115 protein-coding genes and 3 pseudogenes (2 of these 118 running past the window's edge) are annotated in these 111,598 nt (G+C 64.7%); 58 read left to right on the forward strand and 60 right to left on the reverse strand.

Annotated features, from left to right (window positions below; genetic code table 11):
• The 8 genes in view from nuoI to RBJ75_RS14800 are tightly spaced (each overlapping or abutting the next) and all read right to left on the reverse strand, a layout consistent with a single transcriptional unit that may run on beyond the window.
• Window positions 1-162, reverse strand: the 5' portion of a protein-coding gene (nuoI, locus tag RBJ75_RS14765) for an NADH-quinone oxidoreductase subunit NuoI (RefSeq protein ID WP_276156921.1). It extends 354 nt beyond the left edge of the window; 162 of the gene's 516 nt are visible here — the first part of the coding sequence; it begins with the start codon at window positions 160-162; its stop codon lies off the left edge, out of view.
• Window positions 159-1,118 carry an NADH-quinone oxidoreductase subunit NuoH gene (gene nuoH, locus RBJ75_RS14770; protein WP_044406012.1) on the reverse strand — a complete coding sequence of 320 codons (960 nt, stop codon included), beginning with the start codon at window positions 1,116-1,118 and terminating at the stop codon, window positions 159-161. Before nuoH ends, nuoI begins: the two co-directional genes overlap by 4 nt.
• Window positions 1,115-3,730: an NADH-quinone oxidoreductase subunit NuoG gene (gene nuoG, locus RBJ75_RS14775; RefSeq protein WP_044406010.1), complete on the reverse strand. Its 2,616-nt coding sequence runs from the start codon at window positions 3,728-3,730 to the stop codon at window positions 1,115-1,117. The genes nuoH and nuoG overlap by 4 nt, the downstream gene beginning before the upstream one ends.
• Entirely contained in the window at window positions 3,727-5,013 is a 1,287-nt protein-coding gene (locus tag RBJ75_RS14780) for an NADH-quinone oxidoreductase subunit F (protein WP_044406008.1), read from the reverse strand. The genes nuoG and RBJ75_RS14780 overlap by 4 nt, the downstream gene beginning before the upstream one ends.
• The gene (nuoE, locus tag RBJ75_RS14785) at window positions 5,010-5,480 is read right to left on the reverse strand and encodes an NADH-quinone oxidoreductase subunit NuoE (RefSeq protein WP_044406006.1); all 471 of its coding nucleotides are present in this window, start codon (window positions 5,478-5,480) and stop codon (window positions 5,010-5,012) included. The genes RBJ75_RS14780 and nuoE overlap by 4 nt, the downstream gene beginning before the upstream one ends.
• Window positions 5,477-7,222 carry an NADH-quinone oxidoreductase subunit C/D gene (gene nuoC, locus RBJ75_RS14790; RefSeq protein ID WP_044406004.1) on the reverse strand — a complete coding sequence of 582 codons (1,746 nt, stop codon included), beginning with the start codon at window positions 7,220-7,222 and terminating at the stop codon, window positions 5,477-5,479. Before nuoC ends, nuoE begins: the two co-directional genes overlap by 4 nt.
• Entirely contained in the window at window positions 7,219-7,830 is a 612-nt protein-coding gene (locus tag RBJ75_RS14795) for a NuoB/complex I 20 kDa subunit family protein (protein WP_044406002.1), read from the reverse strand. Before RBJ75_RS14795 ends, nuoC begins: the two co-directional genes overlap by 4 nt.
• On the reverse strand, window positions 7,827-8,216 hold the full coding sequence (locus tag RBJ75_RS14800; protein WP_044406000.1) for an NADH-quinone oxidoreductase subunit A: 390 nt from the start codon (window positions 8,214-8,216) through the stop codon (window positions 7,827-7,829). The genes RBJ75_RS14795 and RBJ75_RS14800 overlap by 4 nt, the downstream gene beginning before the upstream one ends.
• 374 nt (window positions 8,217-8,590) lie before the next feature.
• Between RBJ75_RS14800 and RBJ75_RS14805 the strand changes: the two genes are divergently transcribed.
• The 4 genes from RBJ75_RS14805 (at window position 8,591) to RBJ75_RS14820 (ending at window position 14,665) form a co-directional block, all read left to right on the forward strand.
• Complete coding sequence (locus tag RBJ75_RS14805; RefSeq protein WP_044405998.1) at window positions 8,591-10,399, forward strand: glucan ABC transporter ATP-binding protein/ permease; 1,809 nt, start codon at window positions 8,591-8,593, stop codon at window positions 10,397-10,399.
• A gap of 173 nt (window positions 10,400-10,572) precedes the next feature.
• Complete coding sequence (locus RBJ75_RS14810) at window positions 10,573-11,919, forward strand: serine hydrolase (RefSeq protein ID WP_044411961.1); 1,347 nt, start codon at window positions 10,573-10,575, stop codon at window positions 11,917-11,919.
• Window positions 11,920-12,230: 311 nt separating this feature from the next.
• A complete protein-coding gene (locus tag RBJ75_RS14815) occupies window positions 12,231-13,919 on the forward strand; it encodes a long-chain fatty acid--CoA ligase (protein ID WP_044409414.1) in 1,689 nt (562 codons plus the stop codon).
• Window positions 13,920-14,179: 260 nt separating this feature from the next.
• Complete coding sequence (locus RBJ75_RS14820) at window positions 14,180-14,665, forward strand: peroxiredoxin (RefSeq protein ID WP_044409416.1); 486 nt, start codon at window positions 14,180-14,182, stop codon at window positions 14,663-14,665.
• 127 nt (window positions 14,666-14,792) lie between these two features.
• Here the strand turns inward: RBJ75_RS14820 and rnhA are convergent, their stop codons facing one another.
• Genes rnhA through ispH form a run of 3 tightly spaced genes read right to left on the reverse strand, consistent with a single transcriptional unit; the run spans window position 14,793 to window position 17,194 of the window.
• Complete coding sequence (rnhA, locus tag RBJ75_RS14825; protein ID WP_044409419.1) at window positions 14,793-15,251, reverse strand: ribonuclease HI; 459 nt, start codon at window positions 15,249-15,251, stop codon at window positions 14,793-14,795.
• Window positions 15,248-16,228, reverse strand: coding sequence for a homoserine kinase (locus RBJ75_RS14830; protein ID WP_044409421.1), 981 nt, complete (start codon window positions 16,226-16,228; stop codon window positions 15,248-15,250). The genes rnhA and RBJ75_RS14830 overlap by 4 nt, the downstream gene beginning before the upstream one ends.
• A 3-nt stretch (window positions 16,229-16,231) precedes the next feature.
• Window positions 16,232-17,194: a 4-hydroxy-3-methylbut-2-enyl diphosphate reductase gene (gene ispH / locus RBJ75_RS14835; RefSeq protein WP_044409423.1), complete on the reverse strand. Its 963-nt coding sequence runs from the start codon at window positions 17,192-17,194 to the stop codon at window positions 16,232-16,234.
• Window positions 17,195-17,437: 243 nt separating this feature from the next.
• Between ispH and RBJ75_RS14840 the strand changes: the two genes are divergently transcribed.
• The gene (locus RBJ75_RS14840) at window positions 17,438-18,139 is read left to right on the forward strand and encodes a DUF1013 domain-containing protein (RefSeq protein ID WP_044409425.1); all 702 of its coding nucleotides are present in this window, start codon (window positions 17,438-17,440) and stop codon (window positions 18,137-18,139) included.
• Window positions 18,140-18,583: 444 nt separating this feature from the next.
• Here RBJ75_RS14840 and RBJ75_RS14845 read toward each other — a convergent pair whose 3' ends face one another.
• A complete protein-coding gene (locus RBJ75_RS14845; protein WP_044409427.1) occupies window positions 18,584-18,898 on the reverse strand; it encodes a hypothetical protein in 315 nt (104 codons plus the stop codon).
• 665 nt (window positions 18,899-19,563) lie between these two features.
• On the reverse strand, window positions 19,564-20,112 hold the full coding sequence (locus RBJ75_RS14850; RefSeq protein WP_152647854.1) for a hypothetical protein: 549 nt from the start codon (window positions 20,110-20,112) through the stop codon (window positions 19,564-19,566).
• 343 nt (window positions 20,113-20,455) lie between these two features.
• Here RBJ75_RS14850 and RBJ75_RS14855 point away from each other — a divergent pair, with 343 nt between their 5' ends.
• Entirely contained in the window at window positions 20,456-21,349 is an 894-nt protein-coding gene (locus RBJ75_RS14855; RefSeq protein ID WP_044416537.1) for a DUF4238 domain-containing protein, read from the forward strand.
• Between the two features lie 317 nt (window positions 21,350-21,666).
• Window positions 21,667-22,062, forward strand: coding sequence for an ester cyclase (locus RBJ75_RS14860; RefSeq protein ID WP_044419038.1), 396 nt, complete (start codon window positions 21,667-21,669; stop codon window positions 22,060-22,062).
• Between the two features lie 12 nt (window positions 22,063-22,074).
• Here RBJ75_RS14860 and RBJ75_RS14865 read toward each other — a convergent pair.
• Both RBJ75_RS14865 and RBJ75_RS14870 read right to left on the reverse strand, forming a co-directional pair.
• Window positions 22,075-22,218: pseudogene (locus RBJ75_RS14865) on the reverse strand (VapC toxin family PIN domain ribonuclease); the annotation flags it as partial.
• Window positions 22,215-22,514, reverse strand: coding sequence for a hypothetical protein (locus RBJ75_RS14870; RefSeq protein ID WP_044419040.1), 300 nt, complete (start codon window positions 22,512-22,514; stop codon window positions 22,215-22,217). The gene RBJ75_RS14870 and the pseudogene RBJ75_RS14865, both read right to left, overlap by 4 nt.
• 146 nt (window positions 22,515-22,660) lie before the next feature.
• Between RBJ75_RS14870 and RBJ75_RS14875 the strand changes: the two genes are divergently transcribed.
• The 5 genes from RBJ75_RS14875 to RBJ75_RS14895 all read left to right on the forward strand — a co-directional run bounded on the left by RBJ75_RS14875 (window position 22,661) and on the right by RBJ75_RS14895 (window position 25,042).
• Window positions 22,661-22,930, forward strand: a complete 270-nt coding sequence (locus tag RBJ75_RS14875) for a hypothetical protein (RefSeq protein WP_044419042.1) — start codon at window positions 22,661-22,663, stop codon at window positions 22,928-22,930.
• Window positions 22,931-23,181: 251 nt separating this feature from the next.
• A complete protein-coding gene (locus tag RBJ75_RS14880; RefSeq protein ID WP_044419044.1) occupies window positions 23,182-23,595 on the forward strand; it encodes a phosphate-starvation-inducible protein PsiE in 414 nt (137 codons plus the stop codon).
• Window positions 23,596-23,975: 380 nt separating this feature from the next.
• The gene (gene pufB / locus RBJ75_RS14885; RefSeq protein WP_276156357.1) at window positions 23,976-24,131 is read left to right on the forward strand and encodes a light-harvesting antenna LH1, beta subunit; all 156 of its coding nucleotides are present in this window, start codon (window positions 23,976-23,978) and stop codon (window positions 24,129-24,131) included.
• 12 nt (window positions 24,132-24,143) lie between these two features.
• Window positions 24,144-24,365, forward strand: a complete 222-nt coding sequence (locus RBJ75_RS14890) for a light-harvesting protein (protein WP_044409572.1) — start codon at window positions 24,144-24,146, stop codon at window positions 24,363-24,365.
• Between the two features lie 458 nt (window positions 24,366-24,823).
• Window positions 24,824-25,042, forward strand: a complete 219-nt coding sequence (locus RBJ75_RS14895; protein WP_044409575.1) for a hypothetical protein — start codon at window positions 24,824-24,826, stop codon at window positions 25,040-25,042.
• Between the two features lie 517 nt (window positions 25,043-25,559).
• Here the strand turns inward: RBJ75_RS14895 and RBJ75_RS14900 are convergent.
• Both RBJ75_RS14900 and RBJ75_RS14905 read right to left on the reverse strand, forming a co-directional pair.
• On the reverse strand, window positions 25,560-27,230 hold the full coding sequence (locus RBJ75_RS14900) for a hypothetical protein (protein ID WP_044406040.1): 1,671 nt from the start codon (window positions 27,228-27,230) through the stop codon (window positions 25,560-25,562).
• A gap of 141 nt (window positions 27,231-27,371) precedes the next feature.
• Complete coding sequence (locus tag RBJ75_RS14905) at window positions 27,372-28,664, reverse strand: adenylosuccinate synthase (protein WP_044406037.1); 1,293 nt, start codon at window positions 28,662-28,664, stop codon at window positions 27,372-27,374.
• Window positions 28,665-29,082: 418 nt separating this feature from the next.
• On the opposite strand from RBJ75_RS14905, the gene RBJ75_RS14910 reads away from it, so the two are divergent.
• The 8 genes from RBJ75_RS14910 (at window position 29,083) to RBJ75_RS14945 (ending at window position 36,776) form a co-directional block, all read left to right on the forward strand.
• Window positions 29,083-29,391: a hypothetical protein gene (locus RBJ75_RS14910; protein ID WP_052628818.1), complete on the forward strand. Its 309-nt coding sequence runs from the start codon at window positions 29,083-29,085 to the stop codon at window positions 29,389-29,391.
• Between the two features lie 260 nt (window positions 29,392-29,651).
• Complete coding sequence (locus tag RBJ75_RS14915; RefSeq protein WP_044406035.1) at window positions 29,652-30,476, forward strand: aldo/keto reductase; 825 nt, start codon at window positions 29,652-29,654, stop codon at window positions 30,474-30,476.
• Window positions 30,477-30,525: 49 nt separating this feature from the next.
• On the forward strand, window positions 30,526-31,908 hold the full coding sequence (locus RBJ75_RS14920; RefSeq protein WP_044406033.1) for a serine hydrolase domain-containing protein: 1,383 nt from the start codon (window positions 30,526-30,528) through the stop codon (window positions 31,906-31,908).
• Between the two features lie 52 nt (window positions 31,909-31,960).
• On the forward strand, window positions 31,961-32,293 hold the full coding sequence (locus RBJ75_RS14925) for a hypothetical protein (protein WP_201776295.1): 333 nt from the start codon (window positions 31,961-31,963) through the stop codon (window positions 32,291-32,293).
• Window positions 32,294-32,523: 230 nt separating this feature from the next.
• Window positions 32,524-33,135 carry a helix-turn-helix domain-containing protein gene (locus RBJ75_RS14930; protein WP_052628817.1) on the forward strand — a complete coding sequence of 204 codons (612 nt, stop codon included), beginning with the start codon at window positions 32,524-32,526 and terminating at the stop codon, window positions 33,133-33,135.
• 67 nt (window positions 33,136-33,202) lie between these two features.
• Window positions 33,203-35,092, forward strand: a complete 1,890-nt coding sequence (locus tag RBJ75_RS14935; RefSeq protein ID WP_052628816.1) for an ATP-binding protein — start codon at window positions 33,203-33,205, stop codon at window positions 35,090-35,092.
• A complete protein-coding gene (locus RBJ75_RS14940) occupies window positions 35,089-35,802 on the forward strand; it encodes a response regulator (protein ID WP_044406029.1) in 714 nt (237 codons plus the stop codon). The genes RBJ75_RS14935 and RBJ75_RS14940 overlap by 4 nt, the downstream gene beginning before the upstream one ends.
• Before the next feature lie 122 nt (window positions 35,803-35,924).
• Window positions 35,925-36,776, forward strand: a complete 852-nt coding sequence (locus RBJ75_RS14945) for a response regulator (RefSeq protein WP_044406026.1) — start codon at window positions 35,925-35,927, stop codon at window positions 36,774-36,776.
• A 92-nt stretch (window positions 36,777-36,868) separates the two neighbouring features.
• Here RBJ75_RS14945 and RBJ75_RS14950 read toward each other — a convergent pair whose 3' ends face one another.
• Window positions 36,869-37,108 carry a hypothetical protein gene (locus RBJ75_RS14950; RefSeq protein ID WP_044406023.1) on the reverse strand — a complete coding sequence of 80 codons (240 nt, stop codon included), beginning with the start codon at window positions 37,106-37,108 and terminating at the stop codon, window positions 36,869-36,871.
• Window positions 37,109-37,182: 74 nt separating this feature from the next.
• On the opposite strand from RBJ75_RS14950, the gene ybaK reads away from it, so the two are divergent.
• The 4 genes from ybaK to RBJ75_RS14970 all read left to right on the forward strand — a co-directional run bounded on the left by ybaK (window position 37,183) and on the right by RBJ75_RS14970 (window position 41,429).
• A complete protein-coding gene (gene ybaK / locus RBJ75_RS14955) occupies window positions 37,183-37,656 on the forward strand; it encodes a Cys-tRNA(Pro) deacylase (protein WP_044406021.1) in 474 nt (157 codons plus the stop codon).
• Between the two features lie 345 nt (window positions 37,657-38,001).
• Window positions 38,002-38,493, forward strand: a complete 492-nt coding sequence (locus RBJ75_RS14960; RefSeq protein ID WP_044406043.1) for a GNAT family N-acetyltransferase — start codon at window positions 38,002-38,004, stop codon at window positions 38,491-38,493.
• Window positions 38,494-38,977: 484 nt separating this feature from the next.
• On the forward strand, window positions 38,978-40,264 hold the full coding sequence (locus RBJ75_RS14965) for an NAD(P)/FAD-dependent oxidoreductase (protein WP_044406019.1): 1,287 nt from the start codon (window positions 38,978-38,980) through the stop codon (window positions 40,262-40,264).
• A gap of 235 nt (window positions 40,265-40,499) precedes the next feature.
• Window positions 40,500-41,429, forward strand: a complete 930-nt coding sequence (locus RBJ75_RS14970; protein WP_276156290.1) for a DMT family transporter — start codon at window positions 40,500-40,502, stop codon at window positions 41,427-41,429.
• Window positions 41,430-41,436: 7 nt separating this feature from the next.
• Here the strand turns inward: RBJ75_RS14970 and RBJ75_RS14975 are convergent, their stop codons facing one another.
• Window positions 41,437-42,123, reverse strand: coding sequence for a PilZ domain-containing protein (locus RBJ75_RS14975; RefSeq protein WP_044418628.1), 687 nt, complete (start codon window positions 42,121-42,123; stop codon window positions 41,437-41,439).
• A gap of 302 nt (window positions 42,124-42,425) precedes the next feature.
• Here RBJ75_RS14975 and RBJ75_RS14980 point away from each other — a divergent pair, with 302 nt between their 5' ends.
• Complete coding sequence (locus tag RBJ75_RS14980; RefSeq protein WP_276156289.1) at window positions 42,426-43,337, forward strand: DMT family transporter; 912 nt, start codon at window positions 42,426-42,428, stop codon at window positions 43,335-43,337.
• 297 nt (window positions 43,338-43,634) lie between these two features.
• Window positions 43,635-44,642, forward strand: a complete 1,008-nt coding sequence (locus RBJ75_RS14985) for an alpha/beta hydrolase family protein (RefSeq protein ID WP_052629039.1) — start codon at window positions 43,635-43,637, stop codon at window positions 44,640-44,642.
• A gap of 19 nt (window positions 44,643-44,661) precedes the next feature.
• On the opposite strand, the gene RBJ75_RS14990 is transcribed toward RBJ75_RS14985, so the two are convergent.
• The 3 genes from RBJ75_RS14990 to RBJ75_RS15000 form a co-directional block, all read right to left on the reverse strand.
• Window positions 44,662-44,859 (reverse strand): hypothetical protein, encoded by a 198-nt coding sequence (locus tag RBJ75_RS14990; protein ID WP_044416997.1) that lies wholly within the window; start codon window positions 44,857-44,859, stop codon window positions 44,662-44,664.
• Window positions 44,856-45,929: a PepSY-associated TM helix domain-containing protein gene (locus RBJ75_RS14995; protein ID WP_234707520.1), complete on the reverse strand. Its 1,074-nt coding sequence runs from the start codon at window positions 45,927-45,929 to the stop codon at window positions 44,856-44,858. The genes RBJ75_RS14990 and RBJ75_RS14995 overlap by 4 nt, the downstream gene beginning before the upstream one ends.
• A gap of 73 nt (window positions 45,930-46,002) precedes the next feature.
• On the reverse strand, window positions 46,003-48,159 hold the full coding sequence (locus RBJ75_RS15000) for a TonB-dependent siderophore receptor (RefSeq protein WP_411194525.1): 2,157 nt from the start codon (window positions 48,157-48,159) through the stop codon (window positions 46,003-46,005).
• A gap of 660 nt (window positions 48,160-48,819) precedes the next feature.
• Between RBJ75_RS15000 and RBJ75_RS15005 the strand changes: the two genes are divergently transcribed.
• Together RBJ75_RS15005 and RBJ75_RS15010 are read left to right on the forward strand one after the other, a co-directional pair.
• The gene (locus RBJ75_RS15005; RefSeq protein ID WP_276156286.1) at window positions 48,820-50,070 is read left to right on the forward strand and encodes an AAA family ATPase; all 1,251 of its coding nucleotides are present in this window, start codon (window positions 48,820-48,822) and stop codon (window positions 50,068-50,070) included.
• Window positions 50,067-50,684: a DUF4276 family protein gene (locus RBJ75_RS15010; protein WP_276156285.1), complete on the forward strand. Its 618-nt coding sequence runs from the start codon at window positions 50,067-50,069 to the stop codon at window positions 50,682-50,684. Before RBJ75_RS15005 ends, RBJ75_RS15010 begins: the two co-directional genes overlap by 4 nt.
• A gap of 10 nt (window positions 50,685-50,694) precedes the next feature.
• Here the strand turns inward: RBJ75_RS15010 and mbfA are convergent, their stop codons facing one another.
• The 5 genes from mbfA to RBJ75_RS15035 all read right to left on the reverse strand — a co-directional run bounded on the left by mbfA (window position 50,695) and on the right by RBJ75_RS15035 (window position 58,744).
• Entirely contained in the window at window positions 50,695-51,666 is a 972-nt protein-coding gene (mbfA, locus tag RBJ75_RS15015) for an iron exporter MbfA (protein WP_044414628.1), read from the reverse strand.
• 294 nt (window positions 51,667-51,960) lie between these two features.
• Complete coding sequence (locus tag RBJ75_RS15020) at window positions 51,961-53,646, reverse strand: methyl-accepting chemotaxis protein (protein WP_044408551.1); 1,686 nt, start codon at window positions 53,644-53,646, stop codon at window positions 51,961-51,963.
• 191 nt (window positions 53,647-53,837) lie between these two features.
• Complete coding sequence (locus RBJ75_RS15025) at window positions 53,838-55,523, reverse strand: methyl-accepting chemotaxis protein (RefSeq protein WP_044408548.1); 1,686 nt, start codon at window positions 55,521-55,523, stop codon at window positions 53,838-53,840.
• A 277-nt stretch (window positions 55,524-55,800) separates the two neighbouring features.
• Complete coding sequence (gene serA, locus RBJ75_RS15030) at window positions 55,801-57,390, reverse strand: phosphoglycerate dehydrogenase (RefSeq protein ID WP_276156952.1); 1,590 nt, start codon at window positions 57,388-57,390, stop codon at window positions 55,801-55,803.
• A gap of 184 nt (window positions 57,391-57,574) precedes the next feature.
• Window positions 57,575-58,744 (reverse strand): phosphoserine transaminase, encoded by a 1,170-nt coding sequence (locus tag RBJ75_RS15035; protein ID WP_044415288.1) that lies wholly within the window; start codon window positions 58,742-58,744, stop codon window positions 57,575-57,577.
• Between the two features lie 71 nt (window positions 58,745-58,815).
• On the opposite strand from RBJ75_RS15035, the gene RBJ75_RS15040 reads away from it, so the two are divergent.
• On the forward strand, window positions 58,816-59,199 hold the full coding sequence (locus tag RBJ75_RS15040) for a hypothetical protein (protein WP_201776305.1): 384 nt from the start codon (window positions 58,816-58,818) through the stop codon (window positions 59,197-59,199).
• 87 nt (window positions 59,200-59,286) lie between these two features.
• Here the strand turns inward: RBJ75_RS15040 and RBJ75_RS15045 are convergent, their stop codons facing one another.
• The 8 genes from RBJ75_RS15045 to RBJ75_RS15080 form a co-directional block, all read right to left on the reverse strand.
• A complete protein-coding gene (locus RBJ75_RS15045) occupies window positions 59,287-59,538 on the reverse strand; it encodes a hypothetical protein (RefSeq protein ID WP_044409136.1) in 252 nt (83 codons plus the stop codon).
• Between the two features lie 162 nt (window positions 59,539-59,700).
• Window positions 59,701-60,162: a GNAT family N-acetyltransferase gene (locus RBJ75_RS15050; protein ID WP_044409133.1), complete on the reverse strand. Its 462-nt coding sequence runs from the start codon at window positions 60,160-60,162 to the stop codon at window positions 59,701-59,703.
• 16 nt (window positions 60,163-60,178) lie between these two features.
• Window positions 60,179-60,769: a glutathione S-transferase family protein gene (locus RBJ75_RS15055; protein WP_044409130.1), complete on the reverse strand. Its 591-nt coding sequence runs from the start codon at window positions 60,767-60,769 to the stop codon at window positions 60,179-60,181.
• 71 nt (window positions 60,770-60,840) lie between these two features.
• A complete protein-coding gene (locus tag RBJ75_RS15060; protein WP_044409127.1) occupies window positions 60,841-61,662 on the reverse strand; it encodes an outer membrane protein in 822 nt (273 codons plus the stop codon).
• A gap of 186 nt (window positions 61,663-61,848) precedes the next feature.
• Window positions 61,849-62,691 (reverse strand): outer membrane beta-barrel protein, encoded by an 843-nt coding sequence (locus RBJ75_RS15065; RefSeq protein WP_044409124.1) that lies wholly within the window; start codon window positions 62,689-62,691, stop codon window positions 61,849-61,851.
• 203 nt (window positions 62,692-62,894) lie between these two features.
• Window positions 62,895-64,163: an MFS transporter gene (locus tag RBJ75_RS15070; protein ID WP_044409121.1), complete on the reverse strand. Its 1,269-nt coding sequence runs from the start codon at window positions 64,161-64,163 to the stop codon at window positions 62,895-62,897.
• Between the two features lie 121 nt (window positions 64,164-64,284).
• Window positions 64,285-65,631, reverse strand: a complete 1,347-nt coding sequence (glmM, locus tag RBJ75_RS15075) for a phosphoglucosamine mutase (RefSeq protein WP_044409118.1) — start codon at window positions 65,629-65,631, stop codon at window positions 64,285-64,287.
• Between the two features lie 226 nt (window positions 65,632-65,857).
• Window positions 65,858-66,031: a hypothetical protein gene (locus RBJ75_RS15080; RefSeq protein WP_173427340.1), complete on the reverse strand. Its 174-nt coding sequence runs from the start codon at window positions 66,029-66,031 to the stop codon at window positions 65,858-65,860.
• Between the two features lie 175 nt (window positions 66,032-66,206).
• On the opposite strand from RBJ75_RS15080, the gene RBJ75_RS15085 reads away from it, so the two are divergent.
• On the forward strand, window positions 66,207-67,346 hold the full coding sequence (locus RBJ75_RS15085) for an alpha-hydroxy acid oxidase (protein WP_044409112.1): 1,140 nt from the start codon (window positions 66,207-66,209) through the stop codon (window positions 67,344-67,346).
• A gap of 267 nt (window positions 67,347-67,613) precedes the next feature.
• Here the strand turns inward: RBJ75_RS15085 and RBJ75_RS15090 are convergent, their stop codons facing one another.
• The 8 genes from RBJ75_RS15090 to RBJ75_RS15125 all read right to left on the reverse strand — a co-directional run bounded on the left by RBJ75_RS15090 (window position 67,614) and on the right by RBJ75_RS15125 (window position 75,429).
• Window positions 67,614-68,240 (reverse strand): trimeric intracellular cation channel family protein, encoded by a 627-nt coding sequence (locus RBJ75_RS15090; protein WP_044409109.1) that lies wholly within the window; start codon window positions 68,238-68,240, stop codon window positions 67,614-67,616.
• A 135-nt stretch (window positions 68,241-68,375) separates the two neighbouring features.
• Window positions 68,376-69,182 (reverse strand): alpha/beta hydrolase, encoded by an 807-nt coding sequence (locus RBJ75_RS15095; protein ID WP_201776304.1) that lies wholly within the window; start codon window positions 69,180-69,182, stop codon window positions 68,376-68,378.
• A 58-nt stretch (window positions 69,183-69,240) separates the two neighbouring features.
• Complete coding sequence (locus RBJ75_RS15100) at window positions 69,241-70,086, reverse strand: shikimate dehydrogenase (protein ID WP_044409106.1); 846 nt, start codon at window positions 70,084-70,086, stop codon at window positions 69,241-69,243.
• Between the two features lie 37 nt (window positions 70,087-70,123).
• Window positions 70,124-70,387 (reverse strand): helix-turn-helix domain-containing protein, encoded by a 264-nt coding sequence (locus RBJ75_RS15105; RefSeq protein ID WP_044409103.1) that lies wholly within the window; start codon window positions 70,385-70,387, stop codon window positions 70,124-70,126.
• 236 nt (window positions 70,388-70,623) lie between these two features.
• On the reverse strand, window positions 70,624-72,672 hold the full coding sequence (locus RBJ75_RS15110; protein ID WP_044404115.1) for an elongation factor G: 2,049 nt from the start codon (window positions 72,670-72,672) through the stop codon (window positions 70,624-70,626).
• Between the two features lie 202 nt (window positions 72,673-72,874).
• Window positions 72,875-73,345, reverse strand: a complete 471-nt coding sequence (locus RBJ75_RS15115; RefSeq protein WP_044404118.1) for a DUF992 domain-containing protein — start codon at window positions 73,343-73,345, stop codon at window positions 72,875-72,877.
• 206 nt (window positions 73,346-73,551) lie between these two features.
• Complete coding sequence (locus tag RBJ75_RS15120) at window positions 73,552-74,097, reverse strand: DUF992 domain-containing protein (RefSeq protein WP_044404121.1); 546 nt, start codon at window positions 74,095-74,097, stop codon at window positions 73,552-73,554.
• 129 nt (window positions 74,098-74,226) lie between these two features.
• Complete coding sequence (locus RBJ75_RS15125; RefSeq protein WP_276156954.1) at window positions 74,227-75,429, reverse strand: pyridoxal phosphate-dependent aminotransferase; 1,203 nt, start codon at window positions 75,427-75,429, stop codon at window positions 74,227-74,229.
• 162 nt (window positions 75,430-75,591) lie between these two features.
• Here RBJ75_RS15125 and RBJ75_RS15130 point away from each other — a divergent pair, with 162 nt between their 5' ends.
• On the forward strand, window positions 75,592-76,734 hold the full coding sequence (locus tag RBJ75_RS15130; RefSeq protein WP_044417319.1) for an HWE histidine kinase domain-containing protein: 1,143 nt from the start codon (window positions 75,592-75,594) through the stop codon (window positions 76,732-76,734).
• A 250-nt stretch (window positions 76,735-76,984) separates the two neighbouring features.
• Window positions 76,985-77,638 (forward strand): glutathione S-transferase family protein, encoded by a 654-nt coding sequence (locus RBJ75_RS15135; RefSeq protein WP_044417331.1) that lies wholly within the window; start codon window positions 76,985-76,987, stop codon window positions 77,636-77,638.
• Here the strand turns inward: RBJ75_RS15135 and RBJ75_RS15140 are convergent.
• Window positions 77,611-78,180: a hypothetical protein gene (locus RBJ75_RS15140; protein ID WP_160297974.1), complete on the reverse strand. Its 570-nt coding sequence runs from the start codon at window positions 78,178-78,180 to the stop codon at window positions 77,611-77,613. The genes RBJ75_RS15135 and RBJ75_RS15140 overlap by 28 nt on opposite strands.
• Window positions 78,181-78,211: 31 nt before the next feature.
• Here RBJ75_RS15140 and RBJ75_RS15145 point away from each other — a divergent pair, with 31 nt between their 5' ends.
• Window positions 78,212-79,375 (forward strand): PQQ-dependent sugar dehydrogenase, encoded by a 1,164-nt coding sequence (locus RBJ75_RS15145; RefSeq protein WP_044417321.1) that lies wholly within the window; start codon window positions 78,212-78,214, stop codon window positions 79,373-79,375.
• A gap of 31 nt (window positions 79,376-79,406) precedes the next feature.
• On the opposite strand, the gene RBJ75_RS15150 is transcribed toward RBJ75_RS15145, so the two are convergent.
• From RBJ75_RS15150 to RBJ75_RS15165, 4 genes and pseudogenes are all read right to left on the reverse strand, one after another.
• Window positions 79,407-80,729 (reverse strand): TRAP transporter large permease subunit, encoded by a 1,323-nt coding sequence (locus tag RBJ75_RS15150; RefSeq protein WP_044417323.1) that lies wholly within the window; start codon window positions 80,727-80,729, stop codon window positions 79,407-79,409.
• A 12-nt stretch (window positions 80,730-80,741) separates the two neighbouring features.
• Window positions 80,742-81,284, reverse strand: coding sequence for a TRAP transporter small permease subunit (locus RBJ75_RS15155; protein WP_044417325.1), 543 nt, complete (start codon window positions 81,282-81,284; stop codon window positions 80,742-80,744).
• Window positions 81,285-81,442: 158 nt separating this feature from the next.
• Entirely contained in the window at window positions 81,443-82,483 is a 1,041-nt protein-coding gene (gene dctP / locus RBJ75_RS15160) for a TRAP transporter substrate-binding protein DctP (protein ID WP_044417327.1), read from the reverse strand.
• Between the two features lie 255 nt (window positions 82,484-82,738).
• Window positions 82,739-82,918, reverse strand: a pseudogene (locus tag RBJ75_RS15165) (DMT family protein); the annotation flags it as partial.
• 261 nt (window positions 82,919-83,179) lie between these two features.
• Here RBJ75_RS15165 and RBJ75_RS15170 point away from each other — a divergent pair.
• From RBJ75_RS15170 to RBJ75_RS15190, 5 genes are all read left to right on the forward strand, one after another.
• A complete protein-coding gene (locus RBJ75_RS15170) occupies window positions 83,180-84,031 on the forward strand; it encodes a lysophospholipid acyltransferase family protein (RefSeq protein ID WP_276156348.1) in 852 nt (283 codons plus the stop codon).
• A gap of 72 nt (window positions 84,032-84,103) precedes the next feature.
• Entirely contained in the window at window positions 84,104-85,045 is a 942-nt protein-coding gene (locus tag RBJ75_RS15175) for an aldo/keto reductase (RefSeq protein WP_044407847.1), read from the forward strand.
• A 423-nt stretch (window positions 85,046-85,468) separates the two neighbouring features.
• Entirely contained in the window at window positions 85,469-85,624 is a 156-nt protein-coding gene (gene pufB, locus RBJ75_RS15180) for a light-harvesting antenna LH1, beta subunit (RefSeq protein ID WP_044407850.1), read from the forward strand.
• Window positions 85,625-85,636: 12 nt separating this feature from the next.
• The gene (locus RBJ75_RS15185) at window positions 85,637-85,816 is read left to right on the forward strand and encodes a light-harvesting protein (RefSeq protein ID WP_044418001.1); all 180 of its coding nucleotides are present in this window, start codon (window positions 85,637-85,639) and stop codon (window positions 85,814-85,816) included.
• Window positions 85,817-86,272: 456 nt separating this feature from the next.
• Window positions 86,273-86,962 carry an HAD family hydrolase gene (locus RBJ75_RS15190; RefSeq protein WP_044417997.1) on the forward strand — a complete coding sequence of 230 codons (690 nt, stop codon included), beginning with the start codon at window positions 86,273-86,275 and terminating at the stop codon, window positions 86,960-86,962.
• Window positions 86,963-86,975: 13 nt separating this feature from the next.
• Here RBJ75_RS15190 and RBJ75_RS15195 read toward each other — a convergent pair whose 3' ends face one another.
• Together RBJ75_RS15195 and RBJ75_RS15200 are read right to left on the reverse strand one after the other, a co-directional pair.
• Entirely contained in the window at window positions 86,976-87,671 is a 696-nt protein-coding gene (locus RBJ75_RS15195) for a glutathione S-transferase family protein (RefSeq protein ID WP_044417995.1), read from the reverse strand.
• 219 nt (window positions 87,672-87,890) lie between these two features.
• Window positions 87,891-88,598 carry a glutathione S-transferase N-terminal domain-containing protein gene (locus RBJ75_RS15200; protein ID WP_044418008.1) on the reverse strand — a complete coding sequence of 236 codons (708 nt, stop codon included), beginning with the start codon at window positions 88,596-88,598 and terminating at the stop codon, window positions 87,891-87,893.
• A 158-nt stretch (window positions 88,599-88,756) separates the two neighbouring features.
• Here RBJ75_RS15200 and RBJ75_RS15205 point away from each other — a divergent pair, with 158 nt between their 5' ends.
• The 9 genes and pseudogenes from RBJ75_RS15205 to RBJ75_RS15240 all read left to right on the forward strand — a co-directional run bounded on the left by RBJ75_RS15205 (window position 88,757) and on the right by RBJ75_RS15240 (window position 95,518).
• On the forward strand, window positions 88,757-89,146 hold the full coding sequence (locus RBJ75_RS15205) for a calcium-binding protein (RefSeq protein WP_044418006.1): 390 nt from the start codon (window positions 88,757-88,759) through the stop codon (window positions 89,144-89,146).
• A gap of 177 nt (window positions 89,147-89,323) precedes the next feature.
• Entirely contained in the window at window positions 89,324-90,367 is a 1,044-nt protein-coding gene (locus RBJ75_RS15210; RefSeq protein WP_044417993.1) for a hypothetical protein, read from the forward strand.
• A gap of 64 nt (window positions 90,368-90,431) precedes the next feature.
• Window positions 90,432-90,687 (forward strand): annotated as a pseudogene (locus tag RBJ75_RS29495) (hypothetical protein); the annotation flags it as partial.
• 163 nt (window positions 90,688-90,850) lie between these two features.
• The gene (uvrB, locus tag RBJ75_RS15215) at window positions 90,851-93,637 is read left to right on the forward strand and encodes an excinuclease ABC subunit UvrB (protein WP_317528493.1); all 2,787 of its coding nucleotides are present in this window, start codon (window positions 90,851-90,853) and stop codon (window positions 93,635-93,637) included.
• Window positions 93,638-93,689: 52 nt separating this feature from the next.
• Entirely contained in the window at window positions 93,690-93,968 is a 279-nt protein-coding gene (locus tag RBJ75_RS15220) for a type II toxin-antitoxin system RelE/ParE family toxin (protein ID WP_044417991.1), read from the forward strand.
• Window positions 93,969-93,980: 12 nt separating this feature from the next.
• Window positions 93,981-94,286, forward strand: coding sequence for a HigA family addiction module antitoxin (locus RBJ75_RS15225; RefSeq protein ID WP_044414297.1), 306 nt, complete (start codon window positions 93,981-93,983; stop codon window positions 94,284-94,286).
• Between the two features lie 48 nt (window positions 94,287-94,334).
• Complete coding sequence (locus RBJ75_RS15230; protein WP_044414299.1) at window positions 94,335-94,622, forward strand: addiction module antidote protein; 288 nt, start codon at window positions 94,335-94,337, stop codon at window positions 94,620-94,622.
• Window positions 94,623-94,683: 61 nt separating this feature from the next.
• On the forward strand, window positions 94,684-95,010 hold the full coding sequence (locus tag RBJ75_RS15235; RefSeq protein ID WP_044414300.1) for a type II toxin-antitoxin system PrlF family antitoxin: 327 nt from the start codon (window positions 94,684-94,686) through the stop codon (window positions 95,008-95,010).
• Between the two features lie 7 nt (window positions 95,011-95,017).
• Window positions 95,018-95,518, forward strand: coding sequence for a type II toxin-antitoxin system YhaV family toxin (locus RBJ75_RS15240; RefSeq protein ID WP_044414303.1), 501 nt, complete (start codon window positions 95,018-95,020; stop codon window positions 95,516-95,518).
• A 313-nt stretch (window positions 95,519-95,831) separates the two neighbouring features.
• Here RBJ75_RS15240 and RBJ75_RS15245 read toward each other — a convergent pair whose 3' ends face one another.
• Window positions 95,832-97,085: an acetyl-CoA C-acetyltransferase gene (locus tag RBJ75_RS15245; protein ID WP_044414305.1), complete on the reverse strand. Its 1,254-nt coding sequence runs from the start codon at window positions 97,083-97,085 to the stop codon at window positions 95,832-95,834.
• A 270-nt stretch (window positions 97,086-97,355) separates the two neighbouring features.
• Between RBJ75_RS15245 and RBJ75_RS15250 the strand changes: the two genes are divergently transcribed.
• A complete protein-coding gene (locus tag RBJ75_RS15250) occupies window positions 97,356-99,440 on the forward strand; it encodes a methyl-accepting chemotaxis protein (protein ID WP_044414307.1) in 2,085 nt (694 codons plus the stop codon).
• A 48-nt stretch (window positions 99,441-99,488) separates the two neighbouring features.
• On the opposite strand, the gene RBJ75_RS15255 is transcribed toward RBJ75_RS15250, so the two are convergent.
• Window positions 99,489-99,728: a (2Fe-2S) ferredoxin domain-containing protein gene (locus tag RBJ75_RS15255; RefSeq protein ID WP_317528494.1), complete on the reverse strand. Its 240-nt coding sequence runs from the start codon at window positions 99,726-99,728 to the stop codon at window positions 99,489-99,491.
• Between the two features lie 211 nt (window positions 99,729-99,939).
• Here RBJ75_RS15255 and RBJ75_RS15260 point away from each other — a divergent pair, with 211 nt between their 5' ends.
• A complete protein-coding gene (locus RBJ75_RS15260; protein ID WP_276156520.1) occupies window positions 99,940-100,380 on the forward strand; it encodes a hypothetical protein in 441 nt (146 codons plus the stop codon).
• A gap of 95 nt (window positions 100,381-100,475) precedes the next feature.
• On the opposite strand, the gene RBJ75_RS15265 is transcribed toward RBJ75_RS15260, so the two are convergent.
• Window positions 100,476-100,880: a DUF1236 domain-containing protein gene (locus RBJ75_RS15265; protein ID WP_044417180.1), complete on the reverse strand. Its 405-nt coding sequence runs from the start codon at window positions 100,878-100,880 to the stop codon at window positions 100,476-100,478.
• A gap of 192 nt (window positions 100,881-101,072) precedes the next feature.
• On the opposite strand from RBJ75_RS15265, the gene RBJ75_RS15270 reads away from it, so the two are divergent.
• The 4 genes from RBJ75_RS15270 to RBJ75_RS15285 all read left to right on the forward strand — a co-directional run bounded on the left by RBJ75_RS15270 (window position 101,073) and on the right by RBJ75_RS15285 (window position 103,300).
• Window positions 101,073-101,351 carry a hypothetical protein gene (locus RBJ75_RS15270; protein ID WP_044417178.1) on the forward strand — a complete coding sequence of 93 codons (279 nt, stop codon included), beginning with the start codon at window positions 101,073-101,075 and terminating at the stop codon, window positions 101,349-101,351.
• 137 nt (window positions 101,352-101,488) lie between these two features.
• Entirely contained in the window at window positions 101,489-101,629 is a 141-nt protein-coding gene (locus RBJ75_RS15275) for a hypothetical protein (protein ID WP_173427394.1), read from the forward strand.
• 557 nt (window positions 101,630-102,186) lie between these two features.
• Entirely contained in the window at window positions 102,187-102,621 is a 435-nt protein-coding gene (locus RBJ75_RS15280) for a nuclear transport factor 2 family protein (RefSeq protein ID WP_044417172.1), read from the forward strand.
• Between the two features lie 256 nt (window positions 102,622-102,877).
• Window positions 102,878-103,300 (forward strand): hypothetical protein, encoded by a 423-nt coding sequence (locus RBJ75_RS15285; RefSeq protein ID WP_044417171.1) that lies wholly within the window; start codon window positions 102,878-102,880, stop codon window positions 103,298-103,300.
• A gap of 161 nt (window positions 103,301-103,461) precedes the next feature.
• Here RBJ75_RS15285 and RBJ75_RS15290 read toward each other — a convergent pair whose 3' ends face one another.
• From RBJ75_RS15290 to RBJ75_RS15300, 3 genes are all read right to left on the reverse strand, one after another.
• Window positions 103,462-103,614, reverse strand: a complete 153-nt coding sequence (locus RBJ75_RS15290; RefSeq protein WP_044417170.1) for a hypothetical protein — start codon at window positions 103,612-103,614, stop codon at window positions 103,462-103,464.
• A 144-nt stretch (window positions 103,615-103,758) separates the two neighbouring features.
• Window positions 103,759-104,241, reverse strand: coding sequence for a MaoC family dehydratase (locus RBJ75_RS15295; RefSeq protein WP_044417168.1), 483 nt, complete (start codon window positions 104,239-104,241; stop codon window positions 103,759-103,761).
• Between the two features lie 9 nt (window positions 104,242-104,250).
• Window positions 104,251-104,712 carry a MaoC family dehydratase gene (locus tag RBJ75_RS15300; protein ID WP_411194526.1) on the reverse strand — a complete coding sequence of 154 codons (462 nt, stop codon included), beginning with the start codon at window positions 104,710-104,712 and terminating at the stop codon, window positions 104,251-104,253.
• A gap of 83 nt (window positions 104,713-104,795) precedes the next feature.
• On the opposite strand from RBJ75_RS15300, the gene RBJ75_RS15305 reads away from it, so the two are divergent.
• Window positions 104,796-105,089 carry a DUF4282 domain-containing protein gene (locus RBJ75_RS15305; RefSeq protein WP_044417182.1) on the forward strand — a complete coding sequence of 98 codons (294 nt, stop codon included), beginning with the start codon at window positions 104,796-104,798 and terminating at the stop codon, window positions 105,087-105,089.
• A 269-nt stretch (window positions 105,090-105,358) separates the two neighbouring features.
• On the opposite strand, the gene ychF is transcribed toward RBJ75_RS15305, so the two are convergent.
• From ychF to RBJ75_RS15325, 4 genes are all read right to left on the reverse strand, one after another.
• Window positions 105,359-106,456: a redox-regulated ATPase YchF gene (gene ychF / locus RBJ75_RS15310; protein WP_044410094.1), complete on the reverse strand. Its 1,098-nt coding sequence runs from the start codon at window positions 106,454-106,456 to the stop codon at window positions 105,359-105,361.
• Between the two features lie 140 nt (window positions 106,457-106,596).
• Window positions 106,597-107,202, reverse strand: a complete 606-nt coding sequence (pth, locus tag RBJ75_RS15315; protein ID WP_044410091.1) for an aminoacyl-tRNA hydrolase — start codon at window positions 107,200-107,202, stop codon at window positions 106,597-106,599.
• A gap of 21 nt (window positions 107,203-107,223) precedes the next feature.
• Window positions 107,224-107,967: a 50S ribosomal protein L25/general stress protein Ctc gene (locus RBJ75_RS15320; protein WP_044410088.1), complete on the reverse strand. Its 744-nt coding sequence runs from the start codon at window positions 107,965-107,967 to the stop codon at window positions 107,224-107,226.
• A 313-nt stretch (window positions 107,968-108,280) separates the two neighbouring features.
• Window positions 108,281-108,559, reverse strand: coding sequence for an accessory factor UbiK family protein (locus tag RBJ75_RS15325; protein WP_044410085.1), 279 nt, complete (start codon window positions 108,557-108,559; stop codon window positions 108,281-108,283).
• A gap of 196 nt (window positions 108,560-108,755) precedes the next feature.
• Here RBJ75_RS15325 and RBJ75_RS15330 point away from each other — a divergent pair, with 196 nt between their 5' ends.
• The 4 genes in view from RBJ75_RS15330 to pgeF are tightly spaced (at most 8 nt apart) and all read left to right on the forward strand, a layout consistent with a single transcriptional unit that may run on beyond the window.
• Window positions 108,756-109,496: a dienelactone hydrolase family protein gene (locus RBJ75_RS15330; protein WP_044410083.1), complete on the forward strand. Its 741-nt coding sequence runs from the start codon at window positions 108,756-108,758 to the stop codon at window positions 109,494-109,496.
• A gap of 8 nt (window positions 109,497-109,504) precedes the next feature.
• Complete coding sequence (lgt, locus tag RBJ75_RS15335) at window positions 109,505-110,371, forward strand: prolipoprotein diacylglyceryl transferase (RefSeq protein ID WP_044410081.1); 867 nt, start codon at window positions 109,505-109,507, stop codon at window positions 110,369-110,371.
• Between the two features lies 1 nt (window position 110,372).
• Window positions 110,373-111,503, forward strand: coding sequence for a class I SAM-dependent methyltransferase (locus RBJ75_RS15340; protein ID WP_044410079.1), 1,131 nt, complete (start codon window positions 110,373-110,375; stop codon window positions 111,501-111,503).
• Window positions 111,500-111,598, forward strand: partial view of a peptidoglycan editing factor PgeF gene (pgeF, locus tag RBJ75_RS15345; protein ID WP_044410076.1) — the 5' end (the start) only. Its footprint extends 669 nt past the window's final position; 99 of the gene's 768 nt are visible here — the first part of the coding sequence; it begins with the start codon at window positions 111,500-111,502; its stop codon lies off the right edge, out of view. Before RBJ75_RS15340 ends, pgeF begins: the two co-directional genes overlap by 4 nt.

A 111,598-nucleotide genomic window follows, 5' to 3' on the forward strand; every position in this document is an offset into this window, starting at 1 on the left:
GCAGGCGACGCAGCGCTCCACGCCATCGGGATCGCGGGTCAGCACGATGCGGCCACGGCTGCGCGGCGCCAGCTTCGGCATCACCTCGGGATAGAGTTGGGTCTCGGTCTTGACCACGAGCTTGCGGCCGACCCTCAACAGCGCTCCGAGCCAGCCGATCATGACGCGCTCCTCGCCACCACAATGACGCCGGTCACCAGCAGATTGAGCAGCGCCAGCGGCAGCGCGATCTTCCAGGCGAAACTCAGCAATTGATCGTAGCGCGGCCGCGGCAGCGTGGCGCGGATCCAGACGAACACCACGGCGATCACCGCGGTCTTCAGCCCGAACCACACCGCGCCCGGCAGCCATGGCCCGTACCAGCCGCCGAAGAACAGCGTCACGGCGAAGGCCGAGACCAGCAGCACCGCGAGATATTCGCCGAGAAAGAACAGGCCGAACGCCATGCCGGAATATTCGGTGATATAGCCGGCGACCAGATCGTTTTCGGATTCCGGCAGATCGAACGGCAGCCGATGCGCGGCGGCGACGCCGCCAATGCAGAACAGCGCCGCGCCGAGCGGCTGCAGCACCACGAACCAGACGTCGCGCTGGGCCTCGACGATCGCGGTCAGCGACAGGCTGCCTGCCAGCATCACCACACCCATCAGCGACAGGCCGAGAAACGCCTCATAGGCCAGCATCTGCGCCGCGGCGCGCAGGCCTCCCATCAGCGCGAAGCGGCTGTGCGAGGCCCAGGCGCCGAGCACCACCGCATAGACGGTGAGGCCCATCATGCCGAGCAGGAACAGAACGCCGACATCGACCGCCGCCAGCGTCAGCCCGTCGCCGAACGCCACCACGCCGAAGCCAGCCAGAATCGGCGTCGCGGCGACCGCGGGCGCGAGGATGTAGGCGGCGCGATCGGCGCCCGGCGGCGGCTGATCCTCCTTGGTGAGAATCTTCACGGTGTCGGCGACCCATTGCAGGAAGCCGAACGGGCCGACGCGATTGGGGCCGAGGCGCTCCTGCACGAAGGCCAGCAGCCGTCGCTCCACCCAGGTGAAGGTGCCGGCGACCACCAGCAGCACCATGATCATGGTGACGGAAATCGTCGCGGTGATCAGCATCCCGGTCATGGCGCCGCCTCAACGATGACGCGGCGTAGCGGCCCGCGCGGGACCGCCGTGCCGACGCTGACCGCCACCACGCCGCGCGCCAGCCCGGCGTCGAGCGACAGCGGCGCGACGCAAGGCCGGCCGTCGATCAGCACCGCACAGCCGTCGCCGAGCCCAAGTGCTGCGGCATCGTCGGGATGCAGCACAAGGCGCGGCGCCGGCGCGCGGGCGGCGAGCAGCGCGCTGGCGCGGCTCGGCTCCCAGCCGGAAAATACGTCGTGCAGCGGCACCAGCAGCAGGCCGTCGCCGCCGATCGGTTCGGCTGGTGCCGCCGGCTGCAAGGCCCCGTCGCCGGCCTCGAACAGCAGCGCGCCGGGATCGCCGCCGCGCAGCGGCCCGCCGATCTCCTGCTCGAAACGCGTCACCGCATTGGCCGAATGCAGGCCGGGCATCTTGTAGCTGGTGATCAGCGCCGATGGGACCTCGGTGCCGCGCGAACCCTTGATGCCGAAGGTCAAGGGAGAATCCGGATCCTGCGCCGGTGATGCGTCGGCGAACTGGCCGGCGCGGTCATCGGCGGTGCGGCCCGACAGCGGCCGCGGCGCGCGCGTCACCTTGCCGCCGCTCATCACGAAGTCAGCCCCCGGCGCCGCCGCCGCGATGCCGGCGAGATCCGGCCGCTCGCTGACGATGTCCTCGATCAGGGCGTCGAGGCTGTGCCAGTCGCCGGCGCCGAACTCAGCGATCCGCCGCCATGCCGACGGCAAGACCGGGTCCGGCGGCACCGCGGCGAAGAAGCGCTGGGCCCTTGCCTCGTAATTGACGAAAGTGCCGGCGGCCTCGCTGAATGCCGCCACCGGCAGCGCGATGGCGGCGCGCGCCGAGGTCTCGGACGTCAGCGCATCCAGCACAACGACCGATCTGGCGGCGACGAACAGCCGCTCGACCGCGTCGCGCGGGGCGCGTTCGAACAGATCATTCTCGAGCACGATCGCGGTCTCGGCCTGCCCGCTTGCGAGCAAGTCGGCCGCCGCCTCGATGCCGTCGCCGCCGAGCAGCGCCATCCCGATGCTGTTGGCCTCCGGCGCCACCAGCGCGATGCGGGCGCGGGCGCCCAGCGCCGACGCGATCGCGGCCGCGGCCTCGACCAGCGCGGCGGCGCCAAGCGAGGCGCCGGCGATGATCAGCGGGCACTTCGCGGCGGCGAGGATGTCGGCGACGTCTTTGACAAGCCCATCCGCGACGTCGCCACGCAACGCCGCCGCCACCGAGGCGCCGAATGTCGCGATTGCCTCCGGGTCGAGCCGCAGCGACACGGTCGCGATCGCGTCCAGCGGATCGGGCGCCGGCGTCGCCAGCACGATCGGCGAGCGGCGGCCCTCGCCGGCGATGCGCACGGCCTGGTCGAGCCAATGCGGCACGCCCTTCTGCTCGGCCAGTTCGCGCTCGGCGCCGCGCGCGGTCTGGCGCAGCGCCAGCGCCATCCGGGGCGCCGCATTGGTCAGATCCTCGCCGAGCACCAGCACCGCGTCGGCGCTTTCGATCTCGGCCAGCGCGGCGATCTTCGCCGGTCCCGCGCGCAGGATCGCGACCATGCGACGCAGCCGTTTGGCCTCGGCGTCGGAGATGCCGGCGAAGAACCGATCGCGCCCGACCAACTGTTGCAGGGCGTAATTGGATTCCAGCGAGGCGCGCGGCGAGCCGATGCCGATCGCGCCGGCCGCGATCGCCGCATGCGCCGCCGCCTTGGCGTCATGCTCCGAGGCTGCGACGCCGCCGAGCAGCGGCGCGGTCAACCGCTGCTTTGAGACCACATGCAGCGGGCCATAGCGGCCGCGATCGCACAGGAAGTAACCGTTGAGCGCGCCGTGATAGCGGTTCTGCACCCGCCGCACCCGGCCGTCGCGCTCGTCGACCAGCAGATTGCAGCCGAGCGCGCAATGCGGACAGATCGACGGCGTGGCGCGCATGTCCCATTTGCGGGCGTAATCCGCCGACCAGCCCTTGTCGTTGAACACGCCGGTCGGACAGATCTCGGCGAGGTTGCCGGCGAACGGGCTGTCCAGCACGCCATCCTCGGCGCGGCCGAAATACACGTTGTTGTGGGCGCCGAAGGCGTCGAGGTCGCGGCCGCCCGCATAGTCGCGATAGAACCGCGTGCAGCGATGGCAGGCGATGCAGCGGTTCATCTCATGGGTCAGCAGCGGCCCGAGATCCTGATTGCGATGGGTGCGCTTGTCGAAGCGATAACGGCGGACGTTGTGGCCGGTGGCGATGGTCATGTCCTGCAGATGGCAGGAGCCGGCCTCCTCGCAGGTCGGGCAATCATGCGGATGATTGGTCATCAGCCATTCGATCACCCGGGCGCGGAAATCCGCGGCTTCCGGATCGAGCACCGACACCCGCTGGCCCTCGGCGACCGGCGTCATGCAGGACATCACGATCCGGCCTTCGGTGTCGTCGGGGCCGGAATAGACCCGCACCGCGCATTGCCGGCAGGCGCCGGTCGAGCCCAGCGCGCCGTGCCAGCAGAAATACGGCACGTCGATGCCATAGGACAGGCACACCGACAGCAGATCGTCGCCGATCCGCGCGTCATATTGCCGTCCATCGATGGTGATCTTGGTGCTCATGCGCGGCCCACCGGACAAGCGCCTTCAAGATGCGCGGCAAAGATCTCGCCGAAGCGCTGCAGCCCGCTTTTGAGCGGCGTCATCGCGCCAGCCATCAGGTCGCAGAAGCTGCGCCCGGACGGTCCGGCGAGGTCGACATGCATCTGCAGCAATTCGATATCGCCGCGCTGGCCCTGGCCGGCTTCCAGCGCGTCGAGCAGTTTCGACACCCAGGGCAGCCCGTCACGGCATGGCGTGCACAGTCCGCAGCTTTCGCGCGCGTAGAACCGGGCATGACGGCCGATCGCAGCCACCGGACAGGCGCGATCGTCGAGCACGATCAGCGCCCCAGTGCCGAGCGAACTGCCCGCCTGCTTCAGATGGGCGAAATCCATCGGCACATCGAGTTCGGCGGCCTCGAGGAATCCGGTGGCGCCGCCGCCGGGCTGAAACGCCAAGAGCGCGCGGCCGTCGCGAATCCCGCCGGCCAACTCGATCAGTTCCCGCGCCGAAGTGCCCATCGGCGCTTCGATCAGTTGCGGGCGGGCGACGCAGCCGGAGACGCCATAGAGCTTGGTGCCGCCCTCCTCGGTCCTCGACAGGCCGAGATACCAGTCGGCGCCATGTTCGATGATCGACGGCACCGCCGACAGCGTCTCGACATTGTTGACCGTGGTGGGCCGGCCCCACAGCCCGCTCACCGCCGGATAGGGCGGACGATGCCGCGGCACCGGACGCTCGCCCTCGATCGCGGCGATCAGCGCGGATTCCTCGCCGACGATGTAGCGGCCGGCGCTGGCGTGCACCCGCATCGTCAGATCGAAGCCCGAGCCGAGGATATCTCGGCCGAGCAGCCCGGCCGCCTCGGCTTCGGCAATGGCGCGGGTCAGCGCCGCGGCGCCCGCGCGATATTCGTCGCGCACCAGGATGATGACCTCGGTGGCGCCGACCGCATAGGCGGCAATGGCCGCGCCCTCGATCAGCTGATGCGGCAGTGCTTCCATCAACAGCCGATCCTTGAACGAGCCGGGCTCGGTCTCGTCGCCATTGACGCAGAGATAGCGCGCCCCGGGGCCGGACTTCGCGGCACCCTCGCGCATCAGCCGCCATTTGGTGCCGGCGAGAAATCCCGCGCCGCCACGGCCGCGCAGGCCGGCCGCCTCGACCATCGCGACGATCGCCGCGGGGCTGTGACGCTGCAGCGCCTGCGGCAGTGCCTGATAGCCGCCGAAGCGCTGCCATTCGGCAAGGCTGTGTGGCGAACGATCGGCGCGGGCGCGGCCGGTCAGCGGCAGTTCGCTCATGGCGCGCCTCCGATCAGCGCGGCGAGATCGTCAGGCGTCAGCGGGCCGACCAGTTTGCGGTCCGGCCCGACCAAGGCCGCCGGCGCGCGGTCGCAACCGCCGATGCAGCAGATATTGATCAGCGTGAACTTGCCGTCCGGCGTGGTCTCGCCGAAACCGATACCAAGCTTTTGCATCACCGCATCGCGCACCGCGTCGCCGCCACACAAATAACAGCTCAGCCCGTCGCACAGCAGGATCACGGTCTCGCCGACCGGCTGGCGAAAGATCTGGCTATAGAAGGTGGCGAGACTGTCGATCTCCGCAGGCGTGACGCCGAGCGTGGCGGCGGCCTCGGCCAGATCCGCGTCGGAGACCCAGCCCTCGGCCTGCTGCACCAGCTTCAAGGCGTCCAGCATCGCGGCCTTCGGCCCGCCGTGAGCGGCGGCTTCGACAATCGCGGATTTGGTTGCGGGGGACAGCGTCATCGGTCGACGTCCGACATCACGTAGTCGATGCTGCCCAGATAGGCGACGAGATCAGCTACCATCATGCCGGGCGCCACCGCCGAGATCATCTGCAGATGCGGGAATGACGGCGTGCGAATCCGTGTGCGATAGCTCGCCGGCTCGCCGTCCGAGATCAGCGAGAATTGCGTCAGCCCGCGCACCGTCTCGACCTGGCCGGTGGCTTCGCCGGCGGGCACCACCGGCCCCCAACTGGTGCCGACGAAATGATGGATCATGGTCTCGATGTCGTGCTGCATGCGCTCCCGCGGCGGCGGCGTGGTCAGCGGATGATCGGCCTTGATCGGCCCCGCCGGCATGTTGTCGACGCATTGCCGGATGATCCGCAGCGATTGGCGGATCTCCTCGACCCGCACCACCGTGCGGTCGAAGCAATCGCCACGCACGCCGGTCGGCACCTCGAAGTCGAATTGCTCGAAGCCGCAATAGGGCCGCGCCTTGCGCAGGTCCCAGCCCAGGCCGGTGGCGCGCAGCCCCGGCCCGGTGACGCCCCAGTCCAGCGCCATCGCGGTGTCGTATTCGGCAATGCCGATGGTGCGGGCGCGGAAGATCTCGTTGCGCAACACCATGCCGTCGTAGTCGTCGAGCCGCGACGGCATCCAGTCGAGGAAGTCGCGCACCATCTGCTCCCAGCCGGTCGGCAGATCCATCGACAGCCCGCCGATCCGGAAGAAGCACGGATGCATCCGCGCGCCGGTGATCGCCTCGATCACCCGATAGGCATGCTCGCGGTCGGTGAACATGTAGAACACCGGAGACATCGCCCCGGTGTCCTGCGCCATGGTGCCGTAGAACAGCAGGTGATTCATGATGCGAAAGAATTCGCTCAGCATGACGCGGACCATCTTGGCGCGATCCGGAACTTTGATGCCGCAGAGTTTTTCAACCGCCTGCAGATAGGGCAATTCGCCCATCACACCGCCGAGATAATCGACCCGGTCGGTATAGGGCAGAAAGCTGTGCCAGTTCTGCCGCTCGGCCATCTTCTCGGCGCCGCGGTGGTGAAATCCGATGTCGGGCCGCGCCGCGACGATCTCCTCGCCGTCAAGCGCCAGCACGATGCGAAACACGCCATGCGTCGCCATCGAATGCGGGCCGTAATTCAGGATCATCAGCTCGACGCCGTCGCGCTGGGTCGGCAGCCCGAACGCCTCCGGACTGGCGGCCAGCGCGTGCTCCTTGGCGTCGAACAGAGCGGCGGTCATGTTGAACGGCGCGCGCTCGGTGGCGCGCCCGGGCTGGTCCTTGCGCATCGGATGGCCTTCCCAACCGGGCGGCAGCAGGATGCGCAGACGGTGCGGCCGGCCGACGAATTCGACACCGAACATGTCGAACGCCTCGCGCTCGTACCAATCGGCGTTGGGAAACACGCCGCCGATCGATTGCGCGCGCGGATAGTCGGCTTCGAGCGGCACCTTGAGCCGGATGTCGGCATTGCGGTCGTGCGAGATCAGATGGCTGGCGATGGTGACGCCCGAGCGCGGCTGGCCCTCGCGATGCTGCCGCGCGGTCTCGTCGATCGCCCACAGATCGGCGAGCATCCGGAACGGGCGGTCGATCTCATGCTTGAGGAAATGATGCACGGCCGGCGTCGCGTCATTGGCGATCCACAGCGTCGGAAACGCGTCATGGGTAGCCTGTTCGCCCAAGATCGCGGGTCCGAACCGCGCATTGAGCTGGCTGACGACATCGGGGGAGCTCACAATGTCTCCGGGGGATCGAGAAAAGTTTGCGCCATCCGCGCGTCGCGGCGCTCATCGCGCCGGCGCGGCGCGTCGAAGCCGAGCCCGGCGCTGTTGCCGATAGTGACGCCGAGCGGCCGCCGCTCGCTGCCGACCTGCTGCTGCAACATGATCAGCGCATCGAGCATCGCTTCCGGCCGCGGCGGGCAGCCGGGAATATAGACGTCCACCGGGATGAAACGATCGACGCCCTGCACCACCGAGTAGATGTCGTACATGCCGCCCGAATTGGCACAGGCGCCCATCGAGATCACCCAGCGCGGCGCCCGCATCTGTTCATACAAGCGCAGCAGCGGCGCCGCCATCTTGTGAAATACGGTGCCGGACACCACCAGCAGATCGGCCTGCCGCGGCGAGGCGCGGATCACCTCGGCGCCGAATCGCGCCTGGTCGTAGACCGGAGTCAGCGCCGTGACCTGCTCGACATAGCAACAGGACAATCCGAAATTGAACGGCCACAGGCTGTTCTTGCGCGACCACGCGGTCAGATCCTCGAGCCGCGTGAACAGATTGCTGCGCGCCATGTGCTCCTCGACCGAGAGCGGTTCGCTTTGCGGTGAAGGGGTCATTTGCGTCGCCTCTGTGACCAGTCGAGCGCGCCGTCGATCCACAGATAGACCAGCGCCAATAGCAGCACGCCGATGAAGATCGCCGCTTCGATCAGGCCGACCCAGCCGGTGTCGCGGGCCGCGACCGCCCAGGCGAACAGGATCGCCGCCTCCATGTCGAAGATCACGAACAGCGCCGCGATCAGGAAATACGGCGCGTTCAGCGGACCTTGCGCCGGCGCCGCCGGCAGCACGCCGCTTTCGTAAGGCACGTCGGCGCGAGCGCCGGCGCGCTTTTCGCGCAGCCACGCCGCCACGCCGATAATCGCCGCGACGATCGCGGCCGACAGCGCGACATGAATGCCCAACGCGGCATCGGGGTTGATGGGGAAGATCAGATCACCCAAGGGGCACGACTCCAGCACAACACTCCGGCAGCGGCCCCACAGATCCGCGACCGAACAGGATTCGGATGGCGAGGCGTATCGTGATCATGTCATCTGACCCGTCAAGTGCGCTTGACGGAAATCAAGAACGGGTTACCCGCATGGCAGAAATGTTGCTTTGAACTCCGATAGTTGAAGCCGCAGGTGGAATGCTGCAAAGGCCCGTCACAGGCGGGTTTTGGGACGCATGATCGCGCCGGACCCCGGCACGATCGGTCTTTGCCAGGGCTGCGGCACGTTGCCGCCCCGATCCGCACGAGGCGGCGTGGAACCGAGTTCCTCCGCGTCGAAAAATGCTTTAACGATAGGCGACTGGCCACCACCCAACGCCGCGGATCTCCATGCTTCGCCTCTACACCCGGGTCCTCGAATTGCTCGGCAAGGAGGCGCGGCTCGGCTGGCTGCTGGCCGGCGCCAGCCTGTTGCTGGCAGCGGCGCAATTCGCCGAGCCGGTGCTGTTCGGCCGGATCATCGACGTGCTGAGCGGTAATCTCTCCACCGGCGCGCTGGAAGCCAAAGCCGCATCGCCCTGGCCGCTGCTCGGCGCCTGGGTCGGATTCGGTCTGTTCACCATCCTGTGCGGCGCGGCCGTCGCCCTGAACGCCGAGAGGCTCGCCCATCGCCAGCGTCAGGCGGTGCTGACCAGCTATTTCGAGCACATCATGCAGCTGCCCTTGACCTATCACACCGGCACCCATTCGGGCCGGCTGATGAAGGTGATGCTGCAGGGCACCGATGCGCTGTGGCGGCTGTGGCTCGGCTTTTTCCGCGAACACTTCGTCGCGATCCTGTCGCTGGTCGTGCTGCTGCCGCTGTCGCTCTACATCAACTGGCGGCTGGCGATCCTGTTGTTCATGCTGTGCGTGGTGTTCACCGTGCTGACGACTTTGGTGGTGCGCAAGACCTACGGCATGCAGGATCAGGTCGAGGCGCATTATGGCGACCTGTCGGCGCGCGCTTCCGATGCGCTCGGTAATATCGCGCTCGTGCAGAGTTTCGTCCGGGTCGACGCCGAGGTGAAGGGCCTGCGCTTCGTCGCCGACCAACTGCTCGCGGCGCAGATGCCGGTGCTGTCATGGTGGGCGCTGGTCACGGTGATCACCCGGGCCTCGACCACCATCACCGTGCTGGCAATCTTCAGCGTCGGCATCCTGCTGCACCAGCAGGGCCTGACCAGCATCGGCGAAATCGTGATGTTCGTCTCGTTCGCCACGATGCTGATCCAGCGGCTCGAGCAGGTGGTGAGCTTCATCAACAATGTGTTCATGGAGGCGCCGCGACTGCGGGAATTCTTCAACGTGCTCGACGCGGTGCCGGCGGTGCGCGATCGGCCGGATGCGATCGATCCGGGCCGGCTGTCGGGACTGGTGGAATTCAACGACGTGTCGTTTTCCTATGACGGCAAGCGGCCCGCGGTCGAGGATCTGTCGTTCACCGCGCTGCCGGGGCAGACCATCGCGCTGGTCGGCGCCACCGGCGCCGGAAAATCCACCGCGATCGCGCTGCTGCACCGCGCCTTCGATCCGCAATCCGGCCATATCACCGTCGACGGCATGGACGTGCGCGGCCTGACGCTGTCGGCGCTGCGCCGGAACATCGGCGTCGTATTCCAGGAGGCGCTGTTGTTCGACCGTTCGATCGCCGACAATCTGCGGGTCGGCAAGCCGGACGCCAGCGACGAGGAATTGCGCGTCGCGGCGCAACGCGCGCAGGCGCTGGAGTTCATCGAACGCGGCGAGCAGAAATTCGACACCAAGGCCGGCGAGCGCGGCCGGATGCTGTCCGGCGGCGAGCGGCAGCGGTTGTCGATCGCCCGCGCGCTGTTGAAGGATCCGCCGATCCTGATCCTCGACGAGGCCACCTCCGCGCTCGACGCCGTGACCGAGGCCAAGGTCAACCTCGCGCTCGACGAGGTGATGAAGGGCCGCACCACCTTCGTGATCGCGCATCGGCTGTCGACGATCCGCCATGCCACGAGGATTCTGGTGTTCGACAACGGCCGGGTGATCGAAAGCGGAACGTTCGATGAACTTGTCGCACAGCGCGGCCATTTCGCGGAACTCGCTGCCGCGCAATTCATCATTCACGAGCATGCCCGGGCCGACATCAGCGCCGCACAGGAGAAAGCCCCGACCAGCCTGTGAGCATCGTCGAACTTTGGCCCCTTTCATCGCAAATAGGAGACCTCGGCTCTATTCTGAGAGCACAAGCCGGTATAGGTTTTGGGTGGCTGCGACCATCGCAGCCGGACCCCAGACCCGAACGTCAATCGACAGAACCTCCGCTCGGCGAAGTCTCAAAGGACCGGAATCGGATCGTGCATTTCCTTCCCGCATACGCGCGCAGATCGTCGTTCACATCGTCCTTCAGCTGGATCGTGCTCGCCGCGGCGCTGGTCGCGACCGTCGTGGTGCCGCGATCGGCCCGCGCCGAGGCGCTGCTGCTGATCGAGGCCGATACCGGCAAGGTGCTGCAGGCCGAGAACGCCACCTATCCGTGGTATCCGGCCTCGCTGACCAAGCTGATGACGGCCTATGTCACCCTCACCGCGGTCAAGCAGGGCCGGATCACGCTCGACACCTTGCTGACCGTCTCGCCGGCCGCCGCCGCGCAGTCGCCGTCGAAGATGGGTTTCCGGCCCGGCACCACGGTCACGGTCGACAATGCGCTGAAGATGATGCTGGTGAAATCCGCCAACGACATGGCCGTGGTGCTGGCCGAAGGCGTCGGCGGTTCGATCGACGGCTTCTCGGCGATGATGAACCAGACCGCGGCGCAGCTCGGCATGACGCAGACCAGCTACGTCAATCCCAACGGCCTGCCCGCCGATGGGCAGATCACCTCGGCGCGCGATATGGCGATGCTGGCGCGGGCGATCATCCGCGACCTGCCGGAGTATGAGTACTTCGTGCATATTCCGGCGATCAAATTCGGGCGTCGCGTGACGCATAATTTCAACAAGCTGATCGGCCGCTATCCGGGCGCCGACGGTTTCAAGACCGGTTTCATCTGCGCCTCCGGCTATAATCTGGTCGGCAGCGCCACCCGCAACGGCCGGCGGCTGATCGCCGTGGTGCTGGGTGCCAATTCCGGCACCGACCGCGCCGTCAAGGCGGCGCAATTGCTGGAGCGCGGCTTCACCAACAATTCGCTGTCCTGGCTGACGCCGGCGCTCGGCACCGTCGACAATCTGGCGCCGATCGCCGCGGCGCCGCCGAATCTGCGCGACGAGATGTGCGGCGCCAAGCGCAAGCGCCCGGCCAGCGACGAAGCCGCCGAGGATGACGTCGCCAGCAATTCCGGTCCTGGCGCCGCGCTCACCTTCTTTGCCTCGGGTCTGCAGCCGCCGGTGTTGCGGCCGGTCGACATGATCGCCGCAGCGCCGGCGCCCACCGAGCCCGTGGTGGTTTACACCGGGCCGACCAGAACCGGTGCGGCGCTTGCCACCGCCGCCGACGATGAAGCCAAACAGCAGGCAGCGAGCCACGGCAAGAAGAAGCGCCGCGCGGCCAAGAAGCCGCAAGCCGAGGCCAAGGACTCCAAATCGAGCGCCAAGCCTACGCCCAAGCCCAAGGCGCGCGTGTCGGTGACGGTCGACACCAAGCCGGCCGCCAAGCCCGCTCGGGTCAAAAAGCCGACAGCGGCCGCCAAGCCAAAGCCCTAGCCTCCGGCGCTCTCGCAATACCGCAACGAAGTCCGGCGCTCGGCCCGCGCCCGCGCCCGAGCAAAGCCGCTGCCTGACCCCACGCCCTCGGTTGGGTCGATCGGCTCGCCGCGACGCCCCGCCACTTGCGTTCGGCCGCGAGTTTGCTCATTACTTTCATGGACCAACCCCGCCAAAGGCGAGGCCGCGCCTGCGGGTGAACACGCTCGGATGGGCGCGCCTTTCGACGAATTCGCCGCGTCGCGGCGGTATGCGACAAACAAGAAATGACGGAGCGTTGCGCTCCGCGAAAACCAAACGAGGGAAACATCATGGAGCGGATCTGGCTCAAGCACTACCCGGCCGGCGTTCCCGCCGATATCGACGTGACGCAATACGCCTCGCTCGTCGATCTGCTGGAGGAAAGCTTCAAGAAATTCCGCGACCGCAAAGCCTTCATCTGCATGGACAAGGCGATCACCTATCGCGAGCTCGACGAGATGTCGACCGCGCTCGGCGCCTATCTGCAGGGCAAGGGCCTGCAGAAGGGCGCCCGAATCGCGCTGATGATGCCGAACGTGCTGCAATATCCGGTCGCCACCGCCGCGGTGCTGCGCGCCGGCTTTGCGGTGGTCAACGTCAATCCGCTCTACACCCCGCGCGAACTCGAGCATCAGCTCAAGGATTCCGGCGCCGAGGCGATCATCGTGCTGGAGAACTTCGCCACCACGGTGCAGCAGGTGATCGCGCGCACCGCCGTCAAGCACATCATCGTCGCCACCATGGGCGACATGCTGGGACTCAAGGGCCTGATCGTCAATCTGGTGGTGCGGCGCGTGAAAAAGATGGTGCCGGCATTCTCGCTGCCGGGCTCGGTCAGCTTCAACGACGCCATGGCGGCCGGACGCGGCATGACGCTGACCAAGCCGAAGATCGTGGCCGACGACGTCGCCTTCCTGCAATATACCGGCGGCACCACCGGCGTCTCCAAGGGCGCGACGCTGCTCCACCGCAACATCCTCGCCAATGTGCTGCAGAACGACGCCTGGCTGCAGCCGGCGCTCAGCGCGCCGCCGCATGTCGATCAATTATTCATCGTCTGCGCGCTGCCGCTGTATCACATCTTCGCGCTGACCGCCTGCTTCCTGCTCGGGATGCGCGCCGGCGGCGTCAATCTGCTGATTCCCAACCCGCGCGACATGCCGGGCTTTATCAAGGAATTGATGAAGTATCAGGTCAACAGCTTCCCGGCGGTCAACACGCTCTATAACGGCCTGCTGCATTCGCCCGGCTTCCACAAGGTGGATTTTTCCAAGCTGAAGATTTCCAACGGCGGCGGCATGGCGGTGCAACGTCCGGTCGCCGAGGCCTGGAAGAAGCTGACCAACTGCCCGATCGCCGAGGGCTATGGCTTGTCGGAGACCGCGCCGACCCTGACCTGCAACCCGGCCACCGCCACCGACTTCAACGGCTCGATCGGCCTGCCGGTGCCCTCGACCTATATCTCGATCCGCGATGACGCCGGCAACGAGGTGCCGTTCGGCCAGCCCGGCGAGATCTGCGCCAAGGGCCCGCAGATCATGGTCGGCTACTGGAACCGGCCGGACGAGACCGCCTTGGTGACCACCGCCGACGGCTTCTTCCGCACCGGCGATATCGGCATCATGACGCCCGACGGCTATACCAAGATCGTCGACCGCAAGAAGGACATGATCCTGGTCTCGGGCTTCAACGTCTATCCCAACGAGGTCGAGGAAGTGATCGCCAGCCATCCCGGCGTGGTCGAATGCGCCGTGGTCGGCGTGCCGGACCAGCGCACCAGCGAGGCGGTCAAGGCGTTCGTGGTCAAGAAGGACCCCGACCTCACCGCCGAGGACATTATCAAATTCTGCCACACGCAACTGACCAACTACAAGGTGCCGCGGCAGATCGAATTCCGCACCGACCTGCCGAAAACCAATGTCGGCAAGATCCTGCGCCGCGAATTGCGCGACGAAAAGAAAAGTCAGGCCGCGGCTTAGGGCGACAGACCTGCCGCGCCATTCAACGGCTTGCATTCGTCATTGCGAGCGAAGCGAAGCAATCCAGAGCTGCCGGCGCAACTGGCTTGGTCGCTTCGCTCCTCGCAACGACGGATTGTGCGCGGCGACGAGGGCGCGCTTGTGCTCCTCCGCGATGACACAAGCGTGATCGCCGCGGTCGGCGCGACGCGGCGCGCGCAATATTGTAAGCGGCGCGCCCCCGGTCTAAGACTCCGGCTCATCCAAGGAGAGAGCAAGACATGGCGATCAAAGTCGGCGACACGCTACCCGAAGCGAAGTTCCGCGTGATGACGGCGGACGGACTTCAAGTGAAGACCACCGACGACATCTTCAAGGGCAAGAAGGTCGCGCTGTTCGCGGTGCCCGGCGCCTATACCGGCACGTGCCACAAGATGCACATGCCGAGCATCTTCCTCAACGCCTATGCGATCAAGGACAAGGGCGTCGACACCATCGCGGTGGTCTCGGTCAACGACGCCTTCGTGATGAGCGCCTGGAAGCGCGACACCGACCAGCGCGATGAGGCGGTGTTTCTCGCCGACGGCAATGCCGAATTCACCAAGGCGATCGGCATGGAGCTCGACGGCTCCGGCAACGGCCTCGGCATCCGCTCGCACCGCTATTCGATGCTGGTCGAGGACGGCGTGGTGAAGACGCTCAACCTCGAGCCCAATCCCGGCAAGGTCGAAGTGTCGGGCGGCGAAACGCTGCTCGGGCAGCTGTAAGCGGCAACATCCGCTGACCTCATCCTGAGGAGCCGCGCCCTTCGCGCGGCGTCTCGAAGGATGAGCCAAGCATCCTGATGGTTCGAGACGCGCGCCAACAGGCGCGCTCCTCACCATGAGGGCTCAGCTACCCGATCCGCGATTTCAATCTGTTCTCGGTCAGGCCGTCGCGGGCCAATTGATCGGCGCGTTCGTTTTCGTCGTGACCGGCGTGGCCCTTGACCCAGTGCCAGCGCACCTCGTGGCTCTTCAGCGCGGCGTCGAGCCGCTGCCACAGATCGACATTCTTGACCGGCTTCTTGTCGGCGGTCTTCCAGCCGTTGCGCTTCCAATTGTGAATCCAGCTGCCGATGCCGTTCTTCACATATTGGCTGTCGGTGTAGAGATCGACCGAGCACGGCTTGGTCAGCGCTTCCAGCGCCGAGATCGCCGCCAGCAATTCCATCCGGTTGTTGGTGGTGTGGGCTTCGCCGCCTTTGAGCTCTTTTTCTTTGTCGCCGAATTTCAGGATCGCGCCCCAGCCGCCGGGGCCGGGATTGCCCGAACAGGCGCCGTCGGTATGCACGATGACTGCGGGATCGCTCATGCTACCAGCCCCTTGGCGTCGACGCCGTAGTCGCGGATGCTGCTCACGCTCTGGTGGAAGCGCAGCTTGCGGACATATTCCAAAGGATCCTTCGGCCGCACCAGCGCGCCGACCGGAACGTCGAGGAAATCCACCAGCCGCGTCAGCAGGAAGCGCAGCGCGGCGCCGCGCGCCAGCAGTGGCAGCGCGTTCTGTTCGGCCGCGGACAGGCCGCGGACGCGGCCATAGGCATTGAGAAACGCCCGCGCCTTGGTGGCGTTGAAGGCATGATCCTGTTCGAAGCACCAGGCGTTCAGGCAGATCGCCACGTCATAGGCCAGGATATCGTTGCAGGCGAAGGGGAAGTCGATCAGGCCGGACAATTGCTCGCCGAGAAAGAACACATTGTCGGGAAACAGATCGGCATGGATCACGCCGCGCGGCAGATCCGCGGGCCAGTGCGATTCGAGATGGCCGAGTTCGCGGCCGAGAAAGTCGCGCAGCCCCGGCTGCACGCCGTCGGCGCGCGGCGCGGCCAATTCGAACAGCTGCCGCCAGCCCGCGACCGACAGCGGATTGTCGCGGCGAAGCGGAAAGTCCTGGCCGGCGAGATGCATCTTCGCCAGCGCCTCGCCGACGCCGGCGCAATGCGCCACATTGGGGCGCCGCGGCCAGACGCCTTCGAGGAAATTGATGATCGCCGCGGGCCGGCCCATCAGCGAGCCGTAGACCGCGCCGCTGCGATCCGTCTGCGGCTGCGGGCAACTGACGCCGCGCGCCGCCAGATGCGCCATCAGCGCCAGGAAATAGGGCAGATCGCCGAGTTCGACGCGCTTTTCGTACAGCGTGAGAATGTAGCTGCCCTTGCTGGTATGCAGCAGGAAGTTGGAATTCTCGACGCCCTCGGCGATGCCCTTGTAGGACAGCAATTCGCCGATGTCGTAGCCCTTGAGGAAGTCCGCGAGGTCGTCGGCGGCGACGTCGGTATAGACCGCCATGACCTATTCGGCCGCGTCGGGCCGCAGCGCACGCGGCAGCGGGAAGAACTCGTTTTCTTCCGCGGCCGACACCGTCTCCACGCGCAATTCGAATCGCTCGGCGAAGGCGCCCATGATTTCCTCGACGATCACCTCGGGGGCGGAGGCCCCGGCGGTGATGCCCAGGCTCTGGATGCCTTCGAACTGATTCCAGTCGAGATCGCCGGCGCGCTGCGCCAGCACCGCGACCTTGCAGCCCTCGCGCTCGGCGACCTCGCGCAGCCGCTGCGAATTCGACGAATTCGGCGCGCCGACCACGATCATGGCGTCGACGAACGGCGCCACCTTCTTGACCGCGGCCTGGCGGTTGGTGGTGGCGTAGCAGATGTCTTCCTTGTGCGGCCCGGAGATGTTCGGAAACCGCTCGCGCAGCAGCGCGACGATCTCGGCGGTGTCGTCGATCGACAGCGTGGTCTGGGTCACGAAGGCGAGGTTATCGGGGTCCTTCGGCACGAAGGATGCGGCATCGGCCGCGGTTTCGATCAATTCGACCGCGCCCGGCGGCAATTGGCCGAGCGTGCCGACCACTTCGGGATGGTGCGAATGCCCGATCAGCAGGATCTCGCGGCCGCGCTTGAAATGGATTGCGGCCTCGCGGTGGACCTTGGTGACCAGCGGACAGGTGGCGTCCAGCGAGAAGAAATTGCGCTGCATGGCGTCCGCGGGCACCGATTTCGGCACCCCATGGGCGGAAAACACCACCGGCGCTTGGGTATCGGGGATTTCCGCCAATTCCTCGACGAAAACCGCGCCCTTGGCGCGCAAACTGTCGACCACATAGCGATTATGCACGATTTCGTGGCGGACATAGACCGGCGCGCCATACAGCGCCAGCGCCCGTTCGACGGTGTCGATCGCCCGCACCACGCCGGCACAGAAGCCACGCGGAGAACAAAGTACGATTTTCAGGGGCGGTTTTGCCAGCATATCAGCGATCCGGGGCCTGTTCGCCGGACCATCGCATCGCGAACGGTCGTCGCCAATTGGCGTTTCGGCTATGGGTGTTTCGACCAACGACTTGGGGCGGCTTTGCGGCCCTGTCAAGGCCGAACGCCAGCCCATTGCGCGTTCGCCCCCTGACAGCTTATATAAGCGCCTAATTCCCGTCATCACCGATGACCAGACGGCTCCGCCTGCAAACGGGTGGGCGGAGCGCAAAGGAGATTTGCCATGAGCAACGCCCCGCTGATGCCGAAGGCCACCGCCGTCTGGCTGGTCGACAATACCGCGTTGTCGTTCGACCAGGTCGCCGACTTCACCAAGATGCATCCGCTGGAGATCCGCGCCATCGCGGACGGCGACGCCGCCCAGGGCATCAAGGGCATGGACCCGATCTCGACCGGGCAATTGACCCGCGACGAGATCGAAAAGGGCGAAAAGGATCCGGATTACCGGCTGAAGCTCGGCGAAAGCCGGGTGACGCTGCCGACGCCGACCAAGAAGAAGGGCCCGCGCTACACCCCGGTGTCGCGCCGCCATGAGCGCCCCAGCGCGATCCTGTGGCTGGTGCGCAACCATCCCGAGCTCAAGGACAGCCAGGTGATGCGGCTGGTCGGCACCACCAAGACCACCATCGCCTCGATCCGCGACCGCACCCATTGGAACGCCTCGACGCTGACGCCGATGGACCCGGTGACGCTCGGCCTGTGCTCGCAGATCGAGCTCGATTTCGAGGTGCAGCGCGCCGCCAAGGAAAAGCCGACCGATCCGGGCTATGGCGGCGCCACGCTGCTGCCGGCCTCCGAGACCACCAAGAAAGATGCCGAATTCGAGGATTCCGAGCGCGACCCCGACGACCTCAATGTCGACGCGGTGTTCGCCAAGTTGAAGACCATCGGCGGCAAGAAGCCCGAGGACGAAGACGAGGAATAACGCCGCGCCACGTCCGGGCCGGATCGCACGGCCCGTCAGGGCGTTGCGGCTCATGGCATGGTCCTCACGGCAGGCCCTCATGGGATGTCCCCCACGGCCCTTCATGGCGCGGCCCCGCACGGCGCGGCCCCGCACAGCCCCTCATGGTGAGGAGCGCGCCCCTTGGCGCGCGTCTCGAACCATGAGGAGTGTAGGGCTCATCCTTCGCGACGCGGCCAAGTGGCCGCTCCTCAGAGCCTGACGGAAAGAAGCCAGTACGATCGCGCTTGATGTCGTCATTGCGAGCCGAGGACGACGCATCGCGCCGTCCGACCGCGAAGCAATCCAGGGGCGCTAGGCAAGGACTGGATTGCGTCGTCGCAAGCGCTCCTCGCAATGACGCTGTTGAAGGCCTCGTTTCAAGGTGACGGCCGTGCCGAACGGCCACGGCTCGGCGACCGTGCATCACGTCGGCTCCTGCTCCCGGGCGGTGATGAACTGATACAGCCCGTCGATCGCGATGGTCTCGTCGATCGGCGCCAGCACCGGGCGGCGCCGGCGCGTCAGGCAGGCGAAGCTGTCGCTGACGCAAGCCCGCGCCCGCCGGCACACCTTCATCGGGCAATCCCGCGCGCCATTGACATAGGCCGCCAAGCCGCGCCGCACCGCGCGCCGGCAGACGTCATGAACCTCGGCGTCGCGCGCCGCGGCCGCAGCCTCCGCCAGCCGCTCGGCGCGCATCGCGGCACTTTCCAATCGCAATCCGGGTCGCCTTGTCATCGCGCGCTCCTTTCGCCGCAGCTGTTGAAGTCGAGCCTGAGGGCAGCAGCGTGCCGCGCCCGGCGCCGAACGCCGTGCCCCGCCGTCAGAACCTCCCGTGAGGGAGGCGGAGCGCCGAAAGGCGCGCCTTTGATCAGGGCCGCGGCCGAACCGCCGACGCATCGACGCCCGGCCGCGGAACGCCTTTCGACGCCCCGCCGCGGCGATTTTGCGCCCCAGGACCGTGCTTCCGGGCACAGGCGCGAGCCCTTTGACCCGCCGATCCCGGCGGATTTCCCGCCGTTCACCTGTGCCGCGTCCAGCCAACTAGCAAGTGGCAGACTCCCGTAGTGGAGCCGGACGGCGACCCAGAGCGTCCCGAGTGCGGAAGGAGACGTCCTCCCCCGCCCGCAGGCGCCGCACCCCGCCCCGCGACGACCAGCGTCCCGGATACGCGCCCCTCGATGGGGCGGAGTGACGGGAGAGTAGCAAAGGGGGAAAGGGTGTCAAGGACTATTTTCCCAATTATATACATTAGAACGGGCTACAAAATGGTGTTCTCCCCAAGCGTGGAGCGTTGAGCAATGAGTGCCGCTGCCTGCGCTGGCGATCCCGTTGTGACGAAAGAGATCCGTAGAGCTGGGGGGATTGGTTGTGCCGCTCCGGCTATCTTGAATCGCAAGCTCTCACGGCAGATTCTTGGGAAGCGCGAGAACTCGTTGAAGAAGTGTTTCGAGCGATGGCCGGTGCCCGTCTAGATAGTCCTGTAAAATAAGCGCGGCTCCGTCGTCTGTCGCAATAGCGTGCGCCTGTCTGGATATTTCGGCGAGCGCCAAGAATTGGTTGGCGGCGGTTTCGATATCCGCCACCGCGTAACCTCTGGCCAGCGCTTCCTCGTATTCGTATCTTGGGTCAACGATACCTTCGAACGTGACTTCCCCGTGGGCCAGCGAGTTTCGAAAAGTGCAGAATCCGGCCGCGCGTTTTACCACCGCCTCGATTACTGCCACTTCTGGCGCTTCCAAGCCGCTCTCAGGAAGAACCTCGCGGAGCATTTCGGCCCGCGCTGCGAAATTCTTGTTTGCGTAGAACACTCGCCTTGCTTGGGGCAGCTTGAGAAAAGTTACCCTCTGAAACCAATGGAATAGCTCCAGAAGCGCCCAGTTCGCCATTGCCTTGCCAAACGCTAGGTAAGCAGTGTCTTTGCGGCTCACCCCGTCAGGACGTTTGCGCATACCCAAAGCTCCCCCAATACCCGCCGAAACGAAGCGTATCATGGCGCAGCTATTGAAACTGCCCCCAAGCAAGCGTAGCCCGGGTGAGCGCAGCGATACCCGGGATCTTCCGACCGAAGCCCGCATGTCGCTTCGCTCATGGCGGGCTACCAAATTCGTCGGGCGGAATAGCTTGTGATCTGCCAATTTATTGACAATAACATGCGTGCAATCGGTGGGTTACGCATTGCTAACCCGCCCTACGTGCCGACGTTGAAATATAGATTTTTGTCCAGAGCCGGAGGTGTGGCAACAGTCTAACATAGGTGCGCCCCGGGGCGAACGCACGATCGAGAAAACAACGATGGGCCAGCCCCGAGATCACCACTTCGTACCCGTTTTCTACCTTCGGCAATGGCATGACGCTGGCGGACGCCTCTTTGAGCACCGCAAAGTGTTCGGCGGACGAGTGGTCCAGAAACCCGTCGGGGCTGACGGCTCCGGTTTCCAGCGCGACCTTTATGCGTTTCCGACGCTTGGCCCTCAGGGGCTGGACCAGCACCTCGAGAATAAATTCTTTCAGATCGTGGATGACGAAGGCGCGAGAGCCTTGCACCGGCTCATAGCGCGCGATCCAGAGCCATGGACGGCTGATGCCCGCAGCGGTTGGTCCCGATTTCTCTTGAGCCTTCGTCTTCGTCACCCGGATGCGATGGACGAATTGCGGCTCGCCATCCCTCTCATCTGGGGGCGCGGTCACGCGCCTTCGCAAATTGCCTACGAAGAGATCAGAAAGCCCGGAGACCCAGAAAAGTTCGAAGAATTTGTCTTTAAACGCGACCCATTGGTAGTCGAAAAGGTCACCGTCAATTTGATTATGCGGGCAATCGAAAACGTTCAAATCGGGACGCACGTCAATGGCATGAAATGGCGGGTCATCGACCTTTCCAAATCGAAGCACGATCTGATTACGTCAGATCGGCCGGCGCACTACGCCGCGATTGGCGAACTCAACGGGTTCATTTCGCTGCCCATCGGCCCGCGAAAGCTGTTTCTGGCCGCGAACAGTCAAAATGTCTTTGACTGCGTCACGCGGGCTGACCAGTCGAGGGTAGTTTCTGAAGTGAACAAGAAGGTTGCGAGCCAGGCCCGACGCTATATCTACACGCGGTCTCCGTCATCCAACCAACCGCTGATACTTCGATATTTTGGAGTTGCTCAAGAGAAAACACCCTTGTTTCCTATGCATGAACCTTAAGGCCAGCCCGTAGGGCGGATTAGCGCAGCGTAATCCGCTGATCCATCGACGACAACATGCCCCCAAGCGGCGGGGTACGCCTTCGGCTGACCCGGACTGCGCGATGACTTCGCGTGCCGCGAGATTCCGGGTTCGCTCGCAGCAAGCTGCTCGCGCCCCGGAATGACGACGGTGGATGGCGTGACGACGGTGGGTGGTGTGAGGCAGGAATGCGTCATCGATGTCGTCATTGCGCGCCGAGGCCTACGCGCAGATTTCCGGCGCCGGCGCATGAGTTTCCTGAGCGATTTGATACATTGGCGAAACGCGGAGGTGCCATGACCACGACCGATCTTGCAGAGATCTATCGCGATTACATCGCCTGCCTGAACAGACGCGATTGGGCGACGCTCGGCCGCTTTGTCCAGGATGACGTGCGGCGCAACGGTGCGGCGCTGGGGCTGGGCGGATACCGACGCATGCTCGAAGACGATGTCGCGCAGATACCCGACCTGCATTTCGAAATTCGCATTCTCGTCGCCGATCCGCCTCATGTGGCGGCCCGGCTGTGGTTCGAGGTCACGCCCAAGGGCGAGTTTCTCGGCGTCGCGGTGAACGGCCGGAAGGTGGGCTTTGCGGAGAATGCCATCTACGAATTCCGCGAGGGACGAATCCAGGAAGTCTGGTCGGTGATCGACAAAGCGGCGATCGAAGCCCAGCTTCGCCAGGCCTGAGACCGTGATGCCCCCGCGACGGATTTCCGCGACGGGCAGCGCGGCGATAAACAGGTCCGCATCGCGCTGGCGCGCCAGCCAGGTGAGTAGCGACTCCGACGGCTGCGACTTGACGACATTGCTGATGATGTTGGTATCGAGCAGATAGCGGGTCACAGCTTGATCTTGCGCCCCGGTTCGCGCCGACGCGACAGATTGAGATCGGCGCCGACCAGTGGCGATCGCCGCAACGCCGCGAGGATGCCGCCGGGCTTCGGCGGTTCGCCGTCGATCGACTGGCTCACGGCGGCGCGCAGCTCGGCGGCCGCAGGCGTATCCTCCGACAGGCGGCGAGCCAGCGAGCGGATCAGCTCGCGATCGGCGTCGCGACCAAGCACTTCGAAGCGCGCCAGACCGCGCGCACCGAGACGGGAGCGGTAGTTGCGGATCGCGCGGTTCTGCGAGCTGCCCATCGGGACCTCCGGGGTATGTCCAGTAATATGGCCGGGGACCGTGCCGTGGGCAAGCTGCGGGCCGCGCGCAAGTGCCGGAGCGGCCGGCGCGGCTGCGGCGCTGCGGCGGATTGACAGCGCTGGGGACCACGACTGACACTTCGCCGATGTTTGTCTGGGTTCTTCTCGCGATCATTCTGATCGGCGGCGCGGCGGCGATCGTCAATGACGCGGCCTATGGCGGCGGGTTGTTCGACTCCGCGACGGTGGTGAGCGTCGCCGCGCTGTCGGCGCTGACGCTGTATCTCGGGCGCGGCTGGTGGCACGGCAGCAACCGCGGCCAATGGCTGCAGCATGCGCTGATCTGGGCGGCGATCGCGCTCGCCGTCGCGGTCGCCTATCGGCTGCTGCCGATGATCACCGCGCTCGACTTGTGAGGCGGCGGACCCGGCCGATCACCCCGGCTCGGACCGACGATCGCCACGGCCGGCAATGACAGGCGCCGGCCGCTTGCGCCATCGCGCCGCGACCGGGCGTTGCGCGCATTCGCCTCACCGACAGCAGCGGCGCGATCGATTAGAGCGTTTTCGCGCGAAGTGGAAACCGGTTCGCGTGAAGAAAACGCGTCACAACAAGAATCTCGCGCGGCCCACGGCGCTTGCCGAATCAACATCTGGATTGTTGGACGATGCCCGACACACCGCTCCGCCTGACCCAGCCTTTGCTGGCCAAGATCATCCATTGGCTGGAAAATCTGTTTCTGATGGTGATCGGCGTGTTCGCCGTGATCGCCATGGCGCAGGAGGTCTACAACACCGCGATCGGCCTGCGCGTCGCGCTCAAGGACCTGCTGCTGATGTTCATCTATGTCGAGGTGCTGGCGATGGTCGGGGTCTATTACGAGAGCAAGAAGATCCCCATCACCCTGCCCTTGTTCATCGCCATCACGGCCATGGCGCGGCTGATGATCCTGCAGGGCAAAGACCAGCCGCCGGCCAATCTGCTTTACGAAAGCGGCGCCATCCTGATCCTCGCCCTCGCCTGCGTGGTGATTACCTACCGTCCGGGCCGGAAGGGGCTGGGCGGCAGCGAGCGCGACTGAAGGGGTTCCGCGACCGCGAAGACCGCCAGAGACGCCGCGACCCGGTGGATGTTACCGCCCCGCCAGCGCTCTCCCCGCACTGTCCGGCATGAACCGGACAGGTTTTGCTGTCATGTCAAGTTGACAAAGATCCTTGTCACGATAATTTGACATTGCGTGAGAACGACGCTGATACGGCACTCGGCCAGAGCGATTTGGACCGATGCCAGGTGGCGTTCTCGGGTCCGGACTTGTTTCGGTGGTCGGCATTTCGGTTGGCCTATGGCGGAACCATAGGCAACGCGATCTGGTCAGCCCGGCAGACGGCGCTCCGGTTTCGACACGACACTCATCGTGCGAGTTCAGCACGCACTGATCGAAGTCTCTCAGGAGGTATTATTATGGTCGACGATCCGAACAAGGTTTGGCCCACCGGGCTGACAATCGCGGAATCGGAAGAGCTCCACAAGCATGTGATCGACGGCACCCGCGTCTTCGGCGCGATCGCGATCGTCGCTCATTTCCTGGCGTATGTTTATTCGCCCTGGCTGCACTAAGGAGTATCGGACATGAATCAAGGACGTATCTGGACTGTGGTCCACCCGACTGTCGGTCTCCCGCTGTTGCTCGGCAGCGTCACCGTGATCGCGATTCTGGTGCACTTCGCGCTGCTCACCAACACCAGCTGGTTCCCGAAATACTGGAACGGCAAGGCCGCCGTCGCGGCCGTGGCGCCGGCTCCGGCCGCACCCGCCGCTCCGGCCCCGGCCGCCGCTCCCGCTGCCAAGTAAGTCACCTTCTGGTGAAACGTTGGTCCGTCGAAGGCTCCGAGCAATCGGGGATTTCGATGGACGCGACGGCGTCATGGGGGCGGGAACGGCATCGCCGTTGCCGCCCCCATCGCCGTTATATGTCCGGTAACCGGCGCGCCGGGCGGCCGCGACGGGGCCTTTGATATCCGCCGGCATCGGCCCGGGCCGGCTGCGCCAAAGCCCTGGCGAGCCAGCCAAGGCCGGCCATTCTCCGCGCTTGAGGCTCGGCGCTCGAGGCTCGGCGCTCGGCGCCATGCGGCGGCCAGCCACCGCCGCACCGGCCGGGCTCCCCCCGCAATCCATGGTTATTTTAAGTCGCCCGCACATTGCGCCGCGGGCTTGCCGCGACGTTTACGCGCGTCACCACAGCTTCACCGCGCCGACCCACTGCAGCCGCATTGCCCGACGATGGTGCCGCCGAACCAGAGGAGATTCGCATGCCCACAATAACCCAGCCGCCGTTCGATCCCGACTACGTCGCCACGCTGCGTGAAGTTTTGGACATCGCGGTCGAACAGATCGCCGTGGAGCATCGCACCCCCGCCACCAAGGCCCGGATGGCACAGACCATCGTCGAGCGGGCCGCCGATGGCATCACCGATGCACACGCGCTGGTGTCACACGCGGTCAGCGCCGGCTCACGCGGCGCGCCATAGCGCCGATACGGGCCGCGCAACGCGCGGCCGTCAGCCCATGAGGATTGCGACAGTCACGTCGCGGCGGTCGCGGCTTTATTCGCCCCGGCCTGTTAGAGCGCTTCATCGATTGATAGAAGCGGATTTGGTCGTTCCCAAGGGGACTGATACCAAAGGCGTTTGGTTTCAACTCATCCACGCGTCATGGCCGGGCTTGTCCCGCCTGCGGGGCCGAAGCCCCTTCGGCGCGGCGAAGGCCCGGCCATCCACGCCTTTGATTCAGAATGGCTTTCAAGACGTGGATGCCCGGCACAAGGCCGGGCATGACGAACGAGAGGTCGTGCCCTTTGGTATGAGTTCCTCATCCTGAGGAGCCCGGCAAAGCCGGGCGTCTCGAAGGATGAGGAGCCGGATGTCTGCGGCGCATGGTTCGAGGCGGCGCTTCGCGCCTCCTCGAACCATGAGGCCGTGCCTGTTGTGAGCGCATCGAAGCGCAGTCCCGATTCCATCAAAACCAGAACTGCTCTAGCGCCGAGCCCTATTCGCCCCAGGCCTTAAAAGCCTCGTCGAACACCCGCTCGCCCGGCGCGCCCTTTTCGATCGCGATGATGGCGCGGCGCTGGTTGGTGTAGACCAGCGGCACGTCGAACCAGGAGCGCTCTTTCAGCAGCTGCAGATTGCGGACGCGATCGGCCTCGACATTGCTGAGGCCGACCAGGAAGAAGCCGTCGGTGACCTTGACGGCGAGCCCGGCCAGCGGCGTGCCGCGCGCCTGCTCGTTGGATTTCATCAAGATGCCCGGCACATTGCTGACGCCGCCGGCGTCGAAATCGGGCGGCAGGATGAAGGTCAGCTCCGCGGTGTGGCTGGCCGGCAGCGAGGTGTCGGTGTTGCGCCGGAACGACATCGTCATCTTGAACTTGCGTTCCGGAATGTCGATGTCGGCGCGCACCGCCAGATCGGCGCCGCCCTTGGCGCTGGCGCCCTTGATCTGTTCGGTGCGCCAAACCACCGTGCCGACATATTGCTTGCCCTTCGGATCGGACGGATCCTCGTCATACAGCACCACGCGCTGCGCCACCGGGGCGACTTGCTCGCTCGACGGCTGCCCGACCCGGTCGGTGATTTTCGGCCGGTCCGCCGGGGTGGAATCGGCCGCGCTGGGCTCCGCGGTCGGCGTCGACGATGACGCCAGCATCGCACGCAGCGATGAATAGACCGGTTTGCCCCACAGGATGCCGGCGCCGACCAGCACCAGCACCAGGCCGATCACGATCGCGCTGCGCAACGGGAACGCGCCGCCGACGCGCTTCGGCTTTTTCTCCTTGACCGAATGCGGCCGCGCCGCAGGCTGCGGCGGTTGGTAGCGTGCGGCATCATCCGGGGATTCGTCATAGGAATACGGCGCGTCCGGATCGCCGCGATTCTCCATGCTGGGCTCGATCCGGTCGAATTCCGGCGACGGCGCCACATTGGCGTAGGTCTTGCGCGCCTGACGATTGGCTTGCGCCGCGGCGCTGCCGAGATCGGCAAGATCGGCGGTCACGTCGCGGAAGCCGCGAATCCCGGGCGACTGATCGGCGCCCGCAGGCGCGTCGGGCCGGCGCGACGACGCCCGGTTGCGCCCGGGCACGATCGGATCCGGCATCCCGACGGATGGCGAGTCCGGCCGCGGCGAATCCAGGCGCGGCGAATCCGGACGCGAATTGCGCGGCCGCTCGTCGCGCTCGTCAGAGCCGAGCGGACGCTCGTTGCGCGGCGCGGACAATGACGGCATCTGCGGCCGCGGCCGGGCCGGCGGTGGCGATAATGGTGATGGTGGCGCGGCCTCCGGTTCGGCCGGCGGCAGCGGCCCGGTCGCCACTTGCGGCGGCGGATCGCCGGGGCGCGGCGGCGGGCGCAAATTGGCACGCATCGAATCGCCGGCGCGGGGCTCGGCGGCTTCGCCCGGGCGGGTGCGGCTTTTCATCTCGGCGCGGGCGGCGTCGCGGGCGCGCTGGGCGGCCTCGGATTCGACCTTGCGAACCGCCTCTTCCAGCGACAACCGCTCCCGGGTGATTTCGGATTCGCTCAAAGGCGGCTGGACGCCGCGCAATTGCTTGATCAGGGCCGAGCGCGCGCGCTCGTAAAGCGCGCGGCGTTGCTCACCCGGCGCACTGGGGTCCAGGCCGGCAATGGCACGGGCGATCAGGGGATAGTAATCAGCCATCTCGACTCAAGTATGAACGCCTCACGCCATTTCGGCAAAACCAGAATCCGCGCGCAGGATACGCGCAAATCATTACCGAGAGCATCCCGCTTTGCCAAACCGCTGCCGGTTTGGCCGAAAATGCGCTGCGGCGCTATCCTTTTAAGCCTCGAACGGGTTCTGTACCAGAATAGTATCCTCGCGTTCCGGGCTGGTCGACAACAGCGCGATCGGACAACCCACCAATTCCTCGACCCGGCGGACATATTTAATCGCCTGGGCCGGCAGATCGGCCCAGGAGCGGGCATTGGCGGTGGGCTCTTTCCAGCCCTCGATGGTCTCGTAGATCGGCTGGATCCGGGCCTGGGCGCCCTCGCCGGCCGGCAGATGGTCGATCTCCTTGCCGTCCAGCGTGTAGCCGACGCAGACCTGGATCGAATCGAAGCCGTCGAGAATGTCGAGCTTGGTCAGCGCCAGGCCGTGGATGCCGCAGGTCCGCACGGTCTGGCGCACCAGCACGGCGTCGAACCAGCCGCAGCGCCGCGGCCGCCCGGTATTGGTGCCGAATTCGCGGCCGCGCTCGCCGATCCGGCGGCCGACCTCATTGTCCTGCTCGGTGGGGAACGGACCGGCGCCAACCCGGGTGGTGTAGGCCTTGCAGATGCCCAGCACATAGCCGACCGAGCCCGGCCCCATGCCGGAGCCGGTCGCGGCCTGCGCCGCCACGGTGTTGGACGAGGTGACATAGGGGTAGGTGCCGTGATCGACGTCGAGCAGCGCGCCCTGCGCGCCCTCGAACAGGATCCGCTTGCCCTCGCGGCGCTTGATGTCCAACAGCCGCCAGACCGTCTCCGCATAGGGCAACAGCTGCGGCGCCAGCGCCATCAGATCCTTTTGGATCGTCGCGGCGTCGAATTCCGGCAGGTTGAAGCCGCGGCGCAGCGCGTTGTGATGCACCAGCAACCGGTCGATCTTGTGCGGCAGCGTAGCGGGATCGGCCAGATCCATCAGCCGGATGGCGCGGCGGCCGACCTTGTCCTCATAGGCCGGGCCGATGCCACGCTGGGTGGTGCCGATCTTGTGCGCCGGATTGCCGGATTCGCGCAGCGCGTCGAGATCGCGATGCAGCGGCAGGATCAGCGTGACGTTTTCGGCGACGCGCAGATTGTCCGGGCTGATGGCGACGCCCTGGCCCTGCAGCTTCTTGACCTCGTCGAGAAAGGCCTGCGGGTCGAACACCACGCCATTGCCGATCACCGCCAGCTTCGAGGGCCGCAGCACGCCGGAGGGCAGCAGCGCCAGCTTGTAGGTCTCGCCGTTGATCACCAGCGTATGGCCGGCATTGTGGCCGCCCTGGAACCGGACAACGATGTCGGCCTGCTCCGACAACCAATCGACAATCTTGCCCTTACCCTCGTCGCCCCATTGGGCGCCGACCACGACGACATTGGCCATTTCGAGAGAATCCCTTGCAGCTTAACCGATGGAAGCATGGCCGTGGCGAAGACCGGCAGTCTTCGACCATGCGAGAGCGCCAAGCCAAACGCGGCCGCGGCCGCTCGCATGCGAGGCATCACACCGGATAAAGGATGCCGGCCCGCGACGCAAGCGAAACGGCCCGCCATCCGGCTCTCCGGACGCTCGCCAAACTATTGATATCCCCAGAAAATCTAGTCGTTGCGGAATTCCGTCGACGGCCCTGGTGCGGCCGCTGCCGAAACCGAATCTGAATCCCGATCCGAATCCGGCGCCCGCCGGGGGACCGCAAACAAAACCCCGAAAGACCGGAACGGGGCGTCGATCTCGGGCTTGTGATGCTGCGTCCAGTCGCGGGTCCACCGCGTCGGAGCTGCAGCAAAACCGGGAGAGAAACATGACAAGCAGAACCATCGCGCTGTTGACGGTCGGATTGCTCGCGCTCGGTGCCGGCGCCGCCGAGGCCGGCCCCTGCGCCACGGCGCAAGGCAAGATGAAGGACGCCGGCGCCGGGCCGACGCCCGGCAACACCGGGCAGGCCCCCTCCACCACCGGCGTCGCCAGTTCGGGCCAACACCCGCCGACCGCGGCGATGAATAACGCCGCCGGCGCGACGTCCTCGAACGATACCCACCGGCAGGGCCAAGGCCAGCCGACCGCGGCCCAGCAGGGCGCCGGCATGTCGAAGACCGGGGACGATTGCTGACGCATCGGCCCGCCCGCGCCGCGCTTCGGTGCCGGATGTCTGACGGCGCCGTCGGCCGAACGGCGACGGCGGCGCGGGTTGGCGCTCAACTGCCTGACCTCCAAGGCTGATCGGCTCAGCGCCGATCGCCCAAGCCATTCCGACGCCGGCGCTTGCACCGCGCAGGACGATTGACCTTGCCGGCGAATGTTGCCTCTCTGCGCCGACCCTGTCGTCGGCGTGCCACGGCCGCGACGACCGCGCGATCTATTGGAGGTCTCATGACGACATTGACCACGCAGGGGCTCAGCGTCCCGAAACTCGGCCTCGGCACCTTCCGGATGCAGGGCGACGATTGCCGCGCCGCCGTGGAGAGCGCGCTGGCGCTCGGCTATCGCCACATCGACACCGCCGAGATGTATGGCAATGAGGACGCGGTCGGCGACGCCGTCGCGGGCTCCGGAATAGCGCGCGACCAGATCCACATCACCACCAAGGTGTGGTGGCAGAATCTGGCGCCCGACGCGATCCGCAAGGCGTTCGACACCAGCATCGCCAAGCTGAAGACGCCCTATGTCGATTTCTATCTGATCCATTGGCCGGCGCCGCAGATGGATCTCGCGGCCGCGCTGGAGACGCTGATGCGGATCAAGCAAGAGGGCGGCGCCCGCGCCATCGGCGTGTGCAATTTTCCGGTGGCGCTGCTCAAGCAGGCGGTCGAGGAGATCCAGGCGCCGATCGCCTGCAACCAGGTCGAGTATCATGTGCTACTTGGCCAGACCCGCCTGCTGACTTACGCCCGAAGCAAAAACGTGCCGCTGACCGCCTATGCGCCGCTGGCGCAGGGCCGGCTCGCCAAATATCCGCAGCTGCAGACCATCGCCGCCAAGCACGGCGCCACCGCGGCGCAAGTGGCGCTGGCCTGGCTGCTCGACCAGGACGGCGTGATGGCGATCCCCAAGGCGCGCAGCGAAGCCAGTCAAAAGAGCAATCTCGGCGCGCGCGATGTGACGCTCGACGATGCCGACCGCGCGACGATCGCCGGCCTGCCGAAGGACCAGCGCTTCGTCAATCCGGGCTTCGCGCCGGAATGGGATCCGGAATAGACTGCACGCGTCGCCGGGCAGTTGCTCCAGCCCGGCCGGGGGCACGACCATGGAAGCCTGGCAGCAGCCGGCAATCGACTACATCCGCGACTGGCTCCAGTTTCAGATGCGGGTATCGGAGCAGCCGGGCTGCATCCTGGCGATCGCGTATCGCGACAAGATCGTCGCCGAAGAAGCTTTCGGCGTCGCCAATCTCGCCACCGGCGAGAAGCTAACGCCGCGCCACCGCTTCCGCGTCGCCTCGCATTCCAAGAGCTTCACCGCCACAGGCCTGATGAGGCTGCGCGAACAGCGCAGGCTGCGGCTTGACGATCCGGTCGGCGACTATGTGACCGGCCTGCATCCCGCGGTCGCCGCCGCGACGCTGGGGCAGCTGATGTCGCACAGCGCCGGGCTGGTGCGCGACGGGCTGGCGGCCGGGCAGTTCACCGAACGTCGCCCATTCGTCAGCACCGAAGAACTGCTAGCGGATCTGCGCGCCGCGCCGCCGATCGAATCCGGCAGCCGGTTCAAATATTCCAACCACGGCTACGGGCTGCTCGGGCTGGTGATCGAGGCGATCACCGGCGAACCCTATCGCGCCTTCATCGAACGCGAGGTGATCGAAGCCGCCGGGCTGAAAGCGACGCAATCCGACATGCCGCTGGCCAAGGGCACGCCGTTCGCGCGCGGCCACTCGTCGAAGATTCCGGCGGGACGCCGGCTGGTGATCCCCGGCGAGTACCAGGAGAATGCCATCGCGCCGGCCGGCGGCGTGATCAGCACCGCCGCCGATCTCGCACGGTTCTTCGCCCAGCTGGCGCCGAAGGCGAAGCGCAGCGTGCTGTCGGCGGCGAGCCGCCGCGAGATGGTGCGCAAGCATTGGCGCAATCCGCATGCCGCGTTGGAAAGTCATTACGGCCTCGGCATCATGAGCGGCAGCATCGCCGGCTGGGACAATTTCGGCCACAGCGGCGGATTGCAGGGCTACATCTCGCGCACCTGCGTCATTCCAGCCTGCGAGCTCACCATCACGGTGCTGACCAACGCCAATGACGGCTGGGCCTTGCCGTGGGCCGAAGGCGCGATGCAGATCCTGCGCGCCTTTGCCGATCGCGGCGCGCCGCAACGCAGGCTACGCGACTGGAGGGGCCGGTGGTGGGGCAATGGCGGCGCACTCGATCTGGTGCCGATCGGCGGCCGCGTCGTTGTCGGCAATCCGCACGCGATCAATCCGTTCATGGATGCCTCCGAAATCGAAGTCAGCGGGCGCGACAAGGGCAGGATTGCGCTCGCGGCCGGCTATGCCAGCCACGGCGAGCCGGTGCGCCGTCTCCGATCCAGGACCGGCAAGGTGACCAGCGTCTGGTTCGCCGGCAGCGAGGTCAGGTCGGAGAAGGTCGTCGCCGCGGCGATGTTGCGCCGCTACGCACGGACGCGAACTAAACGATAACTAACTGGACCGTTGGCCGCCGTCGACGGCTATGCCGCCAGGCGACATCGCCGTGGATCTCTGGCAGGCGGGATCCGATACGCGCGCCGACGATTTCGTGTCGCTATTCGCCAAATGCCCGCGCAACACGCTGCTGGTCTATTCGTTCTCGAAATTCTTCGGCGCCACCGGCCGGCTGCTCGGCACGATGGCGCTGCACACCGATAATGTGTTCGCCGCCGCCCTGGTCGCGTTGCCCGAAAAGGACAAAACGCTGCTCGACCGCGCCACATCAGCTCGACGACGTCAATTACCATTCGCTGATCGATCTGCAGAGATCGGCGGCACGTTTCGAATACGCGGCGAAGACGATAGACGGATGCGCTGCGTCGCCACGCATCAGTAGAATTACTAGAAATACCGATCTATGCGGTGACGCGCCGGATTGCGTTCAAAACTGTCCGGGCGCACGGCGCGCAATGGGTATTAGTACCTGCCCGCAATTTAACTTCGTGACAACGCACCGCCGGCACATTGGATACGGACACGTGGTCGACGGCGCAAGCTGCGCGGCCCGACCAGCTTTTCGACGCCGTCAGTCGCTGTCTCTCAGGCGCTTCGTTGAAGGATTCCGCCATGCTCGTGAAAGACGCGCAGATCATCCAGCGCCGGCGTGCGGAGCGGATCGCGAGCACGCCGAACTCATTATCCCACGTCCAGCGCGACGGCCCCAATCGCGACCGGCAATCGATCGCCAATGAAACCGGCGCGGCGATCGTGCAGCGCCTGGACGAGCCGCTCCACACGCTGTTGCAGTATATCCACGAATTGAAACGCCTCGCGGCCGATGGCGCCAAAGACGGACGCAACGCGCCGCTGCTGTTGGCCGAGAGCGCGCTGCGGGAAACCCAGCGGGTCTGCGCGATCGTCGAGCAGATCGGCAACGCCATCGCGGCACCGTCGGCCTTCGACGCGCGCGTCGCCGGCGTGGAGCCGATCTTCTCGCCATCACGCAGCGGCGACGCCACGCCATCGGGTTCGGCGATCCGGGCGATCGAACGCCACCTGACGCCGCGCGAGAGCCAGGTGCTGAAACTGATCTGCAGCGGCGCCACCAACAAGGAAGGTGCGCAGCTATTGCAGATCAGCCCGCGCACCGTCGAATCGCATCGCGCCAAGATCATGCGGAAATTCGGCGCCAGAAACGCCGCGGACCTGTTGCGCATGGTCATGCTCGCGGCGCGATGAGCGTGGTGGGCCGGCCATCCGCTCCCGCATCTTCGTCTTCAGCCAGCATCTGACGTGAGGCCACCCGATGAATGCCATTCGAGGTTACATCGCCGAGCGCGGCCTGGCCGAGCAGATGTTCCGGCTCGCCGTCGAGGCCTCGCCGAATGGCATGGTGATGGTCAACAGCAACGGCCAGATGGTGATGGTCAACAGCGAGATCGAACATCAGTTCGGCTATTCGCGCGAGGAACTGATCGGCCAGCCGGTGGATATTCTGGTGCCGATGCGGATGCGCGCCCCGCACGCCTCGCACCGCTTGGCTTTCACGCCGAGCCCGGAGACACGGCGGATGGGCGCCGGACGTGATCTGTTCGGCGTCCGCAAGGACGGCACCGAATTTCCGGTCGAGGTCGGCCTCAACCCGATTCGCGCCGGCGACGAACTCCTGGTTCTCGGCGTCATCGTCGACATCAGCCAGCGCAAGCACATGGAGCGGTTGAAGGAGGAATTCGTCTCGACCGTGAGCCACGAATTGCGTACGCCGCTGACGTCGATCTCCGGATCGCTCGGCCTGCTGGTCGGGCAATGGTCCGACAAGCTGCCGGACTCGGCGGCGCGGCTGCTGACGATCGCGCATAACAACAGTCAGCGGCTGGTGCGGCTGATCAACGACATTCTCGACGTCGAGAAGATCGAGTCGGGCCGCGTGGTGTTCAATTTCGTCCGCTTCAGCCTCACCACGCTGCTGGAGCAGACGATCGAGGACAATCGCGGCTTCGCCGACAGCTACGGGGTGCGGGTCACGCTCGATCCGGAATCGGTCGACGCCGACATCAATGCCGATCCGGACCGCTTCGCGCAGGTGATCACCAATCTGATCTCCAATGCGATCAAGTTTTCGCCGCCCGCCGGGCAGGTGCAGCTTTGTGTGACGGCGAACACCGAGACCGTCCGGGTCAATGTGCGCGATCACGGCCCCGGCGTGCCGGAGAGTTTTCGCTCGCGCATCTTCGAGAAATTCGCCCAGGCCGACGGCACCATCGCCAAGAGCAAAGGCGGTACCGGCCTCGGGCTGAGCATCGTCAAGCAGATCATGGAGCGGCTCGGCGGCAATGTCGGATTCGAGGATGCGGATGGCGGCGGCACGGTGTTTTTCGTGGAAATTCCGCCGTGGAACATGGTGACCAGCGGCGAAATCGACATCGACGCGCCGCCCAGCGCGCCGCGCATCCTGCTCTGCGAGGTCAATCATGACGTCGCGATTCCGATCCGGCAACACATGCGCCAAGTCGGCTTTGCGGTCGACATCGCCCGCACCTTCATGCTCGCGGCCTCGCTGGCCCAGGCGACACAATACGCAGCCGTGATCGTCGACGTTGCGTTTCGCGGCGGCGACGCCATCGATCTGATCTTTCAGATCCGCGCCCAGCAGCGCAATCGCACCACGCCGCTGGTCGGCATATCGGATCAGCCGCAACGGGAGAAAGACGACGTCCGCTCGGCGAAGCTCAACGTGTTGGAGTGGATCGGCAAACCCGTCGATCTGCCGCGCCTGCAGACGCTTCTGCAAAACGCCATCGCCGCCGCGCCGCAACGGCGGCCGCAGATCCTGCACTTCGACGACAACCGCGACGCGCGATTGCTTGTCAGCTACGGATTGCGCCGGATCGTCGACATGGTGTCGGTGACTTCGCTCGAGGCCGCCCGCGATGCGCTCGCCGAAAACTTGATCGATCTGGCGATTGTCAACAGCGTCGGCAATGTCGGAGACCTCGATCTGCAGACCGACCTGCGCGACGGCGAGGGGCATCCGATTCCGGTGGTGATCTTCACGGCCGGGACCGCTCCGCCCTGCGGCGGACAGGTGAAGTTCTCGCTGTCGAAGACGACCAATTCGGTCGAGCAACTATGCGCGACGGTCTCGGAATTTCTCGCGCTGCTGCCCGCCATCCGCGCAAAGGAGACCACCGCATGAGCACGATCCGCCTGTTGCATATCGACGACGAGTCGGACATCCGCGAAATCGTCGAGATCTCGCTCGGCCTCGATTCCGCCTTCGAGATCCGAAGCTGCGGCTCCGGAGAGGAGGGACTGACGGTAGCCGCCGACTGGTTGCCGGACGTCATCCTGCTCGACGTGATGATGCCGCTGATGGACGGGCCCGCCACCCTCGCCCGGCTGCGGGAAAATCCGAATACCCATGCGATCCCGGTGATCTTCATGACGGCGCGCGCCCAGACCCGCGAGCTCGACCGGTTTCGGGCGCTCGGTGCGGTCGGCGTCATCTCCAAGCCGTTCGATCCGATGACGCTGGCGGCTTCGGTGCACAATTATGTGCAGGCGGTCGATCCGCTGCAGCGGGCGCGCGCCGCCTTCGTGCTGCGCGCGCAGAAGGAGACCTCGGCATTGCGGCGGCTTCGCCAGGATCTGATCGACGGCGGCGACCGCGGCGCCACGCTCGCGGCGATCCGACAAATCGCCCATGGCCTGGCCGGTGCCGGCGGAATCTTCGGCTTTGCCGAGATCAGCGGCGCCGGCGCCGCGCTGGAAGACGCCATCAGCGCCGGCGCGACGACGCCGGCTGGTGCCGATACCATCGCCGCGCTGCTCGACGCCCTGATCCTGTGGACCGGGCAGTGCCAGGCCGCAAGCCCCAAACAGCCGGCAACGCTGGCCGCCGGATAATGTTCGCTCCTCCGCATTCGTACTGAGGTTTCATTAGGCAGCAATTAGTGACTCCACCGCAAAATCCATGACGAAAATCGCCAAACTCGGGCAGCCACAGAAGATCACGTCAGGAGGCGACAATGAATAGCATCGCGCCAGCCGCCGCAGCACCGAAAATGCTGATCGCCGATGACGATCCGTGGCTGGTCCGGGTGCTCGCCGAGCGCTGTGCCCGGATGGGCTTCGAAGTCGAGACCGCGAGCAACGGCATGCAGGCGCTGCTCAAGGCGCGGCGCTACAAGCCGGACATTCTGGTGATCGATGTCAACATGCCGGAGGTCGACGGTCTGTCGGTGTGTGCGCAACTGCTCGACCCCGACCGCGCGCCGCTGCATGTGGTGGTCGCCACCGGCAGCCGCGACCCGGGCACGTTCGAACGCTGCGAAGGCTTCGGCGCCATCTACGCTCGCAAGGGCGCCGACTTCTGGACCGAGATGGACGCCGCCCTGGTGGAGATCTACCCGGATCTGAAAAATGTGGCCGAACAGACCGGCACACGACCCGCCACCGAGGTGGTGCGCGCCAACCCGCGCGTCCTGCTGGTCGATGACGATGCCGAGGTCAAATTGCTGCTGGCCAGCCGCCTGAAGAAACTCGGCGTCGAGGTGCTGTATGCTGCTGATGCGACCGAGGCCTACCGCCTCGCCTGCCGCGAGGAGCCCACCGTCATCGTCTCGGACTACTACATGCCGAATGGCGACGCACAATATCTGCTCGGCAAGCTGCGAACCTCGCCGGTGACCGAGAACATTCCGGTGATCGTGCTCAGCGGACGCGACCTCGGCGACGCCATCCAGAACGAATTGAGGCGGGAATTTTCCGGCCATCGCGGCGCCGCGCAGATCATGAAGAAATCGATGGATACCAGCGAATTGTTCGGCGCGCTGCAGCAATATTGCGGTTTCGAGCCTGACCCCCGCATCGAACTGTAATCGAAATGGCCACGACGCCGTGCGCCGTGCGAGCGGCGCCCCGCCATCAACCGCTCAGGCGCGCTGCCGTCACCGGCAACTGATCGATTCGATCAATTGGTCGGACCGCCGAGCGCGGTGCCGTTTCCAGTGGTGCGCGGCGGCACTGTCACATGGACTTCGTGACCCTCGCGCACCGCCAGCGACGCGGCCGCGACCGCGGATTCGAAGGCGGCCTCCTTGGTCGCGTAGACCCCCTCCACTTCCCCGTCATGCAGAATGCCCCAAGTGTTGGTGCCGTCGGAGTTCGCGTCGGCGGCAGTCTCGATGATGGCGTAGGTCGCAAGTCCCATGACGATCTCCTCAGTTTCCGGATAAACGTTGGGCCGTGTTACAGGTTCCGCCGATTCCCAACCGGAGCCGGCCGATGTCCCGCACCACCCGCGCCACCCAGTCCCTCGCCAAGCTAGGGGTCGCCTTCACGCTGCACGCCTATGATTACGATCCCGACGCCGACAGCATCGGGATGCAGGCCGCGGCCGCGCTCGGCGTCGCGCCGCGCCGGATGCTGAAGAGCCTGATGGCCGAGGTCGACGGCAAGCCGGTCTGTGCGGTGGTGCCGTCGGATTGCGAGGTCAGCATGAAGAAGCTCGCCCATGCCTTCCACGGCAAGACCGCCAGGATGATGAAGCCGGCCGACGCCGAGCGGCTGACCGGCTACCATGTCGGCGGCATCTCGCCATTCGGCCAGAAAAAGCGCGTGCCGGTCGCAATCGAGCAGGCAGCGCTGGCCGAGACCACGGTCTATCTCAATGGCGGCCAGCGCGGCTTGCAGATCGAACTCGATCCCAACGCCGCCTGCGCCGCGCTGCAGGCCGTCGCCTGTGAGCTGGTCGCCTGACCGGGCGCGGCGCGGGCGCATGCGATTTGTGAGTCGGGCTCATGAACGTTCAACAACAACCGGCGTTCAAGGTCGTCATGGCGAGGAGCGAAGCGACGAAGCAATCCAGTCTGTGCGCGTCGCCCCTGGATTGCTTCGCTGTCGGTCGGCGCTACGCGCCGGCCTCGGCTCGCAATGACGAGACCCATTCTGTTGTTTCTTTCGGCCGGTTCTGAGGGCATCCAACTACCAATCGGTAATTCAGCACAGTCCGGTGCCCGCCTCTTACGACGTTTGGTCGCGCCGAGGATTGCGTCGATCGAAGCGAGGTTTATGGTTCGGCGGATTGGCCAGGAGGGTTTGCTCATGACCGCAGTTGTCGAACCATTGGGGCGCGTCATCGCGCTTGGTGCCGGCGACGCCGATCGCTATTGCGATCACCTGATGCGGCTCGATGAGCCGTCGCGCAAGATGCGGTTCTTCGCCGAAATGTCCGAATTCCATTTGCTGTTTCACGCCGGCGCCGCGCTGTCCGACGGACGTATCGTGGTCGGCTATGTCGAGGCCGACGAGGTGCGCGGCGCCTGCGAATTGCTGGTGACCGATCGCGATGCGCATCGCGCCGAGGCGGCGTTCAGCGTCGAGACCGAGTGGCGCTGCCGCGGCATCGGCGGGCTGCTGATGACCGCGATGATCGACCATGCACGCCGGCTCGCGATCCGCCACATCGAGATGTCGTGCCTGCGATCCAATCTGCCGATGCAGGCGCTGGCGGCGCGCTTCACCGCCGATCTGCGCCAGGTCGGCGAGACCGCGCTCGCGGTGCTCGACAACAGCGACGCGGCCTCGCCCGCATAGCAGGCGCGGCGAAGCTGCGCGCGGGAATCTCGATGCAGCGCAGGACCCGCGGCGAGATTCCGGTTTCGCGCGGCCTGCGGCCACGCGCCCCGGAATGACAGAGAGATGGGCCGGCGGACTCGGCAAACGAACTGGCCAATTGAGTCCCGCTTGATCGAGCGCAAGGAGATCGCCAGCGGCGCGAGCAGGATAGCCGGCCGATGGCGCTGCGGCGTGGGCTGCTTTTTTCCGGGACAAGCGAATTGACAAATTCCGGCGCTTGCCTTCTAATATCAATAGATATGAATATTAGAATATAATATATGCAAGGCCGCCGATGCCACCGCGCATCCGGCGCAATCAAAGGCCCGTCAGTGGCCCGGACGATCCCGGGCGGCCGAACCGGGCTGCTCGCAGACAATAATAACAACCGGCAGCTGCGGCCGGACAGGGACATCAACGCGGCCCTCGAGCTTTTCCGACGGCCGCCAGCGAGGGAAACAACATGGCCAAAATCCTGATCATGGGCGCCGGTCTCGGCGGCGTCATCATGGCTTACGAGATGAAGGATCAACTCGGGCGCGACGACGAACTCACCGTCGTCACCAAGGATCCGATCTATCACTTCGTGCCGTCGAACCCCTGGGTGGCGGTGAAATGGCGCACGCCGGATTCGGTTCAGGTCGATCTGGCGCCGGTGTTCGCCCGCCGCGGCATCAACTTCAAGCCGGTACCGGCGGCCAGGGTCCATCCCGACGACAATCGCGTCGAACTCGAGGACGGCACCTCGCTAACTTACGACTATCTGATCGTCGCCACCGGACCGGAGCTGGCCTTCGACGAGATCGAGGGACTTGGACCGGAGGGCTACACCTCGTCGATCTGTCATATCGACCACGCCACGCAGGCCGCGGACTCCTTCGAGGCGTTCTGCAAGAAGCCGGGGCCGATCGTGGTCGGCGCGGTGCAGGGCGCGTCCTGTTTCGGCCCGGCCTATGAATACACTTTCATTCTCGACACCGAGCTGCGCCGCCGCAAGATCCGCGACCAGGTGCCGATGACCTTCATCACCCCGGAGCCCTATATCGGCCATCTCGGGCTCGACGGGGTCGGCGATACCAAGGGCCTGCTCGAAGGCGAGATGCGCCAGCACCATATCAAGTTCATGACCAACACCCGGGTCAAGCAGATCGAAGCCGGCAAGATGACGGTCGAGGAGATCGCCGAGGACGGCTCGATCAAGAAAACCACCGAGCTGCCGTTCGGCTATTCGATGCTGATCCCGGGCTTTCGCGGCATCGCGGCGTTGCGCGGGCTCGACGGGCTGGTCAATCCGCGCGGCTTCGTGCTGATCGACAAGCACCAGCGCAATCCGAAATACCAGAACGTATTCGCGGTCGGCGTCTGCGTGGCGATCCCGCCGATGGAGGCCACCCCGGTTCCCTGCGGCGTGCCGAAGACCGGCTTCATGATCGAATCGATGGTGACGGCGACGGCGCACAACATCAAGCAGCTGCTCGACGGCCAGCAGCCGACCCATCAGGCCACCTGGAACGCGGTCTGCCTGGCCGATTTCGGCGATTCCGGCGTCGCCTTCGTGGCGCAACCGCAATTGCCGCCGCGCAACGTCAATTGGTCGTCATCCGGGGTCTGGGTCCACAACGCCAAGATCGCCTTCGAGAAATATTTCATCCGCAAGATGCGCCGCGGCGAGAGCGACACCTTCTATGAAAAGGCGATGCTCGACATTCTCGGCATCGGCAAGCTGAAAAAGACCGAGAACGTCGGCTGAACGGGCCGGCGACATGGCGGGCGACCGGCAGCGCGGGCTCGCGGTCGGCCGCTGCCTGGCAACGAGTCCCGGCTAGAGCCATTCCCGTTCTGATAGATCAGAACCGGAATTCCAGATTGTTGTTTTGACGCGTTTTCTTCACGCGAACCGGTCCCCGCTTCGCTCGACGACGCTCCAAGGTTTGCAGCGGCGGCGGTTTCTGGCACAACTCCCGGCCCGTCTCCGTCACAGAAGCATGCCATTGCCCCACGCTCCGCGCCCGCGCTCGTCCTGGCTGTTCGATCAGCCCTATCTGCTGCTCAGCCTGACCTCGCTGTTCTGGGCCGGCAACGCCATTGTCGGCCGCGCCGCGGCCGGACAGATTCCGCCGGCGACGCTGTCAATGGCGCGCTGGGTCGGCGCCTTCCTGATCGTGCTGCCCTTCGCCTGGCAGCATCTGGACCGGGATTGGCCGGCGATCCGCCGCCACATCGGGCTGATGGTGACGCTGTCGCTGAGCGGCATCGCGATCTTCAACACGCTGCAATACACCGCGCTGGAACACACCATCGCGCTGAACATCCTGCTGCTGCAATCGGCCGGGCCGCTGTTCGTCGCGATCTGGTCGTTGATCCTGCTCAAGGTGCGGTTGACGCTGGCCCAGGCGCTCGGCATCGCGGTGTCGATGGTCGGCGTGATGGTGATCCTGCTCAAGGGCGACCTCACCGCGCTGGCTGGAATCGACATCAATGTCGGCGACATCATCTTCATCACCGCAATGGCGGTTTTCGGGTTCTATTCGGCGCTGTCGCAGAAACGGCCGCAGATCCACGGTCTGTCGTTCCTGGCTTTCACCTTCGGCTGCGGCGCGCTGTTGCTGACGCCGCTGCTGGTGTGGGAACTGTTGACGCGGCCGCTGGCGCAGATCAACGCCGCCAATCTCGGCTCGATCGCCTATGTGGCGGTGTTTCCTTCGGTGCTGGCCTATCTGTGCTTCAACCGCGGCATCGCGTTGATCGGCGCCAACCGCGCCGCGCCGTTCTTTCACCTGATCCCGGTGTTCGGCTCGGCGATGGCGATCGTCTTTCTCGGCGAACGCCCGCATCTGTATCACGCCGTCGGCTACGCGCTGGTGTTGGCCGGCGTCATCGTCGCGGCGCGCAAGCCGAAAACGCAGCCGCAATGACCACGCATCAGATCAGGAAGTAGTCCTCGCTATCCGGCTCGGAACGCGAACGCGCGGGCTTTGCGGCGGCCTCGGCGCGGCACGGCGGCGGGCGGGCGATACGCCGTTCGAGCTCGGCGCGGTGCTGCAGCTCGGTGAATTGCACCGCGAAGCCGTCGGGCAGATGCCTGACGACGCGGCCGACGCAGGACCCAACCGCCAGCGGCGTGCCGATCTCCGGCTGCACATCGGCCGACACCGCAACGCCCGACAGCGACATGTCGATCACGAAGCAGCTTCTCGTGCTGCCGTCGGAGAACGCCAGAATCGAATGCGGCACCGACGGGACGATGCGCGCCTGCGCCCGCACGTCGCGGATCGTCGGATCGCTCTGCTTCTTCTCCAGCCAGGTGAGCTGGTTGGAGATTTTCTCCCGCATCTTCCTGGTCATGTCGAGTTCGAGCAGGAACCCGCCCGCGATCGTATCGCTGATGTGGCCCTTCAGCTCGCCGAAATCGCCGAAATAGGACGCGATCGAATCGCCGATCCGGCCCACCACCGGCGCATCGACGATCATCCGGAACGGCGACACCCGGCTGGTCCGGCAGGCGAATGACCGCAATTTGCCTTGGGCATCATACCAGTTCGGCAGCGTGTAATTGCCGCCGACCGCGATGCTCACGGCTCTTTGCTTGAGAAACCTCTGCACCGACACGATGACAATCCTCTGGGGCACGGCGTGGCCCTCCGGGGCCACCGACGACACCATAATCCTCGTAGCTCTACGCGGTTTCACCACGTGTCGGGTTCCATCCGCATTGGTTATCGACGGCCTAACCGGCGAGCAATAATTGCGCCTGTCCGGGCGCGGGCTTACTTGCGACGTCGCCGGTCGCCATGCTTCGCCGAGCGGCGCGCCGCATGGCACCCTTCTGCGGCCGGACCTTGTTTGCGAATGGTTTTCAGGCACAACTGCGGCATTCTCCCGATCCCGCCGTTTCCGATGATTGTCCCGCATTGTCCCCTGCCTCCGCTCGGCTCTCCCCCCTCGGCTGGCTCGCCAACCAGCCCTATCTGCTGCTCAGCCTGACCTCGCTGTTCTGGGCCGGCAACATCGTGCTCGGCCGCTTTGTCGCCGGCCATGTGCCGCCGGTGACGCTGTCCTGCGTGCGCTGGATCGGCGCGATGCTGCTGCTGCTGCCGTTCGCCTGGCCGTATTTGCGCCGCGACTGGCCGGTGCTGCGGGCGCGGTGGCGGCTGATGCTGGTGCTGTCGGCGACCGGCTTTGCCATCAACAACGCGCTGGCCTATTGGGCGCTGCAATATACCGAGGCGCTGAACGCGCTGCTGATCCAGTCGTCGGGGCCGTTATTCGTGGCGCTGTGGTCGCTGGCGCTGTTCGGGGTGCGGCTGACCCCGATGCAGGGGGTCGGCATCACCGTGTCGCTGATCGGCGTGCTGACCATCATCCTGCGCGGCGACTTCGCGGCGCTGGCGCAGGTGCAGTTCAACCGCGGCGACCTGATGTTCGCCGCCTCGCTCTGCGCCTTCGGGCTGTATTCGGCCTTGATGCCGAAGCGCCCCGCCGGCCATCCGCTGTCGCTGATCGTGGTCGGCACCGGCGGCGGCGCGCTGATGCTGCTGCCCTTCGCCGCCTGGGAATTTGCCGCCGGGATCCGGCCGAGCGCCGACTGGCTGACCGCCGGCGTGCTCGCCTATGCGGTGATCTTCCCCTCGGTGCTCGCCTATATCTGCTTCAACCGCGGCATCGCGCTGGTCGGTCCGAACCGCGCCGCGCCGTTCTTCCATCTGGTGCCGGTGTTCGGCTCGGCGATGGCAATCGTCTTTCTGGGAGAAAAGCCGGAGCTGTTTCACCTTGCCGGCTATTTGTTGGTGGTCGCCGGGGTGGTGACCGCCGCCCGGCGGTGAGACGCGGCCGCGGTGTCACCCCAGAGTCTGACGGAAAGAGAAGCCAACAAAAATTGAACTTGATTGCGTCATTGCGAGCCGAGGACGGCGCATCGCGCCGTCCGACCGCGAAGCAATCCAGGGGCGTCAAGCACAGACTGGATTGCGTCGTCGCAACAGCTCCTCGCAATGACGGCCTTGAAGGCCTCATCTATTGATCCTTTTCGGTCAGACTCTCAGGCCCGCACCAGGAACGCGCGACATAATTCCGTCGTCGTTCGTCGATCAGCTCAGATTTGCAGGATGAGGGGCTGATTGATGCTTGGGAAGTGTTGGGCTTTCGTCGTCATCCTCTGTTGGTTCGGCTCAGGGGCCGAGGCCGCCGGCATTCAGTTGCTCGATTCCGACCCGCGGCTGTCGGGCGCCATTTGGTATCCGTGCAAGGCCGAACCGCAGCGCGTGGCGCTGGGTCGTCTGACCGTGCAATTCATCGACTCGGTTCAGGGCGTGAAAGACTGTCCGCTCACCGGCGAAAAATTGCCGCTGGTCATCGTCTCGCACGGTCGCGGCGGCTGGTTCGGGGGACACGACGACGTCGTGGACGCGCTGGTGGATGCCGGCTTTGTGGTCGCGGCCATCAATCACCCCGGCGACAATGGCAGCGATTCATCGCAGCGCGATAGCCTGACGGTGGCGGCATCGAGGCCGGCCGATATGGTGCGGCTGCTCGATTTCATGCTGAACGAGTGGAAAGACAGAGCGATCATCGATCCGGCTCGAATTGGCGTGTTCGGCTTCTCCCTGGGAGGCTATACCGGGCTGATCTTGGCTGGCGGCAATGCGGTTTTCCGCAGGATCACCCCGTTCTGTATTGAATCGAACAAGACTCGAGGCTGCGAGCAGATTCGCAGCGGCGACATTCCATCTGATCCGCCGCATGATCCGCGAATCCGGGCTGCCGTGATCGCCGACCCTGCCTCCAGCTTCCTCACCCGAGAAAGTCTGGCTGGCATCGAAATCCCGCTGCAAGTCTGGCGTTCCGAACTGGGCGGCGGCGGCGTCGATCCCGGGGGCACCGCCCGTGTCGCCAATAGCCTGCCCGGCCAGCCTGAGATTCACATCGTGCCGGCCGGTCACTATGCCTTTCTGCCGCCCTGCACGGCGCAGTTCGCCGCGAACCTGCCGCGGCTCTGTGTCGATCCGCCCGGCTTCGACAGGACGGCATTTCATCGCGACTTCGACGCGAGCATTGTCAGGTTCTTTCGCGAGCATCTCAGTCCGCCGCCAATGCAAGCGCCGCCAAGTCAGTCAGAAACCAACCATTGATTGTCTTTGCGACCAGGCGCTAACCGCCCGCGCGGCTGCGCAGCCACGCCCGGACGCAGATGGCCAGCGGCAGCGCCAAGGCGAACCAGGACAACACCCGGCCGACATCGCCGAGCAGCAACGCCGATAGCAATCCGAACAGCGACAGCGCGCCGATCACCAGCGGGGCGCCGTAGACGCGGCGCCAGCCGGGCGCTGGCCCAAGCCGCCCGGTCATCGCGACGGCACCAAGGAAGCCGGCTGCGGCGCGCCCGAGCGCTTGCGCCGCTTCGCCAGCCACAGATACAGCCCACTGCCGAGCACGATGATGGTCACGCCATCGAGCAGCGCCCAGATGATCTTCAACGGCATGCCGCCGTAATCGCCGAAATGCAGCGGCTGCGACACCAGCAGGGCCTTGAGATAGAGCGGCAAATCGATGACCGAGGTGACCGCGCCGGTCTCGCCGTCGAGCAGCACGGGCTTCAACAGCCGCGCCGTCAGCGCGTCGTCGCCGCGCATATAGACGCCGAAATGATGCGACGAGGTGAAGGGCGTGCCCGGAAAGGCGATGAAGCGCAGCTCCATGCCGGGCGCCGCGCGCATCGCGTTGGCCAGCACCAGATCCAGCGAGGCGAGATGCTGGGGCGGCGCGCCGCCCGAGGCCGCCACCATCGCGGCAAGCTCAGTGGATTTCCACTGCTGCAGCATCGGCTCGGCCAGCGTGTTGATAACACCGGTGCCGCCGACCATCAGTCCCCAGACCAATGTAACGATGCCCAGCAGATTGTGCCAGTCGAGCCAGACGATGCGGCGCGATTTTCCGTCGCGGATGGTGGCGAAGCTCAGCCTGCGGGTGAACGGCCAGTACAGCACCACGCCGGAGACGATCGCGATCAAGAATACAAATCCCATCGCGCCCATGAACAGCTTGCCGGGCTGGCCGAGATAGACGTCGGTATGCAGCTTCAGCAGCACCAGCATCGGGCCGGTGCCGGCGCGGCCGAGCGACTGGCCCGTATAGGCGTCGAACGTCGTCACCACCGCATCGTCCGGCGCGCCGTTCACCGCGTGGTTGGTGAACACGTTGACGATGCCCGGATCCTCATTGCTGGTGCCGATATATTGGATCACCTGCCCGGGATGGGCCTGCAGCGCGACACGGCCGATCGCCTCCATGCCGAGCTTCTTGGCGCCGGGCGGCGGCGCCTGATGCACCGGCGCATAGCCCAGCGCCTCGTCGATCTCGTGGTGAAAGATCAGCGGCAGACCGGTGATGCACAGCAGCAGCAGGAACAACGTCGACACCAGGCTGGTCCAGGTGTGGACCAGCGACCAGATCCGTGCGGTTCGGGCCTTCAGGGCCGCCTCCCCTTCGACGCTACCATTTGTAGCCGACGCTCGCGGTGACGCGGCGGCGGTCGCCGTAGAAGCAGGCCTCGGCCTGCGAACAGCTGGCGACATAGATTTCATCGGTCAGGTTGGTGACGTTGAGCGCCAGCCGCCAATTCTCGATCTCGTAGTGGATCGCGGCATCGCCCAGGGTGCGCGCCGGCACCACCAGCTTATTGGCGGTGTCGGCGAATGACGCGCCGACATAGCGCAACCCGCCGCCGAAGCCGAAGCCGCGCAGCGCGCCGTCCTGGAAGGTGTAGTCGGCCCAGCCCGACGCCAATTGCCTGGGCGTGCCCACCGGCCTGGTCCCGACCAGCGCCGGGTTGAGATCCTTGCTGACGAAGATGTTGTAGGTGGTGAAAGCGCCCGTCACCTTGAAGCCCGGCGCCAGATTGGCGACGGCTTCGAGCTCGAGACCACGCGAGGTGACCTCGCCGTTCTGGATCGACAGCAGCGGATTGAGCGGATTGGTGGTCAGCACGTTCTGACGCTTGAGGTCGAAATAGGCGACGCTGAAATGGCCGTTGAAGCCGTTGGGCTGATATTTGACGCCGATCTCGCTCTGCTGCCCGGTTTCCGGGCTTTCCAGCGCGGTGCCGTTGAGGCCGACCAACGGATTGTAGCTGGTCGCATAGGACACATAGGGCGCGACGCCGGAATCGAAATTGTAGATCAGGCCGGCGCGACCGCTGAACTTGCTGTCGTCGCGGGTCTGGCCGGTGCCGGCGTGGTTGTCATTGACGGTGTTGACCCAGTCGTTGCGCCCGCTCAGCACCAGGGTAAAGCGACCGAGCTTGATCTGGTCCTGCAGATAGAGGCCGATCTGCTTCTGGGTCAGCGTCACGTCGCGGAACGGACCGCTGGCCTCGGCGGTCGGCGTGTAGACCGGATTGACCAGGTTGATCGGCGTGCCGAAGCTGAATTTCTGCAGATCGTCGATATTGTAGTGCTTGAGATCGATGCCGAACAGCATGGTGTGGCTGAAGGCGCCGGTGGCGAAGCGATATTCCAGCTGGTTGTCGAGCGATGCCTGGGCGGCTTCGTTCTGGGCCAGGAAGTTGAACCGTGTCATGTTCGCCGCCGCGGCGGTGGTCGCATAGCCGAAGCCGTACAGGGTCGCATATTTGACGTCGACATGGGCGTAGCGGGCGTTCTGCCGGAACGTCAGACTGTCGGTCAGGTTGCGCTCGAACTGATAGCCGATCATCGCCTGGGTGCGATTGAAAGTGTCGAGGCTCGGCTCGCTGGTGAAGACGTCGGTCTTGATGCGGCCGAACGGCGCGTCGACTACGGTGCCGACATAGGGCAGGAAATTCTGGCCGCGGGTGTTGTTCTTGGAGGCCGAGGCCAGCAGCGTGAAGCTGGTGTCGGCATCCGGCCGCCAGGTCAGTGACGGCGCGATGAAGAAATTATTGTCCTGGGTATAGTCGGTCTGGGTGTCGCCGCCCTGGAACTGGCCGACCAACCGAGTGAACAGCTGGCCCTTGTCGGTCGCCATCGCCACCGGGCCGCCGATATCGAATCCGACATAGCGATTGCCGAAATTATTGACGCCGGCCTCGATGTAGCGGATCGGCTCGGCCGGCGGCATCTTGCTGACGGCGTTGATGATGCCGCTCGGGCTCGAGCCGCCATACAGGATCGCCGACGGGCCGCGCAGCACCTCGACGCGTTCGAGATTGAAGGGCTGCAGCTTCCACGTCGCATAGGACGTCGAAAACAATTGCAGCCCGTCGAGGAAGGTCGAATTGTCGTCGGACTTGAAGCCGCGGATCAAAAACCAGTCGTTGCGCACGTCATTGCCGAAAGTGCCGCCGACCACGCCGGGCGTATAGGCCAAGATCTGATCGAAGCTGCGCGGCTTCTGGTCGCGAATCTGCGCCGCGCCGATCACCGAGATCGACTGCGGCGTCTCGTTGATCGGGGTGTTGGTCTTGGTGCCGGCCATGCTCCGGGTAGCGGCATAACCATCGATCGGACCGCGCGGATCTTCGGCGGCGACGATGTCGCGGCTGGGCTGCGGCGCGCGGGGCGCCGTGACGCTGCGCGCCGGCTGAGCGCGACGCGGCTTGGGCGCGACCACCACCATCGCCGGCAGCGGCGTGGCGCCGGGCGCGGTCGAGGCGGCAGAGGACTGCGCCATCGCGGCCTGACCCGACAGACATCCGAGCGCCAACGCGCCCGACGCGGCAGTGATACGCAGCGCAGACAGATTCTTCAGCAAGACACGTCCCCCGATCGCCGTCGCATCGGCAAAGTGATGCGACCATTCCCTGACGCGGCGAGGGATAAGCGAGCGGCGGCGAGGCCGCCAATGGAATGCCTCTTAGAACGAGTCTCACAAGACAACCGGATTTTGCGCTTGAAATTCGCGAACCACGCGGCGACCGGCGCGTCAGGCGGCCATTCGCTCCCGAGCTGCGCGCGATGCGGCGCGGCCGGATCGACGAAACGCAACCTGAGGTGTTGGGCCGGCGCCAAGACCAGATGGTGCGCGCCAAAGGCCACACGGACATAAGCGCGATTCGGATTACCTTGGGCGATTGAATCCGGGATGCCATGCTCGAACCGGCGATTGCGTGATCCTCTCGCGGCGAGAAGCCCGAGCTGACCTCGTAGGATACGCGCTGAGGCAATCCAGCGCGTCCATCACTGCCACCTGTGGCAAACTCCGAAGCCGATTCCTCATTCTCAAAAATGGCAAATTCCAATCAATCCACTATACTCGCAGCCGCCAGAGTGGTGAAGTGCGCCACGAGATTAGATTCCATACTGAGACTGGACGAAGGTTCTAGGTGACTCCATGAATCAAATGCCGCTTGCTCAAACCGGCAAGCCGAAAAAAATGGCGCGAATCACTTATTTGAAGGTGGAAAACTTTCGCGCCCTGCGCAGGGTGGAGTTTAAGAATATAACGCCATTGACCGTCTTGCTTGGACCGAACGGTAGCGGTAAATCGACGGTGTTTGATGTGTTTGCATTCCTATCGGAATGCTTCGAGTCAGGCCTGCGACGCGCGTGGGATCGCCGAGGCAGGGCCAAAGAATTGAAAACACGCGGTTCTGATGGTCCGCTTGTTATCGAAATCAAGTATCGCGAGCCGGACTACCCATTGATCACATACCATCTCGCAGTTGATGAACGCAACGGGGCACCCGCTGTCGTCGAAGAGTGGCTTGAATGGAAGCGCGGAAGTCATGGGCGCCCCTTTCGATTCCTTGATTATCGAGAGGGCGTCGGAAAAGCCGTGAGCGGTGAATTGCCCGACATTGAAGACAAACGCATCGATATCCCGCTAAAATCGCCCGATTTGATCGCTGTTAATGCGCTCGGCCAATTTGCGGAACATCCGCGGGTGGCAGCTCTCCGTGAATTTATAACGGGATGGTATGTTTCATATTTTTCCGTGGACAATACACGAGGACAACCAGAAGCCGGACCGCAAGAACGGCTATCTCGCACAGGTGACAATCTTGCAAATGTTATCCAGTACTTATCCGACCAACATCCCGCGAGATTGAATGAGATATTTGGAGCGCTTCGGTCTCGCGTTCCGCGCATTGAAAAAGTTCTAGCTGAACCAATGCCAGATGGGCGACTGCTCCTTACTATAAAGGACGCGCCTTTTGACAATGCAATACTTGCGCGCTTCGCCTCCGACGGGACGCTGAAGATGCTCGCGTACCTCGTTTTGCTGTACGATCCATCGCCGCCTCCATTCATTGGAATTGAAGAGCCGGAGAATTTCCTCCACCCGCGCCTCCTCTATGGCTTAGCAGAGGAATGCCGTGCTGCGGCGGAGCGCGGACAACTACTCGTCACCACTCACTCGCCGTTCTTTTTGAATGCGCTGCGCCCGCAGGAGGTTCGCGTACTCTATCGAAATGAAGAGGGCTATACGCAGGCGCTTCTTGCGTCGGAGATTCCCGGAATTGAAGAATTCATGAGCGAGGGAGCGCTTCTTGGACATCTATGGCTGGAGGGGCACTTCGGGGCAGGAGACCCCCTAACGAACCAAGGCGCTCCGGTCCGACAGATCAAGAGCATCAAATGAAAGCGGGGCATTTGGAAATCTTGGTCGAAGAACCTTCAATGGAAGCATTTTTAGCCGAAATGCTTCCGCGATTGCTGGCGGGGCGAGCCACTTACACGATCCATGCCCATCAAGGAAAGAGTGATCTACTCAAGAAATTGGGCGACAGGCTAAGGGCATATGCGAAATGGCTGCCGGAATCTTCTCGCATAGTAGTCGTAATCGATCGCGATAATAGTGATTGCTTCGCACTAAAGGAGAAGATGGAACAGCTCGCTAAGGAAGCAAATTTGCTGACACGTAAAACGTCGGCGAATGGCAATTGGCGAGTTGTCAATCGACTGGCAATTGAGGAGCTGGAGGCTTGGTTCTTTGGTGAATGGAAAGCCGTTTGCACGTCATTCCCCAAGGTGTCCTCGACGATCCCAGCGCAGGCGCCATACAGGAATCCAGACGCAGTAACTGGTGGTACATGGGAAGCATTGGAAAGGGTCCTGGGGAATGCCGGTTACTTCCCAGGAGGATTGAGAAAACTGGAATTGGCGGTTGCTATTGGCAAGCACTTTGACCCGATGTCAGCAACGTCGCCAAGCTTCTTGACGTTCAGGGACGCTCTCGTAGAGTCTGTTTCATAGATGATTGAGATTAAGCCCCGCCGATCAAAATCCCGACCGCGAGCACGATGACGCCGCCGAGCACGATCTGAAACACCGCCTGCAGGAACGGCGTGTCCATGTATTTGGCGCGGATCCAGGCGATCGCCCACAATTCGAAGAACACCACGAAGCCGGCGATCGCGGTGGCGATCCAGAACGCATTGGCCCAGCTGTCCGGCACCAGATAGGGCAGCGTATGGCCGAGACCGCCGACCGTGGTCATCAACCCGCAGATGCCGCCGCGCAGCCAGGGCGAGCCGCGGCCGGTCATCGAGCCGTCATCGGACAGCGCCTCGGCGAAGCCCATGCTGATGCCGGCGCCGATCGAGGCGGCCAGACCAACCAGGAAGGTCTGCCAGTTCTGATGGGTGGCGAAGGCGGCGGCGAACAACGGCGCCAGCGTCGACACCGAGCCGTCCATCAAGCCGGCCAGGCCGGGCTGGACATATTGCAGCACGAACATGCGGCGGCGCGTCTTGTCCTCCTCGCCGCGGACACCAGCGGTGAGGATGGTCTCGGACAGCCGCGAGGCGAGATGCTCGTGGCCCTTTTCCATCTCGGCCAGATCGGTGAGCAGCTTGCGGACACCGACATCGGTGGTCTGCTCGGCGGACTTGACGTAGAACCGCTCGGCCTCGAACTCCATGGTCTCGGCTTCCTTGCGGATCCGATCCAGCGGCAGATTGCGGGTCAGCCAGATCGGCCGCCGCTTGATGAAGCCCTTGACGTCCTCGCGACGGATCGGCGGCAGGTTCGGCCCGAACCGCTGCTCATACATCCGCAGCAACATATGGCGATGGCCGGTTTCCTGATGCGCCATCTGGGTGAACAGCTTGGCCGAATCCGGATAGCGTTCCGACAGATCCTCGGCGAAGGCGTGATAGATCCGGCTGTCCTCCTCCTCGGAGGCGATTGCCACGGCGAGAATTTCGCGCTCGGTGAGATCGGAGAAAGCCTTCATTCGGCAGGATTCCAATAGATTAGAATTATTCTAACTCTTTAGGGCCTGGGGCGCGTGCTGTCAAAACGAAGCAATCCACTCTGTGCTTTGGCGCCCCTGGATTGCTTCGCGTTCGGACGGCGCGATGCGCCGTCCTCGGCTCGCAATGACGAAAACAAGTTTGATTTTATTAGCTTCTTTTTCAGTCAAACTCTTAAAGTGAATCCGGGCCCGGGCGCCGGCCGGCTTTGCCGGCGGACGCACAGGCCCGGAATGACTTTCGCGATGGAGCGCGGCCTATCGCTCGAAACCGCTCTACGCCGCCCGCACCTTGCCGAGGAAGTCGTCGACCGCGACGCGCAGCATGCCGGACTGGGTGTCGAGCTCGCGGGCGCTCGACAGCACCTGGGAGGCCGCGTCGCCGGTCGCCGTCGCGGCGGCGCTGACGCCGCCGATGTGGCTGTTGATCTCGCTGGAGCCGCTCGCCACCGACTGGATATTGCGGGCGATTTCGCGGGTCGCGGCGCCCTGCTCTTCCACCGCGCCGGAAATCGCCAGGGTGATTTCGCTCATCTGGGCGATGGTGGTGGTGATGCCGCCGATCGATTGCACCGCGTCGGAGGTCGAGGCCTGCATCGCCGAGACCTGGGAGGAGATTTCCTCGGTGGCTTTGGCGGTCTGGCTCGCCAGCGCCTTCACCTCGTTGGCGACCACCGCGAAGCCACGACCGGATTCGCCGGCGCGCGCCGCTTCGATGGTGGCGTTCAGCGCCAACAGGTTGGTCTGCGAGGCGATCGAATGGATCAGCTGCACCACCTCACCGATCTTCTCGGCGCCGATGGAGAGTTGCTTGACCGTGGCATTGGTCCGCTCGGCGTCGCCGACCGCGCGGCCGGCGATTTCCCGAGACTGCGTCACCTGGCGGGAGATCTCGCTCACCGAGCCCGACAATTCCTCGGCGGCGGCCGCGACCATGCCGACGGTGGCCGATGCGGTTTCCGACGCCGCGCCGACATAGGCGGCGCGCGAACTGGCGTCGCTCGCGGTCGCGGTCATCGACTGCGCGGTGGTCTGCATGTTCGCCGTCGCGGCCGCGACCGAGCGCACCACGCTATTGACGCTATTTTCGAAATCCCTGGCGATCCCTTCCATCATCGCGTGCCGCTCGGCGGCGGCGCGGGCCTGGGTCTCGGCCTCGACCTGTTCGAGACCCCGAATCCGGATCGCGTTGTCCTTGAACACCTGGACGGTGGCGGCCATTTCGCCAACCTCGTCGCCGCGCTCGATGCCTGGAATGTCCTCTTCCAGCTTGCCGTCCGCCAAGGCGCGCATCCGGGCGCCGAGCCGGCCGAGCGGAATGGTGATGCTGCGCGCGATCATGATGGCGACGACACCGGCGAACACCGCGATGGCGAAAATCGCAAGGCCGAGCGCGATCATGATCGGCTTGAGCTTGGCGTCGAGGTCGTCGAGATAAGCCCCGGTGCCGACGAACATGTTCCAGCCGGGAATCGCCATGGCATAGCCAAGCTTGCGGATCGGCTTCTTCTCACCCGGTTTCATGAATTCGTAGCTCAGCAAGACCTCGCCGTTGGCGGCGACGCCGTCGCGTAGCTCGCGTGATAGCGCCCGGCCGTTGGTCTGGACGTCGAGCCGATTGGTGCCGATCGCCTTGGGATCGGAATGGGCGATGGTGATCCCGTCCATCGTGTAGGCGAACAAATAGCCGGCGCCGTTGTCGAACGTCATGGAATTGGCGCGCTTGGCGAATTCGGCCACCGCGGTGGCCTTGTCAAGCTGCCCGGCATCGACCTGCTTTTGCAGCCCGATCGCCATGTTGCGCGCGACTTCGACGATCGTCTTGGTCTGCTCGATCCGCGCGTTCAGCATTTCCCGCTGCATCATCGACCCGGCGAGCAAGCCGGCGGCGCATAGGCCAACCAGCGTAACGCCAACCAGGATGCCAAGCTTCGGTGTGATCTTTAAATTGCTGAACTTCACGGTGATGTCTCCGACGACCGCAACTGGCGGACGCCGGCACGATAGCCGCAGAACCTTCTAGACTGTTTACTTTTGCGGTCAATTTTGACCACGAAAGCAACCGGTTGGGTAGGAAAGCGGGGCGCCGCTTTCCTGGCCTATCGTCACATCAATGTTGGCATGTACCTACATACCTCAATGCCGGGAATTGCTCAGGCGGCCCTCACCTTGCTGAGGAAGTCGTCGACGGCGCTGCGCAGCATGCTGGACTGATTGTCGAGCTCGCGGGCATTGTCCAGCACCTGCGAGGCGGCGGCGCCGGTGGCCTCGGCGGCGACGCTGACGCCGCCGATATGATCGCTGACCTCGCTCGAGCCGGCCGCCACCGACTGGATGCTGCTGGCGATTTCCCGGGTCGCGGTGCCCTGCTGTTCGACCGCGCTGGAGATGCTGGTGGTGATGTGGCTCATCTCGGCGATGGTGCCGGTGATGGCGCTGATCGACTGCACCGCTTCGCTGGTCGAGGCCTGCATGGCGGAGACCTGGGCGGAGATTTCCTCGGTCGCTTTGGCGGTCTGGCTCGCCAGCGCCTTCACCTCGGACGCCACGACCGCAAAGCCGCGGCCGGATTCGCCGGCGCGCGCCGCCTCGATGGTGGCGTTGAGGGCGAGCAGATTGGTCTGGGTGGCGATCGAGTGGATCAGTTGCACCACTTCGCCGATCTTTTCCGCGCCGCTGGAGAGCAGCTGCACCGTCGCATTGGTGCGTTCGGCATCGCCCACCGCCTTGCTGGCGATGGCGCTCGACTGCGACACCTGGCGCAGCACCTCGGCCACGGAGGCCGACAGCTCTTCGGCGGCCGAGGCCACGGTGCCGACATTGGTCGAGGAGCGTTCGGACGCCGCACCGACGGTCGCGGCGCGCGACGAGGCGTCGCTCGCGGTCTCGGTCATCGATTGCGCGGTGGTCTGCATGCCGGCCGCCGCCGCCGCGACCGAACGGACGATGCCGTTGACGCTGCGCTCGAAATCGTCGGCGATGCTCTCCATCGCGGCGCGGCGCTCGGCACCGGCGCGCTGTTGCGTCGCGGCTTCGGCCTGGTCGAGCTCGCGGATGCGCAGCGCATTGTCCTTGAACACCTGAACGGTGGACGCCATCGCGCCAATTTCGTCGCCGCGGTCGAGGCCGGGGATCTCACCATCCAGCGCGCCATCGGCCAGCGCCTTCATCCGGGTGCCGAGCTGGCCGAGCGGGCGGCTGATGCTGCGGCCGATCGTCCAGGCGATCAGGCCGGCAATGCCGCCGATCGCCAGAACCGCAAGGCCGAGCGAGACCATGATCGGAACCAGCTTGGCGTTGAGATCCTCGAGATAGCCGCCGGTCCCGACATACATATTCCAGGCCGGGATCGCCGCCGCAACGCCGAATTTCTTGATCGGCGTCTTCTCGCCCGGCTTCATATATTCATAGGTCAGCATCTCCTCGCCCTTGGCGGAGACGCCGGCGATCCATTCCTTGGTCAGAAACCGACCATTGGTTTGCGAGTCGAGGCGTTGCTGGCCGAGCTGCGCCGGGTTCGGGGACAGGATCGTGACGCCATCCATGGTCGAGCCGAACAGATAGCCGGCGCCGTCATTGTAGCGCATCGCATTGCCGACCCGACCGAACTCGGCGATCGCGGCTTCCTTGGTGAGCTTGCCGGCGGCGACGTCCTTCTGCAGGTCGGCCGCCAGATTGCGCGCCATATCGACGATCGCCTTGGTCTGATCGATGCGCGCGTTGAGCATTTCCCGCTTGACCAGATACCCGGCCAGGACGCCGGTGGCGCAAAGTCCGAACAACGTCACCCCTACCAGGACGGCTAGCTTCGGGGTGATCTTCAAATTGTTCAGCTTCACGAGGATTCTCCGGGATCATGGCGCGCCAGATGGCGACATCGCTGCGGCGCCACTATTCGACCGAGATCCTCTTCAGTTCCTTACGAACAGCCCACGTAACAACACCAGGACAAAGCTCCACCGGATCGGCCGCCGCAACGAAAAATCCCTCCCCGCACGGGGAGGGATTCTGTCGTGAGCGTGATTTGTTGACGTGTTGCGGCGTCGAGCGTCATTCCGGGAAACCAACGGCGTCAGCTGCGAGGCAACCCGGAATGACCAGCGTTTTGACGAACGCTCAGAACACCAGCGCTTTGGCCTGCTTGACCTGCGGCAGCGCCTGCACCTTGGCCAGCACCTCCGCCGGCACCGCGCCGTCGACCTCGACCAGCGCGATGGCGTCCTGGCCCTGGGCGTGACGGCCCAGATTGAAGGTCGCGATGTTGATCTTGGCGTCGCCCAACAGGCCGGCGAAGCGGCCGATGAAGCCCGGCTTGTCCTCGTTGGTGACATAGATCATCGACTTGCCGAATTCGGCGTCAACCCGGATGCCCTTGATATCGACCAGCCGCGGCCGACCGTCGGCATAGACCGTGCCCGACACCGAGCGCTCCTGCCGCTCGGTGGTGACCGTCAGCGTGATCAGGCTGTCGTAATCGCTTTGCGCGGCGCGGACGACTTCGTCAACCACCATGCCGCGCTCCTTGGCGATCACCGGCGCCGACACCACGTTGATATCGCCCAGCATCGGCCGCAACAGGCCGGTCAGCACCGCCGAGGTCAGCGCCTTGATCTTCATCTCGGCGACATTGCCCTCATAGGTGATCGTGACCTTGGTGATGCCGGACTCGGTGAGCTGGCCGGCGAACGAGCCGAGCTTTTCGGCCAGTTCGATGTAGGGCTTCAGCTTCGGCGCCTCTTCGGCGGTGATCGACGGAAAATTCACCGCGTTGGAGATCGCGCCGGTCAGCAGATAGTCCGACATCTGCTCGGCGACCTGCAGCGCGACGTTTTCCTGGGCCTCGGCGGTGGAGGCGCCCAGATGCGGGGTGCAGATCACATTGGGGTGGCCGAACAGCACGTTCTTGGTAGCCGGCTCCTCGACGAACACGTCGAAGGCGGCGCCCGCGACCTGCTTGGCATTCAACGCATCGACCAGCGCCTGCTCGTCGACCAGACCGCCGCGCGCGCAGTTGATGATGCGCACGCCCTTCTTCATCTTGGCGATCGCCGCCGCGTCGATGATGTTCTTGGTCTTGTCGGTCAGCGGCGTATGCAGGGTGATGAAATCGGCGCGCTTGAACAGCTCGTCCAGCTCGACCTTCTCGACGCCGATGTCCTTGGCGCGCTCCGGCGACAGGAACGGATCGAAGGCAACCACCTTCATCTTCAGGCCGAGCGCGCGGTCGGCGACGATCGCGCCGATATTGCCGCAGCCGATCACGCCGAGCGTCTTGGCGGTGATCTCGACGCCCATGAAGCGGTTCTTCTCCCACTTGCCGGCCTGGGTCGAGGCATCGGCCGCCGGAATTTCGCGCGCCAGCGACAACATCAAGGTGATCGCGTGTTCGGCGGTGGTGATCGAATTGCCGAACGGCGTGTTCATCACGATGATGCCCTTGGCGGTCGCCGCGGGGATTTCCACATTGTCGACGCCGATGCCGGCGCGGCCGATCACCTTGAGCTTGGTGGCCTTTTCGAGAATCTTGGCTGTCGCCTTGGTGGCGGAGCGGATCGCCAGCCCGTCATAATTGCCGATGATCTCGGCGAGTTTCTCTTTGTCCTTGCCGAGCGCGGGCTGGAAGTCGACGTCGATGCCGCGATCCTTGAAGATCTGCACGGCGGCGGGGGACAAAGCGTCGGAGATGAGGACTCTGGGAGCGGTCATGGGGGTGTTCCTGAAATGAAAAGGGAATGCGCTCATTCCCTCTCCCCTTGTGGGAGAGGGTGGCGCGGACGAAGTCCGCGACGGGTGAGGGGTATCGGCACGACGCGGCTCATCACCCCCTCACCCGCTTTCGCTTCGCGAAGGCACCCTCTCCCACAAGGGGAGAGGGGAAGAAGATGCGGAGTTAGGCCGCCTTGGGCAGCGCGGCCTTGGTGGTTTCGAACGCCCAGTCGAGCCACTGCGTCAGCGCGGCGACGTCGGCGGCTTCCACCGTGGCGCCGCACCAGATGCGCAGACCGGCGGGCGCGTCGCGATAGGCGCCGATGTCGTAGCCGGCGCCTTCCTTCTCGACCGCCGCCACCAGCTTCTTGGCGAAGTCGGCCTGGACGTCGGCTGCGAGCGCGGTGATCGCCGGATCAACCACGGTCATGCAGACCGAGGTGTTGGAGCGGATCGCCGGATCCTTGGCGAGGAAGGCGACCCATGGGGTCTTCGCCTGCCAGTCGGCCAGAACCTTGGTGTTGGCGTCGGCGCGCGCGATCAGCGCGTTGAGACCGCCGACCGATTTCGCCCAGTTCAGCGCATCGAGATAGTCCTCGACGCAGAGCATCGACGGGGTATTGATGGTCTCGCCCTGGAAGATGCCCTCATTGAGCTTGCCGCCCTTGGTGAGGCGGAAGATCTTCGGCAGCGGCCAGGCCGGGGTGTAGCTTTCGAGCCGCGCCACGGCGCGGGGCGACAGGATCAGCATGCCATGCGCGGCCTCGCCGCCCAGCGCCTTCTGCCAGGAGAAGGTGACGACGTCGAGCTTGGCCCAATCGAGCTTCTGGGCGAAGGCTGCCGAGGTGGCGTCGCAAATGGTCAGGCCTTCGCGGTCGGCCGCGATCCAGTCGCCGTTGGGCACGCGCACGCCCGAGGTGGTGCCGTTCCAGGTGAAGACAACGTCGGAGGCGAAATCGACCTTCGACAGGTCGGGGATCTCGCCATAGCCGGCCTTCAGCTTGGTGACGTCCTTGAGCTTCAATTCCTTGGTGATGTCGGAGACCCAGCCGTCGCCGAAGGATTCCCAGGCGATGGTGGTGACCGGGCGGGCGCCGAGCAGCGACCACAGCGCCATTTCGACCGCGCCGGTGTCCGACGCCGGTACGATGCCGATCTTGTAATCGGCCGGCACTTCAAGCACCTCGCGGGTCAGATCGATCGCGAGTTTGAGCTTGGCTTTGCCAACTTTGGCGCGATGCGAGCGGCCGAGCGGGGCGTCTTTGAGATTTTCGGCGGTCCATCCGGGGCGCTTGGCGCAGGGGCCGGAGGAGAAATTAGGCGTAGCGGGCCGCGATGCGGGCTTTGTCGTCATGTTCTATCCTTCCAGATAGCTAGCCTCCCGTTGGGGGGAGGTGTCCCGCCGCCGTGCATAGTGGAATGCCCTTGGAAGTCAAGAAACTTCGCCGCAGCGGCGCGACATCGAGCACTAGACCTTCGGCTGTGATCGGCCCGACCATTGCCACGGCGCCGCCAGCGCCGCGCCGATCCGAACAGGTGCCCGCACCGGACGCGGTTGCGGAGCGGCGTGATCGCTACCGGCCAGCCTTGCGGGAATCGTGCGGCGCCGACGAAGAGCCCTCTGTCGGCTGTCGGCCGCTGGCGGCCGGGGACAAGGCGATCACCGTCTCCGCCGCGTTTGGCGAACTGGCGGATTTTGTATTCGCCAACTCGACCGGACCCAGCAGCGTCGCCGCCGCCAGCACGGAAATATGGAATTTGGTTTGCATGCTAAATCTCAATCGAACACGACAGCCGGCTAACAGCTGAAATACCATCGTGTTCCGTTTTTCAAGAGCAAGCTCGTCCCACTCGCTTTTGTGACCACGGCTGCCGTGGCATCCCGCACGCGCTGCGTTAGCGGGGCGGCACGTCCTCCAGGAGTTGAGCCAGCGACTTCTGCCGGGCCGGACCAACGCCCGCCCTGTCTGGGAGTCCGGCGATCCAGCCGCGCAGGGTCGCCGATTTCAGCGGATCTTCGGCAGCTTCGGCCGGATTGCATCGGCGCTCGCAGGCGGCGCAACGGCCCAAAAAGATCTCGGCGCAGGTGCTGCAATCCAGCGCTGCCGCCCCATGGGCGAATGTCGCTCCGGATTCGGCGGGATCCATGGCGCCTCCGATCTGCGGTGTGAGGCGACACCGCGCTGCGAGACCGAGCTTCGAGACTGAATCACAAAGAGTCTGCACCGCGCTCACGGCGCAGTCTGGTCAATTCCAGACATCACGCAGGCGGCCGGCGGCGATCGCCGGCAATGAGGCAAGCACGGCGGTTCAAAACCGCATCGTCATCCCGACATGGCTCGGGGCAAATCCAAGGCGGACGTAGAACCGCTGGGCGTCGACGCGGCTTTGGTGGGTGAACAATTCGAGCAGCTTGCAGCCCTGCCCGCGCGCCTCGTCGATCGCCCAGCGCACCATCTGCTCGCCAATGCCGCGGCCGCGGCACCCGCTGGCGACGCGGACATCCTCGATGATGCCGCGCGAGGCGCCTTGCGAACTCAATCCCGGCAGGATGCACAATTGCAGGCAGCCGAGCACGCCGCCGGCGTCCTGCGCCACCATCATCCGGATATGGGCGGCACGCTCGATCGCCTCGAAGGCCGCGTAGTAGGATGGCGGCAGCGGATCCTCGACGCGCTCGCGGCCGCTGCCGAGATGATCGTCGGCCAGCATCGCCACGATCGCAGCGACATCGTCGCGCCGGGCGCGCCGCATGGTGACGGCTGTTGTCATGGTCCACTCCCGGAAATCAATTTGCCGCGGGCAAGCCGAGCTGCTGCTCGGCCGCGGCGATCCAGCGCCGCACCGCCTTGTAGCCGTCGAGATGAAAGCCGCCCTGATGGGCGACGCGGCTATAGGCCAGCAGCGCGACATCGGCCAGCGACAGCCGGTCGCCGACCAGGAATGGCGTCGCGGCAAGCTGCTGCTCCAGCCGCGCCAGCGCCGCATAGCCGCGCTTGAGCTTGTCCGGATCGAGTTCGGAGATATCCTTGCCGAGATAGAGCATCTGATAGCGGCACACAGCGATATAGGGCTCGTGGCTGTATTGCTCCCAGAACAGCCATTCATCCATCTTGGCGGCTTCGAAGGCATCGGCGGGAATGAGGTCGCTGCCACGCGCGAGATAACGGATGATGGCGTTGGACTGCGCCAGCGCCCGGCCATCGTCGAACGCCACCACCGGCACCTGGCCGGCGCCGTTCAGCTTCAGGAAGGCCGGGGTGCGGCTCTCGCCCTTCATGGTGTCGATCGCGATCCAGTCATAGCGCAGGCCGAGCCGGTCGCAGACCCACTTCACCTTGAGGCAATTGCCCGAATTGAGATCGCCGTAAATCTGCATCGCCGCCACCTTGCACCGGCGATAGAGCAGCAGCCGATGGCGGGGCTGTCAAGCCGCGCCGACGGCGCGCGCTAGAACTTGTAGCCGAGACCGCCGCGCACGGTGTTGATATTGACGTCGGCGCCGGCATTGACGAAGCGAAGATACTCCCACTCCGCTCGCGCGAACAGATTGCCGAACAGCATCACCTCGGTGCCGAGCCCAGCCGCGTAACCATACAGCATCTTGCCGCCGATCGAATCGGTCGCGGTGTAAATCGTCCGAGGACCGTTTGCGGCGCCAGCTAACGTCGCGTCCGACCTGTCGGAGATCAGCACATTGCTGGAAAGCTCCGCGCGCCCCAGCGCGACGCCAGCGAACAGATATGGAAGGAAACTGCCGATCGCGTAGCCGGCCCTCGCCCGAACGGTGCCGATGTCGGTAATCGACACCGATCGCGACGAGATCAGTCCGACGTTGTGATAAAGACCATCGGCCAATGGCGTCACATAGGTCAGCGGAACAGGCGCAACCGTGGACGTGCCGTTGAAATTGCCATGCATGTAGTTGGCTTCGACACCCAGAACCGTATCATCCCACTGGCCGTTATAGCCGGCGAATCCCCCAAACGTCGCCTGATGCAAATTGACCTTGCTGCTCGCTTGCGAGACCGATGTTACGGTGCCCTGAAGAATATTGTTGGGACCGAGCGCCTGCCCGATCAGCGCATCATTAGATCCGGAAAAATTCATGTCGGCGGAGCCATAACCGACCTGCCCGCCGACATAGAAGCCCTGCCAGTCCGGCACCACCGCCGGACCGTCGAACATCGAACCGCGCAGGAAGGGCATATCGGCCGCCACGGCGCCCTGTGCGACTGCTACCAGCGCCGTCGCCAACAAAAATCTACGCATCGCAACGCTCCTCCACACATCCGGTACGTCGCGATTATTGCCTGTTAACCTTAATCAATCGTTGTGGCGAGCAGGTCATTTGCGTGATCCTTCAAGAAGTCCGCAACTCAATTCGCTTCGCACAAGCGAAAACGGCGCGGGAAGCTCCCGCGCCGTTAATAATCGTTAAAGCCTCGTGGCTGGCGATCAGCCCTTGCGCATCAGCGGCGGCGCGTAGACCGCCGGCGCCGGGCTGTCGAGATTCCAGCGCACGCCGAGCTTCACGTCGTGCGAGGTGATGTCTTTGATCTTGTAAAACGAGCTCGAGCCACGAGTACCGTCGAACTGGCTGTAGCCGGCCGTCGAAACCGAACCCATATCGACGTAGCTGTAGGCCAGCTCAAGCGTGACGTTCGGAGTGACCTTGTAGGCGAGACCGGCATGCGCGGCCCAGGCGAAGTTCCACTTCGAGACGTTGTCGAAATATGTGGCCGAATGAGTGTAAGACGGGCCCGCATACTGGTTGAAGCCGTCGTCGCGGAAGCCTTTGAGGTTGACATTGGCGACGCCGACGCCGGCGCCAACGAACGGCGTAACGCACCACCACGTACCGAGATCGACATAGCCGTTGGCGAGGATGAGGTATTCCTGCTTGTTGCCGGAATAACTGTCGGCGGAAGTCCCGCCGACGCCGTAATCGACCACGGTCGAACCGTGGATTGCCGCGTTGCCGCGATACTGGCCGGTGACGTCAGCCCGGAACCAACTGTTGAATTGGTAGCCGACACCGAGCCCGAACAAGGTCGCGCTGGAGACGTCGAAGCCCTTGTCCTGCGACGCCGACCGCAGTGGATTGGTATCTTCGAACTTGACGTTCTGGTTGGTCATTCCGATATCGCCGCGCAGATACCAACCGCCAAAATCCTCGGCCGGCGGCGGCGCATACATCATCTGCGGCGGCGGCGCGATCGAGGGCATATCGGCGGCGAGCGCCACGGTGGACATCATCGAAGCCGCTCCGGCGGCCATCAGAAATTTCACGCTACGCATTGGCTTCGTCCTTATCCAAGAGGGCGACTACGGAGGCCCCACACCGAAAACTCATGGACAAACGATGCCAGACAATTCTTAAGCGGCACTTAACCCTAATTTTTAAGGTTGATATTTGGTGAGAGATTTGGCGGTCAGAAAACGCCATGTGCAGCGCCACAATCGGCGCCGCCACAATTACTAACGATCAGTTACCGGGTGGTTCAGCGCGCGTGTCGCGGCATTTTCGGCAGGAACACCGCCAGGAGTCCGATCGCCGGCAGGAAGGCGCAGATCTGATAGACGAAATCGATGCCCGAATGGTCGGCGACCCGCCCGAGCACGGCGGCGCCGATGCCACCGATGCCGAAGGCGAAGCCGAAGAACACCCCCGAGATCATGCCGAAGCGATGCGGCATCAGTTCCTGCGCGAACACGATGATCGCCGGCGTCGCCGACGCCAGGATGAAGCCGATGAACACCGTCAGCACCGCGCTGGCGGCGAGCCCGACATGGGGCAGCGCCAGCGTGAACGGCAGCGTGCCGAGGATCGAGAACCAGATCACATAGCGGCGGCCGAAGCGGTCGCCGAGCGGCCCGCCGAAGAACACCCCGGCCGCGGCGGCGCCGAGGAAGATAAATAGGAACAGCTGCGCGGTCTGGGTCGAGACCCCGAACTTGCCGATCAGATAGAAGGTGTAATAGCTCGACAGGCTCGACAGATAGAGCTGCTTGGAGAACAGAAGCACCACCAGCACCACCAGCGCGAACATCACCCGGCGCGAGCTCGGCGCGTCAGGATGCCGCGGCCCCGGCGCCGGCTTCTTGCGCGCGATCTGCGGCCGATACCACAACCCGATCCGCCACAGCACGACGATCGCCACGAAGGCGATCGAGGAGAACCAGGCGATGCTCGGCTGGCCGAACGGCACCACGATCAGCGCCGCCAGCACCGGCCCCATCGCGGTGCCGAGATTGCCGCCGACCTGGAACACGGATTGCGCCATGCCGTGACGCCCGCCCGACGCCAGCCGGGCGATCCGCGCCGATTCCGGGTGGAACACCGCCGAGCCGAGGCCGACCAGCGACGCGGCGATCAGGATGATGCCGTAGTGATGCGCGACGCTGAGCAGCAGCAGGCCGAAAAAGGTGAAGCCCATGCCGAGCGCCAGCGAGAACGGCTGCGCCTTCTTGTCGGTCAGGTGCCCGACAATCGGCTGCAGCAGCGAGGCGGTGAACTGGAACGTCAGCGTGATCAGCCCGATCTGGGTGAAATCGAGCGCGTAGTTCGCTTTCAGGATCGGATACACCGACGGGATCAGCGACTGCATGGTGTCGTTGAGGAAATGCGAAAAGCTGATGCCGCCGAGCACGATATAGGCCGGCCCCGCGGCGACCGCCGCCTTGCTGGCGGCCGCGCCCTGCGGTGCAACATCAACCGCCGCGATCGGCGCGACGGCAGTGTTCTCGGTGACGATAACAGGCTTGTTCACGACGCAATCCCAGGAAGTAGGAGGACGCTCCTCCTACTATGTCGGAACGCTGCCGACCACTCCTAATAGCTAATAGCTGCGATGCGCCGGGCCGATCCGCCAGAACGGATCAACGCCGCTGCTACGCCGCTGCTGCGTGGCCGAGCGCGTCGACGATGGTATCGACGACTTCCTCAACCATGAGGCGGTCGGAACCCTCGCCCATCACTCGGATCACCGGCTCGGTTCCGGAGGAGCGCACCAGCAGCCGGCCGTGGCCGTTGAGCCGCTTTTCCGCGGCGTGGATCGCCGACTTGACCTCGGCGTCGTCGAGCGGCTTGCCGCTGCGATAGCGCACATTCTTCAAGACCTGCGGCATCGGGTCGAAGCGGTGGCAGACCTCCGAGACCGGACGGCGCAGTTTCTGCACCACCGCCAGCACCTGCAGCGCGGCGACGAAGCCGTCCCCGGTGGTGGCGTAGTCGGACAGGATGATATGCCCGGACGGCTCGCCGCCGACATTGTAGCCCTGCTCCAGCATCTGTTCGAGCACGTAGCGATCGCCGACCGGCGTGCGCACCATCTCGATGCCCTCGCCTTCGAGGAAGCGTTCGAGGCCGAGATTGGACATCACGGTGGCGATGATGCCGGGCTTGGCCAGCCGTCCGTCTTCCTTCCAGCTCTGCGCGATCACCGCCAGCAATTGGTCGCCATCGACCACATGGCCGCGCTCGTCGACCAGGATAACCCGGTCGGCGTCGCCATCGAGCGCGATGCCGATATCGGCGCGCATCTCGCGGACCTTGCGGCTCAGCGCTTCCGGCGCGGTGGAGCCGCATTCCTTGTTGATGTTGAAACCGTCGGGCTCGACCCCGATCGAGATCACGTCGGCGCCGAGCTCCCACAGCGCTTCCGGCACCACCTTATAGGCGGCGCCGTGGGCGCAATCGACCACGACGCGCAGCCCGTCGAGGCTGAGATCGCGCGGCAGCGTGCGCTTGGCGAATTCGATATAGCGGTCATGAACGCCGTCGATGCGGCGGGCACGGCCCAGATTGGCGCTATCGGCCAGCCGCCGGTCCAGCGATTCGTCGAGCAGTTGCTCGATCTGTCTCTCGACGTCGTCGCTGAGCTTGAAGCCGAGCGGGCCGAACAGCTTGATGCCATTGTCCTCGAACAGATTGTGCGAGGCCGAGATCATCACCCCGAGGTCGGCGCGCATCGATTTGGTCAGCATCGCCACCGCCGGCGTCGGCATCGGGCCGAGCAGCAGCACGTCCATGCCGACCGAGGTGAATCCCGCAACCAAAGCGGTTTCGATCATATAGCCGGACAAACGGGTGTCCTTGCCGATCACCACCCGATGGCGATATTCGCCGCGCTGAAACACCAGCCCGGCCGCCTGCCCGACCTTCAATGCCAGTTCCGGCGTGATCAATCCATTGGCGCGGCCCCGAATGCCATCGGTCCCGAAATATTTGCGGCTCATAATGTCTCCTCAGCCCCGATCCATGGCTTTTAAAGCCGTCCGGCTCCGACGACCGGCCCCGCTATCACATGGATCAACCGTCTTATACGTCGTTTTCGGTTGAGGTGGGTTCAAGAAATATGATGAATCATTACCCATTTGGCCGCGGCGGCCAAAAATAACCTTTTAGAATCAACGACGAAAGCAGCTGCCCCGGAGAACCGGGGCGGCCGCTGCGATGACCGCGCTAGTCGGTGCGCTTGCTGTCGCCGTCCGGCTTCGACGGCGCCGGCTGTGTCATGCTGACGGGATCGGAGCCCGGAAACGATTCCTCCAGGGCCTCATTGAGCTCGGCGTCGCTCTGCTTCTTCTCCTCTTTGGAGGTTTTCGGCGCGGAATCGGCGGTTTTCGGGTCGGCCATGCGGATGCTCCTTGAGACGTGATGCGCAACCAACGCGCCGGAGCTTTGGCTGTTCCCGCCGCCGCCAACCTGCCGCGGCCCGGTCGGCGGAACGATTTTGCAGACGGCCATTTTTGCTCACAGTCATGGCGTGCTAGAGGACGCCGGGCGCAGCAATCACCAGGGGCGGAAACGTATGAAACATGTCACTTGCATCGAAGATCTCCGCCAGCTGCATATGCGGCGGGTGCCGAAAATGTTCTTCGATTATGTCGATCGCGGCTCCTATGCGGAGGAGACGCTGCGCGCCAACCGCGCCGATTTCGAACTGCTGAAATTTCGCCAGCGCATCCTGGTCGACATCTCGGCGCGAGACCTCTCCACCACCATCATCGGCGAGAAATCGGCGCTGCCGCTGATCCTGGCGCCGGTCGGCTCCACCGGCATGCAATTCGGCGACGGCGAGATCCACGCCTGCCGCGCCGCGCAGGCTGCGGGCATTCCCTATACGCTGTCGACGATGTCGATCTGCTCGATCGAAGACGTCGCCGCCAATGTGGAAAAACCGTTCTGGTTTCAGCTCTACGTCATGAAGGACCGCGGCTTCGTCAAGGCGCTGATCGAGCGCGCGATCGCGGCCAAATGCAGCGCGCTGGTGCTGACCGTCGACCTGCAGGTGATCGGCCAGCGCCACCAGGACATCAAGAACGGGATGTCGGTGCCGCCGGAGATCTTCCGGCCGAAGAACCTGCTCGACATGATGACCAAGCCGAACTGGGTGAAGGGCATCCTGGCCGGCAAGCAGCGCAATTTCGGCAATATCGCCGGGCATCTGCCGGGCTCCAAGGATCTCGGCTCGGTGTCGGCCTGGGTGGCGTCGCAATTCGATGCATCGCTGAACTGGAAGGACATCGACTGGATCCGCTCGATCTGGCCCGGCAAGCTGATCATCAAGGGCATCCTCGACGTCGAGGACGCCCGCCTGGCGGTCAATGCCGGCGCCGAGGCGCTGGTGGTGTCGAACCATGGCGGACGCCAGCTCGACGGCGCGCCGTCCTCGATCGAGGTGCTGCCGGACATCGTCCAGACCGTCGGCTCACAGATCGAGATCCTGTTCGACGGCGGCATCCGCTCCGGCCAGGACGTGATGCGGGCGCTGGCGCTCGGCGCCCGCTCCTGCATGATCGGCCGCGCCTATATCTACGGCCTCGGCGCCTTCGGCGGACCGGGGGTGGCGAAGGCGATCGACATCATCAAGAACGAGCTGTCGACCACTATGGGCCTGTGCGGCGTCAATTCGATCGCCGAGATCGACGAGAAGGTGCTGGCGGTCTGACGCGACCACATGCGTCTCCGTTCGTGATTGCGAGCCACCGGGTCCGGCTTCGCCGGCCCGATGACAGGCTCCGCGAAGCAATCCAGGGCTCCATGCGCTGCGTCCCTGGATTGCTTCGTCGCTGCGCTCCTCGCAATGACGAGGTTGAGCGCATGATAAAGGCGCTTAGAGCGTTTTCGAGCGAAGTGGATACCGGTCCGCGTGAAGAAAACGTGTCAAAACAAGAATCTCGAGCTCCGGTTCTGATCTATCAGAACCGGAATTGCTCTAGGTATCCTCCGGCTCGCCGAACCGCGCCACCGGCAGGCGCCAGCCGCGCCTGATCGACATCACGCGAAGCCAGAAGCAGACGATCAACGCCGCCGCCGTCACCGGCGCGACCGGCAGTTGCAGCGCGTGCCCGATCACCACGATGGCGGCGGCGGCCAGTGCCGCGACGGCGTAGAGTTCGGCACGCAGCACGGTTGGAATTTCGGCCAGCAAGACGTCGCGGACCACGCCGCCGCCGATCCCGGTCACCATTCCGAGCGTGATCGCCATCACCGGGTCGAGCCCGTAAGCCAGGGCCTTCGCGGCGCCGGAGACCGCGAACAGCGCCAGGCCCGCGGCGTCGAACAGCAGCACCGGGTTCGACATCCGCACGATCAGAGGAGAAAAATAGAAGGTGATCACGCCTGCGAACAGCGACACGGTGAGATAGCGCCAGTCATTGATCGCGGCGGGAGGAACCGCGCCGATCAGAACATCCCGAATGATGCCTCCCGCATTCGCCGCCGCGAAGGACAGCACCAGAACCCCGAACAGATCCAGGTTTCGCCTGATCCCCGCCAACGCCCCGCTTAGCGCGAAGACGAAGGCGCCCGTCAGGTCGAGCACGAGCGGAAGCTTCTCCATGATACGGCCTTCGGTCGGACAGCGACAAAACACCTTAGAAGGGTGCAGCTGCCAATGCCATTCTCGCTCAATGGCTCTTCGTGTCCGACCAAGGCGGCCCAGCGCGTCGGCCGGTATCGGGCCGGGACGAGGCGCTCAAATCTGCTCCTGCATCCAGGCCGCGATGGCGTCGACGACGGACTGTTCGATGCCGAAATAACCGTGCGGCGACAGCGAGCCGCAATCCCTGGCGGATTGCTCCGTGCCGCCGGTGACCTTGAGAATCTTGACCCGCGGCGCATGAATCATCGCGGCGGCGATCTTCTCGGCGTCCTGCGGCGGCGCGACCTTGCAGCGGTCGTCGCGATTGGCGACCACCAGCGCCGGGACGTTGACTTGATCCGGATGCGCATCGAAAACCGTTTCATGGCTGCCGCCGCGGCGCGACACCGACTCGGTCAGCACGACGCCGGCGATTTCGCCGTGACGCAGATGCGCGGCGCCATTCATCGCGGCGATCGCGCCCTGGCTGGTGCCGATCAGAAACACCGGCACGGGCGCCTGTGCATGCGCGAAGCCGACGAATGCGCCGACGAGCTCGGCATAGCGCGGCGTGCTTCGTAGCCCGCGCAGATTGGCGTGATCGAGCGCGTCCGGGATCACCACGGCAAAACCCTTGGCGACCCACAGCGCGCGGGTGCGCACCAGGAAATTGTTGCCATGCGCGATCTCGCCGCTGGCCCGGATGCCGATATCGCCGGCGCCGCCCGGCAGCATCACGACGGTCGCGCGCGGATGCGGCGGGCTGAGATAGAGCAGGCGCTGGGCGCCTGCGTTCGGCAGATCGACCACCCTGGCATCGCCGGCGGCAGGCTGTTGCGCCGCAGCGCCCTGCGTCAGCAATGCGGCGATCAGCAAGCCGGCAGTGCGCGCGCGGCGGCCGGCCCAAATCATCCCAAACATGCAGCACCTTCCGAGACAGACCTGTCGGGCGAGCGGAATGGCTAGATCCAGATCACGCCTATTTCAGGTCGGCTTCGACCAGCGCGCGCAATTCGGCGGTGACGTGCGGCCGCGCGCCGAACCATAGCTCAAAGCCGCGCACCGCCTGGTGCAGCAACATCCCGAGCCCGTCGGCGCTGCGCAACCCGCGCACCCGGGCGGCCGCAAGCAGCGGCGTTTCCAGAGGCACATAGACCAGATCGGCCACCACCGCATCGGCCGGCAGCAGGCCGAGATCGATGGCGAGCTCGGGCTGGCCGGCCATGCCGAGCGAGGTGGTGTTGACCAACAGGCCGGCGCCAGGCAGCGCCGCGTCGATCTGATCCCAGCCGATCGGCACCACGCGGTCGCCGAACAGCGCCGCCAGCGCCTGCGCCCGTTCGATGCTGCGATTGACCAGCGCGATCCGCGTCAGCCCGCGCTCCAGCAGCCCGAACACCACCGCGCGCGACGAGCCGCCGGCGCCCAGCACCACAGCATGCGATGTCGCGTCCCAGCCCGGCGCGCAGGCGTCGAGATTGTTGAGAAAGCCCTCGATGTCGGTGTTGGTCGAGCGCAGCACCTCGCCGTCGTAGTACAACGTGTTGGCAGCGCCGACCGCGCGGGCCCGGGCGTCGGGCGCGGTCAGCTGCAGCGCGCGTTCCTTGTGCGGAATGGTGACATTGGCACCGCGATAGCCGTGATGCGACAGGTGCATCACGAATTCGGCGAAGCCTTCCGGCGGCACCGACTCGATGCTGTAGCCGCCGGCGATGCCGAGCGTGCGCAGCCAGTAATGATGGATGATCGGGGAGCGCGAATGCGCCGCCGGCCAGCCGATCAGGCAGGCCGCCTTGGGTATTGCCGCCTTGGGTATCGCCGCCATGGGGTTTGTCGGCATCGGTTGCTGTGGCACGGTATCCTCACGAAACTGGCGGCAGCGGCTGCTTCAGCCGGACGCCGCGGCCGCCATCATCGCTGCGGGCGTGCTCGCCGATCAGTTCGACCCCGGCCCGGCTCAGGGCGTCGACCACTTTGGTCAGCGAATCGACGATGCCGCGAACATTACCGTCGCTGGCTTCCATGCGCTGGATCGTCGGCACCGACACGCCGGACAGCTTCGCCAGCGTCCGCTGGTCGATTCCCAGCAACGCCCGCGCCGCCCGCATCTGAAACGATGTGATCAAGCCAAAACCCCGGTTTGGCAAAGGGCTAGCGCAAATATAAAACGGCTTCAATGATGTTTCAGACATCACTGAAGCCGGTTTTGTCAGACGCCGGTCATTCCGGGGCGGGCGCCGCGTCAGCGGCGCGCGAACCCGGAATCTCGCCGGGAAGAAACCGGCGCTCGTGCCACCTCGGGATTCCGGGTTCGCTCGGCCTGCGGCCTCGCGCCCCGGAATGACTCCCTTTCAGCCAGACACTACGCCGCGGCTTTGCGCGCCGCCACGATCTGGTCGGCGGCGCGGCCGGAGACTTCGGCCATGCGGTCGAAGCTGCGGGTGAAGCTGCCGGCGCCGGCAGTGGCCGAGCGCAGCTCGACGATCAGGTCGCCGATCTCGGCTTCCGGCATCGTCGCCCGCACCAGATCCCAGCCGGGCCAGCCGTCACGGGTGTCGAAGCCGAGGATCTGGCCGCGTCGCCCGGACAGGATGGCGTTGACCTTGGCGGTGGCGTCGGTCGGGCAGACGATCTCGACCACATGGATCGGCTCCAGCAGCACCGGCTGGCATTGCGGCAGCGCCTCGGTGATGCCGATCCGCGCCGCGGTGCGGAACGCCTGATCGGAGGAATCGACGCTGTGATAGGAGCCGTCGGTCAGGGTGACGTGAACGTCGACCACCGGGAAGCCGAGCGGCCCGCTGCGCAGGCCATCGATCGCGCCCTCCTCGACCGCGCCGATATAGTTGCGCGGCACCGCGCCGCCCACCACGGTCTCGGCGAAGGCAAATCCCTCGCCGCGCGGCAGCGGCCGCACTTCCAGCACCACGTCGCCGAATTGACCATGGCCGCCGGACTGCTTCTTGTGCCGGCCGCGCTGGGTGATCGGTTTGCGGATGGTCTCGCGATAGCCGATCGCCGGCGGCTGCGACGTCACCGACACGCCGAAGCGGTCATGCAGCCGCTCCAGCGCCACACGCAGATGCATCTCGCCCTGGCCCCAGATCACCATGTCGTGGCTTTGGGTGTCATGGATGATGCTGAGCGACGGATCCTCCTCGTTGAGCCGCTGCAAGGCCTGGCCGAGCTTGACGTCGTCCTTGCGGTCGGCCGCCGCCAGCGACAGCGCCAGCACCGGCGCGGCCGGCACGATCTCGACCAGTGCCGCCGGCGCGGTCTTGCCGGACGAAATCGTCTCGCCGGTCTTGATCGCATCGAGCTTGCCGAGCGCCACCACCTCGCCGGCCGTGGCGGAAGCAAGCTTGGTATCGTGGCCGTTGCCGACGCCGTGGATGCCCGAGACCCGGCCGGATTCGCCGCCGGAGCCCTGCACATGATCGCCGTCGGCGAGCTGGCCGCTGAGCACGCGCGTCAGCGACAGCTTGCCGCCATGCTGCAAATGCATGGTCTTCATCACATAGGCCAGCGCGTCCTTGCCGGCGGCAATGCCCAGCCGCGCCGCGGTCTCGGCGACATCCGGCGCCTCGTGGCGCAGCGCCTTCAGCAACCGCATCACGCCGTTTTCGCGCAAGGCCGAGCCGAGCAGCACCGGACAGATCAGGCCCTCGCGTAGTTCGCGGGCGAGATCGTCGAACACCGCGTCGCGTGGCGGGGCGACGTCCTCGAGCAATTGCTCCATCAGCGCGTCGTCATGGTCGGCGAGCTTCTCCAGCATGGTGAAGCGCGCTTCCTTCTCGCGGTCGAGGTCGCTGCCATCGAGCGAGATCACTTCGGAGGCCTTGTGCTCGCGATAGATGAAGGCGCGCTCCAGCGCCAGATCGACATAGCCGGCGATCAGATCGCCGTTCCAGATCGGAATCTGCCGCAGCACCAGCGGAATCCGCGATGCCGGCTGCAGCGTATCGAGAACTTCCCGAATCCGCTTGCTGGCGCGATCGATCTTGTTGAGGAACAGAAAGCGGGGAATGCCGAGGTCTTCGAGTTCGCGCAGGATCAGTTGCAGCTGCGGCAGCTTGCGCTCGTCGGCTTCGCACACCACGATGGCGGCGTCGACCGCCGGCAGCGCCGCGCGCATGTCATGGGCGAATTCGACCGAGCCGGGACAATCAATGAAGGTGAAGCTGTCACCCATGAAACTGGTGGTTGCGGCGGTGAGGCTGAGCCCCATCTTGTGATGGCGGGCTTCGGGGCTGGAATCGCCGAACGAGGTGCCGGCATCGACCGAACCGGCCCGGGGGATGGCGCCGGTTCGCGCCAGGATGGCTTCGAGAAGTGTGGTTTTTCCGCTCTGGAAAGGGCCCACCAGTGCGATGCACCGTGGACCGCGGGGACTTATGACATCGTGTCCCATCGCCGCCTCCTTGGTTGGAGCTCGGCCCTTGATTGGGTCGGCGACGCAATGGTTTCAGCAGCGTCGCCGCTTGGCAAGCGGGAAATGATTAGTTCGCAGGCAGCCGCGTTGCGCGAGATCAACGACATTTGAAATACCAAGCCGCTTGAAATGCCAAGCCGCGCGGGAGCCGGATTCAGGCAAGTGCTGGTATTAAGATTTATTAACGCCCCGGGCGCAGCTCCAATTCCTGCAGGCCGACCGCGACATTGAGGCCGGTCGAGCCTTGCAGGCTGAGCGGCTGCAGCGCCACCGAATTGGCCGAGCCGCCGACCAGCACATTGGCACCGAGGCCGACGCCGACCGATGCCGAGCCCTGGGCGCCGGCATAATTGCCGGCCAGATTGCCCGGGCCGTACCAATTGACCGGCGCGAACACCGCCCAACCCAGCGAGGTGTCCTGGGTGATGCCAAGATCAAGCCCGACCTTGCGGATCGTGGCCACGTAAGGTTCGTCGGGCCGGCCATCGGCGCGCAGCACGCAACCCAGATTGGTGACGGAGCCGACGATGAAGCCGACATTGGCGCCGCCGCGGCATTCCAACACGCCGAGTTGAACGCGGGATTGCTGCGCCTGGGCCGCGCCCGCGAACAGAACAGCGACGATACCGAACAGGAGCGAGAAACGGCGCATGGCAAATCTCCGATGCAATCATCCGATTTTGAAATGCGGCCCCGAACGGGCGCGCGGCGACAACACGCAGAGACATTTACTCACAGCATCGGCAAACCTTCAATGACCAGCCGACGAAGGTCGCATGGCAAAGCGACGGTAAAATCGCAAAGAAAAGGGCCCGCGTCACCGCGAGCCCTTCGCATCTTGGTCGTCGCAACCGCCTCTTAGCGATGGCTGCGATGGCCGCGGTGGCTACGATAGTGACGCTTGTGATGCTTGTAGTGGCGCGGCGTGCGCAGATCGACCGGGCGCAACTGCAGATCGGCGATGCCGGCGGTCACGTTCAGGCCGGTCTGGCCCTGCAGGCTGAGTGGCTGCAGCGAGTAGGCGTTCTGCGAACCGCCGACCAGCAGATTGCCGCCGAAGCCGACGCCGACCGACGCATTGGCGCCGACGCCGCCGAAGCTGCCGGCGAGATCGCCGCGGCCGATCCGGTTGGTCGGGGCGTAGACGGCCCAGGCCATGCCGGTGTTTTCGGTGAAGCCGAGGTCGAGGCCGACGCGATGAATCGAGGCGACATAGGGATCGGCGCGGCGGCCTTCGCTATGAAACACGCATTGCAGCTCGGTCTGCGAGCCGACGACGAAGCCGACATTGCGGCCGCCCTCGCATTCGAGGGTGCCGACCTGCAGCCGCGCCTGCGCATGGGCGCTCACGAACGAAGCGATCAGCGTCGCGGCCGCGATGCCGAAAAGTCTTGGGAATTGCATTGAAGTTGGTCTCCAGTTTCAGACTAAGATTACGGAGGCGACAGAAGGGAAACGCCTTGTCCAAAACAAGGCGGTTCCAAGACGGCTCGGCGACAGCGCATAACTTTGTTAAAGAATTATTCCACCGCCCTAGCGCAGATTACCGCAAAAGCGCTGAATCCTTTTGCACGCCTCTTCCAGATCCGAATTCTTGGTGGCGTAGGAAATCCGGAATGCCGGCCCCAGCCCGAAGGCCGAGCCCTGCACCACCGCGACGCCTTCGGTCTCCAACAGTTCGGTGACGAAGTCCTCGTCATTGGCGATCACCTTGCCGGACGGCGCGGTCTTGCCGATGGTGCCGGCGCAGGACGGATAGACATAGAACGCGCCCTCGGGCCGCGGGCAATCGAGGCCCTTGGCCTGGTTCAGCATCGACACCACGAGGTCGCGGCGCTCCTTGAACTGCTTGTTGTGAACCGGAATGAAGTCCTGCGGCCCGTTCAGCGCTTCGACTGCCGCCCATTGGGCGATCGAGGACGGGTTCGAGGTCGACTGCGACTGGATCGTCGCCATCGCCTTGATCAGCTTCGCCGGCCCACCCGCATAGCCGATCCGCCAGCCGGTCATGCAATAGGCCTTGGAGACGCCGTTGACCGTCAGCGTGCGGTCGAACAGGCTGGGTTCGATCTGCGCCGGGGTGGTGAACACGAAGTCGTCATAGACCAGGTGCTCGTACATGTCGTCGGTCATCACCCAGACATCCGGATGCTTCACCAGCACGTCGGTCAAAGCCTTCAATTCGGCGCGCGAATAGGCCGCGCCGGTCGGGTTCGACGGCGAACACAGGATGATCCATTTGGTCTTCGGCGTGATCGCCGCTTCCAGCGCCGCCGGCTGCAGCTTGAAGCCGAACTCGGCGGTGCACACCACCGGCACGGATTCGCCGCCGGCCAGCGCCACCATTTCGGGATAGCTGACCCAATACGGCGCCGGGATGATCACCTCGTCGCCCGGATTGATGGTCGCCATCAGCGCGTTGTACAGCACCTGCTTGCCGCCGGTGCCGACGATGATCTGGTTCGGCGTGTAGGTCAGGCCGTTTTCGCGCTGGAATTTGGCGATGATCGCCGCCTTCAGCTCGGGAATGCCGTCGACCGCGGTATATTTGGTCTTGCCGGCCTCGATGGCGTGGATCGCCGCCAGCTTGATGTTGGCCGGTGTGTCGAAATCCGGTTCGCCGGAGCCCAGGCCGATGACATTGCGGCCGGCCGCTTTCAACTCACGCGCCTTATCGGTGACCGCGATGGTCGCTGACGGCTTCACACGATCGAGCGCAGCGGACAAAAACGGCATTATCATCTCCTTGCAACCGTCTTCAGCCGGCGAATACACGACTCTTTCTGACGGGATGGCCTACAGTAAGCGGCGTTCCGCTGCATCGCAAGAAGGTTACCGCCAGCAAGATCCAGCGCCGAAAAAGGTTTGACCCGCCCCTGGATCATGGCATGAAACGGCATGCAGCCCGCCGCAACCGGAATTCAATCGCCCGCCGACGAACTCCAGGATTCCGGGCGCCTGGCCGCCCTTGCCGAAACCGGCCTTCTGGATTCGGCGGCCGAGGAAACCTTCGATCGCCTGACCCGCATGGTGTCCAAGCTGCTGGGCGTCCCGGTCGCGCTGGTGTCGCTGGTCGACGACGACCGGCAGTTCTTCAAGAGCCAACATGGCCTCCAGGAACCTTACAGCACCAGCCGGGAAACCCCGCTGTCGCATTCATTCTGTCAGCACGTCGTGATCGGCCGCGCCCCCTTGGTGGTCAGCGACGCCGAAAACGATCCGCGGGTTTGCGACAATCTGGCGATTCCCGACCTCGGGGTGAAGGCCTATCTGGGCGTTCCGCTGACGCTGCCGTCCGGTCATGTGATCGGCTCGCTGTGCGCGGTCGACACCAGGCCGCATCCATGGTCGGACGCCGACCTGAAATGGATGACCGACATCGCCGACATCGTCATGAACGAAATCAGCCTGCGCCGCGAGATCGCGCAACGGCAATTGGCCGAACAAAGCCAAGCCTTGCTGATCGACGAATTGCACCACCGGGTGAAGAATACGCTGGCGACCGTGCAGGCGCTGATCCGATTGAATCTGGCCGCCGCGCCAACGTTGGAAGCGTTTCGCGATACGATCGGCGCGCGGATCGCATCGCTGGCGAAAACCCACTCACTTCTGAAACTCAAACATTGGCGCGTGATCGCGTTTCGCGATCTGCTGAATAGCGAATTGGAGGCCTATCAGCGGCAACAGCATGTCGTCTTCGATGGCCCGGATTTCGATATGCCGGCCGAACGAGCGACGATCCTCGGGATGGTGATCCACGAACTGGCCACCAACGCCGCTAAATACGGCGCGCTGTCAGCGCCCGGGGGCCACATCGACATTCATTGGAGCGTCGCCCCGGTCGCCGGCCAGGCCAGCGCAACGATCACATTGACGTGGCGCGAAAGCGGCGGCCCGCTGGTGGCGCAGCAACGTCAGATGGGTTTCGGATCGAGTTTGATCGAGCGCCTGATCGCGCAGCTGCGCGGAACGGCCAGCTTCGATTTCGCCACCACCGGCCTCATCTTCCGCGCCAGCGTCAATCTGCCGGTGATATCCTGATCGACGCACTTCGCACACGCAACACGCGGTCGCCCGCAGCCGGTGGCGAATTGCCACGGCGCCGTCGAATTTTCGCCCGACTGCCTGCGGCAGAACCGGTCTTCCGGTTGCATTGCGGTGAACGATTTCGAGTTTTTCCAGATCTTGGGGCTTGCGACGCATCGCCGTCGGCATCATTGTTTAGCCGCGTTGGGTGGCGATGGTGATGGTCGCCGCACCAATGCGGGGCAATCGGGGCAAGCGAAAGAGCATGTACAAACTCTATTCGATGCAGCGATCGGGAAACAGCTACAAGGTGCGACTGGCCCTGGCGTTTCTCGATGCGCCCTATCGTGCCATCGAGGTCGATATCCTGCGCGGCGAAAGCCGGACGCCGGAATTCCTCGCCAAGAATCCCAGTGGCCAGGTGCCGCTGCTGGAGGTCGCGCAGGGCCGCTACCTCGCCGAGTCCAATGCGATCCTGTGGTATCTCGCCGTCGGCACCGCGCTGGCGCCGGACACCAGGATGGATCGCGCCGAAGCGCTGCAGTGGATGTTTTTCGAACAGCACGCGCTGGAGCCGAATATCGGCTCGGCCTATTTCTGGCTGTGCCTGGTCAAGGGCGGCCGCGACCTGCAGACCCACGCGCTGGAGGATTGGCTGGAGCGCGGCTATGCGGCGCTGCAGGTGATGGAAAACCATCTCAAGACCAATGATTATTTCGCCGCCAAGCAACTCACCATCGCCGACATCGCGCTATACGGCTACACCCATGTCGCCGACCAGTGCGACTTCGATCTGGCGGCCTTCCCGTCGATCAATGCCTGGCTGCGCCGGGTCGAGCAGACGCCGGGCTTCATCACCATGGACTGGACCCCGGACCAGGTGGCCAGCGACTATCTGGATTTCGCCGCCGAGGCGTGAGCGGTGCGAAAGCGACAAACCGAGTTGGATGTCTTCATGGCGAGCGGAGGCCGGCGCGAAGCGCCGTCCGACCGCGAGCAGCCAAGGTCGCCGAGCAAGGGCTGGATGGCTTCGTCGCGAGGGCTCCTCACCATGACGAAGTTGGCGCCTGAGTCTGCGGGCGCGGCCGATTCAGTTTCTGAGGACAACCGGAAATTAGCGGGCATAACCTGCCAAATTGCCATTTTTTCGACGCTTTTGCGCCGATTGCCGCCGCAATAACGCCCGTGATTGTTGGGAATTTCGCCGCGCGCGGTGATTCGTCCGCGCGATGAAGGAATTTCGGCCATGATAAGGTCGCCCGGTGCGGAGATTGGCTTCGCCCAGCGTTGCGCGCTGTCTGCCTCCTCAAGACTGACCCATGCGGTGGCGGCAGCGCTGGCGCTGTGCTCGCTGTCGCTGTGCCTGATCCTCGCCATCACCTTGTTGACGGCGCGCTGCGCGATGGCGATGCCGCTTCCGGTCTGACACGGCGGCGGCGCGCGGCGCCGCATCCGGCGCATGCAATCCTCGCCACTTCAGGGAGTCGTTGCGTTGAGAGCACCTGTGGTCTGGGTTACCGGAACGTTAACGGCGGCCATCCTGCTGATCGCCTCGCTGCTGATCGCCAACGCCCGCACCGGCGAGGACACTGCGTTCGACTCCTCGGCCGGGCCGCTCAGCGTAAAGACCTTCGCCCGCGGGTTGGTGCATCCATGGGCGCTGGCCTTTCTGCCGGGCGGCCGGGTGCTGGTCACCGAACGTCCCGGCCGGATGCGCGTGGTGTCGGCGCAAGGTCGGCTGTCGCCGCCGCTCCAAGGCGTGCCCCAGGTCTGGGCCTCCGGACAGGGCGGGTTGCTCGACGTCATCACCGACAACGCCTTCGCGCAGAACAGCACGATCTATTTCTGCTTCGCCGAACGCGCCGACGGCGGCGGCCGCACCGCGGTCGCCCGCGCCACCTTCGTCGACGGCGACACGCCGCGGCTCGACGACGTCAAGGTGATCTTCCGCCAGGATGGACCGCTGTCGAGCGGCAATCATTACGGTTGCCGGATCGCCCAGGCCAAGGACAGCAACCTGTTCGTCACGCTGGGTGAGCATTTCAACTTTCGCGACCAGGCGCAAAATCTCGCCAATCATCTCGGCAAGATCATCCGCATCGCGCCGGACGGATCGGTGCCGAAGGACAACCCCTTCGTCGGCCGTGACGGCGCCAGGCCGGAGATCTGGAGCTATGGCCATCGCAACGAGCAGGGCCTGGCGATCAATCCGGCATCCGGCCAGTTGTGGGAAGTCGAACACGGCCCGCGCGGCGGCGACGAGGTCAATATCATCGCGCCCGGCAATAATTACGGCTGGCCGGTGATCGGCTATGGCATCGACTATAACGGCGCCAAGATTCACGAGGCCACCGTCAAGCCCGGCATGGAGCAGCCGGTCAAAGTCTGGGTGCCGTCGATCTCGCCCTCCGGCATGGCGTTCTACACCGGCAAATTGTTTCCGAGCTGGGACGGCAGCCTGTTCATCGGCGCGCTGTCGGGCCAGATGCTGGTGCGGCTGACGCTCGACGGCGACAGAGTGGTCGGCGAGGAACAGCTATTGGAGCCGCTCGGCGAACGGATCCGCGACGTCCGCCTGGGCCCCGACGGCGCGCTGTGGTTGCTGACCGACAATTCCGCCGGCCGCATCCTGCGGGTGACGCCGGCGACGCAATGACCCGGCGGCGAGCGCCCCATCGAGGCGACCGCTATTTGACGACACCGAAGAACAGGTTCGGGAAATACAGCGCGATCTCCGGGAAGATGATCAGGATCAGAACGCCGAGGAACGTCACCAGCACATAGGGAATGACCGACTGATAGATGTCGGTCATCGTGACTTCCGGAGGCGCCACGGCCTTCAGATAGAACAGGTTGAATCCGAACGGCGGCGTCATATAGCCGATCTCCATCATGATGATGAAGATCACGCCGAACCAGATCGGATCCCAGCCATAGAGCAGCACCACCGGCAGGAACACCGGCAGCGTGATCAGCATGATTCCGACCGGGTCGAGCACCATGCCGAGCAACAGCAGCACCACCAGCATGAATGCCAGCGCGCCCCACTGACCGCCGGGGATCAGCGACATCATATGGTTCATCAATTCGTTGGCGCCCAGCGTCGTATAGGCCGTGGAAAACGCATGGGCGGCGAACAGGATCCACATGATCAGCGCGGTCAGGCGCAGCGTCTCCATCGCGGCGTCTGTCAGCACACCGACCGACAATTTGCGATGGACGGCGGAGGCAATCAGCGCGCCGAGGACGCCAAGCGCCGCGGCCTCGGTCGGCGTCGCAAAGCCGCCGAAGATCGCACCCAGCACCAGGAAAACGATGAGCATCGGCAGGAACACCGCGCGTAGCGAACTGAGCTTCAGGGCCCAGTCGCCGCGCTCCTCGACCGGCAGCGCCGGGGCCAGCGAAGGCTGCAACCATGCCCGCACGCCGATATAGATCGTGACCAGCACGAACAGCAGGATGCCGGGGCCGATGCCGGCCGCGAACAAGCGGCCAACCGAGACCTCCGACAGCAGCGCATAAAGCACCATCAGGATCGATGGCGGGATCAGGATCCCCCAGCCCCCACCGACATTGATGGCCCCGACCGCCAGGCGCTTGTCGTAGCCGCGCTCGAGCATCCGCGGCAATGCGATCGTCCCCATCGTGACGACGGCGGCGCCGCTGATGCCGCTCATCGCCGCAAAGATCGCGCAGATCAACACCGTGCCGATGGCCAGACCGCCCCGCATGGCGCCGAACCACACATGCATCATCCGATACAGATTCTGCGCGACGCCCGATTTCTCCAGCAACATCGCCATGTAGACATACATCGGAATCGCGATGAGCGTGACGCTCGTCATCGAATCCCAGAATTTGGACGCGACGATGTAGAACCCGACGGGGCCCATGGTGAAATACAGGAAGATCACCGAAATGCCGCCGAGCGTGAAGACCAGCGGCGTGCCGATGAACAGGAAGAACAGCAGAGACCCGAAGAACAGCAGCGTGAGAAGTTCAACCGACACGTAAGAGTCCGTTCAGTGAGAGGGGTCGTCGACGGCTTGCTTGCCGAACGTATCGGGGTCGTTTTCGTAGCCGGCGATGGTGCGAATATCCGACGCAACCCGCACCAGGCCCTGCAGCAACAGCAGCACGCCGGCGATCGGGATCGCGATCTTGACCGGCCAGATCTGTGGATTCCACATGCTGTAGGAAGATTCGAATTTCGCGGCTGACTCCCACGCCATGTCGGCGCTCTGCCAGATCAGGACGCCGACGAATAGAAAGAACAGGAACGAGGTCGCCAGATCCATCTTCGCCTTTTGCACGCGATTGAACCTGCCATAGATGATATCGACGCTGACATGCGCCCGTTCGACCAGAAGGTAGCCGCCGGCGACGACCGCATAGACGCCGAAGATCAGTTGCGCAAACTCCGCAGTCCAGATCGCCGCGCTGCCGACCACATACCGCATGACCACGTCGGCCATCAGCAGCAGGAAGATCGGCACGATCAGCCATGCGGCAATCCTGGCGACCCACACATTCAGGCGCGTGATTGCGGCGGCGACTTTCAGCATTTGGTCACTTCTTTTTTGACAAATGAGCGCAGCAGATGCAGGCGCGTGGAGCAATCGGCCGGATTCGTTCTGGGTAGAAATGGGTGAGCACTCGAGATCAACTGCAACGCCTGCCGGATTCGCCGGCAGGCCCTCGACCGCTCAGCTGCGAGCAGACCTCACACGTAGCCGAGATCCGTCATCAGCTTCGTCAGCGCTTCACCGCCCTTTGCGGCGCGGTCGCCCTTCGCGGTTTCCTTGCTCAGGATGCCCTTGGAAGCTTCGGCGAACTTCTTCAGCACATCGTCGGGAAAGCGCACGACTTCGACATTCATCTTGGTCTTGCCGGTGGTCAGCGCGATGGCCTCCTGGTGCTGATACTCGACCGAGCGACGGAAATAGCGCTCTTCGACCAGCGAGACGAATTGCAGGCGCAGGTCGGGCGGCAGTTTTTCCAGCGCCGCTTTGTTGATGATATAGGCGTCGTTGGCCATGCCGAGCGCCGGCTTCATGTGGTACGGTGCGACTTCCCAGAACTTCATCGAAAGTGCACCGACCGCAGCGCCCCAATGCGCGCCGTCCACCACCCCGGTTGAGATCGCCTGATAGATCTCCGGACCGGCGATCTGTTGCGGCGATGCACCGGCGGCCGCCAGATATTGCAACATCGTGCCGGCGGAGCGGATCTTGAGCGAGCCGAGATCCGCAGCGGAAAGGATCTTCTTCTTGAGCACGACTTCGGTCGGGTAGGCCTTCTCGGCCATGATCACCACGCCATTTGGTTTCAACTCCTCGTTGACCAGATCCTCGATCCCGAGATTCTTGGTGAGGTGCATCAATTCCCAGCTCTCGCGCAGCGTGCCGGGAACGCCGTACAACAAGCCCATCGCCTGCGCCTCGCCGAGAATATAGGCGGGGGAAATCGTACCCATAGGAACTACGCCCCGACGAACAATGTTGTAGATCTCGCGATCTTTGGCGATTTCACCGGCACCGAACGTTTCGAGCTTGAAGCGCCCCTCGGTGCGCTCTTCAAGTTCTTTTGCGAGTACGCCGAGGCTGTCGTTGAACGAGCCGGAAGCCTTCGGCCAATGCGCCTGGACTTTCCAGGTGATCTTCTCCTGCGCGAACGCACTGCCGATCAAGGCGGGTGCGGCGACGGCCGCCAGCGAAGCAGTCAAAACGCTGCGCCGACTTGCCTTCTTGCTCGAATTGGGCAAGGGCTTCCTCCATTTTATTTGTTCTTGTCAGCATCAAATCAAGTGCAACTTGCCAAGTCAACTCGCACTCGACATTCTTTACTGTCCACAATGTCGCACTTGCGCGCGGATATACTTCGCAAGGCAAGCACCTCTCGGGTCAGGCAGAACCAAACAAAACGGAATTCCAATGGATGCGGCGCAATGCCGCTCGGCGAGGCGCGCGCAAGCGTCATCCTGTCATGTCCATTTGCGAAAGACGAAAAGGCGCCGCCAGCGATTGGCCGGCACCGCCAGCCAGAATTCGAACAGCGCGATGCCCCAGCTCACCATGATGACCCGCGGCAGCGCCGTGGTCTTGAATTTCAGATGGCCGTATCAGGCAAAAGTCATGAACAGATTGGAGCCGAACAGCAACAAGATCGGCAACAGATAGGGCGAGATCGAGACGGGCATCGGAGACTATTCAACGGCGAGCTAACACGCGGCCGCACCGCGTCGTCCCGCGCTTGCGCTCACGAATTCTCTCATACGTCATGGCCGTGTAACAATGTACCGATAGTTTCCGCCTGCGATTGATCGAGGCCCCCCGTCGCCGGTCAGCCGCTTTAAAAGCGGTCCCCGTCAGTCGCCGCGCCTGACCGGGGCCGCACTTTTTGTGGCGTGGCCTGATTTCCCATCGCGCCGTCGACCGGCGCGCCAGCGAACGGCCCGACCATGATCCGCCTCATCCTCGTCATCGCCGCATTGCTCTTGCTGACCTTGCTGCTGCTGCCGATCCAGCTGGTCTGCCTGGCTTTCGGTCTGCAGCTGCAGCGCACGATCCCGCATCTGTATCACCGCGCGCTGTGCGCCCTGATCGGCGTCCGGATCCGGCAGGTCGGCCAGCGCCGCCGCGGCCCGATGCTGATCCTGTCCAATCATGTCTCCTGGCTCGACATCTGCGTGATCTCGGCGCTGACGCCGGTTGTGTTCATCGCCAAGAGCGAAGTTGCCCGCTGGCCGGTGTTCGGTTGGCTTGCCAGACTGCAACGCACCGTCTTCATCGACCGCCAGGCCCGGCACCGCACCGGCGCCGCCACCCAGGAGATCGGCGACCGGCTGCTCGACGGCGACGCCGTGGTGCTGTTTGCCGAGGGCACCTCGAGCGACGGCACCCGCGTGCTGCCGTTCCGCTCGGCGCTGATCGGCGCGGTGCATCACGCGCTCGGCGCCTCGACCCAACAGCAAGCGATCGCGGTGCAGCCGATGTCAGTGGCCTATACGGGACTCGGCGGGCTGCCGATCGGCCGTGAATTGCGCGAGCGCGTGGCGTGGTATGGCGACGCCGATCTGATGCCGCATCTGCTCGGCATCCTGTCGGCCGGCGCCATCGACGTCACCATCAGCTGGGGCGACGCGGTCGCCACCGAAATCAGCGCCGACCGCAAGCAGATCGCCCGCGACGCCGAAGCCGCGGTGCGCCGCATGACCGCGGCGGCGCGGCGCGGCGCCGCCGCGAGCGGGCCGATCGACCAGCCCCGCGCCCGGCCGCTGCCGCAGCCAACCGCGGGCGCACAGCCGGCATGATGAGGGCCGCCTTGCGGCACCGCGGAGCGCGCGCCACAATGGCGCCGTCCCGCACCTCACACTGGATGGTTCATGCAAATACGCAATCTCGGCGGCTCCGGCCTGCGCGTCTCCGCGGTCGGCCTCGGCTGCAATAATTTCGGCCAGCGCACCGATCTGGAAACCTCCCGCAAGGTGATCCACAAGGCGATCGACCTCGGCATCACACTGTTCGACACCGCCGACATCTATGCCGGCCAGGGCGGCTCCGAGACCGTGCTCGGCACCGTGCTCGGCACAAGGCGCAAGGAGATCGTGCTCGCCACCAAATTCTCCAAGCCGATGGCGGCCGACGGCAGCAAGCAGGGCGCGTCGCGGCGCTACATCATGGCGGCGGTCGAGGCCAGCCTGACCCGGCTGAAGACCGACTGGATCGATCTGTATCAGCAGCACGATTACGATGCGCTGACGCCGATCGACGAAACCCTGCGCGCGCTCGACGATCTGATCCGCCAGGGCAAGGTGCGCTATATCGGCCATTCGAATTTCCCGGCCTGGCGGATCGCCGAAGCCGAATATGTCGCGCGCGAACTCGGCAGCAACCGCTTCGCCTCGTGCCAGGACGAATACAGCCTGTTGGTGCGCGGCATCGAAAAGGAGCTGCTGCCGGCGGCGCAGGCCTATAATCTCGGATTACTGCCGTTCTTTCCGCTGGCCAGCGGCATGCTGACCGGCAAGTATCAACGCGGCGCCGCAATTCCCGACGGCACCCGCTTCGCCAAGATGCCGGCGATCCGCGATCGCTACCAGACGCCGCATAATGAGGACATCGTCGACAAGCTCGCCGCGTTCTGCAAGGCGCGCGACCATTCGCTGCTGGAACTGGCGTTCTCCTGGCTGGCGCAGCGCCCACAAGTCTCGAGCGTGATCGCCGGCGCCACAAGCGTCGCGCAGATCGAACAAAACGCCACCGCAATCGGCTGGACGCTGAGCGCCGAGGATCTGGCCGAAATCGACAAGATCACGCTGGGGTAAAGCGCGGCACGCGTCATTTCGGGTAGCACGTGCCCCGGACGCGTTGCACCGCGCCGCCATGGCGGCGTGGTGCGCCGCTGAGCCGGGGCCCCGGTTACTTATCGGCGCTCGGAAAGCGGGGTCCCGGGTCTGCGCAGCAGCGCTGCGCGCTGCACCGCGCCCGGGACACGATGCCTCACCTGCGGTTTGAATTGGCGAATCGTTTGATCTGCGTCGACGCCGCGCCGTCGCTTCGCACCCATAGATACCGCCATGACGGACTAACAACTACGCGCGTACCGGCCAGGCTCAAACCTAAGTCGCGTGCTCACGAAAATTTGTTCCGGCGCAATGGCGGCCGGTTCCGTTGCTGCCACACAGGCGACGACCGACGGCGGCGTGGCCGCCGGAGTCGAGACGAACATCAATCTCAAGAGGTCTGAAATGGCAGAAGATATCAACAAGGTCTGGCCGACTGGTCTGACCATCGCGGAGTCGGAAGAGCTCCACAAGCATGTGATCGACGGCACCCGCGTGTTCGGCGCGATTGCGATCGTCGCTCACTTCCTGGCCTATGTTTATTCGCCCTGGCTGCATTAAGGAGTATCGACAATGAATCAAGGACGTATCTGGACGGTGGTCAAGCCGACCGTGGGTCTTCCGCTGCTGCTCGGCAGCGTCACCATCATCGCGATCCTCGTTCACTTCGCGCTGATCTCGAACACCACCTGGTTCCCGAAATACTGGAACGGCAAGACCGCCGCGATCGAAACGCCGGTCAGCATCGGTTGATCGCAGCTTTCGCTGTGACGCAGAGCCGGGATCCGATAGGTCCCGGCTTTTGCGCGCCTGGCCTTCGCCGACCCGAAAATGGCCCCGGTACGCCGCCAGCGTGCCGAGGCCAGACGCTCGGGAGGTATTCGGACGGTTCGTCGCGAATTGAGCCATCAAATGCCTGTTGCCGGCAGATAGATTTGACGCAGAACAATTCCGGCGTGGCGCCGCCGCCGATGCTATAAGCCGCCATGATGACCATTACCGCAACGCCATGCCATCGATGACCCTTCGAGCCCCAGCATTGCCGCGCAGGCTCGCCTGCGCCGTGTGCGGAGCGGAGTTCTCCTGCGCCTTGTCGCAAGATTGCTGGTGCGCCAAGGAGCCCGCGCGGCTGCCGCTGCCGAATCAGCAGGGCGGCGCCGACTGCCTGTGCCCGGACTGCATGCGCCGCATCAGCGCGGAGCAGGCGCAGTGAGCGGGGACTGGCAGGTCGACGCCGTGTTGCTCGACATGGACGGCACGCTGATCGACACCGAGCGGATCTACATCTCCAGCCTGACCAATGTGCTGACCGGATTCGGCTATGCCGACGCCGAGACGGTGTGTCACGCCATGGTCGGCCTCACCGGCCCCGACTGCCAGCAATTGCTGATCGCGCGCTATGGCGCCGATGTGCCGCTCGACGCCATCAACAGGGCGTTCGTCGCCCGGCGCGACGACGTTCTGCGCGACGGCCTGCCGCTGAAGCCGGGCGCGCGCGAATTGCTCGATGCGCTGCGCGAGGCCGATTGCCCGATGGCGCTGGTGACCTCGGCGTCGCGGCGCACCGCCGAACAGCATCTGACGCTGGCGGGCATTCGCGCACGCTTCGCCACATTACTGACCCGCGACGACGTCGCCCATGGCAAGCCCGATCCGGCGCTGTATCTGCTGGCGGCGCGGACGATGCGGGCGCGGCCACAGGCCTGCGTCGCGGTGGAGGATTCCAGCGTCGGCGTCGCCGCCGCCCATGGCGCCGGCGTGATCACCCTGATGGTGCCGGATCTCGAACAGCCCGGCGCGGAAACCCGCGCGCAATGCGCCGCGGTGCTGCCGGACCTGCACCAAGTGCTGGCGACGCTGCGCGCCCGCGGCGGCCTTCGCGCGGCGCGGCCGTCGTGATCCGGCGGATCGGTCAGACCGGATAGCTGCCCGAATTCCGCGCCATGCCGTCGAACGCGTCGAGCAGCCGCCCGCGCCAGCCATAGACCGCATCCTCCGGCTGCAGCAGCGCAAAGGGCGAGACCGCGCGCGCCCATTGGAACGGGCCGAACACGATGTAATCGGCGTAGTTCGGCTGCTCGCCGCCGATGAAGGGCTGCGTTTTCAGCGTCAGCCGCAGCGGATCGAGCGACTTGCGGAAACCCGCGACGGCCTGATCGCGGATAGCGGCCGCGTCCTCCAGCGTCTTGCCGAGCCGCGCCTCGCGGGTCTTACGGAAATAGGCCTGATCCTCCGGCGGCAGATGGCCGACAATATCGGCGGCAATCAGCGGAAAAATCCCGCCGACCACCGCGACGTCGCCCCACCAGTTCAGCATCCGCGCCATGGCGCGGCCGCCCGCGCCGCCGAACAGCGACGGGCGATCCGGATAGGTGTCCTCGAGATAATTGGCGATCGCCCAGGAATCGCACACCGCGGCGTCGCCATCGAGCAGCACCGGCACCTTGTCGGACTGATACGGCGCGATCGCGGATTTCTCGGTGAAACGCCACGGCAGCTGCTCGGCCGCGAGCCCCTTATGCGCCAGCGCCATCCTTGTGCGCCAGCAGAACGGACTGAATGGCCGGGCCTCGTCGGTGCCGACCAGTTCGAACAGTTTGAGAGACATTGTTACACCTCAGTCGTCAGAAATAATCTGCAGCGCGGCGATACGGGTGCGCGGCTATACGTTGCCCCTCATCCTGAGGAGGCCCGAAGGGCCGTCTCGAAGGATGAGGGAAGGATGAGGATTGACGCGCTCATCCTTCGAGACGCCGCGCAAAGTTGCGCGGCTCCTCAGGATGAGGGCCGTGCCGGTGGACAGCGCCTTGTTACTTCACCACCGAAGCTACCTCACCACCGAAGCGGTCTGGCCGAACAGCAGCTTCTTTTCTTCCTCGGTGCGGATCGTCGGCTGACCGAAATCCGGATTGACCTCCTTGGCCTTGGCGTAGGCGCGCTCGGTCGCCGGGCGCTGTCCGATGGTCTCGAGCCAGCGCTTGAGATGCGGGAAATCGTCGATGTTCTGGCTCTGGTTCTTGTAGGGCACGATCCACGGATAGCTCGCCATGTCGGCGATGGAATAATCGCCGGCGATGAACTCGCGATCGGCCAGACGCTTATTCAGCACGCCATAGAGCCGATTGGTCTCGTTGACGTAGCGGTCGATGGCGTATTTGATTTTTTCCGGCGCGTAATTGTTGAAGTGATGGTTCTGCCCGGCCATCGGGCCGAGCCCGCCCATCTGCCAGAACAACCATTGCAGCGTGTCGGTGCGGACGTAGAGATCCGACGACAGGAATTGTCCGGTCTTCTCGGCCAGATACAGCAAGATCGCGCCGGATTCGAAGATCGAGACCGGCTTGCCGCCGCCCTTGGGGTCATGATCGACCAGCGCCGGGATCCGGTTGTTCGGCGCGATCGCCAGGAATTCCGGCGTGAACTGATCGCCCTTGCCGATATTGATCGGGACGATCTTGTAAGGCAGCCCGGCCTCTTCGAGGAACATGGTGATCTTGTGGCCGTTCGGCGTGGTCCAGTAATACAGATCAATCATCGGCATCTATCCCGGAAGGTTGCAAAGAGCCGCACCCAAACTGGATGCGTTTGCATGAAGTTTGACGTTTTGGGGCGCGAAGTCAATGGCGATTAGCGCCTTGATGCGGCGAGCCGGTTGACGCATCTTGAGCGCAGCTGTGGCGGAAGGAGATCATGATGACCACACGACGAACGGTATTGGTGTCCCTGGCGTTATCGGCGCTGGCCTTGGTGCCGGCATCCGCGGCCTCGCCGCTGCAGGCGCTGGACCCGGATAAGGACGGCACCGTCGACCTCGCCGAGGCGAAGGCGGCGGCATCAAAATTGTTCGACAAGCTCGACCGCGACCACGATGGCACGCTCGACGCAAAGGAGCTGCGCGGCAGGCTCAGCAAGGCCGACTTCGCCAAGGCCAATCCGGACAAGGACGGCACGATCGACAAGGACGAATATCTCGCGCTGGTGGAGCAGCGCTTCCACGCCGCCAACCCGGACAATGACGGCACGCTGGACGCCAAGGAGCTGGCCTCGCCGGCCGGCAAGGCGCTGGTCAAGCTGTTGCTGTAAGCTTCGTTGCGATCGTCTTTGTTGGTATAGGCTACCCGGGCGCGGCGATTGAACGCTTTGGCACCCGCCGCCGACCCAGCAATGGCCGCGGCGGCAAGGCCGGCCGAGGTCCTCGCGGGTTCACCGCCCTTACCATGATTACGTCGGCCTCCGGACAGGCGCGGCACGGAGCCGGCAATGCAGATTTCCAAGGACGATGTTCGCGCCGCCGCGCAGGCCGGATTGATCGCCCCCGATCAGCTCGCGCCGTTGCTCGCATTCCTTGCCGCGCGCCAGGCTGGCGGCGCGAGCGGTCCGCGCTTCGATATGGTGCATCTGCTGTGGTATGCCGGCACGTTGCTGGTGATCTCGGCAATGGGGCTGTTCTCGACGCTGGCATTTTCGGCGATGGGTGGCGCGGCGCTGACCGCCACCGCGCTGATCTATGCGGCGGCGTTTCTCGGCGCCGGGCATTATCTGTGGCACCGCAAAGGCCTGCGCACGCCGGGCGGGCTGCTGATCGCGGTCGCGGTGGCGATGGCGCCGCTGGCGGTGTTCGGCGTGCAGGACGCCTTCGGGATGTGGACCGATTTCGGCAAGCCGAAGGCGATGCGCGACTTCTATATCTGGATCAAGGGCAGCTTTGTGTTCATGGAGCTCGCCACCATCGCGGCGGCGCTGCTGGCGCTGCGGTTCTATCGCTTCCCCTTCATCGTGCTGCTGATGGCGGTGGCGCTGTGGTTCATGTCAATGGACATCGTGCCGTGGATCACCGGCGCACCGTTCGGCAATTGGGAGGCCTCGCGGCGGGTCTCGGTCGGCTTCGGCCTCGCCATGCTGGTCATCGCCTTGATCGTCAATGGCCGGCAGCGCCGCGGCGATTTCGCGTTCTGGCTGTATCTGTTCGGCGCGCTGACCTTCTGGGGCGGCATCACCGCCTCGTCGAGCGGCAGCGATGTCGACAAGGCGCTGTATTGCGCGATGAATGTCGGCTTCCTGGTGATCTCCGTGGTGCTGGCCCGCCGGGTGTTCGCGGTGTTCGGCGTGATCGGGATCGCGATCTATCTCGGCGACCTCGCCGACAGGCTGTTCAAGGATTCGCTGCTGTTCCCTTTCGCGCTGTCGCTGATCGGGATCGGCATCATCGCGCTCGGGCTGTATTCCAACCGCCATCAGGCGGCGATCGGCGCCTGGGTGGCGGCGCGGCTGCCGGAGGCGGTGAAGCGATTGCGGCCGGCCTAGCGAGATCTCCGGCGCGGCGCGATCAGGCCTTTTTTCGCCGGCCGATGCCCCCCATATTGCCGGCATGGCCAACGACACCCCCAAAAAACCCGCCAAGCCCAAGGCGCCGACATCCAAGGCTCCGAAATCCAAGGCGCACCGCCCCGACGTGCAGCCGATCGGGCCGGCGCTGGCGGAATTGCTGAATCCGGCGATCAATCGCGGCGATGCCGGGATGGGATCGGGCACCGGGCTGCAGCCGCCGCCGGACAATTCGCGCGCCCGCCGCGATGGCGAGGCTGCTGTGCACCGGGCGCGGGCCTCGACGCCGAAGACGTTTGAGGGCGATGGCGGCAAGCGCAAGATAGCCGGCTCAGCATCCGACGCTTACCCCCCTCCCCCGACCCTCCCCCGCAAGGGGGGAGGGAGAAGAGAGCACGGCCTCACCAAAACTCTCCCCTCCCCCTCGCGGGGAGGGGTCGGGGGTGGGGGGTGCCGCGGGCGGTGAGTTCGCGCGGTTTCTCCGAAGCCGCGCAATCCGAATTCGCCACGCCGACTTACGGCACCAAGGCGACGATCCCGGAGCTCGATCCGGAGCTGGCCAGGCAGCTCGGCTTCACCACCGCGGAGGAGGACGCCGAATTCGCCCGCGCGCCGCGCAACAAGATGGAAGGGCTCGGCGTCCAGGCCACCGCCGAGGCGTTGGAAGCGCTGATCCGCGACGGCCGCCCGGAATTCAAGGGCGACGACGGCGGCGTCAAGGTCTGGACTCCGCATCGCCCGCCGCGCCCGGACAAATCCGAAGGCGGCGTCCGCTTCGTGATCAAATCCGAATATGAGCCCAAGGGCGACCAGCCGACCGCCATCAAGGAACTGGTCGAGGGCATCCAGCGCAACGACCGCACGCAGGTGCTGCTCGGCGTCACCGGCTCAGGCAAGACCTACACGATGGCCAAGGTGATCGAGGCGACGCAGCGCCCGGCGATCATCCTGGCGCCGAACAAGACGCTGGCGGCGCAGCTCTATGGCGAGTTCAAGAGCTTCTTCCCCGACAACGCCGTGGAGTATTTCGTCTCCTATTACGATTACTACCAGCCCGAAGCCTATGTGCCGCGCACCGACACCTATATCGAGAAGGATTCCTCGATCAACGAACAGATCGACCGGATGCGGCATTCGGCGACGCGCGCGCTGCTGGAGCGCGACGACGTCATCATCGTCGCCTCGGTGAGCTGCATCTATGGTATCGGCTCGGTCGAGACCTATACGGCGATGACCTTCGCGCTGAAAAAGGGCGAGCGCATCGACCAGCGGCAGCTGATCGCCGATCTGGTGGCGCTGCAATACAAGCGCACCCAGGCGGAATTCACCCGCGGCACTTTCCGGGTGCGCGGCGACGTCATCGATATCTTTCCGGCGCATTACGAAGACCGGGCCTGGCGCGTCAATCTGTTCGGCGACACCATCGAGAGCATCGAGGAATTCGACCCGCTCACCGGCCACAAGCAGGACGAGCTGGAATTCTGCAAGATCTATGCGAATTCGCATTATGTGACGCCGCGGCCGACGCTGATCCAGGCGATGAAGTCGATCAAGGCCGAGCTGAAATGGCGGCTCGAGCAGCTGCACGATCAGGGCCGGCTGCTCGAAGCGCAGCGGCTGGAGCAGCGCACCACCTTCGATCTCGAAATGATGGAAGCCACCGGCTCCTGCGCCGGCATCGAAAACTATTCGCGCTATCTCACCGGCCGCCGCCCCGGCGAGCCGCCGCCGACTCTGTTCGAATATGTCCCCGACAACGCGCTGGTGTTCGCCGACGAAAGCCACGTCACCGTGCCGCAGATCGGCGGCATGTTCAAAGGCGATTTTCGACGCAAGGCGACACTTGCGGAATATGGATTTCGCTTGCCGTCCTGCATGGACAATCGGCCGCTGCGGTTCGAAGAATGGGACATGATGCGCCCGCAATCGGTCGCGGTGTCGGCGACGCCGGCGGCGTGGGAGCTGAATGAGAGCGGCGGCGTGTTCGTCGAGCAGGTGATTCGTCCGACCGGGCTGATCGACCCGCCGGTCGACATCAGGCCCGCAAGGACCCAGGTCGACGACCTGGTCGGCGAAGTCCGCGCCACCGCGGCGGCCGGCTATCGTTCGCTGATCACCGTGCTGACCAAGCGGATGGCCGAGGACCTGACGGAATATCTGCACGAACAGGGCGTCCGCGTCCGCTACATGCATAGCGACATCGACACTATCGAGCGGATCGAGATCATTCGCGATCTGCGCTTGGGCGCGTTCGACGCGCTGGTCGGCATCAATCTCTTGCGCGAGGGCCTCGACATTCCGGAATGCGCGCTGGTGGCAATCCTCGACGCCGACAAGGAAGGCTTTCTGCGCTCGGAGACTTCGCTGATCCAGACCATCGGCCGCGCCGCGCGAAACGTTGACGGCCGCGTCATCCTCTATGCCGATCACGTCACCGGCTCGATGACCCGCGCCATCGCCGAGACCGACCGCCGCCGCGAAAAGCAGGTCGAATATAATACCGAGCACAACATCACGCCGGAGAGCATCAAGAAGTCGATCGGCGACATTATGAACAGCGTCTATGAGCGCGACCACGTGCTGGTCGAGATCGGCGGCGGCACCGCGTCGTGGTCCGACGATGTCTCAAGCATCGGGCATAATTTCGAGGCGGTGCTGGGCGATCTCGAAACCAGGATGCGCGAGGCCGCGGCCGATCTGAATTTCGAGGAAGCAGCCAGGTTGCGCGACGAAGTCAAACGCCTGCGCGCCACTGAGCTCGCCGTAGTCGACGACCCCACCGCCAAACAACGCAGCGTGCAAAGCAAGGCCGGATCATTCAAGGGCGCCAAGCAGTTCGGCGCGAGCGCAAATCTGCCGAAGCAATCCGACAAACGCGGCGGCAACAACACCCCGCGCGCACCCTCCCTCTTGCGAGGAGGGTCGGCCGCCGAAGGCGGCCGGGGTGGGGCCTCTGCTCCCTCCCCCCTTGCGGGGGAGGGTCGGGGTGGGGGGTCGGCAACGGGATCGTCCAAAATCCACAAGCCCGACCTCGACGAAATGGGCATCGCCACCTGGCACGAGGTCAAACCCGCCCGCGGCAAAAAGGTCGAGCGCCCGCGCAAGCCGACGCTCGACGAAATGGGCCCGGGCAGCGAGAGCAGGATCTTTCAGCCGAAGAATTCGCGGGAGAGCGGGCCGGAATTCGGCCCGGCGCCACGAAGTAGCGGCGGCGCGCCGGGGCATCGGGGTGGGTGGAAGAAGAGGTAAGGACGGCGCCATTCGGCTTGCGCCATTCCCTGACGCAGAATAGCCTGCTGTCATGATCCGCTCGTTCCGGGATACGGCAACTGCGCGGCTGTTCGCGGACCAGGACGTGCCACGCTTTCGTGCCATCGAACGGCAAGCCCGTCGCAAGCTGCTGTGGCTGGACGGCGCGGGAAAGCTCAACGATCTGCGGCAGCCGCCCGGCAACCGTCTCGAAGCTCTCAAGGGCGATCGCCGCGGACAATATTCAATCCGCATCAACGATCAGTGGCGGATCTGTTTCGAATGGCATGATGACGGCGCAGAGATGGTCGAGATCGTGGACTATCACTAGAGGACGGCGACGATGGCCCGAACAAGACAACTGCCCCCCATTCCTCCCGGCGAAATCCTGATCGAGGAATTCATGAAGCCGAACGGGATCAGCCAGAACCGGCTGGCGCGCGACATCGACGTCAACCCGGCCCGCGTCAACGACATCGTGCACGGCCGCTCGGCCATCACCGCCGCCGTCGCGCTGCGGCTGGCAAAGTATTTCGGCACCACGCCAGAACTCTGGATGAACCTGCAGGCCTCCTACGACCTCCGCCGCGCGAGAGCCAGCGACTGGCCCAGCATCGAGCCGCGGGTGCGGGTGCTGGCGGCGGAGTAGGCCGGCTGCATTCAGCGGGCTCCGAACTGGCCTATCTGGAGGGATAAGATGGTGAGAGCGCGAGTCTTCGACGCGGCCGACTATCTCGATAGTCCGGAGATGATCGCCGCCTATCTCAACGAGGCTTTTGCATCCGAAGATCCGGCGCTGATCGCCAAGGCGATCGGCGCCGTGGCGCGCGCACAGGGCATGACCGATGTCGCGGAAAAGGCCGGCCTGTCGCGAGAAAATCTCTATCGTGCACTCGGCGGCGACGCCAAGCCGGAATTCGCCACCGTGCTCAAGGTCCTGCACGCGCTGGGGATCGATCTGGTGGCGCAGACCCGGGTGGTGTAAGTCGATTGACAAAGTAAGAATTTTTCCTTACTTTGCCTCCTCCCCTCCAAGGTTTCCGACCATGTCCCACCCCGTCGAAGAACTCAGCACCCTCTCCTCCAAGGGCCAGACCACGGTCCCGAAGTCCGTACGCCAGGCGCTGGGCCTCAGCGAAGGCGATCAGATCGCGTTTCGGGTCGATGAGACCGGTGTCACGCTGCGGCGGGCGGAGGACGCGCGGGACGATCCGGCGATGGCGGCGTTTCTGGCCTTCCTGGCGAAGGACATCGCAAGCCACCCGGCCAAGCTCAAGACGCTGTCTCCCGCAACGGCCAAGCGCATCGCGAAGCTGACCAAGGGCATGGTGTTCGATCCCGACGAGCCCATCGAAGGCGACGTCGACCTCTGAGCGCGCCATGATCGTCAACGGCTGGACGATCTATTGTCATCCGCTGTTTCTGGATCAACTGGCGCGGCTGATCGCAGGCGTCGAACGCGACAGGCAGAAGGATCCGGCGGACTACACCAGACGATCCAACATTAAGCTGCTGAATGCGATCCGGGCGATCATGCTGGAACGGATTCCGCAGGACCCGACCGACAAACGCTATCGGCTCGGCGGCACGCTCGGTGAGAATCGAAAACACTGGTTTCGCGACAAGTTCGGTAACGGCCGGTTCCGGCTGTTCTTCCGCTTCGATCTGCGCGCCAAGATCATCGTCTATGTCTGGGTCAATGACGAGACGACGCTGCGGACCTATGGGGCGAAGTCGGACGCCTATGCGGTGTTCGCGTCGATGCTGAAGGACGGCAATCCGCCGGATAGTTGGGATCGGCTGCTCCAAGCGAGCAGGGATCCGGAAGTGTTAAAGCGAACCGCAGAGATCATGAACAAGCCCGGCGAAGACAGCATGTGAGGCAGAGCGCTCAGCTTCCTCTTGTCCTGGCGCTGTGCAGCGCGAAGCGCTGCGGAGCAGTCCCGGAACTCGTGCCGATGCGCCAAAGAAACCGGGGCCCCGGATCTGCAGCGCATCGCGCCGCAAGGGCGGAGCGATGCGCTTTGTCCGGGGCACGGGTTGCGGACAGACCTTTGTAGTTTGAGGCGCCCATGTGTCGGGCACCGCGCCGTCCATCGTGGTTGGCCGGGTCAAGCCCGGCGGACAGCAAAAAGGGCGGCGCGATGCGCCGCCCTTTGTTCAGTCGAACGCTTCCGCGTCCGCTGCTATCCCCTCACACCCGCTCGATGATAATCGCCGGCGCCATGCCGCCCGCCGCGCACATCGTCACCAACCCGCGCTTCAACCCGCGGCGTTCCAACTCGTCGAGCACGGTGCCGATCAGGATGGCGCCGGTGGCGCCGATCGGGTGGCCGAGCGCGATGGCGCCGCCATTGACGTTGACCTTGTCGCGGTCGAGCTTGAGGTCGCGGATGAATTTCTCAGCGACCACCGCGAAGGCCTCGTTGATTTCCCACAGATCGATGTCGTCGACGGTGAGGCCGGCCTTGGCCAGCACCTTGCGGGCGGCGGGCACCGGCGCGTTCAACATCAGGGTCGGGTCGTCGCCGATATTGGCCATCGCCACGATGCGCGCGCGCGGCTTGAGGCCGTGCTTCTCGGCATATTCTTTCGAGGTCAGCAGCACGGCGGCGGCGCCATCGACCACGCCCGAGGAATTGCCAGCGTGGTGGACGTGCTCGATCTTCAGGTCGGGATATTTCTGGGTGATCTGCTTGCGATAGGTCGAGCCCTCGGCGTCGAGCGGATAGTCGGCCATCGCGGTGAAGGCCGGCTTCAGCGCCGCGAGGCCTTCGGCGGTGGTGTTCGGGCGCGGGAATTCGTCCTTGGCCAGCACCACATTGCCGGCGTCGTCGGTGACCGGCACCAGGCTCTTGTCGAAGCGGCCTTCCTTGATGGCGATCGCGGCGCGGCGCTGGCTTTCCAGCCCGAGCGCGTCGAGCGCTTCCCGAGAAATGCCTTCCATCGAGGCGATGGCGTCGCCGCAGATGCCCTGATGCGACTGCGGATGCACCGCGTTGAGCCGCTTGTTGCCGCTGCCCATGCCGAGCGGCGGCTTGCCGGCGGCCATGTCCTCGGCGGCCATCGCGCCCGTGAGCGACATCATTTCGGTGCCGCCGGCGATCACCACGTCTTCCATGCCGGACATGATCTGCGCCGCGGCGAAATTCACCGCCGTGATGCCGCCGCCGCAGAAGCGGTCCAGCGTGGTGCCGGAGGCCTTGATGTCGTAGCCGGCGTCGAGCGCCGCCATCCGGCCGAGATCGCCGCCCTGCTTGCCGCGCTGGGTCGAGGTCGACCAGATCACGTCGTCGACGTCGGCGGTGTCGAGCTTGTTGCGCTCGGCGATGGCGCGCAGCACGGTGGCGGCCAGATGTTGGGGATGATGCTCGGCGAGTGCGCCTTTGCCGACCTTGCCGATGCCACGAGGGGTGCGGACTGCGTCGATGATATAGGCGTCGGCCATTTTGGTCTCCCGAGGTTTTTTGAAAGTTTTTCTTGCACGGGAGATTGTCCGGGACGGCCGTAAAGTCAAGCCGACGCAGCGCCGCCTGGCCATGCGCGGGCGACGGCGGCCGATTCCGGCAACAGCGGCACGGGCCGGCCGCGGCGCGCGACGACGCCCTGTGCAGGAAAGCTCGGCAGCCGGACGCCGCAGGGCCGGTTCCCGTCAACCTTAACTTAAGCCAGATCGGCTACGCCATAGGAAGACCTTCCTCGTTTCAGGCTGGATACTATGAAAATCGGTACGCTCCTGACCATCGCGATCGCCTCGCTCTCGGCCGCCGCTGGCGGCCTTTCGGTGTATCTGGCGGCGACGAAATACGAGACGATGCAAAAGGTCACCACCGCGCAGGAGCGGCTGGCGCTGGTGCGCGCCGTCGGCGACATTCCCCGCTATCTCAATCCGGAGCGCGGCTTCTCCACCAACCTTCTGTTCGGGCCCGCCACCATCGATCCCAAAGCCCGCGCCGAACTCGCCGAGAAATATCGCAAGAATACCGACGGAGCGGTCGCCAAGATGAACCGGATCAGGGCCAGTTCGGTCGGCGCGCTCGACGACGGCGCCGATGTCGCCAGCCGGATCGATGCGCTGAACGCGCGGTTCAAGGCGTTGCGCACGGCGATCGACACCACGCTCGACGGCCCGGCGGAGACCCGCCGCGACGCCGCCAAGAAAATTGTCGCCGACAATTCGGCCTTCAATGCCGCCGTCACCGCGCTGCTCGCCGAACAGGTCCGCCGGATCGCGGCGCTGAACGGCCAGGCCTACCGCCAGGCGTCCTACGCCAATGTGGCCTGGACGCTGCGCGACATCGGCGGCCTCAATTCTAGCCTGCACAAGAACCTGGTCGGCGCCAACCGGGTGGCGACCGAGGCGGAGCGGATGGCGATCAGCCGCTCGCAGGGCGCCGCCGACCAGATCCAGGCCTCGCTGCTGGAGCTGCGCGGCAATCCCGCCACCCCGGCCAATGTCCGGGCCGCGCTCGACAAGATGCAGGAGACCTTCGTCGATCGCTTCGGCAAGGAATTGCAGCTGGTCAAGGCCGGCGCAGTCAGCGGCAAATACGAGCACGACACCGCCACCTATTTCGCCGAGACCCAGCTCGGCCTCGCCACCGTGATCGGCGTCCGTGAGGCGTTTTACGACAATGCCGAGGAGCTGCTCGACACCGCTTACGGCAACGCGCGTTTCAGCTTCGTGGTCGCGCTCGGCGTGCTGCTGGCGGTCGCCGCCGCCAGCGTCGCCATGGTGGTGATGGTCCGTCGCCGCATCATCCAGCCGATCGTCGGCATCACCGCGTCGATGTCGCGGCTGGCCAGCGGCGACGCTGCCGGAGAAATTCCGGCCAGCGACCGTCGCGACGAAATCGGCGCGATGGCGGCCGCGGTCCAGGTGTTCAAGGACAATCTGATCACCGCCGAGAGGCTCGGCCGCGAGCAGGCGGCGGAGAACGACGCCAAGATGCGCCGCGCCCAGATGGTCGACGATCTGACCAGATCGTTCGAATCGCGGATCGGCGAGTTAGTCGACGGGCTGTCGTCTTCGTCCGCGATCATGGAGTCCACCGCGCGTTCGATGTCCTCGACCGCAACCACCACCGACCGCCAGGCCGGCCTCGTCGCCGGCGCCTCCGAACAGACCTCGTCGAATGTTCAGATGGTCGCCAGCGCGACCGAGGAACTGACGTCATCGATCACCGAGATCAGCCGTCAGGTGGCGCAATCGGCGCAGATCTCCGCCCGCGCCGTCGAGGACGCGCGCCGCACCGGCGACACCGCGCAGTCGCTCGCCGCCGGCGCGCAGAAGATCGGCGACGTGGTGACGCTGATTCAGAACATCGCCGCCCAGACCAACCTGCTGGCGCTGAACGCCACCATCGAGGCCGCCCGCGCCGGCGAAGCCGGCCGCGGCTTCGCCGTGGTCGCCTCGGAGGTGAAATCGCTGGCCGGCCAGACCGCCAAGGCCACCACCGAAATCTCCGAGCAGGTTGCCGCCATTCAGGGGGCCAGCGACGAGACCGTGACGGCGATCCGCAACGTGCTCGCGGTGATTACCGAGATCGAACAGATCGGCGGCGCGATCGGCGCGGCGATCGAGCAGCAGGGCTCGGCCACCAGGGAGATCGCCCGCAACGTCCAGCAGGCGGCGCACGGCACCCAGGAGGTCAACACCAACATCTCGGGCGTGCAGCAGGCCGCCAATCAGACCGGCGATGCCGCCACACAGGTGCTGGGGGCAGCCGAGCAATTGTCGCAGCAGTCGAAGGACCTCGCCAGCCAAGTCAATCGCTTCCTCGAAGACGTCCGCGCTGCTTGAGCCAGGCACCGCCGTGCCGCGTGAAGCGAATGCCGCTCCGGCCGAACCTCAGCGATCCGGCATCAGCATCCCGGCGGCGGCGATGGCGGCTTCGGCATCGGCCGCCAACAGAAACTCGCCCCGCGAAAGCGTGGTGGCGCCGGCGATCACCGCGGCGCGTTTCGGGCAGATGCCGAGACAGCCGGTCTGCACCAGGCGTGGCGGCTTGATGTGCTGGGCGGCGCCGCGCCGCTTCAGCTCGGCCTTGAGCGCCTTGCGCAGCGCCTTGCCGTCGGCCACGCGCGACAAGCATTTCTTGCAAACCAACACTGGCGAGGCGCGACGCGGCCGGGCAATGACGACGGATGGACTGACCATGACCTCGATATAGGCGCGGCGCCCGCGATGTCGAGCTCGCCGCCGCGCAACCCCGAGGCGCAACCCCGAATTGCCAATTCGACGCCGCGCCCGCATAGTCGATCGAACCATCCCTCCCGACCGAATCTCAAGGAAATCACCAATGGCGGACGCCGAACTGGATGTCATCATCCGGCAGCTTGCAAAGCAGCAGCACAAGACCCTGATGGCCGCCGCCAAGGCGCGGCGCGATCGCGCCCTGGGCCTCGCCGCCAAGGCCAAGGACGCCGCCGCCAAGCAGCGCTTCAAGCAGATCGCGGCGGCGACGATGGAGCAAGGCAGCGCCGCCGCCAAGCGGCTGCAGATCTCGGCCGACAACGCCGCCGACAGTTACGCCCGCGCGCTGCGCAAAGCAGCCGAAGCGCCGGCCGCCAAGCCGCTGGCGCCTGCCAAGAAGAGCGCCGAGAAGCCCGCTGCCGAAAAGCCTGCCAAGAAAATCCCGGCCAACAAGATCCCGACGGGCAAAAAGCCGGCCACCAAAAAAGCCGCTGCGCCGCGCCCCAAGAAGGCCGCCGGCAAATCCGCGACAAAGACCAAGGCCTGAACCAAGCCTGATGACGACCGGACGCGGTTGTGGCGGCGCAGACGCCGCCACAACGAAAGACCGTAGTCGCGGCGGCCTGACGCCGGCCGCTTCGATTACTGCCGGATCACCCCGGCGACCCGCTTGGTCTTCGGATTCACCAGCACGATTTTGTCCTGCAGCATCGCATAGTGATAGTTCTTCACCATCGGCACGTCACTGGCCGCCTTGGCGGGGAGCGCCTGGGTCTCGAGGCCGCTCGGCACCCTCTCGCCGACATTGCCGAGGAAGCTCGCCGGCGCATTCTGCTTGCTGGCGTCGGCGCTGAGATCATTCCACAAAGTCTTGTTCTGTGCCGCCGACAGCGTCAACTTGCCGCTGGCTTTGGCGGATCCGGTGGTCGCATGCGACATGCTGTCATCGGCGCGCGACATGCTTCCGGCCAACGCGGTTGAGACGCCGGAGAGCATCAGCGACGCGGCAAGCGCGAGCGGCAGATATCGCTGGGTGGATTGCTTCATGTCAGTACTCCTGTTGGACTGAATCGTCGCCCCCTCAGCACCCGGGCAACGCCGTGCGCGGCACGCCGTTTCGTTACAAATCCGCAACCGATTCACGACGGCGTGAGCCATTGCGGTAGAACAAGCCGCGGCCGCATTTATTGTCTTGGTTGACGGCAATCCCTATTCTCGCCCCCCAATTCGGATCTCGCGATGGCCTGGTTTCTCAATCACTATCAATGCTTGCGCTGCCAAGCCAAATGGACCGACCAATGGTCGAGCCTGTGCGACGATGATTGTCCGCAGTGCGGCGCGCGCCAGATGTTGCCGCATCTGGCCGAAGAACTGACGACGCTGATCGAACGCGACGGCCACGATTATGTGGTGCGATGGTCGCCAGAGACCGCCGAGAACGAGCCGGATTACCGCGAGCTCGGCCGCTTTCCGAGCCGCGAGCAGGCGCTGGAATTCCTCGCCGCCGACGGCTACTGACGCCGCGCCCCGGCGCTTTGCAGACCCCTGCCCTGACCACGCCGCGGGTATGGACGCGTCTATTCCCATACAAAGGCCGACGGAGTTGCTAACGTCGCTGCGCGCCGATTCCACCAACCCGTGCGCAGGAGAACGTCATGGCCAAGGGTCAGATGAAGAGCAACAAGGAAAAGAAGAAGCCGAAGGCGGATAAAAACGCCAAGAAGGGCGGCGTCGCCAACGTCAACCCATTCGCCGCATCGAAGACGCCGTCCGGCCAGGCACCGAACAAGAAGTAGGCCGGTCGATCCGACATCGCGCCGCGCTGGGCCGCGCTGAAACCGACGCTGGCGGCACTGATCGCCGCAGCGCCGGCAATCGGCTGCGGTCTGGCGCTCGGCGCGGTGGCGCCAGCGCGCTGATCCACGCCGCAACACCGAAGTGGCCGCCGACGCGCCGCGCCGCCCGCAGCCACGAAGGGACCGCGCGAACCCAGGGTCGGCAGGCTCGCTGGATAGCAGTAAAACCCGGCCCTGACGCCGATCGGCGCGACCATCGGAGCGATCAGCGCCGCTGACACTATTTGGCTGATCCCGCTGCGCGACGTCAAAATGCAGACCCGACGGGAACCAGCGCACGGTTAGCCGCGCCGGGGCCCCCCACCGCCACATCTTCGCCACAAACCATTCTGGCGGGGGCCTTTTTGCATTTGTGCATTGCACAATAACACATTGCATTCTATTAAAATGCGCTTAGTTGGTAGCTAACGATTATCATAGTCAGCATCCCGCCACGGCGTCCATTTTTGACGCCCATGAGTGGCTGACTGCAACTCAGTTCCAGAGAGCCTGATCGCATGACAGAGCACAGCCTCTGGCGTTTTTCGCGCGCGTTACATCGCGCGCTGAACGAACGCCGGATCGACGAACTCGCCAACCTTATCGACGACAATATTGATTGGGCGATCTATGGGCCGATCGACATGTTCCCATTCCTCGGCGTGCGCCACGGCAAGGCTGAAGTAATCGAGGTCTGCGCGCAGATCGGCAACACCGTGCGCGTGCAACGGTTCGATCGCGAATCGATCATGCTGGGAGTCGATTCGGCTGCCTCGATGATGCGCTATTCGCTGACCGCGCTGACCTCCAACAAGCAGATCAGCGTGCGGCTTGCGCTGTTCGCGCAGTTCAGGGACCAGCGCCTGACCAGCATGCGCATGCTGCTTGATACGTTCGATCTGGTCGAGCAGGCGCTCGGCAATCCGATCGACCTGCCGCGGCTCGCCGGCTAGCGCAATTCCGGTTCTGATAGATCAGAGCCGGAGCTAGATTTTTGTCCGACACGTTTTTTCACGCGAACCGGTCCCAACTTCGCTCGAAAACGCTCCCGCCGCCCCGGGCGGGCACCGGTTGGGCTCGAATCCGCCGAAAGACCGAGCTGCCGCCGCAGATTGGCCCCGATGCGGTCAAATTGCACGGGCTGATGGTAAGGCTAGATCGTTGTGCGGGGACAACCGCGCTGCCACATCGCCACAAGGGGAACAGCCGATGAACGCCACGCCATTCGAGAAGCCCGAAACATCCGAAGTCGACGACAACCTCGCCGCCGTCTCCGAGGTTGAGGCCGGGATCCGCGACTTCGTCCGCAATGATATCGCCTATCTGCGGCGGCCGACGCCGGGCTTGGCCAATGCCGACGCCGACATTCCGCTCGATCTCGGCGCCGAAGCCACCGTCAACAACGTCAATTCACTGATCCAGCGAGTGGCCGGAACCTCGCTGGCCGAAATCGAGAATCTGATGGGCGAGCTCGAAGCGCTGCGCGATCTGCTGCACAGCGAGGGCCAGCGGGTCCAGCGCGAGATTTCCGGCTATGCCCAGCTCAGCCAGGCCGCGATGAAATCCACCCGGATGATCGCCGACAATGTCGCGCAATGGAAGCGCACCGCCGACGGCATTCGCAAAGGCTGACACCGCGAATTCCGCAGCCGCCGCGGCATCCCGCCGGTTCCTGCGGAGCGCACAAAAAACGCAGCCATTGCAAGATGGCTGCGTTTTTTTTGTGGTGCGTCACCTGCGCGGTCAGGACCGGGCCCGGCAGCAGGCGGGCGTTTGGCCGCCAGCCGCCGCGATCAGCGGCTCGCCGCCGTCACGGCCGGAGCGGATTCGAACGAATAAGCGCCGTCGGCATAGCCCTTGACCACCATGCAAGTGGTGATCATCACCGCCAGCGTAACGGAAGCAAAAACAAGGCCGACAAGTTTCAGCCCCGTGTTATCAGCCATCGTCGTAAGTCCTCTTGATGTGTTGTTCGATTGAGCAGAGCTCCCGCAAGGTGTCCAAAATATTAACGGCAAGGCCTTTGGAGCGGTTGCGGTGTCGAAAAATTGACGAGTTGATTAAAATGTCACACTCGGCGCCCCCGACGCTTAGGTGACCCCGGACCGGCGCGGCACGAAAGCCGTCGCCAGGAACGAGAACACCACCTCGCCGCGCTGATTGGTGCCAGTGTTCCGAGCCTGCAGGATGCCCCATTCGGGACGCGAATCCGAGGTTCGCAGCGATTCGATCACGCTGGAAAAGCTCACAATGTCGCCGGCCAGCACCGGCTTGATCCAGCGCAGCTCGCGAAACCCCGGCGACGGCCCGCCGACCGCGACCGGCTCGCCGCGCGCGGCCTCCTCGGCTGCCTGTCGCTGATGGTCGGCCACCAGCAGCTTCATGCAGACCGAGCCGACATGCCAGCCCGAGGCCGCCAAGCCGCCGAACAGCGAGTTGCGGCCGGCCTCCTCGTCGAGATGAAACGGCTGCGGATCGAATTTTGCGGCGAATTCCTTGATCAGCTCGGCCGTGAAAGTGAACGACCCCAGATCGCGGCACTGGCCGATCACGATGTCTTCGAAGAAACGCATGAGCCCGCCCTAATTCGCCGCGACCGCGGCGCGGCGCCGGATGATGATCGGCGACACCATCTCGCACAATTTCTGGCCGGCGCCGTTGCGGACGCTGCATTTGAAGGTGACGATGCCGGTTTCGGGCCGGCTTTGCGACACCCGCGCCTGCGCCACCTCGACATCGAGGGTGAGATCGTCGCCCGGACGGAACGGCGCCAGCCAGCGCATCTCGTCGACGCCCGGCGAGCCCAGCGACGCGGTGCGCAGCAGATAGCCGTCGCACATCATCCGCATCATGATCGAGCACAAGTGCCAGCCCGACCCCGACAGCCCCTTCAACATCGAGGCATTGGCGGCCTCGTCGTCGAGATGCATCGGCTGCGGATCGAATTCGCTGGCAAAGGCGATGATCTCCTCGCGCGTCACGCGGCGAGGTCCAAAGCTGCCGAAATGGCCGGGAGGGAAGTCTTCGAAGCTGAGGGTCATGATGGCATTTTGCTGGCGGGAGCCTGATTGTGGCCGTTATTGCAGGCAATCACAAGCCACGCAATCCGACGGCCGGGAGACCAATGATGTTCGAATTTCGCGACCTTTTTCAATGGGACCGGTTCATCACCCCGACGATCATCAAGACCTTCTACTGGCTGGTGATCGCCCTGATGGTGCTGTTCGGAATCTCGGGGATTTTCTCGGGCCTGGCCGCGATGGCGGTGAGCCCGTTCAGCGGCTTCATCCTGGTGCTGTCCAGCATCGCCAGCGTTATCGTCGGCATCGTGTTCTCGCGCATCGTCGCGGAGTTCATCCTGATCGTGTTCCGCATCAACGAACATCTCGGCGCGATCCGCGACGAGGGACAGTTGCGGTAGATTTTTCGCGCGTCTTCTCGTGATGCTGAGGTGCCCGCGCGCCGACATGTGGTGAGTTCGATCGAGCACCGCATCGCGCGGGGCTCGAATCAAACATGATTTCGTCATTGCGAGCCGAGGACGGCGCATCGCGCCGTCCGACCGCGAAGCAATCCAGGGCCGCCAAGCAAGGACTGGATTGCTTCGTCGCAAGTGCTCCTCGCAATGACGACCTTGAAGGCCTCGTTTTGTTGATCGCTTCAGCGGTCAGGCGCTCAGGCTGACGGGCGTCAGTTATTGAACCGGAAATGCATCACGTCGCCGTCGGCGACGACGTATTCCTTGCCTTCCAGCCGCAATTTGCCGTTGTCGCGCGCGCCGGCTTCACCGCCGAAGGCGACATAGTCCTCATAGGCGATGGTCTCGGCGCGAATGAAGCCCTTTTCGAAATCGGTATGGATCACGGCGGCACCCTGCGGCGCCTTGGTGCCCTTGGTGATGGTCCAGGCCCGGGTCTCCTTCGGGCCGACGGTGAAATAGGTGATCAGGTGCAATAGCTCGTAGCCGGCGCGGATCAGCCGGTCGAGCCCGGCCTCTTCCAGCCCCAGCGTGTCGAGGAATTCGGCGCGCTCTTCCTTCGACAGCGTGGCGATTTCGGATTCGATTTTCGCCGAGATCGCCACCGCGACCGCGCCTTCCTTCTTGGCGTGGTCCATCACCGCCTGCGACAGCGCATTGCCGGTGGCGGCGGCGCCCTCCTCGACATTGCAGACATAGAGCACCGGCTTTGAGGTCAACAGGCCGAGCATGCCGAAGGCGCGCTCCTCTTCCGGCTTGCGCTCGAGAAAGCGCGCGGGACGGCCGTCGCGCAGCAGCACCAGAGCGCGCTGCACCAGGTCGAGCTGTTCCTTGGCGTCCTTGTCGGCGCCCTTGGCCTTCTTGGTCAGGTTGTCGACGCGCTTTTCCAGGCTGTCGAGATCGGCCAGCATCAGCTCGGTCTCGATGGTCTCGATGTCGCTGAGCGGCGAGATCTTGCCCTCGACATGGGTGATGTCGTCATCGATGAAGCAGCGCACCACATGGGCGATGGCGTCGACCTCGCGGATGGTGGCGAGAAACTGGTTGCCGAGACCCTCGCCTTTCGACGCGCCCTTCACCAGCCCGGCGATATCGACAAAGGTCAGCCGGGTCGGGATGATCTGCGCCGACTTGCCGGCGGCAGCCAATTTATCGAGCCGCGGATCCGGCACCGCCACCTCGCCGACATTCGGCTCGATGGTGCAGAACGGATAATTCGCCGCCTGCGCCGCCGCGGTTTCGGTCAGCGCGTTGAACAGCGTCGATTTGCCGACATTCGGCAGGCCGACGATACCGCATTTGAATCCCATGACCTGTCCTCTGAATCAGAGTTCGTCATGCCCGCGCTCGTCGCGGGCATCCACGTCTTCCTTGACCATCAAGGCGTGGATGGCCGGGACAAGCCCGGCCATGACGGCGTGTTACATTTGGTGCAGCGGAGGGCTCAATCTTACTTCTCTGCCTTGTCACCTTTGTCCAAAAATCCCTTGGCCTGCATCGCCAGATGCACCTTGTTGGCAAAGGTCGAGTCGCGGCCCGCAGCCACCAAAGCGGCATTGACCGCCACCGCCTCGACCAAAGCCTCGACCCAGGGCCGCTCGGACTTGGCGAAATCGTTGAGTACGTGGCCGTGCACCAGCTCCTTGACGCCGGGATGCCCGACGCCGAGCCGGACCCGGCGATACTCATTGCCGACATGCGCCGAAATCGACCGCAACCCGTTATGTCCGGCGATGCCGCCGCCGATCTTCACCCGCAGCTTGGCGTCCGGCAGTTCGATCTCGTCGTGAAACACCGTGATGTCGCCGAGCTCGAGCTTGAAGAAATTCGCGGCCTCCTGCACGGCGCGGCCGGACTCGTTCATATAGGTCAGCGGCTTCAGCAAGGTGACGCGCTCGCCGTCGAGCGCGCCGTCGGCGGTCTCGCCCTGAAAGCGACGGCGCCATGGCGAAAAGCCATGACGCCGCGCGATCTCGTCGATGACCATGAAACCGATATTGTGGCGGTTGCCCTGGTACTTGGCGCCAGGGTTTCCCAATCCAACAAACAGTCGCATGACGCGGCGTCCCGCGCCGGCTTACTTCTTTTTCGCAGCCGGAGCAGCCGGAGCCTTGGCACCAGCCGCCGGCGCTTTCGCACCAGCCGCGGGAGCCTTGGCGCCCGCCGCCGGAGCCTTGGCACCTGCCGCCGGAGCAGCAGCAGCGCCCGGCGCAGCCGCGGCACCACCCGCGGCGGCGGCCTTGGCCTCTTCGGCGTAACCGGACGGCGGCACGATGGTCACCAGGGTGATGTCCTCGCGCGACAGCGACTTGACGCCGGCCGGCAGCGTGATCGCCGACAGATGCAGCGAACCCGCGATGTCCAGCGTGCCGATATCGGCTTCGATGAACTGCGGAATGTTGTCGGCCGAGACTTCGAGCTCGAGCGAAGGGGTGACGATGTTGACGGTGCCGCCGCGCTTGACGCCCGGCGCGATGTCCGAGCCCTTCAGATGCAGCGGAACGTTAACCCGGATGGTGGCGCCGACGCCGAGCCGCAGGAAATCGACATGGATCGGGAAATCCCGGATCGGATCGAGATGGACGTCGCGCGGAATCACGCGGTGCTTCTTGCCGTCGAGCTCGATGTCGTAAATCGTGGTGAGAAACCGGCCGGCCAGAACGCGCGCGCGCAATTCGAGCTCATTGACCGAAATCGCCACCGGGGGCTGCTTGTCTCCGTAGATCACTCCGGGCACTTTGCCGGCGCGACGCTCTGCCCGGGCGGCCCCCTTGCCGCTTGCCAGACGAGTGGTCGCCTTCAATTCCATGACGGTCGCCATCGTTTAAGTCCTTGTTTTCTAAAAAGTTAAAGGCCGCAAGGCGGCCCGTGTGGTCGTCGCAGCAAGCCTCCAGGGGTGCGGGGGCTGCAGACGTGCCGGCTTTTAGCCCCAAAGGGCAGAAATGACAAGGAAATCGGGGAGATTTTTGCCCCCGTTGCGGGCAGGGTGGTCCGGCCGCAGCGTCGGATCGGGTGGGACGGTGACGGGCGCAATGCGCGGCCCCCACCCCGGCCTCCGCTTCGCTCGGCCGACCCTGCCCGCAAGGGGGAGGGATTCTGCCGACGCACCGCTTCCGAGGCAGAGGGCTCCGCCGTCAGACCATCGCGGTCGGGGCCTCCGGCGCGGCGCCGAGCTTGGCTTCGAGCGCTTCGATCCGGGCTTTCAGCGCCTCGTTTTCCTCGCGGGCGAGGCGGGCCATGTCCTTGACCACCTCGAATTCCTCGCGCTTGACCAGATCCATGTCGCGCAGGAATTTTTCGGCCTGGTTGCGCACCACGGTATCGACCTCGCGCTTGACGCCCTGGGCGGCGCCGGCGGCGTCGTTCATCAGGCGCCCGATCTCGTCGAACAGCCGGTTGTTGGTCTGGGTCATGGGTCGAACTCCGGTCAAAGGCAGCGGATAGCGGTCGCCTGACGCCGCGATGGCCTGACAATGGCAATCCCGCTGGCCGACTTCAAGGCCGCAACGGGTTTCATCGAATCAGGCTACGAGCTTGTCAGCTTCCGCTTTCCTTGCGATCTTCCGGCTGCCATCGCAAGGCCCCCCTCAGAAGGATCGGAAACGTCGCATGATCGACCAGCAAATCGAGATTCCCACCAAGGACGGCCGCGTCAGCACCTTCATCAGCCATCCCGAACGCGACGGACCTTTTCCCGTCATTCTATTCTACATGGACGCGCCCGGCATTCGCGAGGAACTGCGCGACATGGCGCGACGACTCGCCACAAGCGGGTATTATGTGATGCTGCCCAGTATGTATTACCGCTCGAACGTGTTCGAGCTCGGGCCGATCCCGAGTGATGACGATGCCCCCGAGCGCAAGCGGATGTTCGACTTGATGGCCACGCTCACCATCCCGATGGTGATGCAGGACACCACGGCGCTGCTGGATTACGCCGCCTCCCAGCAAGCCGCCAGCAAGGGGCCGGCCGGCGCGGTCGGCTATTGCATGAGCGGTCGCTATGCGATCAGCGCCGCCGTCCATTTTCCCGAGCGGGTCAAGGCCGCGGCCTCGATCTACGGCACCCAGCTGATGACCGACCAGGCCGACAGTCCGCACCGCACCGCCAAAAACGCTTCCGGCGAATTGTATGTCGCCTGCGCCGAGATCGACCGCTGGGCGCCGCTGGAGATGATCGAGCCGCTGCGCGCGGCGCTTAAGGCCGACGGCGTCACCGCCGAGGTCGAGCTCTATCCCGGCGTGCATCACGGCTTTGCGTTCCCGAAACGCCCAATCTACGACAAACAGGCTGCCGAACGGCATTGGGAACGGCTGCTGGCCCTGTACCGGCGCCGGCTTTCGGCGTAAGCCGCGCCATGCCCTTTCTCACCATCGCCTTTCCGGTGTTCGACCCGATCGCGATCGCGTTCGGCCCGATCGCGATCCGCTGGTATGCGCTGGCCTATATCGGCGGCATCGTGCTGGGCTGGCTCTATGCCCGCGCGCTGATCAAGAATCAGAAATTGTGGGGCGGCCCGGCGCCGGTCTCGCTGCTGCAATTCGACGATTTCATCCTGTGGGTGACGCTCGGCATCATCCTCGGCGGCCGCACCGGCTATGTGCTGTTCTACAATCTGGACTTCTTCCTCCAGCATCCGGCCGAGATCTTCCAGCTGTGGAAGGGCGGAATGTCGTTCCATGGCGGCTTCATGGGCTGCGTGGTGGCGGTCTTCGCGTTTGCCTGGAAGAACAAGCTGTCGGTGGCGTCGCTCGGCGACATCACTTGCGCGGTCGGCCCGATCGGGCTGTTCCTCGGCCGCATCGCCAATTTCATCAACAGCGAATTATGGGGACGCCCCGCCGACCCCAGCCTGCCCTGGGCGATGGTGTTTCCCAATGGCGGGCCGCTGCCGCGCCATCCCAGCCAGTTGTACGAGGCCGGGCTCGAAGGCATTGTGCTGTTTTGCATCCTGGCGCTGATGATCCGCCTCGGCGCCTTGAGGCGTCCTGGCGTGATCCTCGGCAGCTTCATCGGGCTTTACGGCGTGGCGCGCATCATCGGCGAATTGTTCCGCGAGCCGGACCCGCAACTCGGCTTCCTGTGGGGCGGCCTGACCATGGGGATGCTGCTGTCGGCGCCGATGGTCATTGCGGGATTGATCATCGTTGTGGTGGCCTGGAAGCGCGCCCGCCCGGCGCCTGCCGCGCACGATCCCGCCCCCAGCCCAGCCAGCAAGGCCTAACGTGACCGACACCACGCCGCTGCAGGCAACCATCGCCAGACTGATCAAATCCGCCGGCCCGATGCCGGTGTGGCGCTACATGCAGCTGTGCCTGACCCATCCCGAACACGGCTATTATGTCTGCCGCGACCCGCTCGGCCGCGAGGGCGATTTCACCACCGCGCCTGAAGTCAGCCAGATGTTCGGAGAATTGCTCGGGCTGTGGGCGGCCTCGGTGTGGAAGGCGATGGACGAGCCGGCCGCGCTGCGGCTGATCGAACTCGGCCCCGGCCGCGGCACCATGATGGCCGACGCGCTGCGGGCGCTGCGGGTGCTGCCGCCGCTGTATCAGGGGCTGAGCGTGCATCTGGTGGAGATCAACCCGGTGCTGCGCGACAAGCAGAAAGAGACCCTGGCGGGGATCAAGAACATCCACTGGCACGATTCGCTCGACGACGTCCCGGACGGCCCCTCGATCATCCTGGCCAATGAATATGTCGACGTGCTGCCGATCCACCAGGCGGTGCGGCGCGACGACGGCTGGCACGAACGCACCGTCGAGATCGACGACCAGGGTGACATCCAGTTCGGCGTCGCGGCCGAGCCTATTGCGCGTTTCGAGGTGCTGCTGCCGCCATTGGTGCGGATGTCGCCGCTCGGCGCGGTGTTCGAGTGGCGGCCGGATGCCGAGATCATGGCGATCGCCCGCAGGGTCCGCGACCAGGGCGGCGCCGCGCTGATCATCGATTACGGCCATGACCGCAGCGATGTCGGCGACACCTTGCAGGCGATCGCCCGCCACTCCTTCGCCGACCCTTTACGGAATCCGGGCGAAGCCGACATCACCGCCCATGTCGATTTTCAAGCCCTGGCACACACCGCCGAGGGTGTCGGCGCCCGCGTGCATGGCCCGGTCACGCAGGGCGAATTCCTCAAGCGGCTCGGCATCGAGACCCGGGCGCTGACGCTGATGGCCAAGGCCAGCAATGAAGTGTCGGAGGACATCAATGGCGCGCTGAAGCGGCTGACCGATAGCGGCCGCGGCGGGATGGGATCGATGTTCAAGGTGATCGGAATATCTGATCCGGCGATCGAGACCCTGGTCGGACTGAGCGACGACGACACCCGGGCCAGCGAGGCCGCAGCGCCATGATCATCCCCTCACCGCTGCTGTCAGCGATCCCCGGATTGCGTCACGCCTTTTTCACCCGCGACGGCGGCGTCTCGGAAGGGATCTATGCCGGGCTC

It is taken from the genome of Rhodopseudomonas sp. BAL398 (assembly GCF_033001325.1).
Classification (GTDB): Bacteria; Pseudomonadota; Alphaproteobacteria; order Rhizobiales; family Xanthobacteraceae; genus JARJEH01.

Bases quoted from the DNA above. Each gene is read 5' to 3' on its own strand.
- nuoH (WP_044406012.1), bottom strand. From the start codon at position 1,118: ATGACCGGGATGCTGATCACCGCGACGATTTCCGTCACCATGATCATG.
- nuoG (WP_044406010.1), bottom strand. From the start codon at position 3,730: ATGAGCACCAAGATCACCATCGATGGACGGCAATATGACGCGCGGATC.
- RBJ75_RS14780 (WP_044406008.1), bottom strand. From the start codon at position 5,013: ATGAGCGAACTGCCGCTGACCGGCCGCGCCCGCGCCGATCGTTCGCCA.
- nuoE (WP_044406006.1), bottom strand. From the start codon at position 5,480: ATGACGCTGTCCCCCGCAACCAAATCCGCGATTGTCGAAGCCGCCGCT.
- RBJ75_RS14795 (WP_044406002.1), bottom strand. From the start codon at position 7,830: ATGACCCCTTCACCGCAAAGCGAACCGCTCTCGGTCGAGGAGCACATG.
- RBJ75_RS14815 (WP_044409414.1), top strand. From the start codon at position 12,231: ATGGAGCGGATCTGGCTCAAGCACTACCCGGCCGGCGTTCCCGCCGAT.
- RBJ75_RS14820 (WP_044409416.1), top strand. From the start codon at position 14,180: ATGGCGATCAAAGTCGGCGACACGCTACCCGAAGCGAAGTTCCGCGTG.
- rnhA (WP_044409419.1), bottom strand. From the start codon at position 15,251: ATGAGCGATCCCGCAGTCATCGTGCATACCGACGGCGCCTGTTCGGGC.
- RBJ75_RS14830 (WP_044409421.1), bottom strand. From the start codon at position 16,228: ATGGCGGTCTATACCGACGTCGCCGCCGACGACCTCGCGGACTTCCTC.
- ispH (WP_044409423.1), bottom strand. From the start codon at position 17,194: ATGCTGGCAAAACCGCCCCTGAAAATCGTACTTTGTTCTCCGCGTGGC.
- RBJ75_RS14840 (WP_044409425.1), top strand. From the start codon at position 17,438: ATGAGCAACGCCCCGCTGATGCCGAAGGCCACCGCCGTCTGGCTGGTC.
- RBJ75_RS14845 (WP_044409427.1), bottom strand. From the start codon at position 18,898: ATGACAAGGCGACCCGGATTGCGATTGGAAAGTGCCGCGATGCGCGCC.
- RBJ75_RS14850 (WP_152647854.1), bottom strand. From the start codon at position 20,112: ATGCGCAAACGTCCTGACGGGGTGAGCCGCAAAGACACTGCTTACCTA.
- RBJ75_RS14855 (WP_044416537.1), top strand. From the start codon at position 20,456: ATGGGCCAGCCCCGAGATCACCACTTCGTACCCGTTTTCTACCTTCGG.
- RBJ75_RS14860 (WP_044419038.1), top strand. From the start codon at position 21,667: ATGACCACGACCGATCTTGCAGAGATCTATCGCGATTACATCGCCTGC.
- RBJ75_RS14870 (WP_044419040.1), bottom strand. From the start codon at position 22,514: ATGGGCAGCTCGCAGAACCGCGCGATCCGCAACTACCGCTCCCGTCTC.
- RBJ75_RS14875 (WP_044419042.1), top strand. From the start codon at position 22,661: ATGTTTGTCTGGGTTCTTCTCGCGATCATTCTGATCGGCGGCGCGGCG.
- RBJ75_RS14880 (WP_044419044.1), top strand. From the start codon at position 23,182: ATGCCCGACACACCGCTCCGCCTGACCCAGCCTTTGCTGGCCAAGATC.
- pufB (WP_276156357.1), top strand. From the start codon at position 23,976: ATGGTCGACGATCCGAACAAGGTTTGGCCCACCGGGCTGACAATCGCG.
- RBJ75_RS14890 (WP_044409572.1), top strand. From the start codon at position 24,144: ATGAATCAAGGACGTATCTGGACTGTGGTCCACCCGACTGTCGGTCTC.
- RBJ75_RS14895 (WP_044409575.1), top strand. From the start codon at position 24,824: ATGCCCACAATAACCCAGCCGCCGTTCGATCCCGACTACGTCGCCACG.
- RBJ75_RS14900 (WP_044406040.1), bottom strand. From the start codon at position 27,230: ATGGCTGATTACTATCCCCTGATCGCCCGTGCCATTGCCGGCCTGGAC.
- RBJ75_RS14905 (WP_044406037.1), bottom strand. From the start codon at position 28,664: ATGGCCAATGTCGTCGTGGTCGGCGCCCAATGGGGCGACGAGGGTAAG.
- RBJ75_RS14910 (WP_052628818.1), top strand. From the start codon at position 29,083: ATGACAAGCAGAACCATCGCGCTGTTGACGGTCGGATTGCTCGCGCTC.
- RBJ75_RS14915 (WP_044406035.1), top strand. From the start codon at position 29,652: ATGACGACATTGACCACGCAGGGGCTCAGCGTCCCGAAACTCGGCCTC.
- RBJ75_RS14920 (WP_044406033.1), top strand. From the start codon at position 30,526: ATGGAAGCCTGGCAGCAGCCGGCAATCGACTACATCCGCGACTGGCTC.
- RBJ75_RS14930 (WP_052628817.1), top strand. From the start codon at position 32,524: ATGCTCGTGAAAGACGCGCAGATCATCCAGCGCCGGCGTGCGGAGCGG.
- RBJ75_RS14935 (WP_052628816.1), top strand. From the start codon at position 33,203: ATGAATGCCATTCGAGGTTACATCGCCGAGCGCGGCCTGGCCGAGCAG.
- RBJ75_RS14940 (WP_044406029.1), top strand. From the start codon at position 35,089: ATGAGCACGATCCGCCTGTTGCATATCGACGACGAGTCGGACATCCGC.
- RBJ75_RS14945 (WP_044406026.1), top strand. From the start codon at position 35,925: ATGAATAGCATCGCGCCAGCCGCCGCAGCACCGAAAATGCTGATCGCC.
- RBJ75_RS14950 (WP_044406023.1), bottom strand. From the start codon at position 37,108: ATGGGACTTGCGACCTACGCCATCATCGAGACTGCCGCCGACGCGAAC.
- ybaK (WP_044406021.1), top strand. From the start codon at position 37,183: ATGTCCCGCACCACCCGCGCCACCCAGTCCCTCGCCAAGCTAGGGGTC.
- RBJ75_RS14960 (WP_044406043.1), top strand. From the start codon at position 38,002: ATGACCGCAGTTGTCGAACCATTGGGGCGCGTCATCGCGCTTGGTGCC.
- RBJ75_RS14965 (WP_044406019.1), top strand. From the start codon at position 38,978: ATGGCCAAAATCCTGATCATGGGCGCCGGTCTCGGCGGCGTCATCATG.
- RBJ75_RS14970 (WP_276156290.1), top strand. From the start codon at position 40,500: ATGCCATTGCCCCACGCTCCGCGCCCGCGCTCGTCCTGGCTGTTCGAT.
- RBJ75_RS14985 (WP_052629039.1), top strand. From the start codon at position 43,635: ATGCTTGGGAAGTGTTGGGCTTTCGTCGTCATCCTCTGTTGGTTCGGC.
- RBJ75_RS14990 (WP_044416997.1), bottom strand. From the start codon at position 44,859: ATGACCGGGCGGCTTGGGCCAGCGCCCGGCTGGCGCCGCGTCTACGGC.
- RBJ75_RS15000 (WP_411194525.1), bottom strand. From the start codon at position 48,159: ATGGCGCAGTCCTCTGCCGCCTCGACCGCGCCCGGCGCCACGCCGCTG.
- RBJ75_RS15005 (WP_276156286.1), top strand. From the start codon at position 48,820: ATGAATCAAATGCCGCTTGCTCAAACCGGCAAGCCGAAAAAAATGGCG.
- RBJ75_RS15010 (WP_276156285.1), top strand. From the start codon at position 50,067: ATGAAAGCGGGGCATTTGGAAATCTTGGTCGAAGAACCTTCAATGGAA.
- mbfA (WP_044414628.1), bottom strand. From the start codon at position 51,666: ATGAAGGCTTTCTCCGATCTCACCGAGCGCGAAATTCTCGCCGTGGCA.
- serA (WP_276156952.1), bottom strand. From the start codon at position 57,390: ATGACCGCTCCCAGAGTCCTCATCTCCGACGCTTTGTCCCCCGCCGCC.
- RBJ75_RS15035 (WP_044415288.1), bottom strand. From the start codon at position 58,744: ATGACGACAAAGCCCGCATCGCGGCCCGCTACGCCTAATTTCTCCTCC.
- RBJ75_RS15045 (WP_044409136.1), bottom strand. From the start codon at position 59,538: ATGGATCCCGCCGAATCCGGAGCGACATTCGCCCATGGGGCGGCAGCG.
- RBJ75_RS15050 (WP_044409133.1), bottom strand. From the start codon at position 60,162: ATGACAACAGCCGTCACCATGCGGCGCGCCCGGCGCGACGATGTCGCT.
- RBJ75_RS15055 (WP_044409130.1), bottom strand. From the start codon at position 60,769: ATGCAGATTTACGGCGATCTCAATTCGGGCAATTGCCTCAAGGTGAAG.
- RBJ75_RS15060 (WP_044409127.1), bottom strand. From the start codon at position 61,662: ATGCGTAGATTTTTGTTGGCGACGGCGCTGGTAGCAGTCGCACAGGGC.
- RBJ75_RS15065 (WP_044409124.1), bottom strand. From the start codon at position 62,691: ATGCGTAGCGTGAAATTTCTGATGGCCGCCGGAGCGGCTTCGATGATG.
- glmM (WP_044409118.1), bottom strand. From the start codon at position 65,631: ATGAGCCGCAAATATTTCGGGACCGATGGCATTCGGGGCCGCGCCAAT.
- RBJ75_RS15080 (WP_173427340.1), bottom strand. From the start codon at position 66,031: ATGGCCGACCCGAAAACCGCCGATTCCGCGCCGAAAACCTCCAAAGAG.
- RBJ75_RS15085 (WP_044409112.1), top strand. From the start codon at position 66,207: ATGAAACATGTCACTTGCATCGAAGATCTCCGCCAGCTGCATATGCGG.
- RBJ75_RS15090 (WP_044409109.1), bottom strand. From the start codon at position 68,240: ATGGAGAAGCTTCCGCTCGTGCTCGACCTGACGGGCGCCTTCGTCTTC.
- RBJ75_RS15095 (WP_201776304.1), bottom strand. From the start codon at position 69,182: ATGTTTGGGATGATTTGGGCCGGCCGCCGCGCGCGCACTGCCGGCTTG.
- RBJ75_RS15100 (WP_044409106.1), bottom strand. From the start codon at position 70,086: ATGGCGGCGATACCCAAGGCGGCAATACCCAAGGCGGCCTGCCTGATC.
- RBJ75_RS15110 (WP_044404115.1), bottom strand. From the start codon at position 72,672: ATGGGACACGATGTCATAAGTCCCCGCGGTCCACGGTGCATCGCACTG.
- RBJ75_RS15115 (WP_044404118.1), bottom strand. From the start codon at position 73,345: ATGCGCCGTTTCTCGCTCCTGTTCGGTATCGTCGCTGTTCTGTTCGCG.
- RBJ75_RS15120 (WP_044404121.1), bottom strand. From the start codon at position 74,097: ATGCAATTCCCAAGACTTTTCGGCATCGCGGCCGCGACGCTGATCGCT.
- RBJ75_RS15125 (WP_276156954.1), bottom strand. From the start codon at position 75,429: ATGCCGTTTTTGTCCGCTGCGCTCGATCGTGTGAAGCCGTCAGCGACC.
- RBJ75_RS15130 (WP_044417319.1), top strand. From the start codon at position 75,592: ATGCAGCCCGCCGCAACCGGAATTCAATCGCCCGCCGACGAACTCCAG.
- RBJ75_RS15135 (WP_044417331.1), top strand. From the start codon at position 76,985: ATGTACAAACTCTATTCGATGCAGCGATCGGGAAACAGCTACAAGGTG.
- RBJ75_RS15140 (WP_160297974.1), bottom strand. From the start codon at position 78,180: ATGCGCCGGATGCGGCGCCGCGCGCCGCCGCCGTGTCAGACCGGAAGC.
- RBJ75_RS15155 (WP_044417325.1), bottom strand. From the start codon at position 81,284: ATGCTGAAAGTCGCCGCCGCAATCACGCGCCTGAATGTGTGGGTCGCC.
- RBJ75_RS15170 (WP_276156348.1), top strand. From the start codon at position 83,180: ATGATCCGCCTCATCCTCGTCATCGCCGCATTGCTCTTGCTGACCTTG.
- RBJ75_RS15175 (WP_044407847.1), top strand. From the start codon at position 84,104: ATGCAAATACGCAATCTCGGCGGCTCCGGCCTGCGCGTCTCCGCGGTC.
- pufB (WP_044407850.1), top strand. From the start codon at position 85,469: ATGGCAGAAGATATCAACAAGGTCTGGCCGACTGGTCTGACCATCGCG.
- RBJ75_RS15185 (WP_044418001.1), top strand. From the start codon at position 85,637: ATGAATCAAGGACGTATCTGGACGGTGGTCAAGCCGACCGTGGGTCTT.
- RBJ75_RS15195 (WP_044417995.1), bottom strand. From the start codon at position 87,671: ATGTCTCTCAAACTGTTCGAACTGGTCGGCACCGACGAGGCCCGGCCA.
- RBJ75_RS15200 (WP_044418008.1), bottom strand. From the start codon at position 88,598: ATGATTGATCTGTATTACTGGACCACGCCGAACGGCCACAAGATCACC.
- RBJ75_RS15205 (WP_044418006.1), top strand. From the start codon at position 88,757: ATGACCACACGACGAACGGTATTGGTGTCCCTGGCGTTATCGGCGCTG.
- RBJ75_RS15210 (WP_044417993.1), top strand. From the start codon at position 89,324: ATGCAGATTTCCAAGGACGATGTTCGCGCCGCCGCGCAGGCCGGATTG.
- RBJ75_RS15220 (WP_044417991.1), top strand. From the start codon at position 93,690: ATGATCCGCTCGTTCCGGGATACGGCAACTGCGCGGCTGTTCGCGGAC.
- RBJ75_RS15225 (WP_044414297.1), top strand. From the start codon at position 93,981: ATGGCCCGAACAAGACAACTGCCCCCCATTCCTCCCGGCGAAATCCTG.
- RBJ75_RS15230 (WP_044414299.1), top strand. From the start codon at position 94,335: ATGGTGAGAGCGCGAGTCTTCGACGCGGCCGACTATCTCGATAGTCCG.
- RBJ75_RS15235 (WP_044414300.1), top strand. From the start codon at position 94,684: ATGTCCCACCCCGTCGAAGAACTCAGCACCCTCTCCTCCAAGGGCCAG.
- RBJ75_RS15240 (WP_044414303.1), top strand. From the start codon at position 95,018: ATGATCGTCAACGGCTGGACGATCTATTGTCATCCGCTGTTTCTGGAT.
- RBJ75_RS15245 (WP_044414305.1), bottom strand. From the start codon at position 97,085: ATGGCCGACGCCTATATCATCGACGCAGTCCGCACCCCTCGTGGCATC.
- RBJ75_RS15250 (WP_044414307.1), top strand. From the start codon at position 97,356: ATGAAAATCGGTACGCTCCTGACCATCGCGATCGCCTCGCTCTCGGCC.
- RBJ75_RS15260 (WP_276156520.1), top strand. From the start codon at position 99,940: ATGGCGGACGCCGAACTGGATGTCATCATCCGGCAGCTTGCAAAGCAG.
- RBJ75_RS15265 (WP_044417180.1), bottom strand. From the start codon at position 100,880: ATGAAGCAATCCACCCAGCGATATCTGCCGCTCGCGCTTGCCGCGTCG.
- RBJ75_RS15270 (WP_044417178.1), top strand. From the start codon at position 101,073: ATGGCCTGGTTTCTCAATCACTATCAATGCTTGCGCTGCCAAGCCAAA.
- RBJ75_RS15275 (WP_173427394.1), top strand. From the start codon at position 101,489: ATGGCCAAGGGTCAGATGAAGAGCAACAAGGAAAAGAAGAAGCCGAAG.
- RBJ75_RS15280 (WP_044417172.1), top strand. From the start codon at position 102,187: ATGACAGAGCACAGCCTCTGGCGTTTTTCGCGCGCGTTACATCGCGCG.
- RBJ75_RS15285 (WP_044417171.1), top strand. From the start codon at position 102,878: ATGAACGCCACGCCATTCGAGAAGCCCGAAACATCCGAAGTCGACGAC.
- RBJ75_RS15290 (WP_044417170.1), bottom strand. From the start codon at position 103,614: ATGGCTGATAACACGGGGCTGAAACTTGTCGGCCTTGTTTTTGCTTCC.
- RBJ75_RS15295 (WP_044417168.1), bottom strand. From the start codon at position 104,241: ATGCGTTTCTTCGAAGACATCGTGATCGGCCAGTGCCGCGATCTGGGG.
- RBJ75_RS15305 (WP_044417182.1), top strand. From the start codon at position 104,796: ATGTTCGAATTTCGCGACCTTTTTCAATGGGACCGGTTCATCACCCCG.
- ychF (WP_044410094.1), bottom strand. From the start codon at position 106,456: ATGGGATTCAAATGCGGTATCGTCGGCCTGCCGAATGTCGGCAAATCG.
- pth (WP_044410091.1), bottom strand. From the start codon at position 107,202: ATGCGACTGTTTGTTGGATTGGGAAACCCTGGCGCCAAGTACCAGGGC.
- RBJ75_RS15320 (WP_044410088.1), bottom strand. From the start codon at position 107,967: ATGGCGACCGTCATGGAATTGAAGGCGACCACTCGTCTGGCAAGCGGC.
- RBJ75_RS15325 (WP_044410085.1), bottom strand. From the start codon at position 108,559: ATGACCCAGACCAACAACCGGCTGTTCGACGAGATCGGGCGCCTGATG.
- RBJ75_RS15330 (WP_044410083.1), top strand. From the start codon at position 108,756: ATGATCGACCAGCAAATCGAGATTCCCACCAAGGACGGCCGCGTCAGC.
- lgt (WP_044410081.1), top strand. From the start codon at position 109,505: ATGCCCTTTCTCACCATCGCCTTTCCGGTGTTCGACCCGATCGCGATC.